Source organism: Paenibacillus sp. XY044 (assembly GCF_002257645.1).
In the GTDB taxonomy this organism is placed as follows: Bacteria; Bacillota; Bacilli; order Paenibacillales; family Paenibacillaceae; genus Paenibacillus_AQ.
This window is the reverse complement of record NZ_NQMO01000009.1, coordinates 230,687-321,192: the sequence shown is the minus strand read 5'-3', so window position 1 is coordinate 321,192 and position 90,506 is coordinate 230,687. Positions and strand designations below refer to the sequence as shown.

Sequence of the window (90,506 nt, the reverse complement as noted above, 5' to 3'; positions counted from 1 at the left end):
ATATTGCAAGAAAAATTACCTTTAAACGCGGTCTGTCTTCTTTGAAGGTGCGTCGATTGACGTTTTTCTTACAATGGAAGCAGCAGTGATGAAACATGGCCAAAGATTCTGGCTAGCATACAACATAAAAAACGGGAGGGAAGTCTATGTCAACGCTAGGCACTACGAAATTGACCTGCGAATACCGCAGTGAGCCGCTCGGGCTCGGCACGACGCGTCCCCGCTTCAGCTGGCAGCTCACGTCCGGCCGGATGCATGTGCTGCAGTCGGCTTATCATCTTCAGGTGGCGGGAGAGGAAGGGGATTTTGCCGGGGATCATCTGATTTGGGACACGGGCGTTGTGGACTCGGACCAATCGGTGCTTGTCGAATATGCGGGTGCTGCGCTTCAGTCCGGACAACGCTGCAGCTGGCGCGTCAAAGTGTGGGACCAGCAGGGGCAGGAGTCGGAATGGAGCGACACGTCCTATTTTGAAATGGGGCTGCTGCGGACGGTGGACTGGAGTGCGGATTGGATCACTCCGGAACCGGGACGGATCGATCCCCAGGCGGAGGAGGCTTTCCTTCTTCGCAAAGTGTTCCGCGTGAGCAAGGACGTCCGGAAGGCGCGAATCTACGCGACGAGCCTCGGCTTCTACGAGCTGGTATTAAACGGCGAGCGGGTGGGCGACTGGGCATTCACGCCCGGCTGGACCAGCTACCGGCACCGGCTGCAGGTTCAGGCCTATGACGTAACCGACCTGATTCGCTCCCGAGCTGATCATGCCATCGGCGCGGCACTGGCTAACGGATGGTACAAGGGTAATCTGGCTTGGGAGAATCATCGCAACCTGTATGGGGACCAGCGGGCGCTGCTGCTTCAGCTGCACCTTGAATATGCGGACGGCAGCACGGAAGTCATTGGGAGCGACACTTCCTGGAAAGCGTCGACCGGCCCGGTCCGCATGTCGGAAATTTACCATGGAGAAACGTACGATGCGCGGCTGGAGGCGGCCGGCTGGAGCCAGCCTGGGTTTAATGATGCGGACTGGGCAGGAGCAGCGAAGCTGGATCACGCCAAGGACATCCTCGTCATGCAGGAAAACGAACCGGTGCGGGTAGTTCAAGAATTGAAACCGGTTACAGTTCTGCGGACGCCTGAAGGGGACACGGTGCTCGACATGGGGCAAAATATGGTGGGCCGCATACATATGCGCCTGAACCTGCCGGCCGGAACGGCGATCACGCTGAAGCACGCGGAGGTGCTGGACAGCCGCGGCAATTTCTACACGGGCAATCTTCGCAAGGCGAAGCAGTCCGTAACGTATATTTGCAAAGGCGGAGGCGAGGAAACGTATGAGCCCCATTTCTCCTTCCAGGGCTTCCGTTATGTGAAGGTCGAGGGCTGGCCGGACGCTGAGCCGATGAATCCGGACCGTTTTACCGGCCAAGTCATGCACACCGATATGCCGCAGACGGGGCAGTTCGAGTGCTCGCACGAGCTGTTGAACCAGCTGCAGCATAACATCGAATGGGGCCAGCGCGGCAACTTCCTGGACATCCCGACCGATTGCCCGCAGCGCGACGAGCGGCTTGGCTGGACCGGGGACGCCCAGGTGTTTGTCCGGACCGCCGCGTTTAATTTCGGCGTGGCTCCATTTTTCTCCAAGTGGCTGCATGACCTGAAGGCCGACCAGCGGGAGGATGGCGGCGTGCCGCATGTCATACCGCAGGTTCTCGACGATAATGCATGCTCGTCCGCGGCCTGGGGAGATGCCGCCGTCATTTGTCCGTGGACGATCTATCTTTGCTACGGCGACAAGCGGATTCTGGAGGAGCAATATGACAGCATGAAGGCATGGATCGATCATATCCGTTCCCAAGGGGATAACGAATATTTGTGGAACACCGGGTTTCATTTCGGGGACTGGCTGGCGCTTGACGCGAAGGAAGGCAGCTACGTCGGGGCCACGCCGAGGGATTTGATCGCCACCTGCTTCTATGCTTACTCAACATCCCTGTTCGTGAAAACCGCCGAAGTTCTCGGCCGTACCGAGGATGCCGACGTTTATCGCCAGCTGTACGAACGGGTGGCTGAAGCGTTCCTGAACGAGTTCGTCACGCCGGGCGGAAGGCTGGCTGCGCATACGCAGACCGCCATGGTCCTTCCGCTGATGTTCGGGCTGGTGGAAGGGGAGGTTCAGCGCCGAATGGCTGCTACGCTGGCGGAGTACGTCAAGGAACAGAACCACCATTTGACGACAGGGTTCGTCGGCACGCCGTACCTGTGCCATGTGCTGACGGAGAACGGCTACCATGACCTGGCCGTGAAGCTGGCGATGCAGGAAGATTATCCGTCCTGGCTGTATTCGGTAAAGCAGGGGGCGACCACGATTTGGGAGCATTGGGATGGAATCAAGCCGGACGGCACGTTCTGGAGCGACGACATGAATTCGTATAACCATTACGCCTTCGGCGCCATCGGCGACTGGCTGTACCGGGCCGTGGCGGGACTGGATCTGAATGAAGCCGACGGACCGGGCTACAAGCGGATCCGGCTTCGTCCGCGGACCGACTCGGAGCTGACCTTTGCCAAAGCGGCGCTGGATTCCATGTACGGCACGATCCGGAGCGAATGGAGCTTGACGGCGGAGGACGGGGGAAGCCCGCAGGCGTCCTATGAATTCGAAATTCCGCCGAACGCGACGGCCGAAGCCGAACTGCCGGGTGCGTCGATCGCCGCAACGCGGGTCAACGGACAGCCGGCGGATCAAGCTTCAGGCGTGCTGAGCGCTCGGGAAGAAGGCGACGGAACATTGAGGCTGGAGCTGGGATCCGGCGTATACCGGGTGACCGTCCAGCAGCCGAGTCCAGCGCTGTCCGGAGCGTGAAGCTAGTAAGCTAGGGAGTATTGCTGAAGCAAGCCGGGGCATCGCGCTTGGGACGACAGGGGTTGGTAAAATAGGCTCTTGTTCTATGCCGTGCTATTATGATGTTCGTTGTAAAAGAAAGCAAGCCTCGCCGACAGGGTCGGTGGGGCTTTTTTTGATATAGCAAAGTATGAACTTAAGTAAGCACGGACTTCCTTATATCGCGAGAAACTCCCACTTTGGCTTCTTGGAATGAGCTCGATACATGTTTTTGTTTAGATATAAGAAAGTATAAACTTCTGAAATTTGAACCTCCTTATATCGCAATAAAAACTCGACTAAAAGCGGTCTGGCTTCTTGGAATGTGCATCGATATACGTTTTAATTTAGATATAAGAAAGGATAATCTTCGGAGACACGGGCTTCCTTATATCGCAAGAAAAACTACCTCTAAAAGCGGTCTGGCTACTTCGAATGTACTTCGATATACGTTTTACTTATGCCTGCAGTGCCGGCTCTTTCGCCAGCACGCGGCTCGTGCCGAAGATGAGCAGGGATGCGGCGAAGCAGCAGGCCGAGAACAGGCCGACGGCCGCATACCCGCCCGATCCGGCGTACAGCAGGCCTCCAAGGGAGGCGCCGACCGTCGTGGCGGCGTTCATCGTGGAGGTAGCCGTGCTTGATATCGTCCCCCGCAGCGATGGGTTTAAGCTGTTCAGGACGCCCATGATCATCGGAAAGAGGATGCCCAAGATGAAAAAGATGGCGAAATACATGACCGACGCGGCCATGAAAGACGGCAAGTGCGGGAGTGCGGCATAGCCGATCATCAGGAGCGGCACCGCAGCGGCTACGGTCCTGGACGGCGTCCACAGGTTGTTGACATATCCGCTCACGAGACTTCCGGCCAAATTGCCTACACCGAGGAAAATCATGATCGTGCCGATCTGGTCGACGGGGAGGTGAAAGCGTTCCGCCGACCATTTGCCCAAAAACGCGAACGTGGCATTGCTGCCCAGATGGATCAGGAAATAGGCCAGGAAAGCTCCTCTTGCCCTGCCGCTTCCGAGCAGCGGCGCGTATCTGCGCCAGAAAGCATGCCGCGCCTGAACGGCATTCGACTGGGGCCTCATGGAAGGCAGGATGAAAAAGGCGGCTCCGGCAAGCAGCAGGGACAGGGATCCGATCGCGAAAAAGGGCAGGGACCAGTGGGCTGCCGCAAGCCAGCTGCCGATCGGAACCCCGAATGCTTGGGAGACTGCGAGGCCTGCATAAGCGAGCCCCATCGCTCTGCCCTTTTTATCCGCAGGCAGCAGCGTTTGAATGGATGCCCACACCTGTGGCGCGGCAAATGCCGCGCTGATGCCGGCCATGAGCCGGAACAGGCACATCGTCCAGAAGTCTGCGGCCATTCCGCACAGCGCGGTGGACACCGCAAAGCCCAGCAGGCCGAGCAGCATGACCTTTTTCCGGTCTAACCCGTCCGAGAGCGGGCCGGCAATCAAGGCGAATACCGCAGCGCCGAGCGTGTAGGATCCCATCATCCAGCCGGACATTCCCGTGGGGACGCTGTACAGGTCTTGGAGCGTTGGAATCATCGGGGAAATCAGGAAGGTATCCGTCCCGATCATAAACATGATCAGAAAAAACAAGGCGGTTAATTTCATCGTTATTCTCCTTTCCTCCTCCGTGGTTACGGAGAGGCTGTTCTTGCTGCCATTGTATCGTTCAATGGTGACAATTATTGTCATGAACTTTGAGGGTACAAAAATATGCGGAAAGCATGAGAAGCGCCGCCGTAACGTAAATTGTTCCAGGGCTGCTCACCTAGTGAATGGTATGCTTTTATCTTCGTTCGGTATGGAAAGGAAACAGGGGGGAGCATGCCCCCTGTTTTGTAAGACACCTATGGATCACGACAAACTGACCCATTGCTCCTTGCGGTACTGCTTGGCGATATAAACGATTTGGCCGGTGTGGTAGGCGTTATGGTACAGGCTTTTTTCAATGGCTTCGATGACGGTGACGGACCGGCCCTTGATCGTGATTTCCGTCAGCAGCTGCTCCTCTCGAAGCGCTGCGATTTGTCCCAGGAACAGGCTCCAGCCATGTTCCCAGCGATCCAGCAGGGCTGCGCGGTCAAGCTCTTCCGAAATGAATTCCGCGTCGCGGTTTCGGTCCGGCTTTTCCCCGTCGGTGGTAAACGTATCGGTCCATCGGGAAATCATATTCCCGCTCATGTGCTTGACGATCACGGTGATGCTGTTGGAACCGGGTTCCGGGGCCCAAGAAAGGGCAGAGTCCTCGAGCTGCCCGATGGCAGCTTCGGCCGTGCGTTTCATTTCCTCCAGTCGGGTTTTGACCGCGCTTTGATATGTTGTGAACAGTGTTGATGTCATAGTTGTGCCTCCTTTGGAATATCGGTCTGAAAAACAAAAATCTCATTCATGCCTTCTCCACAGCGGTTTCATGACCTTGCTGTGCTTTCAGCATAATGAGATTTTGAACATAAATCCAATATATATATCAAGCAGTATCATCAATATAATTGATGATTCATGACCCGACCTGGGATAGCGGAGGAGCAATCATGGATATAAAGTTAGCCGCCGGAGCCAGAGGCTCTTCGCCAATCCGGGTGTACAGCCGGATCGGGTCCTTGACGCGCATCCCGGGAACGCGCACCTCCGCAAGCTCGCCGGATTTGAGCTCCCGGGATACCGCAAGCGAGGGGACAAAAGAAACGCCGTATCCCGATTTGACGGCTTCAATCGTTTCATGCATCCCTTCAATGCAGATCCCGGTCCGCGGCTTCGGCACTTCGTAAGCGTCGCACAGGGAGAAGAGCTTTCTGCGGGTATAGCTGCCTTCTTCCCGAAGGATAAAGGCGGTTTTCACCAGCTCCTGGAGCGTAGTGGCGGCACCCGCCAAGGGGTGGTCCCGGTGGACGACAAAGATCAGCTCATCCTCCAGCAGCGTGACGTATTCCATGCCGGAATCCTTCGGGCCTTCGCCGCAGATAAGCGCAATGTCCGTCGAGTGGTCGAGCAGCCGCTCCATCGCGGTGCGGGAACTGCCCCGGGTCAACTGGACATGTACCTTCGGATACTGCTGCTTGAAGCGGACGATCCAAGCGGGAAGCACCGTCCGGCCGGGCAGATCTGTGGCGCAGATCCGGAGGCTGCCTTCGAGCCCGATTTTGAGTGCGCTCATTTCCCGCTCCATCTCGTATTCCAGCGAAAACAGCTGCCGTGCCCGGGCGGCCAGCCGCTCGCCGGCTGGCGTCAATTGGATGGAGCGCCCCTTAGAGGCAACCAGCTTCATCCCGAGCTCCTGCTCCAGGTTTCGCAGCTGGGCGGTGGCTGCGGGCTGGCTGAGCAGCAGGTTGCCTGCGGCCTTGGTCACGCTTCCCGTACTGGCCACCTCCGCAAAAACGCGCAATGCGTGCAGGTTCATTTTTCTCCCACCTTTGTCGTTGGCTTGCCTTAAAATCGTTTCATAATTTGTCGTTGTATACTTATGAACGAATCATCCATTTCATCGATGATTCGAATTGTTGCATCCATCGAATCGATGGATTGCTTTCATTGTACCGTGGAGGATGCCGGCCGTAAAGGCGGCAGGGTAGATGACCTCGCAATAACGAATTCAAGAAAAAAAGGCTCCGACAAAGTCGGAAGCCTTTTAAAACATGTTCGCCACTCTCTACGCGTTCATAAACTCCAGTGATATCTTTTGCGTTATCGCAATGTTGTCGCCTTCGTGAAACTGGCCGCCGGGCGGCTGTCTCCATCCGACGCCGACGCCTCTTGTCCTGCCTATCAGCCGCGGGCATCCACGACCCATTTCAGGATCAATCCGGCATGGGTCAGGCCGCCGCCGAATCCGTACAGCAGCAGCGTGTCTCCGTTCTGCAGCTTGCCTTCGTCGAGTCCGAGCTGAAGCGCCAGCGGAATCGATACGGACGATGTGTTGCCGTAATATTCCATGCTGGTCAGCGTCTTCTCCACCGGGATGCCTGCTTTTTCGCAGATGGACTCGACCATGCGGAAATTGGCGCTGTGCGGGACGAACCAATTCACATCCCGGGCCGTCATTCCGGCCTGTTCAAGCAAAGTTTCTACGCCCTGAGGCACGGTGCGCGTCGCCCATTTGTAGACTTCCCGTCCGTTTTGGACCATTTTCTCACTCGTTTGCAGCGCCTCGCCGTTCATCGTCTTGGACAGATTCGTGCGGTAGACGTGGATACCGCCTTCGCCGTTCGTACCCAGATGGGCCGCGATAAAGCTCGGACGCTGTTCGTCCTTCTCGACCAGAACGGCAGCGGCTCCATCGCCGAACAGGATGCAGGTTGAACGGTCCGTATAATCCGTTACACGGGACAGCGTCTCGGCCGCAACCACCAGGATCTTCCGGTGCAGACCGGCTGTAATCAGACCGTTGGCCATATGCAGCGCATAGGTAAAGCCAGCGCAGGTGGCGTTCAGGTCAAATGCAGCCGTGCTAGGAATGTGAAAATGCCCTTGAATTTGGCAGGCCACGCTCGGAAAAGCGTAGTCCGGCGTCGTCGTCGACACGATGATGCAGTCCACGTCGGTCAGGTCTTGACCGTAGCGACTGGCCAAATTTTCAACGGCCTTATACGCCATCGTAGAGGAGTATTCGTTCTCCCCGGCAATCCGCCGCTCCCGCATGCCGGTCCGCTGGACGATCCATTCGTCGTTCGTATCCACCATTTGCTCCAGGTCCGCGTTAGTCAACTTTTTTTCCGGTACATAGCTGCCAATAGCCGTAATGCGGGCTGTCGATACAGTCAGGTTCATGAAGAATCGCTCCCTTTTAATTAAAATAAGTTCATACGGGCTTATGGGTTGGAATGTAATCATCGAAATTTAACATGTAAGACAAGTAATATTTAATATCAAGTATTAGTATCTGGTACCAATTATAGAGGTGAATGGGGAAGAGGTCAATAGGCGGAAGGCAGCCGCCCTTCAATTCAGTGGAAAAGGAACAATAAAACGGGATTAAGTTATCGGCTTCGATAAAACTTGGTCAATCCTCAGAAACTGTTCATGCCATTCTTTAGAAAATGGATACCGGCTGCCGGCTCAGAGGCACTGTTGGAAACATACAGGATACTCGTGTAAATTACAGTGAAATTGTAATGAAACGCCGTTTGCCCGACTCGGATCCAAGGTGAATTGGAGTATGTCCGAAAGGAGCTACCTCTTCTTTGCATGAACATGACTCTAGATGCATTTACCGCCGACCGTCCGCAGCTTTATCGGTTCCGTAATCGGCAACCAACGACATGTATTTTTTGATCAGCAGCAATACATTCTCATTTTTGAAAAGGCGATACAGAGCTCGTTATCTCTCCAAAGCTCCGTGATCCAAACGACGTCAGGATGGTTTTCCGATACATTGATGTATGCATTTCGCAGCTTTCTATGGAATCAAGCTGATCGGCTGCTTTTAGCATCGTCTTCACGAGTACATCTCGCTAATCTGGCTGGGCTTCAGTTTCCCCCTACACGTATCTGTTCAATCTGACTATATATCAATTAGATGTTCGTATACATCATTGTTTAAAACAAGGTTGTAATTTACAATTTTTTTTAATTCAGAATGACAAAGAAAAGATTTCATAGGGGGTCATGAATAAAAGAGTGAATTTCTATTTTATTTGAAAGCGCTTGCTTCAACTTGGCTTGAGGGAAATTTTCGTCCCCAAATAAATCAGAAACCAATCAAAAGGAAGGTGATACGATGCGCATAAGAGGCTACGCCTCAGGAGGAATGTCCATTAAGAAATTCCTCTATATACTCCCTTTCATGCTGTTGCTTGCTGTCTTTGCCTACTACCCGCTTTACGGATGGGTCTATGCATTCTTCGACTACTCACCGCCGATTCCGTTGTCCCGATCTCCGTTTGTCGGCTTACAGTGGTTTCGTTCCTTGATCGAAAACCAGGTCAAGATCGACCAGCTGCTCCAGGTCATCAAGAACACGTTCGGGATGAGTGGATTGGGACTGCTGTTCTCCTGGCTACCCATGATTTTTGCCATATTCCTGAACGAAATGAAGGCCGTGCGGTTCCGAAAGTTTGTGCAGACGGTAACGACCCTGCCGAATTTTATCAGCTGGGTACTGGTATATTCTTTGGCGTTTTCCATGTTTTCCAGCGAAGGCATCGTCAACGGTCTGCTGAAGCAGCTGGGACTGATCGAGTCCCCGATTTTGTTCCTTCAGAACTCCGATCATGTCTGGATCACCATGTGGTTGTGGACGATCTGGAAAACGTTAGGCTGGTCCGCCATCTTGTACATAGCGGCGATTACGGGAATTGATGATTCCCTTTATGAGGCGGCCCATGTGGACGGGGCAACGAGAATGCAGGTGATATGGAACGTCATCCTGCCGAGCATGCTCCCGACGTATTTTGTTCTGCTGATGCTGCAGATCGCCAGCTTTCTGAATAATGGCTTGGAGCAATATTTCGTATTCCAAAATGCATTCAACAAGGAAAATATACAAGTTCTGGACCTGTATGTTTATAACCTGGCGATGGGGGGCGGCAGCTACTCCGTATCGGTCGCAATCAGTATGCTGAAGAGTTTGATTAGTGTTGTTCTTCTCTTTTCGGTAAACGGATTCTCCAAATTGTTAAGAGGAGAGAGTATCGTATGAGAAAAGCCGTTCAGGTAAGCCCGACCGACAAAATGATCACCGTATTGATCTACGTCCTTTTTTCCCTGTTTGCTTGCGTGTGCGTCTATCCGTTTTACTCCATCATCATTAATACGATAAGCGCAAACGATATCAGTGCCCGGGGGGACGTCGTCTTTTATCCGCTGCACATCCATTTCCAGAACTATTTGGACGTTTTTAAAATACCGGGATTGGGGAATGCGGCTTTGATTTCCCTGGGCAGAACCGTGATCGGAACCCTGCTGACGGTAGGGGCTTCCGCCTTTTTGGGATTCATGTTCTCCCAAGAGGATATGTGGGGGAGAAGATTCTGGTACCGGTTCACCGTGATCACCATGTTTTTTAACGCCGGGATTATTCCGTGGTATCTCACCATGCGCTCCCTGCATTTGACCAACAATTTTTTGGCATACATTCTGCCGACGATCGTAGCCCCGTTCTTCATCATTCTGATCAAGACCTTCGTGGAATCGACGCCGAAGGAATTGCAGCAGGCGGCAAGCATCGACGGAGCAGGAACGATGATGATCTTCTTCAGGATCATATTGCCGATAAGCAAGCCGATCTTGGCGACGGTCGCGATATTCACTGCAGTGGATCAGTGGAACTCTTTTCAGGATACGCTGCTGCTCGTTACGGACAGCAAATTATACACGCTGCAATTTATTCTCTATAACTATATCAATCAGGCGAGCTCATTATCAACCATGGTTAACCTGCAAAATGCCGGTTCGACGGCCATAGCCAGTCTAGCCACAGAGCAAACCACGACTTCTATTCGCATGACCGTTACCATTATCGTCGTTGCCCCCATATTGCTCATCTACCCGATCTTCCAGAGGTTTTTCGTCAAGGGAATTATGATCGGGGCGGTCAAAGGTTGATTTTCACTTGATATTAAAATGGATTTAGGAGGATGGCCAATGAGTAAAAGCAGGAAAGCAGCAAAAAAATCGGTCATGCTATTGTTCGCTTGTCTCTTCATCGCCTCGGTCGGGCTGGCCGGCTGTGGAGGCGCATCCAATGAGGAGCCGGGTACCGATGCAAAGACTTCCGAGAATAACACAGCCATTGATCACAGCAAGCCGCTGACGATTACGGTGTTCGATAACGCGGCGAATTACCAGGGCGAGCAGACCGGATGGTACGGCAAGCTGCTTAAAGACAAATTTAATCTGACGCTGAACATTCTTGCCCCGCAGGTTGCCGGCGACCAGTTATACAAGACGAGGTCGGCAGCAGGAAATTTGGGGGATCTCCTGATCATCGATAACAGTCAGCTGGAAGAGCTCATTCCGGCCGGTCTGATTATGGACTTGACGGATAGGGTCAAGAACACCAAGTACTTGTCCCAGTATGTGGATAATCACTTTAAACCTTTTAACGAGGCTTTCGATAAAGTGAATCCGGACGGCAAAATTTATGCGTTACCGACGTTTACAGCCGATACTTCGCCAACGACTTTCTCGGAAGACCAGCCTTATTCCAGCCCCATTCTGCCTTGGGATTATTACAAGGGGGTAGGGGCACCCAAGCTGAACAATTTAACCGATCTGCTGAATGTGCTGAAAAAAATGCAGGAAAAGTATCCCAAGACTTCGGACGGGAAACCGATCGATCCGATCACCCTGTGGAAGGATTGGGACGGCGGGGGAATGGAAAACGTTCGCTGGCTGAGCAACTGGTACGGCTATGAGCAGCCCGACGGAACGACAACCCTGCAGCTGAATGCGAAAGGCGATATCGTTCCGCTGATCGATGACAACAGCATGTACAAAAAGATTTTGCAATTCTATTTTACGGCCAATCAGATGGGGCTGATCGATCCGGATTCCGCATCGCAGGATTGGAACAAGGTCTCCGAAAAACTGACCAACAAACAGGTCCTTCTCTTATGGTATTCCTGGCAGAGAGGCTTCTACAATTCCATTGATAGAGGCAAAAACGGCGACGGCTATGTTTCAGTCCCGATCGCGGATTCCCGGATCATTCAGACCAGTGATGCCTATTACGGCAACGGCAGGGTTTTTGCCATCGGTTCAAAGGCCAAAAATCCCGAAAGGATTATGGAATTCCTGGATTGGTCGGTTTCTCCCGAGGGCTTGCGCTACTACACGAACGGCTTTGAAGGGTTCAATTACGAAAAGACGGATGACGGCAAGTTCAAGCTGACCGAAACAGGGCAAACCGCTTTCCAGAAGAACACCCCCGTACCGGATCAATATGGAGGCGGCGGATACCAGGACGGACAGAGCAAGATCAACAGCATGATCATGAGCGATTTTGTCAAGGACCCGGACACCGGCGAATTCTATAACAACAATTACTGGAGTTCTACTATAGAAGCTAACAAGACCTCCCTGACCACGGACTGGCAGAACACCTACAACGCCAAGAACGCAACAGACTACTATCTGAAAAATAAGATGATCGACATCGTGCCGAATATTAATACGAGCTTCGGTGTTGACTCGTCGGATATTAAAAATAAACGCAGCCAGATTTCGGACTATGTAAAAAATGCATCCTGGAAAATGGTGTTTGCGAAGGATCAGGCGGAGTTTGACCAGCTGTGGGCAAAGATGAAAACGGATGTGGCAGGTCTCGGCTGGAATGACGTACTTGCTGCGGATGCGGCAAAAGCGCAAAAAATCGTTCAAATGCGTTCCGAGGCATCGGCCGGCAAATGAGAGCAGCCGCTGTGAAGGCCGGTGAATTCTAACGATGAAGGGAGACGTTACACATGCTTCGAATCGTACAAGTTGAAAACGGGTTGGTGCAGGGACTGCCGGCAGCCGACCCCCGAATCACCAGTTTTAAAGGAATTCCATTCGCCGCTCCGCCCGTAGGCGACAACCGGTGGCGTTCCCCGCAGCCCGCCCAGGACTGGGATGTCGTGCTTAAGGCGTACGAATTCGCGCGGATCTCGATGCAGGTAAGGCAGGAGATCGACGAAAACAATATCTATACCCGGGAATGGGCCGTGGAACCGGACATCGCCATGGACGAGGACTGTCTCTACCTGAACGTATGGACACCGGCCAAACGTACCGATGAGAAATTGCCGGTCTATGTATGGTATTTTGGCGGAGGTCTTCAGGTCGGCCATACGGCTGAAATGGAGTTCGACGGTGAACGCATCGCCAGAAGAGGGATCGTGGTCGTCACGATCAACTACCGCCTCAATGTGTTCGGATTTTTATGCCATCCCGAAATTACGGCGGAAGCGCCCGAAGCGCCGGCTAACTTCGGCAATCTTGATCAGCAGGCGGCCACCAGATGGGTCAAGCGCAATATCGCGGCTTTCGGCGGCGACCCGGACAACATCACGATCGGCGGTCAGTCCGCCGGCGGCGGCAGCGTGATGACCCAGCTGACTTCGCCTCAGAATGAGGGGCTTTTTCAGAAGGCGATCATTCAAAGCGGAATCTATACGAAGCTGTATCCGGGGACTCGCGTGCCTCCGCTTCGGAGTCATTTGGCTGAGGCCGAACAGGATGGCGTGAAATTTTTTGAATACCTTGGCGTATCTTCACTTGCGGAAGCGCGGCAGCTGGATGCCGTCACTCTCCGCGACAAGGCTGTGCAATACAAGGGATTCTGGGGCACCGTCGCAGATCAGGTGTTCAGCGTAGGCAGCCCGTTTGAATTGTTCCATGAGAACAAGCGCTGGAAGGTGCCGGTCATGTTTGGCCACACGTCCTCCGAATTTATCAGCGTTCCGGACGTCCATACACCTGAAGAATTCAAGAAGCTGGCCGAAGACATGTTCGGAGACGACGCAGAGGCGTTCTTGGAGCTGTGTGGCGCACCATCGGCCAACGTGGAGGAGAGCCGACAGAAGGCTTCGGTGAGCAGCATCGAATATGCGATCCGCATCGCCGCACAGGCCAATGCCGAGACCGGCTCCGGTACCCCATTGTACTATTACAATTTTGATGCCGAAATCCCCGGCTGGGATGATCCGGGCACCTTCCACTCGGTAGATCTCTGGTTTTTCTTCGAAACGCTGGCTAAATGCTGGCGGCCGTTTGTCGGCAAGCATTACGATTTGGCCCGTCAGATGTGCAATTACTGGGCAAACTTCATCCATAACGGTGATCCGAACGGGCTGGATGCAACGGGAGAGGAACTGCCGCGATGGGAGCCTTATACTCCGGAAGCCCCGTATGGAATGCTCTTTGCTGATCAGGCCGAATTTTCCCGAGAGCAGCCGAGCGAGATCATGAAATTTCTGGTGCACCAATATTTCAAGAAGAACAGACCCGTCTTGCAACCAGAGGCTTAGCATGACGCGATATGGATATCAAGCTTGTTTATGCTCCTGGAATTTTCTTGGCGAATAGCCTGTCATCTGTTTGAACTGTCTGCAGAAGTGCTCCACATTTTGATACCCGCATCGGGAGGCGACTTCGGCAACGCTTTGGGTGCTGTGGATTAAATATTCTTTGGCCAACCGGATCCGGCTGTTGATGACGTCTTCCATGCAGGTGACCTTAAAGGTTTTTTTGTAGATGCTCTGCAGGTAGCCTGGGCTGATTCCGAGATATTCGGCCATTTTCGCAATCGTCCAGTAATCGCCCGGATCGTTCTGGATCGCGGTTCGAAGCTTCAACAAGTTATAATACTGAGGCGTAATCGGTTCATGAAAATAAGATTCCAACAGCTTGTTGAACAGCGTCCGCAGCAAACAGTCGATGGACGAAGCCCTGTAATCCCGATGAAAGTTGTGTTCGATGGTCAACAGTTCAAACAGCTTGCGGCAGTAGTCCGGATCATCCAAGGAAAAGGGGACACCGAGCGGCAGCGGCGATTCCGTAATATAGGGTTCATTGGATTCAAAGCGGATCCAGTCATTGATGAATTGATCGGCGCAGGCCCGATAATACACTTTCTGCTGCGGGCGGTAGAGGATAACGCTATGCGTAGGATATTCCTTCAGCGCACCATTGACCCAGAACTGCGCAGGAGTCTTGGTGATGACAAGAAGCCAGTGATGACCCACGGGAACATCGATCACAAAGTTGCTTGGGTGCGTCGTGTTATACTCAACAAAATGAATATGGGCCATCCTTATCCCTCCTTGGAATGATGTCTCTACTATACTATAACAAGGAAAATATGAACGGAACCCTATGAGTTCTACCTTTGCATCAGGCAATATATTCAGTGAACGGATCATGAGATGATCCACCGTATGCAAGCGCCTCGCGGCTGCCGTCAATTCGCCGCGGGGCGCTTGTTTGTGTCAAACCCTGGGCGACTATATTTTTAGGGGGAACATCTTGAGTTTGTGAATTGTAAGCGATTTCTAGAAAGATATAATTTAGTTATCACCAGGTGAGAATGTGTGACAATAGATGAAAAAGGGGAGGACACAAAGAAATGCGCAAAAAGGTAAAACGTTCACTCATCGTTTTGTGTATCGGCATGATTTCTACGGCACTGCTGCTATCCGGCTGCAGCGGATCAGGAAAAACGAGCGGCGGGGGATCGACGGCTGAACCAAGCGGGGACGATACGAAACCAATTACCCTGTCTGTGTTTATGGACGCCCCGGGCCAGCAGCCTACGGCCGACAACAAAATTTATAAATTGATTAAAGAAAAAACCGGCGTCAGTCTGAATATGGAATTTTTGGTCGGGGATCTGCAGCAGAAGCTGGGCGTTATGATCGCAGGCGGCGACTACCCGGATCTCATCTCGGGCAATGACAAACTGATCAATGCGGGGGCTTATATTCCGCTGGAAGATTTAATTGAGAAGTATGCGCCCAATTTGAAGAAGCATTATGCGGAAGTATGGAATCAAATGAAGGATCCGAAGGACGGACATATTTATGTACTCCCAAGCTACGGCGTGTATACCGGTTCGGTTCACGATACGACCTATCAGGGACCGGGGTTCTATTTGCAAAAGGATGTATTGAAAGAAATGGGCTATCCTACGCCGAAAACGCTGGAAGAGTACTTTGATATTATCGCGAAATATAAGGCCAAACATCCGGATATGATCGGATTTGAAACCTTGAATTTTGACTGGAGGGTATTTCCGCTCCAGAACGCGCCGGAGCATTTATCCGGTCACCCTAATGACGGCGGCGTGATCGTGGACAACAACAAGGCGCAAATTTTTGCGGACAAGGATATCGCGAAAACCTACTATAAGAAGCTGAATGAAGTGAACGCGCAGGGCTTGCTGGATAAAGAAGCTTTCGTGCAGAACTATGACCAGTACCTGGCCAAAATCGCCAGCGGACGAGTGATCGGCATGTTCGATCAGCATTGGAACTTCCAAGATGGTGAGAATTCCCTGATTTCCCAAGGGAAAATTGGAAGCACTTACGTCGGCTTTCCTCTCATGTATCCCGGTGCAAAGGAATACTACCGCGACCGAGGAGGGCTGAATCTCAATCGCGGGTTCGGTATTTCCGTAAAAGCCAAAGATCCGGTTCGGATTATAAAGTTTATGGATGCATTGATGACTGAGGATTGGCAGAAGACGCTGCAATGGGGAATCAAGGGAGAAGATTATGAGGTAAAAGAGGACGGCACGTTCTACCGGACTCCGGAGCAGCGGAAAAATGCGGACAACAATACCTGGAAATTAGCGAACAAGGCAGATTCGTTCTTTGGGTACATGCCTAAAATGCAGGGATCTTACAGTGATGGCAACGCGACGGATCCCGGAACCCAGCCGCAGGAATTTTACGATAGCTTGAAGCCTTATGATCAAGAGATCTTGAAAGCATACAACCATAAAACCTGGGCGGAATTTTTCAAGGAGCCCGGCCCGAACCCGGTATATTTCCCGGCTTATACCATCATTCTGGAGGATGGCTCGGCCGCTCAACTGGCCAGCACCAAATTAAACGACCTGTCGGTAAAATATCTGCCGAAAGCGATTATGGCTTCCCCTTCGGAATTTGATAGTGTATGGCAGGATTATGTGAATCAGATCCACAAGCTGGACATTAAGGCTTACGAAGACCGCATGAATGAACAAATTCAATGGCGGATTAAGAACTGGAGCAGCAAGTAAGAGCTGTAGAAATCCAATACGGGGCGGGGAATTCATTCCCCGCCCCGTATTGGAAATGTCATAAGGGAGGGGAACAACGAGATGTCTGAAATCGTGCTGACCGGGGAGGTCAAGAGCAAGAAGAAGAAGAGAGTGGACCCGGAAATTGGTGTCAGCCTGAGCTGGAAAACCCTGAAAGCCCAAAAGCAACTGATATTCATGTCGGTTCCAATTGCCATTTACTTAATCATATTTTCATATGTCCCCGTCTGGGGATGGCTGATGGCTTTTCAAAACTATCGTCCGGCCCTGTCCTTCTGGAAACAGGATTGGGTTGGACTGCAGCAGTTCCGTTTCCTGTTTCAGGACGATGCCTTCCTTGGGGTGCTGCGAAATACGATTGCCATGAGTTTCATCAACCTGGTTTTGGGTTTTGTAACGGCGATTGCCTTGGCACTGCTGCTGAACGAAATCAAGGTGCGGTTCTTTAAAAGGACGGTACAAACCATATCCTATCTGCCGCATTTTCTGTCATGGGTCATCGCGGCAGGCATTGTTGCGACTTCCTTATCTGTGGATGACGGCATCGTCAACACCGTACTCATGAAGCTGCATCTGATTGATCAGCCCGTGATGTGGCTGAGTAAAGGACACTATTTTTGGGGAATCGTCGGGCTGTCGAACGTTTGGAAAGAGGTTGGCTGGAATACGATCATCTATTTGGCAGCCATTACCTCGATCGATCCGTCCCTTTACGAAGCTGCTTCCATCGACGGTGCAGGCAGGTTTCATAAAATGAGATATGTAACGCTCCCTGGGATCAAGCCCACTTTTATCATCCTGCTCATTATGAATATCGGGCATATCCTGGATGCAGGATTTGAGGTTCAGTATTTGCTGGGAAACGGCCTGGTCGTGGACTGGTCGCAAACGATTGATATCTTCGTGCTGAAGTACGGGATATCGATGGGGAATTATTCCCTTGCCACGGCTGCAGGCATATTTAAAACGATCGTGAGCGTCATACTCGTATTCATTGCGAATTCCATCGCAAAGCGTCTTGGCGAAGAACGATTGGTATAGAGGAGGACGGGGAAATGAGAACAGAAGTCAAGAGTCAGTTTCGCCTGGAACCCGTCGTTTTCCATACGCTGAATACGCTGTTTATGCTGATTGTCGTCATTGTCACGCTGTACCCTTTTCTTCATACGATGGCGATTTCATTTAATGACGGAAGCGATTCGCTGAAGGGGGGCGTGTACGTTTGGCCGCACACCTGGACCTTGCAAAATTATAAAGCGGTATTCGTATCGGGCACGATCTATCACGCCGCGTTCATTTCTGTGTCCCGTACCGTTATATCTACCGTGCTCGGCGTATTTCTGACGACCATGCTGGCTTATACATTGGCCCAGCCTCATTACATTTTCCGCAAGAAAATAAGCATGCTGTTTATACTGACGATGTATTTCAACGCAGGCCTGATTCCCAACTATTTTTTGATCAAAGACCTGGGTTTGCGGAACAGCTTCTGGGTCTATATCCTGCCGGGTTTGGTCAGCGCATTTAACCTGATCGTGATCCGTACGTACATCAGGTCGCTCCCGGGAAGCCTGGTTGAATCCGCCAAAATTGACGGAGCCGGTGATTTCCGGATTTTCTGGCGGATCGTATTTCCGCTGTGTACGCCCGTCCTTGCGACCATTGCCTTATTCATCGCCGTAGGCTCCTGGAATTCCTGGTTCGACACGTTCCTGTACGCTTCTTCCGAACAGAACCTCAGTTCACTCCAGTATGAAATGATGAAGCTGCTTGGATCGACCATGAGCACGAATAACGATCCGTCCATGATGGCAGGGGCTAATACCAACCAAACCCAGGCCATGGTAACGCCGGCGTCCATTCAGGCTGCAATCACGATCGTGACCGCGATGCCGATATTATTCGTTTATCCTTTTTTGCAAAGGTACTTTGTGGTAGGCTTGAACTTGGGAAGTGTCAAAGAATAGAAATTTTTCGGGTGCTCGTTTCAGACGAGAACAGTACCGTTCCGGCAGCCTGCCGGAACGGTTTCTCCTATTCCATGGATGTATGATGAAGCAAATTCAATCGGTGGAGCGGTGATGCCAAATGCTTAAAGTCTTACTTGCCGACGACGAGCCCTTAATGCTGGAAGGTCTGTGTTTTTTGGTCGACTGGACCGAATTGGGCTTTGAGATTTGTGGTACGGCTATGGATGGGGATGACGCCTTGCAGCTAATCCAGAGTCTCAATCCCGATTTGGTCATTACGGATGTTCGTATGCCCGTCATTGATGGATTAGAGCTAATTAAGCAGGTGCAGGGCGGGGCTCCCCAACCGAAATTTATTATTATAAGCGGATATGCTGATTTTCAATATGCCAAGACAGCCATTCAATATGGCGTTTGCAACTATCTGACCAAGCCTCTGGATGAGGGCGAGTTGGAATCGGCCGTGAAAAACATAGCTTCGGAGATCCAGTCCGAGCGGAAATCGGATGCTTACCGCAGAGCCGAGACTGCCTATGTCAAAACAGAACTGCTCTCGCAGCTTCTGACAAGAGAACACGCTCCGCAAGAGCTGGAGCAGGCGGTTAGGCAGCTCCCCATCGGCGATGATTCGCGGATTCGCTGCATGCTCGTGTATGGAGCTGCTTTGGAGCACGGAAATGTTCGCGGCTGTCAGCTGCTGGATCGGCTGAGCCGTCTGGCCGAACAGCAAATAGAGCATATTACCGTGCTTCCTTTCGTGATCGGGCAGGACAAGCACGGCTACGTATTGATATCCGGCCCCGACGGACCGGAATTGACTCCCCTTCTTGTTACCCTGTTCATCCGATGCATTAGAAACGATTATCAGGAGAATGTCACCTTCTCGGTGAGCGATGAGCATAAAGGACCGTATTCCCTCAACACCGTTTTCCAAGAAGCCGTTGCCGCTGGGGTTTCCCGTCTCGATAACCGTCATCAAGAGGTTTACTATTATGAGGAGGAGAATCTGGAACAGCAGCTCCTTCTTCCCTCTGCGTTTATGAAATCGCTCACAAAGGCGGTTGTGGAAGGCAGGGTGGATGAGCTGCCCGGTCGTGTGCGCGAGTTTTTCGCCGTCATTTCGGGAGACCACGCTTCAAAACCGTGGATCAGCGCTTATGCAGCCAATATCAAGGTTGAACTCCTCCATGAAATCGGTAGAAGGGGAGGCAGCACAGCGGACTGGGAGAGGAAATGGTTTACTGGCTCACCGGCGTTGACGATGCAAAGCGACCTTGAAAAACAAACCCTGACCGAGCTTCGCGAAGCGGCGGAGTGGTTTGCTGAGGATGATGGGGTTCAGACGGATCAAAACATATCGAAAGCGATAGAATTCATCCGTGATCATTATCCAGAGAAACTGAAGCTGCACGATATCGCCGAGGTTCTGCATGTCAATGCGGCCTATCTGGGACAGCGCTTCAAGAAGAAACTCGGCATTTCCTTTAACGAATATTATCATGCCGTGCGGATTGAAGAAGCTATGAAGCTTCTTCGGCGAACCGACTTGAACATTTGCGAGATCGCGGCCCGTGTCGGTTATGCCGATACCGATCAGTTTACGGCCAAATTTAAAGCCATCAACGGCATATCCCCTTCGGTTTATAAGAAGGGCTGAAAATATGATGCAGGAGACAGGTGCATGAACGTGAAGTGGAAGACCTCAGCTCTCATGGACGATATCCCTTTAAGATACAAGTTTTTAATCATCCTGCTCGGTGTGCTTATTCCGATCATCAGCATCAATACGCTGTTCTATTTGCAGACCAGCAAAAATGCCGAAACCCGTGAACAGGAAAATCTGCAAATTTCGGTAGAGCGGGCGGGCTACGATTTTATGCAAATGGTTAATGAATGCGTTGCCATCGGCAACACGGTAGCTGCGGACCGGACGTTGAATGAAATGCTGGACTATAACTATGCGGATTATGATGAGTACTATGAAAATTACGACAATATATTAAGAGATCGGCTGCGTCAGTACAGTAACCTGCATTCCTATATTTTATGGCTTGGCGTATATACGACGAATCCGACCATTCAAAGCGGCAACAGCTATTTTGTCTTGCAAAACAGCGATAGGAACAGCGAGTGGTATCAAAAAATCGCCGGGAGCAAAGAAAAAGTGCTGCTCACTTCGTATTTGGATACGAACCCGATGTACCCGAATCAAAAGAAGGTATACATCAGCATCATTCGGAAAATGGACAATTACCCCGGACTATTAAAGCATACAAAGTATCTGCGGATCGATTTGAGATTGGACAGTCTGAAGGAATTGTTCGCCAAGGAACGGGATTATATGACATTAAAGCTGATCGATGACAAAAACAGAATCGTTTTGGCATCCGATCAGTCGCATGATGATGCGGGTGACAGTCAACTGTTGAGCCTCCCTGTTGAGAGCGGAGCTTCCGGAGATGGAGCGATAAAGGATATTGTCAGGCCATTAGGACCGGCAAATTATACACAGGGCTGGAATCTGGTCGGAACGCCCGAAAGGAAAGATATCAGCGGCGAGCTTCGTCATATCCTTCGTTTTATCCTGATTTTGGCTCTGATCACCACGCTGATCCCGGCCATCTTATTTGTAGTCATTCTGCGTTCCTACAATCTAAGAGTAAAGCAGCTGTACAAGCATATGAAACTTGTAAACTACGAACGTTTCGAAACGATTCATATGTACGAAGGGAAAGACGAAATCGGCGGGCTCCTGCGGAGCTTTAACGTGATGACCGAAAAAATCCGCAATTTGATTAACGACGTCTACAAGCTGGAAATCCAGAAGAAGGATCTGGAGCTGGAACGGGTCAGGGCGGAATTGAACTATTTGCAAAGCCAGGTGGACCCCCACTTTTTATTTAATACATTAAATGCGGTGCTGGTCATCTGCAAAAAATACAAGTACGAGCAGGTGACCGATATTATTCGCAATCTGGCCCAGATCCTGCGCAGGCTATTAAGCTGGAAAGATGACCTGGTGACGATTGAGGAGGAGGTGATGTTCATTGAAATGTACCTCCAGATCGAAAAGTTCCGGTTCCAGGACCGGTTTTCCTATGAGCTCGACGTTGATCCCGGCCTGATGATGTACCGGATCCCTAAAATGAGCATCCAAGCGCTCGTGGAAAACTCTTGCAAGCATGGACTCCAATCGGTCAAAGGAGCACGGTTGATCCGGATCGGGATCCATCGGTCCTATGAGGACCTTATCATTACCGTTGAAGACAACGGGATCGGCATGAACAAGGACAAGCTGGATTGGATCAACCGCAATCTTCATTCGGACGATGACACCGGAAAAAATATCGGACTGCGCAACGTGTATAAGCGTCTGAAAGTGTACTACGACGGTCAAGCCAAGCTTGTCATTGAAAGCGATCCATATGTACGTACGGCGATCGTAATCCAAATCCCGTTGAACCAGGTTCAAGCACAAGCGGGAGGTGAAATTCATGTATAGCGTGCTTCTTGTTGATGACGAAGCGATTGCCCTCGAGGGGCTGAAGATGTTGAGCGATTGGGAAGGACTCGGTTTTGAAATCTGCGGAGCATGCGACGACGGCGAAGATGCCCTGTCTCTGATTATGGACACGTTGCCGGATTTGGTGGTCACCGATATTCGCATGCCGGGGATCGACGGACTGGAATTGATACGCCGAGTCCGTTCCATGGAACATTATGATCCGATCTTTGTCGTTCTCAGCGGGTACAGCGACTTTGAATATGCCCGCACGGCTCTTCGGTACGGGGTGAGATTTTATATGCTCAAACCGGTAATTGAGCCTGAGTGGGATACGATGATCGCGACGATTGTTAATGAACTTGACGCCAAATCACGCACCAGGGAGCAAGAAGAGGCTACCTCCAAACAAGTCTTGGCCATCGCCCTTTCCCGAATGCTCCGCGGAGAACTGACCGAAGTCGACGGGGATATTGCGCATTTGATGGATCAGATGAATCAGCAAGCCACCGGCTGGCGGTATATCCACATTGAAGGGCTGACATGCGAGGGAACGGAAATTTGCCGGTCGTTTTCCCAGTCAGGGCATGCGTTATCTGTAGATATGTACTGCAATCAAGCCGGTCTTATCGTAGATACTGCCCGTAAACCATTAGAGCTTGCGCGGCGCGTGCATGAAGAACTGCTGAAGCATGGCCTTGACTGCTCCGTATCCGTCGGTCCTTCGGTTCAAACTCTCCATGACTTGCCTGAGTCTTATATGAGGGCAGCCAAGGCTTCCCTTCAGCGCTTCTTCCGTTCGGAGGAGGGAGGGGTGATTGACGGTGACCCGGATTCCTCGCATGAAATGAGTTACGTTCTTCCTCCGTCCCTTGTCCTGGATGAATTGCTCATCGCTGTCGAGAGATCACAGGAACAGAAAGTTTGCGATATGCTCCATCAGCTGTTCGAGACATTAAAGGATAACAAGACTGCCCCTGAAGTGGCGTACATGGCAAGCATTCAGATCGTCATGAAAAGTATCGAGCTGCTCAGGGAATTCGGCGGGACCACGGATTTATGGCGGGATGTGTTCCATTTTTTAAAAACGAAGCCGGGATCCGTTGCTGCGTTAAAGCAGTCGCTGCACACGTTTTTAGAATTATGCATGGGAACCGTCAAGCACTACAAAGAAATGAATTCCGAGCATCCCTTGGTGCAAATCGAGCGTTATTTGCAAGAGAATTTCCATCAGAATCTGACGATCAAGAAGATCGCGGAACGATTTTTTATCAATCCGGTTTATTTAGGGCAGGCGTTTATCAAAAAGAACGGTGTCGGCATTCTGGAATACATACACGATCTGCGGATTGCCGAAGCCAAAAGAAGATTGTGCGACACCGAAGAAACGGTGCGGGTGATCGCAGAGGATCTAGGATATGTCCACTATCACCATTTTTTAAGAGAATTCGAGAAGCGGACGGCTCTCAAACCTGTAGCTTACAGAAAGCGGCATCAACCGGGAGATCGGTTAGGTATTTCTGCCCCGTAAGCAGTAAACATCGGGTGGGTATGTAAAGAGATGCGGATTGAGTTTATCCGTCCGCTGCAGGGATAATGAAGTTTGATAAATCGAAACGCAAATTCCTAATCACAATGAAGAGGGGATTTCCATGACAGACCATCCAGCTGCATCCACGAACGAAGCTCGCGGCCCTGCGGCCCCGCGGGACCCCGAGAATCGGCGTGAAGATGATCAAGCTGCCGAAGACATGATCGATCCTCCGGTTGACTTTGAGGGGCAGTCCTACCGTGACATGGTCGCCAAATCTCTTTTGAATCGAGGCAACAACAAGAGATTGAAAGCGGCCATCGAAAAAGCGAAGAGAGGGGAGCCGGTCACCATCGCCTACATCGGCGGCTCCATCACCCATGGAGCTGGGGCTATCCCGCTTCCTGCAAATGGTTACGCCTACAGGTCGCACGATCTTTTTAGGAAGCGGTTCGCCTCCTCCGAAGGCAGTCCCATCCGTCTGATCAAAGCGGGAGTAGGCGGGACGCCGTCAGAGCTGGGGATCGTACGATATGATCGGGATGTGCTCCGGGACGGTACGGAGAATCCGGATATCGTGGTCGTGGAGTTTGCCGTCAATGACGCCGGCGACGAGACGCGGGGCAATTGCTACGAAAGTTTGGTGCTTAAGGCGCTTGGCGGCGATAGCCGGCCTGCGGTGATCTTGCTGTTCAGCGTGTTCCTGAACGACTGGAATCTTCAGGATCGGCTGGCTCCGGTCGGGTGGCACTACGACCTTCCCATGGTCAGCATAAAGGATGCCGTCGTCGAGCAGTTCAGTTTGGCCAGGGACCAAGGAGGCGTCATCTCCAAAAGGCAGTTCTTCTATGATATCTATCATCCGACGAATAGCGGCCATCAGATCATGGCGGATTGCCTGGACTGGCTGTTCGAAGTCACGGACCGGTCTGCACCTGATGAGGAGGATGTCCTGACCGATAAACCGCCGTTGATCGGCAACGATTACGTTCAGACCCGGCTGCTGGATCGCCAGAACGGTGACCGTATCGCTCAGATCGATACCGGCGGTTTTCAGGAGACCGATACCGATCTGCAGCTCGCGGAAATGGACGATCACGATTATGGCACGCCCCAGTTTCCTCATAACTGGATGCATACAGCCGGATCGGGAGAGGGCCATTTTACAATGACCATCAGGAGCAAGCGTCTCATTCTCGTATTTAAAGACTCGGGAAGCAGCGACTTTGGATCCGCGGAGATTCGGGTGGACGGAAAGCACAAGCTGACCGCTGATCCGCATGAAGTGAACTGGACGCACTGCAGTGCGGTTATTTTGTACGACGAGCCGGAATCAGGGCAACATACCGTCGAGATCAGTATGGCGGCGGGCAGCGAGCATAAACGGTTTACTATTCTGGGGTTTGGTTACGTACTGTAAAGCTTGTTTATACTTGGTACAGTTCTATTTAATCATGTGAGTCCATAACAGGGGAGGAAACGAAATTGATAGAAACAGCGCCAACGGGCTTTGACCAATATAGGGAACATATCAGCCGCGGACAATTCGAACTTGTGGAATATGATTCAGAAACTGTCGGCTGTGACCGCAAAACGTTCATATACACCCCACCTGGATACTCAGAACAACACAAGTATAACGTGCTCTTTCTCCTGCACGGAATAGGCGGGGATGAAGCTGAATGGAAGAATCACGGCAATATACAGGTCGTGCTCGATAATCTTTACGCCGTCGGCAAGCTCGAGCCCATGATCGTCGTACTCCCTAATGGCCGTGCGATGCCGAACGACAGGGCGGAAGGAGACATATTCGATCCCGACAAGGTGAAAGCCTTCGAGACCTTCGAGTTCGATTTGCTTCATGATCTGATTCCTTTTATTGAATCGAAATACCCGGTATTCACAGGCAGAGAGAATTATAGTATCGCCGGCTTGTCCATGGGCGGAGGGCAGGCGCTGAATATCGGATTGAATCATCTCGACCGCTTTGCCTGGGTAGGAGCTTTTTCTCCGGCCCCTAATACCAAGGTCCCGGAATTGCTCGTACCGAATCCCGAAGAGGCAGCAAATCTGCTTAGACTGCTCTGGCTATCTTGCGGAGACCAGGATGACCTGAAGCATATCAGTGACCGGACGCACTCGTTTTTGTCAAAGCACGGAGTTCCTCATGTCTGGTACGAGGAAAGCGGCGGTCACGATTGGCCGGTTTGGAAAAACGATCTGTACCATTTCTCGCAGCTGCTGTTTCGAGTTTAGCATCATGGATCAGGAAGAAACCTTTCCTTACGGATAGGTTTCTTTTTTTTTGAGCTCATATTCCGTTAGTTAAAGCAGGTCAGGTTCAGGAAGGCTGCTAATGCGGGAATCGGAAGGATGCCTGGATTTTTGAAAATCCGAAATGATGTTTAAAACTTACAAATGCCATTTAGATTATCTATGGTTGTTTGCCGGAAATCCATTTAACATGATCCGTGTGCTTGCAGTTCATCAGGAACCACCGGCATTTGGAACCGATTCTTTCGGTCATCACGGAGGCATACGCGTGCAAGCTCATGTTTTGAAAGCGCTGTCCTATGGAGACAGCGAAATCCAAAGGGGGGTATTTTATGAGGAAGCGTAAGTCAATGGTGCTGGTTTGGTGTTTGATTCTGATCCTGATGGCCTCTTGCAGCAGCGGTTCCGGAGGAGGCGCAACCAACACGGGTTCAAGCGGCGGAAATGCCGCTGAAGAAAGCACGAATGCACCCGCGAAGCCGGACGAAAAAGAAGAGAGCGGTACTTCGGAAATGAATTTCGACATGGGCGGCCGGACGATCAAATGGGTATCTTGGTACGACGAATCGATCAAGGAAGATAATCCGGACAATATTAAAAAGAAGCAGAACCTGGACGAACTCATGAAGAAGCATAACTTTAAAATGGAATACGTCACGATCGACTATGGCGAGTACGTGAATAAAGTGACGTCATCCCTGTTAGCGGGAGAGCCGCTCGGCGACATGATCCGGATGGCCAGACCTTGGATGATTCCAACGCTCGTGAAGCAGGATTTATTCTCCCCGGTTGATGAATTCACCAAAAATCAGAACGTATTTATTCAGCAGTACACGAACGATTATTCCCAGTTTGAGGGTAGGGGCTACGGGTTCAGGGCAGGCATCAACGGTGCTTCATCAGGTATTTTTTATAATCGAACCTTGATGGAGAAACTGGGCCTCAAGCCGCTGCAGGAATACGTCAACGAAGACGACTGGAATTGGGAGACCTTCATCCAGGCTGCCAAAGAGGCGAACAAAGATACGAATAATGACGGTAAGCTGGACACCTGGGGGCTCGCTTCCGCTTCCATTTTAGTTCAGGCTCTGGCGGCCAACGACGCAAATATCGTTTCGGGAGATAAGCAAAATCTGGAGGATCCGAAAACGAAAGAAACCTTAAACTTCATATCCAAGCTCGCAACGGAAAACATCGCCAGACCGACCGAAGGCGGCGATTGGACCGAACCCGGCCAATTTTTCCGTCAAGGGAACACGCTGATGTATGCCGGGAGCGATTATGAGATGGATGGATTCAAAAAGGATATGCCTGATTTGGATATAGGCTTCCTGCCGTTCCCTAAAGGGCCCAGCGCTACAGAGTACCACTCCCATCTTACGATTCCGAATTACTTGACGATCCCGAAGGCGGTCGAACATCCCGAGCAATTGGTTTACATTTATGAAAAAATCAACGATATCGAGTCCATCTACGACTACCCGAAACAAGCTTCGCTCGAAACGTTATTCAAGAACGAAGACGACATCAACAATGCAAAAATGGCAGGGGAAAGCATCAACGTCGTCGACGGCAAAGACGGGTATCCTTCCATGCCTTACTACGAGCTAGTCGGAGACATTATTGACGGAAATTCCGTTTCCACGGTCATTGGAAAATACAAAGAGCCGTTCCAGGCTTCGATTGATGAGGTTTGGAAAAAGTAGCGGTGATATGTACCGTCCCCACGAAGAAAACATCCGAAGTGGGGACTCCTTATTCAAGGAGGTGCTTCTGCCCTGACTGCTTCCTAGCAGCAGATGGAGGATAGCCCTTCATTTCCTTGAACAGCTTGCTGAAATAGTAAATATCGTCAATCCCGCACATTTCCGCCGCGTTCTTCACGGTAAAGTCACCGGATGACAGCATCATTTCGGCATTGTTGATGCGAATGCGTTTGATATACTCCTTGAGTGTCGTACCGGTATTCTGCTTAAATAACCTTCCCAAATAGACGGGGCTCAGATGCAGCCATTCCGCCAATTCGGCGATCGAGAGATTTTCCGAGTAATGCTCTGAAATGTATTCGGTTAATTTCTTGATCCGCGGATCGATCGGCATGGGCGCTTTCCGGTAATAGTTGGTGAGCAGACGGTGGAGGATAAGCTCGAACAAAGCGCGTGCCTGGATGTGGTAAAACGGCTGCTTGCTCATCCATACATGGTTGAATTCACGAATATACCCCAGAATCTCCTTGGTGATCACTTTCTTGGTGACGCCTTTAAACGGGAGATGGATATGATTATGCGGTTCGGCCCAAAAAAAGTTGAACGGATACGAATGCATGAGGGACTCCTTGAACGTATGGGCTTCCCTGATGCTTCCCCCGGGGACGTAGATCATGTCGCCTGCTTCTACTGTGAATTTCTCTCCATTAATATAGTAATTCGCCATGCCTTCAACCACAAACGTTAGATCGTGGAAGCCGATTTTTGCTTTTTGGATCGTCCACTCGGGAAAGCATCTACGGTCGATGAACAGAAAGATATTCGGAACAAGATGAGGATGATGCTCAATTTCCAAGTACACCGCCTCCTTTAAGCTAATCATAGATTTCGCTCCAGAAATTTCAAGAGAAAATCGAGATTGTATGACTCATCCATGATGAAGTATTTCAGTTCAGCAAATGAAGGGGGATTTATCATGATTACATTAACTGGATTCGCAGATGAGATTTCATCGGATTTGGAAGAACAGCTGGATGTCCTCGAATCGGAAAATATTCGTTATCTGGAGCTGCGGGGAGTCTGGGGGGAAAATGTATTGAACTTAACCGAAGAGGAAACGGTGAAGATTAAAGAACGGCTGACCCGGCGGGGATTCGGCGTCTCCGCGATCGGCTCTCCTCTGGGAAAAATCAAGATCACCGATGACTTTGATCCACATTTTGCAAAGGCCGAGCACGCCATACGTTTGGCAGCGTTTTTTCAAGCCAAGTTTGTCCGCATATTTTCGTTTTATATTCCGGAGGGAGAACATGAAAAATTCCGAGAGGAAGTTTTCCGTCGCATGAATCGGCTCGTTCAGCTGGCGAATGATGCCGGAATCGTACTGCTGCATGAGAATGAAAGCCACATTTACGGCGATACCGGAGAACGCTGCAAGGACATTTTGGAGGCCGTTTCGTCGCCCGGCATGAGAGCGGCCTTTGATCCCGCAAATTTCGTGCAATGCAGGGTACACCCCATGTCTGAGGCATACCCGCTGCTCGCCGGCTACATCTCTTATATTCATGTGAAGGACGCACGGATGGACAATGGTTCAGTGGTTCCTGCCGGCGAGGGGGACGGGCAGCTGCGTCTGCTTCTCCAGCAATTGAAACAGACGGGATATTCCGGATTTATGTCTTTGGAACCGCATCTGCAAGCAACCGGAAAGCTTGCGGGGCTCAGCCAACCTGAACTATTCGTAGTAGCCGCGAAAGCAATTAAGAAACTGCTGGCCGAGCAGGAAATGAAGTGGAATTGACTGACGCAAAGTCCTGCATTTATTGGGGGTATTTCTTTAGTTTATGAATAGGAGGGATCATAAAAACTGATTTAAAATAAATAGAGAAAATGTTTGCGCTTACATTAAAAAGTAAAAAACGGGTGAGCAAGTAAAAAGATGCGGGTTGTGTGTGTGCGTACGCCATCAAGATAATAGTCTTGATACGCTTTAATGAATCTAATCGAAATGGGGTTGGCGCATTGCGTATTCCCAAATGGAGTGTAGTTGGTCTAGTCCTGACGGTCACGATGCCCTTGTCCATGCTGGCGTCGTGCGACCGGGTCGGGGTGTCTGACGGTGAGGAGGTAACAGGGAAGACCGATGGTCAGTACATCTATTCGGAACCCGGCCTGGAGAAGTATGATCCCCCGATTGAGCTCACTTTCGTGCGGGAGACGAGCGATGATTTGGACAACCTGATCAAAACGTTTCCGGGAGAAACGCTGGAAGATAACCGGTGGACCCGGCTGTATGAGCAAGTTCTGGGCGTCCGGATCAAATATGATTGGACAGCCAAAGGCACCCTCTATAACCAGAAGCTGGGCGTTGCGCTTGCCTCGGGAAACCTGCCTGATGTCGTGAGAGTCGATGCAGATCAGCTGCGTCAGCTGAGCAATGCAGGCCTGATTCAGGATTTGACCGAAGCCTATGAGAAATATGCTGCGCCGTTCACGAAGGAAATTTTGGGCCAGGAGGGGACCGGACCGTTTGAAGCGGCCACGGTAGACGGCAAACTGATGGGAATTCCCGAGACAAGCGCATCGATCGAGGGAGCACAGTATATTTGGATCCGGACTGATTGGCTGGACCGTCTCGGATTACAGCCGCCACAAACGATGAATGACGTCCTGAACATTTCGAAAGCGTTTACAGAAAATGACCCCGACCGAAACGGAAAAAAGGATACATTGGGGCTCCCGGTAACCCAATATTTGTGGGATCCCGTGATGGGCTTGTCGGCATTTATGGCCGGTTACGACGCCTTCCCCAATATATGGATACGCGATCCATCCGGCAAGCTCGTATACGGAGCTGTTCAACCTGAAGTCAAGACTGCGCTGAAAGTCCTTCAGGACATGTATCGGAACGGAGAAATTGACGAGGAATTTATGTTTAAAGACGGCATCAAGGCCAAAGCAGAGCTTACCGCAGGTAAATACGGGATGATGTACGGCGAACAGTGGGGATCGTTTGTCGTGCAGGGCAATCATGAGCAGGATCCGGAAGCCAGATGGCAGGCTTTTCCCATTGTTTCGGCCACAGGGAAACCGGCGAAAGTGCCGCTCCGCTTCGCTACCCATCAATTTCTTGCCGTCCGTAAGGGAGTCCAGCATCCCGAGGCCATCGTAAAGCTGTTCAATTTGCATCTGGAAAAGAACTGGGGAGCGACGGCCGAGTACGAAATCTATTACAGCACCCCTTATCCGGCTTGGCAGCTTTCTCCGGTTACTCCGTACCCTGCACTGAAGAATCTGGACGCCTACTACCAAATTGAAGAGGCACGCCGAACCGGAAACCCTAATGTGCTTAAGGATGAGGCAAGGTCGATTCAAAAGAACATCGAGGCTTATCTGACCCGTGGCAATCCGTCCGGCTGGGGCTGGGAACGAACCTATGGCCCGTCGGGAGCGTTTTCCATCCTTGACCGGTATAAAAGGAACAACCAGTTATTGTATGAGAGCTTTGTGGGCGCGCCAACCGATACGATGATCGAAAAACAATCGATACTCGACTCTCTGACGATGGATACGTTCACCAACATTATTCTTGGTCATCCCATCGATGAATTTGATCGTTTCGCCCAGGAATGGCATCGTCTGGGCGGTGATAAAATGACAGCCGAAGTCAATGAATGGTACTCGAACAAACAGAAAGATTAGTGCATCGGAGGCGTTGTTTTGATTAGGATTCCTGTGAATTCATTGCGTCATACCATCCTGGCCAGGCTCGTTCTGATGTATCTGGTGGTGATCCTCCCGATTATTCTGCTCGGCGTATACCTGTACAATTGGAGCTATACCAACGCAAGCGAAGAAATATCAAGAAATTCACTGGCGCAGTTATCGTCCTATCTCGAGGGGCTGAATCGGGAAATCGAATGGCTTGAAATTCAGCAGTTCGACATTTTGCAGGAAAGCGAGCTCCATAAAATTGCAGTGACCTGGGGGATGATGGACAGCGCCGAGAAAAGGTACAGCGTAAATTACTTGCTCCACCGTCTGACTTCCATAAAAAACAGCAGCCCGTACATTAAAGATATATATGTCCATATTCATTCGATTGGCAAAACGATTTCGGCCAGCAATGCCGTCCGTACGCTGGACCAGCAAAGATATGATGAAATACGCTCCATCGGAGAACGAAGCGGCGCCCGGCTGATGCGGCAGGGGGACTCGCTTCAGCTTACCGCCTCGAAGTTTGGCGGGAACAATGTGAAGGATCCGCTGTATCTCGTTCAAATCGAATTGGATAACGACAAGCTGAAGGACTCATTGAAACCGCTCGGCGTGTATCCCGGAAGCGGCTCGATTCTGATCGCGAGGGAAGCTGGATTCACATTGTCCAGCACCGGCACGCCGCCAGAGCTGCTGGAGGATTTTATAAAGGCGGCCAAGGGCTTGGACGACAGTACGATGCTGCTCGATATCGGGAGAAGGGAGTACCATTTCAATATCGCCAATTCCGACAAGCTGGCCCTTTCGCTCGTTTCGTACTTACCGGAGGGAACGGTCAAGAGACCGCTGATCAAATTCAACCTGTGGGCATGGGTATTTGCGGTAACTTCGGTTTTTGCCATCATTGTGTATGCCTATTCCACTTATCGTTACGTTCATCGTCCGCTGCTCTCGCTCGTTCAAAGCTTTCGCAGGATGGAAGGCGGGACCCTCGATACTCCGATCCAGCATGAGCAAAAGGATGAGTTCGGCTATTTGTATGACCGGTTTAATCAGATGCTCGTCAAGCTGCAGAATTTAATCGATCAAGATTTTAAACAGAAATTGATGATGCAGAAGGCGGAATTGAAGCAGCTGCAGTCGCAAATCAAACCACATTTCCTTTATAACAGCTTCTTTATTCTGAACTCGCTGGCCAAGACGGGCGATACGGATCGGATCGAGCTGTTCACGATCATGCTCGGCGAGTATTACCGGTTCATCGCCCGCAACGGCGAGGACCATGCCACGCTGTCGGAAGAAATCAAGCATGCGAGAATGTACACGGAAATCCAGCAGCTTCGCTTCTCCCGGCGCATTCGGGTCCAATTCGACGAATTGCCTGTGGACATGCAGCGCATCAAGGTGCCGAGGTTGATCGTCCAACCGATGATCGAGAACGCCTATGAGCACAGTCTGGAGAGCATGCCGAACGAAGGGTTTCTCCGCGTCACGTTTGAGCGTACCGGCTCCGAATGCGTCATCAAGGTGGAGGATAACGGGAACAGCATCGACGATGCCGGGCTCGAAGCCCTCCAGCATCGGGTAACTGGTCCTGCCGAATCCCACGAAATGACCGGGATGATCAACATCCATCGGCGGATCCTGCTTACTTACGGCGAAGGCAGCGGACTGTTCTTGTCCAGAAGCAGCCTGGGCGGGCTTCAGGCCGCCATTCGTATCAAGATCAGGGAGGAGAACGGGGATGTACAGACTGCTGATCGTTGACGATGAAGATATCATTACGGACGGACTGTATGAAGTGTTCAACCGCTATCAACCGGAGCGGCTCGATGTGTGCAAAGCCTATTCCGCCAAGGAAGCGCTGGATTGGATGTCGCGCACGAGAATCGACATCGTCTTGACCGATATAGCCATGCCCGGCATGAGCGGGCTGGAATTATCCGAGGAAATCCGGAAGTACTGGCCCAGATGCAGAGTCGTGTTCTTGACCGGCCACAGTGAATTCGAATATGCGTACCGCGCGATCCAAATGACAAATGCCCGATATGTGCTGAAGACGGAAGGGTACGCCAAGGTGACCGACACCGTGCAGGATGTCTTGGACGATATAGAACGCGCGCATCACGACAGTCTGCTGCTGGAACAGTCCCGTGAGCAGAGGCTGGCGTTCCAATTCATGGCGCAGGGCGACTATATGAGGCACCTTCTTCAGAACAGCCGTGTATTGGATGAGGATACAGACATATTGGCTCGCGAATTCAGCAAGCTGGACATCGGCCTCGATCCCGCCCAGCCTGTCGTGCTGGTCCTTGGCCGCATCTCGTATCCGGAGGGCAGGACGTATACGGAAAGATGCGAGATCCTGTCGTCCGTCAGAAGGATATGGGATACCTATTTTTCGGGCAGGGCCCGGAGTATGGGGATCACCGACAAGCATGGCGACGCCTTTTGGTTTCTGCAACCGTCTGAACCGGCCGAGGGCGGGACCGACAGCCATTTCATCCGTTTCGTGGAAGGGACCTTGGAGCTGGTTCAGGAATCCTGCATCGGTTCTCTTGGATTGAGCATCGGATTGGCGCTGAGCTGCGAAGCATGCAGGTGGGAAAGCTTGACGCGCCAATACGAAAGGCTGCGGGAGCTGCAGCAGTTAAGGAGCGGCAGCGGGGGAGCCATCATTGTACGCGACGGCTTCGAGCCGCTCGATGGATTGGACTGCAAAGCGAGCTTTGCGGACAGTCAGACAGCAGAGGTGCTGAGGGCTTATCTGGAGTCGGGGAGACACGATGAATTTATCCAAGCGCTTGAGGAGGTAACGACCAGTGCACTGCAGATGAGCTGTAAGGTTCAGTTAACGATCGAGACGTATTATACGATTGCGCTGATGCTGCATTCCTGCATAGGCCGTATGGGAATGCACGGGCATATCGGCGATACCGGAAAATTGATGCGGCTGAACGATCATCCCTCAATGGAGGAGGCCTTCGGCTATTTGAAACGCGTCGCGGAATCCATTTTCCTAAGCAAACAAACGCAGGAGAGGGACAGGGCCTCGCTGATTGTCGACCGGATCTGCCAGTACATCGAAGAGCACTTGAGTGAGGATTTGTCCCTGGTGCGCCTAGCGGAAATCCATTATTTCAATCCCTCGTATTTGTCGCGGTTCTTCAAGCAGGAGAAAGGAATCAACTTATCCGATTTTATCGACAAATGCCGGGTGAAGAAAGCCAAGGAGATGCTGCGGGACAACGATTTGAAAGTGCGCGAGGTGGGGTTATCCGTCGGTTACGAGGCGGCCCATTCGTTCACCCGTTTTTTCAAAAAAGCAGCAGGGCTCACGCCGCAGGAATACCGGGATACACTTTCTTTGAATTGAACCTCTGGAAACTAGAGTTTGGCGGGTGATCCGGACGGATCAGACAGGTTGTTCCCGCTGAACGCAAGCCTTACTCTTTTTAAGAGAGTTTGGTTATACAAAAAATGCTGAAAACAGGAGTTGACACAAAAATGAATGAACTCGTTCATGCACCGATCGGCAAGCTGCCGCGAAACGGAAATCCGCTTGTCGCCCATAAATTTGGAGCAGACCCCTATGTACTGGTGTTCGACGGACGCGTATACCTCTACAATACAGACGATGTATTAGAGTATGACGAGCAAGGAGCGGTCAAGGACAACAGCTATAGCACCATCAACCGCATATCGGTAATTTCATCGGATGATCTGGCGAACTGGACGGACCATGGCGCCATTCAAGTGGCAGGTCCGGATGGAGCAGCCAAATGGGCGACGCAATCCTGGGCACCTGCGGCGGCTCACAAAAGAATAGACGGCAAAGACCGCTTCTTCCTGTACTTTGCCAACAACGCCAGCGGCATCGGTGTGCTGACAAGCGACAGTCCGACTGGCCCATGGATCGATCCGATCGGCAGGCCGCTTATCGCAAGGGACACGCCGGGCGTTCAAGGCGTCGTATGGCTCTTCGATCCGGCCGTGCTGGTGGACGATGACGGCAAAGGCTATATTTACTTTGGCGGGGGCGTGCCGGAAGGCCTGGATGAGAATCCCGGGACCGCTCGGATGATGCGGCTGGGTGACGATATGATCAGCGTGATCGGCGAAGCCGAGCCGATCCCGGCTCCGTTTATGTTCGAGGATGCCGGCATTCATAAGGAAGGCGGCCAATATTACTATTCGTATTGCTCCAACTTCTACAATGGCGTTCGGCCGGAGGGAAGTCCTCCGGCAGGGGAGATTGCCTATATGACCAGCACCGGCCCAATGGGGCCATGGACGTACCAGGGATCGATCCTTAAAAATCCCGGTCATTTTTTCGGTGTCAGCGGCAACAACCACCATGCCATGTTCCAGTTGCATGGTGATTGGTATATCGCGTATCACGCCCAGACATTGTCGAAGGCTATGGGCGTGGTGAAGGGGTATCGGTCGACTCACCTTAATCGGGTGATCTTGGACGAAGATGGTGCGATTCAATCCATTGAAGCGGACATGACCGGCGCTAAGCAGATCAAGCCGCTGAATCCATATGACCGCGTTGGAGCGGAGACGATCGCTTGGTGCGCAGGCGTGAATGTGCGTAAGCTTCAGACGGATGGACTGGAACAGGCCGAAGACCTCATGGTTTTAACAGACATTCATCATGGGGACTGGACCGCCGTGTCCGGCGTTGATTTCGGCGCCGGGGCTTCAGCGTTTTCAGCGTCTGTATCGTGCGCGAATGATGGGGGAGTCATCGAGCTCCGCCTGGACAGCCCTGAAGGCAAATCGATCGGTACGCTTCAAGTGTCTTCGACCGGCGGACTGTGGAGCGAAATAGCGGTGCCCGTCAGCGGTGCGGAGGGCGTGCATGATTTGTTCCTGATCTTCAAAGGGAAGCCGGATATCGAGCTGTTCCAGATCGACTATTGGCAATTTCGATAATGTGCCGGTAATGAATATGTGAGAGGTAAGGTCGTTGTAAGAAATGCCGTCCGTTTCAGCGGGCGGCATTTTTTTAGATATCAGAAAGTATAAAATTCGAAGCGAGACCTTCCTGATATCGCAAGAAAAACAACATCTAAACGCGGTCTGTCTCCTTTGAGAGTACGTCGATAGACGTTTTTCTTATTGCAAACTCGCAGCCGCACAATTTGCAGCCTGCACATATCTACATTTTCTCAGGTAAACGAACCGGAACTGGCGGGTACTTCCCCCTGAATGGAAGCGCTACAATGAGGTTGGTGAAGGCGAATCGGGTCAGAACAAAGGGGCGAGTGCAATGACCGGTAAGGAAACGGAGACGAAGGATACGGGCGGCGGACCGATTCTGCAGGCAAGCGGGATCACACGGATTTTTGGCAGGGGGAATACAGCCGTTACCGCTTTGGAAAATATCCATCTGAACATTCCGCCTGGAACGATCGTGGCTCTGAGAGGGCGCTCGGGTTCCGGAAAGACCACGCTATTGAACATTCTCAGCGCATTAGACGATCCGACGGAGGGGCAGGTGTATTTCAAAGGGAGGGAAATCACCGGTTTATCCGGCTCCGAACGCAGCCAGATCCGGCGCAAGGAGATCGGCCTCGTGTTCCAGTCGCATGGCTTGATTCCGCTGATGTCGGCTTACGAAAATGTTGAATTCGGGCTGCGTATCGCGGGACTGAAGGGTAACCGGGAGGTGGTGGAGCATGCGCTTGACCGCGTCGGCATGCGGGAACGGATGAAGCATCGGCCGTCCGAACTGTCGGGCGGCGAGCAGCAGCGCGTAGCCATTGCCCGTGCCATCGTACACCGGCCTGAGCTGTTGATTGCGGATGAGCCGACCGCCGAACTGGACAGCCGGATGGGGCTGCAGGTCGTCCGCATTTTTCGCGAGCTGGTAAAAGAATCGGGGATGACGGTCGTTCTCACGACGCATGACCCCGGGATGATGGAGCTTGTCGATCACGTTATCGCATTGGAGGATGGAAATATTGTATCGCAGACAACGAACGAATCTCCCCTTATCTAAAATAGACCGGCGTCTACGGCGAATAGCCGCGCTTCTAACGGCGCTGATGCTGCTCTCGGGCTGTTCGCTCCTTCCGGTCGAACCGGAAACGCTGCAGCCGCCCTTGGTCGAGCCGGCCAAAGAACAGTTTAACCTCGTGCAGGCCAGCCGCGGGAAGATTCAGACCTTTCTGAAGGGGACGGCTTATTTTGTGTCGGCCCAATCCGAAGCGCTGTCTTTCAAGGATATGGGCGGAAGGCTCAAATCGATTCCGGTGACGGTGGACCAGGAAGTGAAGGCGGGCGATCTGCTGGCCGAGCTGGAGACGGGCGACCTCGATTTTCAGGTGCGTCTGCAGCAGCTGAATGTAGAGCGCGCACAGCTGCTGTACAAACAGGCACGCGATGCCGGCGCAGGCGCCGTCGACCTGCGGCTTAAGGAAATCGACCTGGAGCGCGAGCGGATGTCGCTGCAGGAGATGAAGGCCAAGCTTGGCCAATCACGCTTGTACGCTCCCGTCTCGGGAACGGTGACGTTCGTCGAGAAGCTGAATGCGGGAGACAACGTGAACGCTTATCAAGCGATCGTCACCGTCTCCGACCCGTCCAAAGTGCAGCTGACTTATGTTGCAGCGGACAGCAAGGATCTGAACCCGGTCAAAGCCGGCATGCCTGTCAGCCTCAAGTATAAAGGCAAGGACTATAAGGGAAAGGTCCTTCAAGCCCCTTCGGATTTACCGGCAGCAGCCGACAGTTCGAAGGCCGAGAAGAACGGGGTAACGATCTTCATGAGCATGGACAACGCTCCGGGAGCCGTCAAGGTCGGCGACAGCGCCGAGCTGACGATCGAGCTTCAGAAGCGGGATAACGCCATCATTGTACCCCGCTCGGCAATCCGCTCCTATATGGGGCGTTCCTATGTTCAGATCGCCGAAGGAGAACGCCGCAAGGAAGTTGACATCGAGATCGGATTGACGACGCCGACGGAAGTCGAGATTGTCAAAGGACTTGAGGAAGGCCAGAAGGTCATTCTGAACAATTAACCGAAGAGGTATGGCCCGGGCCGACCGGGCATTTAGGGATGGGGTGTATGTATTGGCTTTGTGGACGATGATCCTGCGCAAGATGGCCAACAACAAGTGGCTGCAGCTGAATTTGTGGATCGGCCTTACCGTATGCGTGGCCCTGTTCAGCTCCATGCCGCTCTACTCGCAGGCCATTTTGCAGCGGACATTACTGAAGGAGCTGCAGTCCGTGCAGACCGGGAACGGCGTGTATCCGGGCTTTCTCCGAATAAGCACGACGGTCTCGGCATCATCCATGGACGCAAAGACGAAGGAAGCCATCGGAAGCGCCGACCGGTTCGTGAAGACGATTCCGGAGCGCATGGGGCTGGAAGCACTGTCGTTCTATCAGCAGCGGTTCACGCCGAAGATGAAGGTATACGGCGCCGATGCTTCGGCTCAAGAGAAGCAATCGCAAAAGACGTTAGGAAGTTTTATGTCGCTGTCTGATCTGGAGAAACGGGTCCGGCTGATCGAGGGGCGGATGCCTGCGGATCGTTCGGACGGGATCATCGAGGCGCTGGTCACGCAGAAGTTTCAGCTGGCGACCAAGCGGAAGCTTGGTGAAGAACTGACCGTAGAGCCGCAGGATGGCGGAAGTACCCGCTTTCGGGTCATCCCGGTCGGCATCGTAGAGACGAATCCGGAGGCGGACCGGTATTTGCCGTTTCTGACCACGGAGAACGAGGACGGATTCCTGATCCCATTCCAGCAGTTCGAGCGAGAATTTACTCAGGGCGGCAAAGCCAGGGTCTCCAGCATGGAATGGCGGCTCGCGCTCAATTACGAACAGCTGTCGCTGGGCAAGGTCGATGCGTTCACCCAGGCGGACCGGGAGGTCCGGCGTTATTTTAAAGGCAAGCTTGGGGTAGCCGAAATCAAAATTCCGGCGAGCCCGACCATCGCATCGTACCAGGGCAAACAGGAGAAGCTCGATACGGTGACGCTTTCGCTGTATACCCCTGTCATGCTGATGCTGGCATTCTATTTATATATGACCGCCAATCTGATCATTGACCGGCAGAAGACGGAAATTTCCGTGCTCCGCAGCCGGGGAGCAAGCCGACTGCAGATCATGGCTGCCTACCTGCTGGAGAGCCTGCTGCTCGGGCTGAGCGCGCTGGCCGCCGGGCCTTTTCTCGGCGTATGGTTCACCAAACTGCTTGGCGCTTCCAATGGGTTTCTGGAGTTCGTGCAGCGCTCCGCGCTGAAGGTCAGCATGACGAGCAGCGCCTATCAAGTGGCTGCAGCCGCTGTGGCGGGAGCGGTCATCCTGATCCTCATTCCGGCCTTCCTCGCAACGCGGGTCAGCATCGTAAGCCACAAGCAGCAGACGGCGCGCCTCACCCGGCTGTCGATCTGGCACAGGACAGGTTTGGATCTTGTTCTTATCTGCCTAGCAGCTTACCTGCTGTACAATTTCAACCAGCGCCAGGAGGATCTGCGGAGGCTTGCACTGGGATCTGCCGACCTGCAGGTCGATCCGCTCCTGTTCCTGACCCCGGCTCTTTTCGCGCTTGGAGGCGGCCTGCTGGTGCTGCGGGTATACCCCTGGTTCGTCCGGCTCGTTTATTGGCTGGGCCGAAACGGATGGCCGCCTGCGTTGTATCATACGCTCGTTCAGATCAGCCGCTCGTCCGGGCAGTATTTGACCATTCAGGTGTTCCTGATCATGACGGTGGCGACGGGCCTGTTCAGCGCGAACGCGGCCAGGACGATCAACGACAACATGGACAGCAAGGTTCGGTATGCGGTCGGCACGGACATTGCGCTGACGACGAAGTGGGAAAGCGATGCGCCTCCACCCGTATCCCCGGGGGCGGGAGGGCAGCCTCCGTCTGAGCCGGCAACGACAACCGTGCAGAAACGGGTTCAGTATACAGAGCCGCCCTTCGAGCCCTTTGAGGAACTGGACGGCGTGCAAGCGACAGCAAAGGTGTTCAAGAAGCAGGAGGCCAGGTTCAGTGCCGTCGGCAATGAAAAGTCCGGCAAAACGGCTCTCTTTGGCATCGACACGAAGGATTTCGGCAGTACCGCTTGGATGAAGGAGGGGCTGCTGCAGTATCCGATCAACAGCTACCTGAATCTGATCGCCCCGAATCCGGAGGCCGTGCTCATTTCGCGGTCGCTCGCGGAGGATGCGAAGTTGAAGCCCGGCGATCCGATCCGGGTTTACTGGGACAGCCTGGACGGGGCGACGTTCACCGTGTACGGTATCATCGATTATTGGCCCAGCTGGAGCCCGCTGCCGTCCGATCAGGGAAGCGGAAAACCCGAGCAGCCGCATCTCGTTGTCGGACATCTGGGCACGATTCAGAACAGGCTGGCCGTCGAGCCATATGAGGTGTGGCTGAAGCTGGCGGACGGTACGAACAGCGAACAAATCTACAGGGAGCTGCAGGAGAAGAAGCTGCAGGTGACGAGCCTGCGGGACGCGACGCAGGAGTTGGTCCAGTCCAGAAATGATCCTTTCCGGTTGGCGATGAACGGCGTGATGACGCTCGGTTTTTCCATTTCAATGCTGGTCAGCTTCATCGGGTTCCTGCTGTTCTGGGTGCTGACCTTATCCGGCCGGACGCTTCAATACGGGGTTCTGCGGGCCATGGGCATCTCTTTCCCGCAAATGATCGGCATGCTCGTCAGCGAACAGCTGCTCACGTCGGGGGCCGCGGTCCTCATCGGCGTGTTCATCGGCAACGTCACGAGCATGAAATTCGTGCCGCTGTTCGAAATGTCGTTTGCGTCCAAAGAACAAGTCCCTCCATTCACGATTACCTATCAACTCAGCGATTATTTGCAGCTGTACGGCATTATCGGATTCACGCTGGCGACCGGGCTGCTCATTCTGGGGTACCAGCTGACACGAATCCGCATCGCGCAGGCGCTGAAGCTCGGGGAGGAATAACTCATGATTCAATGCGAAGGGCTCGTCAAAATTTATAAAACGGCGGATTTGGAAGTCGTCGCCCTTCAGGGCCTGGACCTTCAGGTGGAGAACGGTGAATTCATGGCGATCATCGGCAATTCCGGCAGCGGCAAATCGACGCTGCTCAACATGCTGGGCGGCCTCGACAAACCATCGGCCGGCAAGCTGTTCGTAGACGGCAAGGACCTGCTCGCGTTCAGCGAGCACGACCTGGTGCAATATAAACGGGAGTCGGTCGGGTTCGTCTGGCAAAATAACGCGCGCAACCTGATCCCCTATTTGACCGCGATCGAAAATGTCGAGCTGCCGATTCTCCTGCGGGGCCGAAGACGCCGGGCCCGCGCGCTCGAGCTCCTAGAAGCGGTCGGCCTGAGCCACAGGGTGAAGAACAAGCTCAGCGAATTGTCCGGCGGTGAGCAGCAGCGGGTGGCTATCGCCATCGCGCTGGCGAACGAACCGCGGCTGCTGCTGGCCGACGAGCCAACCGGATCGCTCGATACAGGCACATCGAATCAGGTTCTCGATTTGTTCCGGACGTTGAATCGGGCCATCGGCATCACGATTGTAATCGTGACCCATGATCCGGAGTTGGCCCGCAAGGTGGACCGGGTTGTTCAGATCCGCGACGGAAAGACGTCGGCCGAGATGATCCGCAGGATCTCTTATTCCGATGTGCTGACGCAAATGGACGCCGACACCGCCCGGCGGGAAGCCGAGAGCCATATCGAGTATGCAGTGCTCGACAAGGCTGGCCGGCTGCAAATTCCTGCCGGTTACCTCGACACGGGGAGCTTCAAGGACAGCAACAAGGTGCGTGTCGAACTTGAAGACGGGCGTATCGTTCTGTACCCGGCAAACGAAAGACAGACGATCTGAACTTAACCTGGTTTTATTTATGGAATGAAGTGATCCATAACATGACCATAGAACGCCGTTAAGCGGCGTTTTAATGGAATAGATGACATGAGGAGAGGTGGATTCATGAAAAAGCATCGAATCAAACGTTCCATACTGCTGATGCTTGCGCTTGTGCTCTTATTGGCCCCTTTATCGCTCGGCACACGCCCGGGTCTGGCCAGTGCTGAGCAGGAGTCGGCCGGCCCGCTATCTGAAGGCCGCATGGGAACAGCCGGAACGAGCGATGCGGCAGCAAGCGTTCCGGTAAGCATCTCAAAAGATTTTGAGGACGGGACGCTTCAAGGCTGGTACGGTCGGGGCGGCAACGAGGTCCTGACGGTTTCCCCGAATGCAGCCCATACGGGATCTTACGGCATGCAGGTCACCGGTAGAACCCAGGGCTGGAACGGCCCGCAGCTCGACGTGACCCCAATCATGGAAACGGGAAAGACGTACCACTTATCGGCTTGGGTCAAGCTGCCTGCCGGAACGGCAAGCTCGCCGGTATCGATTGTGGTGCAACGCACGACGGATGGCGCCAATGCCTATGAACTCGTCAAATCGGTCCAGGCGAGCGACAGCGGATGGGTCAAGCTTAGCGGAGAATATACCTTGCAACACCAGATTGAAAGCCTAGCCGTTTATATCGAGTCCTTCGATGTTCCAACGCTTGATTTTTACGTGGACGATGTCGTGATTGAGCGCGCTCCGGATCCGGTTCCGATCGAGATTCAGAAGGACATTCCGAGCCTGAAGGACGTGTTTGCCGGCCAATTCAAGCTGGGGACGGCTGTGCTGGTCAATGAAATCCAGAATCCGAACAGCCCTGATGCGGAGCTGGTCCGGAAGCATTTCAACAGTCTGACGGCCGGCAACGAGCTGAAATGGGACGCCACCGAGCCCGCGGAGGGTCAATTCGATTTTACGGCAGCCGATAAAATTGTAAGCTTTGCTATGGATAACGGGATCGCCATGCGGGGCCACACGCTCATCTGGCATTCCCAGACGCCGAAATGGGTGTTTTACGACAGCAACGGCAACCTCGCCAGCAAGGAGCTTCTATATGCGCGGATGAAAAAGCATATCGATACCGTCGTTGGCCGGTACAAGGGAAAAATTTACGCTTGGGACGTTGTAAACGAGGTCATTGAGCCCGGCGATCAGAAACCGGGGGGCCTCCGCAACAGCTTATGGTATCAAATTGCAGGCGAGGAATTCATTGAAAAGGCGTTCATTTATGCACATGAGGCTGATCCGGACGCCAAGCTGTTCATCAACGATTACAACACGAATGATCCCGTGAAACGGCAGTTTCTGCATGATCTGATTAAGCGTTTGAAGGCCAAGGGGATTCCGGTTGACGGCGTCGGCCACCAGACGCATATCGGGATCGAATATCCCCGGGTGCAGGAATTAGATGATATGATTCAGGCGTTCCGGGATCTTGACATCGATCAGCAAATCACCGAACTGGACATGAGCATCTATACGAATGACACGGAGGCCTATGAGACGTTCCCAACCGAGCTGCAAATCAAGCAGGCCAACCGCTACAGGGAGATCTTCGACGTATTCAGGAAGCATTCGGATCAGCTCAGCGCCGTCATATTCTGGGGCAAGGATGACCTGAACACCTGGCTGCGCACGTTCCCGGTCGTTCGCAACAATTGGCCGCTGCTGTTCGATGAACGGCTGCAAGCCAAATACGCATACTGGGCGCTCGTCGATCCGGCGAAGGTTCCGGTTGAAACGAAGCGCACGAAAGCCCTGGAGGCCAGCGTGAAGATTGACGGCCAGGCGGAAGCGGTATGGAATGTGGCGCAGGCGGTACCGATCCAGACAGGCGGCAAAGCGGCAGCGACATATAAGACATTATGGGACGCAGGACATCTGTACGTATGGGTCGATGTCGATGATGCCACAGTCAACGGCAATGATTCCGTCGAAGTGTACATTGACGGCAATAACGGCAAAACGAATGCTTATGAAGCGGACGACAAAAAGTATACGTTTCGGCGCAGCGGCGCGAATCCGCATAAACCGGCCGAGTATAACGTGGTGAAAACGGAGAAGGGATACCGGATCGAAGCCTCGATCCCGGTCGACGGTGCGCAAACCGGAAAGGAAATCGGCTTTGACGTCCGCATTCGCGACCGGTCCGGTTCAGCGGAAGAGCTGGCGTCCTGGAACGATATTCATCACAGGCAGGATACGGATACGTCCGGGTTTGGCGTATTGACGATGGTGGAAGGTCCGCGAACCGCCAAGGCTGTAAAAGGAACAGCGGCCATCGACGGAGACATCGAAGACATTTGGAGCAAGGCCGAGCAGATCGTAACCGACCGCTGGGTCAGCGGATCTTCGGGCTCAACGGCCAAGGTCCGGACGCTCTGGGACGATCACCGTCTGTACGTGCTGGCCGAGGTGACCGACTCTCTGGTGACCAAGCGGAGCGCCAATGCGTGGGAGCAGGATTCGGTCGAAATCTTCATCGATCAGAACAACGCACGAGCCGCTTCTTATGACAGCGACGACGGGCAGTATCGTGTGAACTTCGATAACGAGCCGTCGGTCAACCCCGGATCGCTCGGCGCCAATTTGACATCCGCCGCGAAGCGGACCCCGACCGGCTACATCATTGAGGCCGCTGTTGATTGGGTCGGAACACCTCCTAAGGCGGGCAGCCTCATCGGGTTTGACGTACAGGTCAATAATGACGAGAACGACGACGGGGTTCGCGACAGCGTGGCGATCTGGAATGATACGTCGGACAGAACGTGGCAAAACCTGTCTAACATCGGACTGTTAACATTGGAATAACCCCAGCGAGTGGGGGAACGAATAAAGGCCGCTCCCGGATAAACAACCGGGAAGCGGCCTTTGGTTTTAGGGATCAGGTGGTCAGGCTTCATCGAATGTATGCCATGTACGCCGAAATATGCTTAAAATCACGCCGTTATGATCAGGGTCTTTCTATATTTGTTAGCGCTTACACCGGTATACGTTTTGAACTTTTTATAGAACCAGTCCATCTCGGTATAACCGACTTCATTAGCGATTTCATACACCTTCATGTCGGTATTCTCCAGCAGGAATTTTGCCTTCTCCATGCGCTGCTGAAGCAGATATTCCTTGAAGGTCATCTTCTCTTCAACTTTGAATTTCTGGCCGAGGTAAGAATAGTTGAAGTGAAAAATATGGGAGATTTCCTTCAGCGTGATGTTCTGATGCAGTGCCTCTTCCACATACGCCTTCACCTTATCGATGATACCGGCCGAAGAGATGGCGGAGGCAGCTCCCTGAACGGTTCCTGCCCATGGGACCGATTGATGTCCGGAATACGGCGCTTCGTCCATCTCCCGCTTCACGGTCTTCAGGCTAGCCGCGAATTCCTCCGGCGATACGGGGTCGGGCAGGTAGTCGTTCACCTGATAATACAAAGCCTTCCGGGCAAGCTGAAACTCATTGCGCCCGCCGATCAGAACGATCGGGACACGGCTTTTCTCCCGGATACGGCCGCAGAGCTGAAGTCCTTCTTCCTCCGAGGCTCTCATGCTGATCAGCACCAGCTGATGATCCTTGGCGGATAGCATCGACATCGCCTCGGCAGCTGCAGCGGCATGGCACTCCAATTCAAATTCCGCTTGGTGTCTGTCCAGCATACGCTTTATCCATTCCTTCGCATGATGATCGGGATCAACAAGCAGCACCTTATACACGATATTCCCCCCTGTTTCTTTTTCGTAAATCATTGGCTCCGGTGAAGCTGCTTATCTCTCATTATGAAAAAAAACCCGATACCCAAACAATGTGCTTTTCTTTATATTGCTATCCATTGTTTACTTATTGGCCATTTGTAATGTAAGGGGTTACAAGCAATCTATATTTTGACGGGTAGAATATCTAACTTACCACAGGTTGTTGCTCTTTCAATGTAAGCGCTACACTTTGAATGTAATTGGGATGCAAATCACTTTAACGGGGGGATTAGAGGAATGCGTATGGGAAAAATGATGCTGCTGCTCTGCACACTGTTACTTGTGCTTTCGGCGTGCAGCAGCGGCGGCTCCAAAAGCGGGTCAAGCGCCGGTACGTCAGAGACGAGTACCGAGACCAGTACCGAGACTGCGGCAACCAACACCGAAAATAAAGGTGCGGAAGAGAAGGATGCGGAGCAAACGTACAAGACGCCTGACATGGATTTCGACATGGGCGGAAGAACGATCAAAGTCGTATCGTGGTGGGATATGACGATTCCGGAGGATAACCCGGATAACATCCAGCGCAAAAAAAATCTGGAGGAGCTGGAGAAGAAGCATAATTTCAAAATGGAATACGTCGCGATCGATTACGGCGAATACCAGCAAAAAGTGACGGCTTCCCTGTTGGCCGGCGAACCGCTTGGCGACATCGTCAGATTGGGCAAAACCTACACGATTCCAGCACTTGTGAAACAGGACTTGTTGTGGCCAATCGATGAGTATACGAAAAATCCGGTAGCCTTTAACCAAAGTGTGACCAATCAATACATGCAATATAACGGTAGGGGTTACGGTTTCTCGGAAGGACAGGGCAACAATGTCATGGGCATTTTTTACAACCGGACGCTCATGAGCAAGCTTGGCTTGAAGTCACTTCAAGATTATGTCAATGAAGACAGCTGGAATTGGGATACGTTTTTGCAAGTGGCCAAAGAAGCCAACAAGGATACGAACAATGACGGCAAGCTTGACTCCTGGGGGCTCGCTAACCCGGCGCCGCTCGAATTTGCGCTTGCTTCCAACGAAACGAGCTTGACGAAGGACAACAAGCAAAACCTGGAAGATCCGAAAACGACCGAAGCGCTTAATTTTATTTCCAAGATTGCGACCGAAAAAGTGGCCAGACCAACGGAAGGCGGCGACTGGACGGAGCCGGGCCAATTTTTCCGCCAAGGCAACACATTGATGTACACGGGAGCGCTCTACGAACTTAGCGGTTTCAAGAAGGATATGCCTGACGCGGATATCGGATTTGTACCATTCCCTAAAGGGCCAAGTGCAAGCTCGTACCACTCTTACGAAGGCCTCTATCAATCCTTGTTCATTCCTAAGGCTGTAAAGGATCCGGATAAGCTGCTCTATATTTGGGAGAAAATCAACGACATCGATTCGATGTATGACTATCCGGATCAGGCTTCCTATGAAACCTCGTTCACGGACGAAAACGACATTAACAATGCGAAGGAAGTCGCAGCGAATTTGATTGTCCTCGACCACTTCACATTCCCGAACTTGAAGTTCTATGATTTCCTCGGCGAAATCACCAGTGGAACCTCGGTGTCTACTGTGGTGGAAAAGTACAAAGCGCCGTTCCAGGCAGCCATTAATGAGGTCTACGGATCGAAATAATTTCACATGTTGAAGCAGCAGTCCCTATTAGAAATTTTTTTCTAACGGGGACTGTTATTGACATGACATGTCTCTTGCTTCAGGAGGGAGAAGCGTGAACAACCGAAAGAAGAGCTACGTCGCTGTCCTGCTCGTCCTTGCCATACTGGTGTCCATTTGGGCATTCTACCCTTCCGGTTCATCCGAAGTGCGGAGCGTTCAAGCCATGGCCGATTTTGCGGCTGTTACGGGATCGGGCGGGGATGACGGCGGCTACGATGCATATGTGAAAGCCCATTCGGATGCTAAGCGCCCGGATCAGGTTATCCGGATCGAGGGCGAGAGCTTTACCCAAACCGACGGGCCGGGATTCGAGGTTGTCCATCCGTCAGGGGAAACCGCCGTCCTCACGCCGGAGTCGGGTTCCATCAGCTGGAACGTGCCCATCGAACAAGCGGGCCTGTACAACATCCGAATCCGGTATTTGCCGGTAGAAGGCAAAAGTTCCGCGATCGAACGCGGATTGACGATCAATCAACAGCTGCCCTTTAAGGGCGCCGACCTGGTTACGTTTGACCGGGTCTGGGGCAATCGGGACGACAAGATCGGTCGCGATGACAGAGGGAACGATCTGCGTCCGAGTCAGGTAGAGAAGCCGATCTGGCAGGTCGAATCCGTCACCGACCGCAGCGGTTATTATGACGAACCCTATTTGTTCTATTTTGACAAAGGCAATCAAAGCGTGACCTTGACGGCATTGCGTGAGCCTATGGCCATCGATTATATCGAGCTGTACCAGGAAGAAGCATTAAAGACGTACGCAGAAATCAAGAGCGATTATTCAACCAAAGGGCTGCAGCCGGTCAAAGACCAATACACCCTGATTCAGGCAGAGGATGCGGTGTATAAGTCCTCTCCGACCTTGTACCCGGTTTCTGACAGATCGAGCCCGACGGTTATTCCATACGATGTGTCCAAAATTCGGATCAACACGATCGGAGGGCTGAACTGGAAGCTGCCCGGACAATGGATCGAGTGGGAATTCGAAGCGCCGGAGGACGGCTTGTACCAGATCGCTTTAAAAGAGAAGCAGGATCAGCTGCGCGGCGTCTTCGCCACGCGAAGCCTGACGATTGACGGAAAGGTTCCGTTCAAGGAGATGAAGCGGATCCCTTTTGAATTCAGCAGGGATTGGAGCATGTACGTCTTGGGAGAGGATGAGCCGTACCTGTTTCATTTGACCCAAGGCAAGCACCGGATTCGCATGACGGTTTCCCTTGGCGAGCTGGCCCCGCTGATCCAGACGATCGAGTCAAGCGTGCTGCAGCTGAACGAAATGTACCGCAAAATTTTGATGATCACGTCCAATTCGCCCGATCCGTACCGGGACTACCAATTGGAGAAGCGGATCCCGGAAATGGCGGAGGTATTCCGCAAACAAGCCGAAACGATCCAAAGCGTGGCCGATTACCTGGAACAAACGACAGGCGAGCAGAGCGACAAGGTGGCCATTTTGCACACGATGGTCAAGCAGCTCCAAGAGATGGCCAAACGGCCGGATACGGTTGCGAACCGTTTGGAGGCCTTCAAGACCAACGTCGGCGGCTTGGGTACATGGATTCTGACCGTCCGGGAACAGCCGCTTACGCTGGATTATCTGGTCGTTTCCTCGCCGGATCATAAGCTGCCGAGAGCGGACGCGTCGTTTCTGCAAGTGGTGAAGCATGAAGCCGGGTCGCTCACCGCTTCTTATACCGAAGATTACGACAGCATCGGCAATACCGGCAAGCAGAAGCGGTCGACGACGGTTTGGATTACGACGGGACGGGATCAGGCGCAGGTGTTGAAAAACCTGATCGATGATTCGTTTACCCCGAAATCGGACATTTCGGTCAATCTGAAGCTCGTACCCGCCAACATCCTTCTGCCCGCGACGCTCGCCGGGGAAGGGCCGGACGTGGCCATGCAGATCGGCGAAGACGTGCCCGTGAACTATGCCATGCGGGGGGCGGCTGCCGATTTGTCGAAATTTGCAGATTATAACGAAGTCGCATCCCGCTTTCGCGACAGCGGATTGGTGCCTTACGAATATGACGGGGGCGTCTACGCGCTGCCGGAGCAGCAGTCGTTCCCGATGCTCTTTTACCGCAAGGATATCCTGAAGGAGCTTAACCTGGAGCCGCCCCAAACGTGGCAGGATATTTACAACATGATTTCGGTTTTGCAGAAGCACAACATGGAATTTTATCTGCCGATCGAGGCCGCCAACGCGAGCCTAGTGCCGAACCCGACGTTCTCCATGCTGCTGTATCAGAACGGCGGCGAATTCTACCGGGACGGCGGCAGGAAGAGCGCGCTGGATTCCGAGATCTCCATGGATGCCTTCAAAAAATGGACGCAGTTCTATACGAGCTACAAGTTCCCGCTGCTGGCCGACTTCCCGAACCGGTTCCGGACCGGCGAAATGCCGATCGGCATCGCGGATTATACGACATACAACATGCTGACCGTCCTGGCGCCGGAAATCAAGGGGCTCTGGGAATTTACCATGGTGCCCGGCACGGAGAAGAACGGCACGATCCACCATGAGGTAGCCAGCCACACGACCGGCGTGATGATGCTCGAGGGCGCACGGGATCAAGAGGCGGCTTGGGAATTTATGAAATGGTGGACGGATAAGGATACCCAAATCGCTTACGGCCGCGAGATGGAAGGGCTGATGGGCGAGGCGGCCCGTTATCCGACAGCCAACGTCGAGGCGCTTGAGGAGCTGCCTTGGCCGGTCAAAGACTATCGCAATTTGGAGAACCAGTGGAAATGGGTTCGGGGAATCCCGCAGGTTCCGGGCGGCTATTTTACCGGCCGACACCTTGACAACGCATTCCGCAAAGTCGTCAACGCCAGCGAGAATCCCCGCGAGGCTTTGTCAGATTACCTCTTATACATCAATGACGAAATTGCGGTCAAGCGGAAGGAATTCAATTTACCTGAACAGTAAGGGGGGAATCGGATGCAAGCCGAAACAACCAGCAAGGCTGCCGTTTCGAGCCTCGTGCAGCCGAAAAAGCAGTCGCGGCTGGCCAACGTTTGGAGAGAACTGAAGAAAAACAAGCATTATTACATCCTGATGAGTCCGTACATGCTGATCTTTTTTGCCTTCACGGTGGTTCCGGTCATTTTCTCGATCGTTCTCAGCTTCTTTTATTTCAATATGCTGGAATTCCCCCGGTTTGTAGGGTGGCAGAACTACTCCAGATTGTTTTTGAATGATGACGTCTTTATGATCGCTTTGAAAAATACGCTGCTGTTTGCGGTCATTTGCGGACCGATCAGCTACATTGCCTGCTTTCTGTTTGCATGGATTATCAATGAGCTGTCCCCGAAGGTCCGCGCGTTGATGACGCTTGTTTTCTATGCGCCGTCGATTTCCGGCAACGTTTTCTTTATTTGGCTCATTATTTTTTCAGGCGACAGATACGGCTATTTGAACGGCTTTTTAATAAAATTCGGCTTTATGCTGGAACCAATTCAATGGCTGACGAACGAGAAGTACATTTTGCCGATCATCATGATTGTCCAGCTGTGGCTCAGCCTTGGTACCAGCTTCCTGGCTTTTATTGCGGGCCTGCAGACGATCGACAAGTCCCTGATTGAAGCAGGAGCGATCGACGGCATCCGCAACCGCTGGCAGGAGCTATGGTTCATTACGCTGCCGTCCATGAGGCCGCAGTTGATGTTCGGCGCGGTTATGCAGATCACCAGCTCGTTTGCGGTGGCCGATATCTCGGTGGCGCTCGCCGGTTTTCCCAGCGTCAACTACGCGGGACATACGATCGTCACGCACTTGATGGATTACGGAACGATCCGCTTTGAAATGGGGTATGCGTCCGCGATTGCGACGGTGCTGTTCGCCATGATGCTCGGTGCCAACAAATTGACGCAGCGATTGCTCAGAAAGGTAGGGGAGTGATTTGGTGACGAGAATGATGGCCGCCTTTCGCATGCCGAGAAGGCTGAACCGCTCTTTTACCGTCAGCTTTATGCTGTTTGCGTTCCTGGCCGTATTCGGCGCATTCATGGCGCTGCCGCTGATCTACGCCGTTAATAATGCTTTTAAACCGCTGAACGAACTGTTCCTGTTTCCGCCGCGTTTCTTCGTGAACAATCCGACGATGGACAACTTTTACGATCTGGTGGCGTTAATGGGAAATTCCTGGGTTCCGCTGTCCCGGTATATCGTGAACACGCTCTTCATTACGATTGTAGGGACCATCGGCCATATCCTGCTGTCGTCCGCCGCGGCCTATCCGCTGGCAAAATACCGTTTTCCCGGGTCCAAGATCCTGTTCTCGATCGTCGTCATGTCCTTGATGTTTTCCGGGCATGTTACGGCGATCCCCAACTATATGGTGATGTCGTGGCTCGGCTGGATCAATACGCACGCATCGATTATCGTCCCGTCGCTTGCGTTTCCGTTAGGCTTATTTCTGATGAAGCAGTTCATGGAGCAGATTCCGGATGCCCTGCTGGAAGCGGCCAAAATCGACGGGGCGAACGAATACCGGATTTATTGGACGATCGTCATGCCCAACGTGAAGCCTGCTTGGCTAACGCTGATGATTTTGCAGTTTCCGATGCTGTGGGGCTCGGACGGGGGCAATTTCATTTACAGTGAGAACCTCAAGACGCTTCACTATGCCTTAGGCCAAATCACCGCGGGCGGGATTGCCCGGGCCGGCGTGGGAGCTGCCGTCGCGCTGATTCTGATGGTCGTGCCGATTACACTCTTTATCATTTCGCAGAGCAACGTCCTTCAGACGATGGCGACCTCCGGAATGAAAGAATAGAGGGGAGACTAGCACGATGCGAATGAGCATACCGAAAGTGAAAAAGTACCTCCTGGCGGCTGCCCTCTGCTGCTTGCTGGGGACGAGTATAGGCGTAAATGCGGCTCACGCCGAAGGCAGCGCCTCCTACAACTATTCCTTCTGGAATGACACGACGCCGGCTCCTGCCGCGTATGAGGCCACGTCCTTGCTGAACGGCACGCAGCTTGGCGTCGGTCCCTTCAAAAACCCGAGCGACGTCCACGTAACGGCCGACAAAGAGATTTATGTGCTCGATTCCGGCAACAACCGCATCGTCGTCCTCGACGAGCATTTTAAGCCGGTTAAGGTGGTGGATTCCTTTGACCACAAGGGGAAAAAAGATACGTTCAATAACCCGCAAGGGATCTTCGTGACCGACCGGAAAGAGCTGTTTATCGCCGATACGGGCAATAAACGGGTGGTGCATCTGGATTCAAACTTAAGGGTGGCGGGGGTGCTTGAAGCGCCGAAGTCAGACCTGCTGCAGGCCAATTTCGATTTCCAGCCGGTTCGGGTGGTCGTCGACAAGGCGCAGCGGATCTACGTGATGTCGACCGGCGTATTTGACGGTTTTATGGAATTCAATTCGGACGGGGCGTTCACCTCGTTCATCGGCGCGAACCGGGTGACGGTCGATCCGGTGGAACTGTTCTGGAAAAAGATGTCCACGCAGGCGCAGCGGAGCCAGATGGTGATGTTCACGCCTACCGAATTCACGAACCTGGATATGGATGACGAAGGCTTCATTTACGCAACGAGCGGTGACTATTCGAATAACCCGATCAAAAAATTGAACGCTCAAGGCAATGATATTCTCCGGCGGACGGGATATCTCAGCCTGGTGGGGGATATCCGGTATTCAAAAGACATCGGTCCTTCGCGGCTCATCGATATCGATGTCACCGACAGCGAGATGTATTCGGTCCTCGACTCCAAGCGGGGCAGGATCTTCACTTACAGCGGGGATGGACATCTGATGTACATATTCGGCGGATTGGGCAACCAAATGGGCCAATTTAACACCCCCGCGGCGATTGAACGGGTCGGGGACAATTTTCTTGTGCTGGATAAGGCATTCGGCGAGATAACGGTGTTTCAGACAACAGCGTACGGCCGGATGTTGAACGAAGCGGTCCGGAGCTACTACAGGGGCGATGAGGAAAAGGCGTTTGATCTCTATCAACAGGGGATCAATACGAATGCCAACCTGGAATTTGCTTATTCCGGCGTAGGCAAGGCCCTTCTTCGGAAAGGGGACTACAAAGGGGCAATGCACTATTTCAAGGAAAGCTACGATTATGCCAATTATTCAAAGGCTTACTTGCTTTACCGCAAACAGGTGCTGAAAGAATACTTCCCGGCAGTCATGACCGGATTGATCGTGCTCGCCGCAGCGCTCCTGCTCTTCAAAAAGCTCCGTAAGCGGATGAGGAGACAAGGAGGTGTAACGATTGAATCGTGATCTCGTAAAATATCCGCTTTATCTCATTGTGCATCCTTTTAACGCCTACTGGGACCTGAAATACGAACGAAACAAGCGGCACACCCTGATCGCTTCTTTGATCATCCTGTTTCTGATGATTATCACGAATGTCCTGAGCAACCAGTACAGCGGGTTCCTGGTCAACCTGTCCAATCCGGACGATATGAACAGCCTGATGGAAGTGGTGTACATCGTTGTCCCGGTTTTGTTCTGGTGCGTGGCCAACTGGTCGCTGACGACGCTCATGGACGGAGAAGGGAAGTTCGTTGAAATTTTTACTTCGACGTGTTTTGCCCTCGTTCCGATGATGATCATCAACTTCCCGTGGATTTGGCTCAGCAATGTCATATCGCTGCAGGAGACGGCGTTTTATAACTTCTGCAGCACCGCGGCCGTCCTCTGGTCGGCGTATCTCTTGTTCGTCGGCAACATGACCGTGCATCAATACTCACCGTCGAAGACCATCGGGACGATCCTGATGACGATCGTGGCGATGGGTTTCATGGCTTTTATCTGCCTGCTGTTTTTCGGACTGATTCAGCAGATGATTTCGTTCGTTCACGTCATTTATCAGGAAATCATGCTGAGAAACTAAAGAAAGGAGGAGAAACCATGCGCAAAACCAGAATCGCCCTGTGGCTCCCGGTGCTGCTCGCGGGGATCGCGCTGGCCGGCTGTGCCGATTCGAACGCCGCCCATTCCGGGGCCAATGATGCACCGGCTGCAGCAGAATTTACCAAAGGCCAGCCTTTGAAGGCGGCTTTCACCGACGCCCGCGCAGCCGGCATGAAGGGCGTAGCCGAAAATGAACGACTGCGGCTGTTCGTGGATGAGAGTACGGGCGCCATCGCCGTACTAAACAAGGAATCCGGAGAGACGTGGTACAGCAACCCGCCGGAACAAGGCAAGGACCCGCTCGCCTCCGGGGTGAACAAAGCCAACCTGTCATCCCAGCTCAAGATCGATTATTACAACAATTTTGGCCAGGTGAATTCTATCAACACGTTCACGGATAGCGTTTCGCATAAGCAGATCAAATTCGAACCGATCCCAAGCGGGGTAAGGGTCACGTACCAGTTCGGAACGGCCGTGAAATCGGCGGCGGATTTGCCGATGATGCTCAGCAGTGAGCGAGTCGAGGCGATGCTGGGCAAGCTGGACAAAACGGGCCAGCGGGCTTTGAAAATCGCCTATAAAGAAGATCCGGATAAAAAGGTGTATGTCCGTAACGACAGCGCCTTAAATGGACTGCAGCTCGATCGCGCCTTCAAGGCATTCGACGATGCCGCATATACCGAAGAGGACCTGATGAAGGACATGGAGGAGCTACATTTTACACAGGAGAAGCCGGAACCGCGGATATTCCTCGCATCGATCGAATACGCCCTGGACGGCGGCAGCCTAGTCGCCAAGATCCCTGCATCCGGTATTCAATATCCGAGCGCATATCCGATCGGGAATATTTCCTTCCTCAGCTTTTTTGGCGCCGGCAGCTCCAAGGAGCAGGGGGCGATCTTCGTGCCGGACGGCTCCGGTGCGCTTATCCATTTCAACAACGGGAAGAAGCAGTATCCCGCTTACCAGCAGCCGGTGTACGGGGAAGACCTCACGATGAAGACGACCGAGGATGCCAAGACCGAGCAGGCGGTCCGGCTGCCGGTTTTCGGCATCATCCGGGAAAGCGGCGCGATCCTCGGCATCATCGAGGAAGGTGCAGCGGCTGCGGCCATCCATGCCGATATCAGCGGAAAGCTGAACAGCTATAACTATGTATATCCCAGCTTCAATGTCATGAACAAAGGAGAAGTGACGCTGCAAGCGAACGGCCAGGAGCGTACGCTGCCCAGGTTCCAGGAACAGGCGATGAAAACGGACTTTACGGTCCGGTACGCGTTCCTGAACAAAGAGGAGGCTTCTTACCAAGGCTTGGCCCGCTACTACCAGCGTTATTTGGAGCAGCATGGCGGTCTCCCTAAGCCAGAGGCGGCCGCAGGTGCGACAGATACGCCGTTCTACCTGCAGCTGGTCGGCGGCATCGCCAAAGAAAAGCATTTTGCCGGCATTCCTTACCGGACAATTGAGCCCCTCACGACGTTCGAACAGTCGGAGGATATCATCAACCAGATGAAGAGCCGCGACATATCCAACATCAAACTGAAATTTTCGGGCTGGTTTAATGGCGGGATGGATCATGAGGTTCCGGATCACATTTCGGTCGACAAGGCGGTCGGCGGCAGCAATGGATTGCGGGGCTTCCTGTCGTTCACGCGGGATCAAGGGGTTTCTTTCTTTCCGGATGTAGCAGTTTTGACCGCGAATACGGGAAAGGGATTCAACGAGAATGCGAATGCTGCGAGAACGCTGAGAGGCATTCCTGCTGCTCTCTATCCACTGGATCAGGCACTCAATCGAAGGGACCGGGATAAGCCGCCGTCTTATGTTGTATCCCCGCGGCTTACCGTTTCCTATACCAAGTCGGTGCTGGAGGGCTTGAAAGGGTATCAGACAGGCGGCATTTCACTCCGGGATCTCGCCGATCAGCTCAACAGCGATTACCGCAAGCACGATCAACTGGATCGCACGCAGTCCGAGAAACTATCAATTCAAGCGCTGGGCAGCATCTCGCAGGAAAAATTGAAGGTCATGGCCGACGGCGGCAATGCTTATGCGCTTCCATTCTTGTCGGATATTACGAGCGCGCCGATGTCCGGCAGCCGCTTCAAGATCGAGGACGAAGAAATCCCATTCTATCAAATGGTCATTCGGGGGTACGTCGACTACACGGGAAGCCCGTTTAACCTGTCAACCTATACGGATGAACGGCAGTATATCCTGAAATGCCTCGAATACGGAGCGGGCGTGTACTTCGAATGGATCCATGAACCGAATGACAAGGTGAAGGACACGGAATACAACGACCTGTATGCCGTCCATCACAAGCAGTGGATCGAACAGGCCGCGGAAATGTACCGCGAGGTGAACGATGTGCTGAAGAACGTCCGGAATGAGCCGATCACGGGCCATGAGAAGCTTGGCGAAGGCGTGTTCAAGACTGTGTACGGGAACGGCATTTACGTCATCGTGAACTATAACCGTACGGATGTGACGGTGGACGGCCAAACGGTGAAAGCCGAGAGCTATTTGACGGGTGGTGTGCAATCTTGAAGTCGATCATGAAATTCGGCACGAAGCGGCGGACATACGCCGAACAGAAGGCGCTTTGGGGCTTTATCTACGTTTTGCCGTGGCTGCTTGGATTCCTTCTCTTTTTCCTGATACCGTTAATCTCTTCATTAAGATACAGCTTCAGCTCCATCGAAGCCAATGCTAACGGCATGAACATCAGCTTTATCGGCATCTCCAATTACGTGGAAGCCCTTACGGTCAATACAAGCTTTAACCGTACGCTGACGACCTCGATCGTCAACATGGTCATCAACGTACCACTCATTGTGATCTTCAGCCTGTTTTTGGCTGTACTGCTGAACCAAAGGTTTGTCGGCAGATCCATTGCCAGATCGATATTTTTCCTTCCGGTCATCCTGGCCTCCGGAGTCATTGCGAATTTGGAGACGTCCAGCCTCGTTCAGGCCATCAATGAGCAGAACGCCGGCGGTGCCGTGAGCGGCCTGGGGACCAGCGAGCTGACGCGGATCATGGTCAATTCCGGTGTTAGCGATAACATCGTCACGTACCTGACGAGCGCCGTGGATCGCATCTACCAGATCGTCAGCCAGTCGGGCGTGCAAATTCTGATCTTCCTGGCAGGGATCCAGTCGGTATCCCCCCAGCTGTATGAGGCATCCAAGATCGAGGGAGCGACCGGTTACGAAGCATTTTGGAAAATCACGCTGCCCATGGTCAGCCCGCTCATCCTGGTCAACGTGATTTATACGGTGATCGACTCGTTCTCCCGGAGCGAAATGACGACGCTGATCAGGGAAACGGGATTTACGAATTTCAATTTCGGCCTCAGCTCGGCGATGGCCTGGATTTACTTCCTGGCGATCATGGTTATTTTGCTAATCATTACGTTTTTCATTTCCAAAAGAATTTTCTATCAAGAGTAGAAGGAGCGTGAGCAGCGTTGATCATCGCCCGTTTGTTGTCGCTCGAAAGCTGGAAGCGCTGGCTGTGGACCGTCGTGCGGCTGGTCCTGATGGCAGGACTGTCGTTTGTCATTCTGTACCCCATTCTTCAAAAGATTTCGACGGCCATCAAGGACAAGAGCGATCTGTATTCGCCGATCGTCGTCTTTATCCCGGAGCATTATTCGCTGGACAATTTCAAAAAAGCCATCTCGATCATGGACTATTGGCACACGCTGTTCAATACGTTTACGTTATCGGCCATGACGACGATCCTGACGGCCGTGTCCTGCGCGTTTGCAGGCTACGCCTTCGCCCGGCTTAAATTCAAAGGCAGCAATTTGCTCTTTGGAGGCGTCATCCTGACCATTCTGGTGCCGCCAACGACCATTCTGATACCGATCTACATGAATTTGAAGGATTTCAGCCTCATGGGGCTGATTCCGCTGCTGACCGGGAAGTCGGTGAACCTGCTGGATTCGTACTGGCCTTTCTTTCTAACCTCAGTCACCGCAAACTCGCTGAAGGCGGGTCTGTACATTTTTATTTTCAGGCAGTTTTTCCGGGGCATCCCGAAAGAAGTGGAGGAAGCGGCTTATATCGATGGGGCGGGCGTAAGCAAAACTTTTATGCGCATCATGCTCCCGAATGCCGTTCCGGCCATCGTTACCGTGCTGTTGTTTTCGTTCGTATGGCAGTGGAATGACAGCTTCTTTACGACAACGTATTTAACGTCGGGCAAAGTGATGTCCACCCAACTGGCGTCGCTGCCGCACAACCTCTCCATCATGCTCGAGGGCGGGGTTGCGACCAACAAGGATCCTTTCTATATGAGCATGGTCCAGGATACCGGCATCTTGCTGGCCATCCTGCCGCTGATCATTATTTATTTGTTCGTGCAGCGTTACTTTGTGGAAAGCATCGAACGGACCGGCATCGTCGGGTAAGGTTGGGTTATGGTATTAACGAAAAAGCAGCATGCGGGACCGCATGCTGCTGCTCTATTTTATTTATCTATAAGGAGAAGGTTTCTATTGGAAACGGATAGAAAGCTGATTGATTTAATCTCAAGACCGTAAATCACCCGATTGCCGGTATTCACGAGGCGTGCAGCCCACGATACGCCGAAATTGTCTGGAGAAATGCTCGACATTTTTGTAACCGCACAGCTCGCTGATATCGGCGATCCGGAGCGATCCGTGGATCAGCCTTTCCTTGGCGAGGCGGATCCTGCACTGGATAACGTCGTCCATGCAGGAAATCCCGAAAGTCGCCTTATACAGCGTTTGCAGGTACCCGGGGCTCAAGTGAACATTATCGGCCATGGAAGGGACACTCCATTCAGCGCCGGGACGGTTGTGGATCGCCTTGCGCAGATTCAGCAGTTTCTGGTAATGCGGCGAATTTTCCTTGGATTGAAAAGCTTCGAGCAGCTTGTTGAACAAGATCCGAAACAGGTAGTCGATGGAAAGCTCCCGGTAATCGCAGCTGAAAAAATTTTCGGTGGCGAGAAGCTGAAACAGCTGGCGGCAGTAACCGGGATCCGGCACCGGAATCGGAACGCCCCGCGGAAGCTTCGTCTCCAGAACGTAGGATTCGTCCGTTTCGAAACGGACCCAGTCATTCACAAATTTCCCTGAGCAGGCGCGGTACATAATCTTTTGGCGAGGGGGAAAGAGGACGGCACAGTTTGCCGGGTATTCCCTGATTTCTCCCTGAACCCAGAACTCGGCCGGCGTTTGCGTAAGAATCAGCAGCCAAAAATCATGCCCTTCCGGAATGTCATAAATAAAGTCTTCGGGATGGGCGGCATCATATCCGACATAGTAAATGGATGTCGTCATCGCGTTCTCCAATCTTAGAAAAGATCAAGTTTCTGTCAGCATAGATCATTCATTGATGAGATGTCCTATTTTATAATTTCATAGTAAACGCAATATAAAGTCAATAGAACAACCGGAAATTGCGAGACTCCGTTTAAGCAACCGTATTTGAAATGATCAATAAAAGTGAGGTCCATGCCATGATTTCAATAATGAAAAGCGAATATATCGAAGTATTATGCTACACGCGCACCCCGCAGGAGGACAGGATCTATGCGCCCAGGCTGGCGTACAGCATGCATCTTGCCTATAGCCAGGACGGCAATCATTTTCAAGCCTTGAACCATAATTCAGGCGTCCTGTTCGCCAAGGCCACGAATCATGATAACGGGACGCTCCGTGCCAAAAGCCTGAAAAATCCGTACCTCTTCCGCATGGCCGACGGAAAATTCGGTGTCGTTGCCGTACGGACGGAGGCGGATGGACAGCAGGATGAAGAGAGCCGAGGGGCGGTGCTGTTCTTTACTTCCAGCGATTTGCTGCAGTATCAAGAAATCGGGCTTGTCGATTTGAAGAGCAATGCTAACGTCCAGGATGTCGCTTGCGAGTACGATGAATCAAGCCAGGCATACGTCATCCGCTGGAGCGACGGGAAGGGCGGCAGCTACCAAAATAAGATTCAGGACCTTTATGATTTGGCTGGCGCCGGGACTCCGGAAAAAGCGGAGGCGTTTACTCTGGAAGCCGTATCGGCCGACATTGAAGGTATCCAGCCCCGTAACGTGATCCGCATTCCGCGGGAAACCGCACATCGCCTCGTATGCCGGCTTACGGTCCCGCAGAATGTCGCCATTGAAGTTCCGGATGGCATCACGGCGGCTTCAGCCGAGGATTTGAAAGCGCTCCAAGCGACAGCGGTATACAGCGACGGCACCACGGCTCCCAAGGCCGTGGACTGGGATACGGCAACGGTTCGCTGGGATCAGGCTGGAACTTATCGGGTGAAGGGAAGGGTTCGCCAGGAGCATTATGCGTTTCCGATCGCGGCGAACCGGGCGGACCCTTGCATCGCAAAATGGAACGGCAAGTATTATTTCATTGCGACCAATGACGCCGACGGCAACCGAACCTTGTATATCCGGGAAGCAGAGACGATATCCGGTCTTGTTCAGGCCGACGAGTCTTTAATTTTGGATACACAAACCTATGATCACATTAAAGGGCTGTTATGGGCGCCCGAGTTCCATATTATCGGGGGCGGGCTGTACATTTTTCATGCGGCAACGACAGGCGAATTTTTCTATGAAGAGTGCCACGTGATGAAGCTGCGCGAGGGTGGGGACCCCACTTGCGCAGCTGACTGGTCGATGCCCCGGCGCGTCGTCAGGAAAGACGGTACCGAGTTATGCGAGGCGGGCAAGGTGATCTCTCTGGACATGACCGTCATCCAGGTGAACGGGGATTGTTACGCGGCTTGGTCGGAGCGGCAATTCGTGCCTGTAGATCTTGGCGCCTGGGTTTATATCGCGAAATTAGATCCGAAGGAGCCGTGGAGGCTGGCGAGCGATCCGGTGCTGCTGACCAAGCCGGACTTTGGCTGGGCCAATAACCATACCTTTGTCGATGAAGGGCCGTTTGCTTTGATCCGGGACGGCAGGATTTTTCTAACCTTCTCGAGCGCGGCGGTAGACGCTACTTATTGCGTAGGCCTGCTGACCGCCGACGCGAATGCGGACCTGCTGGATCCCGGCAGCTGGACGAAGGGCAATTATCCGCTGCTGACGTCGAGAAGCGTCCCGGGCGAATACGGTCCGGGCCATAATTGTTATATTACCGATGACGATGGCGTCACTTGGAACGTATACCATGCCCGACCTGGAGTAGAGGGGCCAAGAGGGTCCGGAATCCGCCGCGTTCATTTCGGCATGGACGGATATCCGGTGCTTGATTTAACGGAAGAAAGGGATTTGAACCCGGCTTTGTCCGAGGTGTCGATCGAAATCATTGTACAACGCGATTAGGAAGGGGCAGAGAGAACATGTATCCAAATCCGATTATATGGGCCGATTATCCGGATCTTGATGTGATCCGGGTAGAGGATACCTACTATATGGCGAGCACGACGATGCACATGATGCCAGGCTGCGTCATTCTGCGATCATACGACCTGATTCAATGGGAGGTGGCTTCACATGTGTACGACGTATTGGACAATACGCCCGCACAGCGACTGGAAGACGGCCAACATATTTACGGCCAGGGCATGTGGGCGCCATCTTTTCGTTACCACAAGGGAAAATTCTACGTCATCTTCGTGGCGAACGATACCCGCCGGACTTACCTGTACACGGCAGATAGCGTAACCGGTCCATGGACGAAGCAGTACATCGAGGGTTTTTATCACGACTGCTCCCTGCTGTTTGACGATGATGGCCGGACGTATCTGATATACGGCAACGCCGAGATTCACCTGATCGAATTGAAGGAGGATCTTTCCGGTCCCAAACCCGGCGGGCTGAACCGCGTTATCGTGAAAGAACGGGAGCCGTATCATCTCGGGTACGAGGGTGCCCACTTTTATAAGATCGATGGCAGGTATTATGCTTTCTTTATCCATATTTCGAAGGCTTCGGGGCGCCGAACGCAGGCCTGCTTTGCGGCGGATTCCCTGGAGGGCGAATTTACGGGCGGAGAGGTCTTTAATGACGATATGGGGTATTTCAATTCAGGCGTAGCGCAGGGCGGCATCGTGGATACGCCGGACGGGAAATGGGTGGCTGTGCTGTTTCAGGATCACGGCGCCGTCGGCCGGATTCCGGTGCTTGTTCCGCTGCGCTTTGAGAACGGTTTTCCGGTATTCGCCAAAGCAGCACCCCCAATGATCGAGCTGCCAAGCACAAGACCTGGGTATACCTACCAGCCTTTGGTTGGAAGCGACGACTTTGATTACACGCCGGACGAAGACGGCAAAGTACGCCTGAAGGATGTTTGGCAGTGGAATCATACTCCTGACGATGCATTGTGGTCCGTAACGGACAAACCGGGAGTCTACCGGGTCACATCCGGCAAGATCAGCCCCAATTTGACGTTCGCGGTCAATACGCTGACGCAGCGCGCCATGGGACCGGCATGCGAAGTAACGGTCACGCTGGACGGCAGCGGGCTGAAGGATGGCGATTATGCAGGCTTATGCTTTTTGATCGGTACGTACGGCTTGATCGCCTTGACCAAGGAGGCAGGCCGATCCTACCTGGTGATGCTGGCCAGAGAGGCCAAAGACCGCTCCATATTCGGCAAACTGGTCGACGAAGAGCCCGGGACCGAACTAGCCAGAATTCCCGTTTCCGGAAACGTCGTCACACTCAAGACGATCGGCAATTTCGTGAACAATGCGGATGAGTGCATGTTTTATTACCGGGATGGTGCGGATTGGAGGCAGCTCGGGATTACGCACAAGATGGTATACAAGCTGGACCATTTTATGGGATGCCGCATCGGTCTGTTTTTGTTTTCCACCCGGGAGGTCGGAGGGACGGCGGATTTTTCCGATTTTCAATACCAGGTTCTGAAGTAATCCGACTTCCGTTCGCTCCTTATGCAAAGGGGGTATTCCTCTGGGAATGTCCTCGTTTGCGCTGGATGTTATTTTGAAAGTCGCAAGGTGTGGTCAAAGACAACCATACTTTGCCGGGTGAGGACACGGTCAACGGCAGGTTGTTGCGTGATCATGAGGAGGCTTACACTTTGGGATGAAAGTGTCTTTCATGAAGCATTAGCGTGTAGAACTTCTCTAGGAGGGGATAGGTATGATGAGGTTGCGCGAAGCGTTTAAAGAACAGTTTTTGATCGGGGCCGCCGTCAATCCGGTGACGTTGGACTCGCAGCGTGAATTGCTTATCGAGCATTTCAACAGCGTAACTGCCGAAAATGAAATGAAATTCGAAAGGTTGCATCCTGCGGAGGACCGGTATACGTTTGAGGCGGCAGACCGTATGGTGGCCCTGGCTAAAGCCAACGGCATGGGAGTAAGGGGCCATACGCTGGTGTGGCACAATCAGACGCCGGCATGGGTGTTTGAAAATGAAGACGGCAGCCAAACGGATCGGGTGACGCTGCTGGCCCGCATGAAATCTCATATCAACACGGTCGTATCCCGTTACCGGGGAGAACTCTATGCCTGGGACGTGGTGAACGAAGCGGTATCCGACAGCGGCAGCGAGCTGCTGCGGCCTTCGAAGTGGCTCGATATCATCGGCGAGGATTTCATCGCCAAGGCGTTTGAGTACGCCCATGAAGCCGACCCGGAGGCGCTGCTGTTCTACAATGATTACAACGAGGCCGATCCGGTGAAAAGCGAGAAAATCTACTCGCTCGTCAAATCGCTGCTCGAGCAGGGGGTGCCGATCCATGGCATCGGGCTTCAGGCGCACTGGAGCCTATATCACCCGTCGCTGGATGAGATCCGCCGGGCGATCGAGAGATACGCCAGTCTGGGCGTGAAGCTGCATATTACGGAGCTGGATGTCTCGATGTTTGCGTTCGATGACCGGCGGACCGACCTCACGGCTCCGACCGAAGAGATGCTCGCCCTTCAAGCGGAACGTTACGGGCAATTTTTCCGTTTGTTCCAGGAATACAGCGAATATATCACCTCCGTCACTTTTTGGGGCGCTGCCGACGATTATACCTGGCTGGACCATTTCCCCGTACGGGGCCGGAAGAACTGGCCTTTCTTATTCGATGCGAAGCATCAGCCCAAACCGTCTTATTGGGAAGTACTGAAGACAGTGGAAACGAGTACGAATTCCGGCGTCAAAAACGAGAATAGCGAATGAGTCGATTTTGTTAATGGGGGGCGGTTATGGAAGAATTGAGAGGGAAACATGTTAAACTCCACGATAACGAGCTAAGACGCAGAGAAGCAGCAAACAGAACCTATCTGATGAAACTAACCAGTAACCATCTTCTATTTAATTTTAACCTGGAAGCAGGGAGATACACGGGAAGAGACGTTCCGCCAGGAGCGCATGGGGGGTGGGAGTCCCCGGTATGCCAGCTTCGAGGCCATTTTCTGGGGCATTGGCTGTCTGCTGCGGCAATCTGTTATGACGCGACCGGGGATGCGGAACTGAAGGTGAAATCGGACCTGATCATAGACGAGTTGGCCGAATGTCAGAAGGATAATGGAGGGCAGTGGGTAGGTTCCATTCCGGAGAAATATCTGCATTGGATAGCCAATGGAAAAAATATTTGGGCGCCTCAGTACAACCTTCATAAGACTTTTATGGGGCTCGTCGACATGTATCTGAATGCGGGCAATCAGAAAGCCTTGGACATGGCGGACCGATTTGCAGATTGGTTTGTGCAATGGAGCAGTACATTTTCAAGAGAAAGGTTCGATGACATTCTGGACGCGGAAACGGGGGGGATGCTTGAAATTTGGGCTGAACTGCTTGAAATTACGGGGAAAGATAAATACAGGACTCTGCTGGAACGGTATTACCGCAGCCGACTCTTTCAACCGCTATTGGAAGGTAAAGATCCTCTTACCAATATGCATGCCAATACGACGATCCCTGAGGTTTTGGGCTGTGCAAAGGCCTATGAAGTAACGGGGGAAAAGCGGTGGATGGATATTGTTAGGGCCTATTGGAAGTGCGCCGTGACGGTAAGAGGTTTCCTTGTTACTGGTGGTCAAACTGCCGGAGAAGTCTGGATGCCAAAAATGAAGATGAAGTCCAGGCTGGGGGACAAAAATCAGGAACACTGTACGGTGTATAACATGATGCGTCTGGCGGAATTTTTGTTCAGACACACAGGTGATCCAGCTTATGCGCAATATATCGAATACAATTTGTATAACGGTATTATGGCGCAGGCTTACTATCAAGAATATGGATTAACAGGCAATAAGCATAATAACCCGTCAACCGGACTGCTGACGTATTTCCTTCCCATGAAGGCAGGCTTGCGCAAGGATTGGAGTACGGAGACCGAAAGCTTCTTCTGCTGCCATGGCACCATGGTTCAGGCAAATGCTGCTTTAAATCGAAACTTTTATTACAGGGACGATAACGAGTTCTATGTATGCCAGTATTTTGACTCGGAACTGAAAACGACAGTCGATGGCGAAGAAATTCGTATCAACCAAAAACAAGACCATATGACCGGAAGCCTGTTAACTTCTTCGGATATTACAGGATTTCAAAAACTTAACAAAAAAACAGAGCTTTATGAAAATATGCCTTCTTACAAAAAGTATGATTTTATAGTAAATACGTTCAACCCTATGGATTTCTCGATCCGTTTTCGGATTCCGGAGTGGATTACATCGGAAGCGGTCATTTACGTAAATTCCGAACTTCACGGTAAAACCAAAGATAGCAAAGTTTTTTATAAAATTGAACGGCAATGGATGGATGGCGACAAGGTCAGCATGATCTTGCCTATAGGAGTCCGGTTTATACCGCTTCCGGATGATGAGAGCATGGGTGCCTTCCGCTATGGACCCGAAGCCCTGGCAGGTATTTGTGATGCAGAGAGAATACTGTTTGCTGACATCCAAGACGCTGCATCCGAATTGACGATGGAAAATGAACGGGAGTGGGGGAGTTGGCGATATTTCTTTAAAACCGTCAACCAGGACCCGGCCATCCAATTTAGGAGAATCCGGGATATTGGATATGAACCATACCAGGTTTACTTTAAAGTAAAATCAAAATAAAGAGGATTAGAAAGTAAGGTCAGGGGAAACGGGATTTGGGTGAAAACCCGAAATCATGTAAATGGTGCTTTTACAGCACCATTTTTTTATTTGGTATAGGCGGCCGCAGTTCTTTTAGGTTACCGTTTGATGAGAGTTGAAAGTCATCCGGTATGCGGTCGGTGAGAAGCCGGTCGATTCCTTGAAAATTCTTGACAAGTAGGAGATATCGGATATTCCGACTCGATCGCCGATATCAGATAACAGGAGGTTCGTCGTCACAAGCAGCAGTTTTGCTTCCTCCAGCCTTCTTTTCTTGATGTATTGGATCGGGGAAATGCCGAACTGCCGTTTAAATACACGGATGAAATAGTTGGGATGCAAGTGAGCCTTTTCTGCCAAGTCCGTAATGGTCAGGTTGTGATGGTAGCTGCTCTGAATATACGAAATCACCTGTTCAAGAGGTTCGGGCTCCGTCGAACGTTGGAGGATGACCTCGGAGGAAACCGCATGCTCTATATAATAAGAAACCAATCTTAGCATGGCTGATTTCACAAGCAGCGGACCGCTAATGGAAGCCGCCGAATCGCTTTCGAGCAATTCGCGGAACAGCCGGATCGCTTCGCTGTCATTTTTGATGTCGACATACAGGGGAGTTTGAATCAGGTCAAATAGATTGCGATCTCCAATCCGTGCCGTAAAATGGCACCAATATTTGGTGTACCTGGGGCCAGAAGTATAGGAATATGACTGCTTAACGCCATGAGGCATAAGAAACCATTGTCCGGGTTTTGGACTGAATTCCGAATCGCCGATTTTCAGCCATCCCTCCCCGTCACAGATCAAATAAAACTTGTTAAAGTCCGGCGTATAGTCGAGCTCCCGCCAATCCGTCCATACCTGGTTGTATCCCATCGATGTGACCCGTACGTCAAGATTTTCCATATACAACCTTGCTAATGATTGGTTGCCCATAACTGTATTCCCCGTTCTATATAGAGTAGATAATTTTATCCAACAGAAGGTTAGGATTCTGTATTCATTCATGGCAAGAGGATTGCTAGGATAAAATCAATTCCTGATTCGAGCAAAGGAGGCGATATCGATGAACTGGAACGAAATCGCCACGGGCCCCTACCAACCTACCTTTGAGTCGCTCCGCCAATTCGAATGTCCGGAGTGGTTCCGGGACGCCAAGTTCGGGATTTGGTCGCACTGGGGCGCCCAGTCCGTACCGATGTACGGAGACTGGTATGCACGGAACATCTACATCGAAGGTTCGGAACAATACCGATACCATGTCCGTCACTACGGGCACCCATCGAAATTTGGCTATAAAGATCTTGTGCAGCTGTGGAAAGCGGAGGCGTTTGACCCGGATGCCTTAATGGACTTATACACGGCAGCCGGGGCCAAATATTTTGTGGCGCAGGCGATGCACCATGATAACTTCTTCAATTACGATTCTAGCATCCATCGCTGGAACTCGGTCAATATGGGACCCAAAAAAGATATTGTCGCTCTGTGGAAGGATGCCGCCGCACGGCGTGGGCTGCCTTTTGGCTTAACGGAGCATCTCGGTGCCACATTCAGCTGGTTCCACTGGAATAAAGGCAGCGATAAGGAGGGGCCAAATGCCGGCATCCCTTACGATGGGAACGATCCGGCGAATGAGGATTTGTATCTGCCCAATAAGGAACACCATCAAGGCAGGATGCAGGTTGATTCGATTGCGCCCTGGTATACATCCAATCCATGGTGGCATCGTCACTGGTTTGCCGTGATCAAGGAAATCATTGATAAGTATCAGCCGGATCTGCTGTACTCGGACGGCGGGCTGCCGTTCGCACCAGGTTACTGGGAAAAGCCGGAGCTGTCCCTGGATAACCTCGCTTATGAGGCTGGACTCCGTGCTGTCGCACACCTGTATAATACGAGCGCGGCGATCCATGGCGGCGTGAACCGTGCGGTCTATAACCAGAAAGATCGACGCAAGGAAATATACGCGATAGGTGTGTTGGATATCGAGAGGAGCCAAGAGCCGGACATCAAGCCCGAGCCGTGGCAGACCGACACATGCGTAGGGGACTGGTTCTATAATGTGAGGTCTGTGTATAAAAAGCCGGGGCACGTCATCGAAATCCTGGTCGATATCGTTTCTAAAAACGGCAATCTTCTCTTGAATATTCCGCAGAAGCCGGATGGTACGATCGACGACGAGTGCACGCATATCCTTAGGGAGATGGCCGAGTGGATTCGAGTCTGCGGCGAAGGAATATTTGGCACCCGACCATTCCGCGTGTCAGGCGAAGGCCCTTCACAGGTGGTCATTGACCATTTCACCGAAAACAAAGTGGAATGGACAGCGGCAGATTACCGATTTACGCAGAAGGGGAATATTCTCTACGCCTTCCAAATGCGCTGGCCGGAGGATCGTCTGGCCGTCATTCGTACGTTGACCCCGGCTGACAAAGTAAAGTCCGTGCGGCTGCTGGGTGTGGGCGATGTACCGTTCGAACAGCCTTACGGAGCGCTGGTGGTTTCCCTCCCGGAGCAAAGGCCGACAAATGATGCCCACTGCCTGGCTATTGAGCTTGGGTCTTAAGTACAAATTGATTTAGCTGCTTTGTATCGTTAACTGAGTAATGATGTTTGTAACTTCACATACAATTCAAAAAAGAGCTGAGCTTAGTAAGCTGAGCTCTTTTTATATTTAGGGAAATCAGGGAGGTTGGGATTCCTATTTATTTGCTAATTATACCAAAGCGAGCTCTATAATTGTTCCTTGTGGAAAGAAAGAGCTCTTATATATCTTCAATGACAAAAAGGAAGTTCGTTTCTAATACTGATTGCGCTCCCGCTGCTGCCCTAGGGGGGTTGTAGCCTACTGATCCGGCTCGAAGGCTAAGGGTTGATGCTGGACCCGGTTTCGGTACTCGCTGGGCGCAATTCCCGTCCATCGCTTGAACTGGCGGCTGAAATGCGAATTGGTCTTATATCCGAGGATCATGGCGATATGGTCGATCCCCAAGTCTGTTTGCAGAAGCAGACGCTGGGCTTCATTCAGCAGCGTTTCGGACATAAACTTGCGCGGGGCTTTCCCGTATATTTGCTTAAAGATGCGGTTCACTTGCGAAGGGCTCATATGGATCGACTTGGCAATGTCCTGAATCCAGGTTCGTTCGTTTTCCCGAATCTCTCCATGAAGGAGAATGTATTTTACGGAATCTTCTATTTGCTCGGCGATCTGCTGGGCAATCGATTCCTTTTTGGATCGGGTGATGGTTGCAGTCTCTGACAGTTGGCCAACCAGGGATCCGAGCAGCTCGAAGACAGCCGCATGGACCTTCATCTGTTTGGATGTTGAGAGCGGGCTGCGCAAGTGCTCTGCGGCAAGACGATACAGCGTCGACAGAGACGGGGACAGCCCTTGGACCAACGGCGAGTCTGCCGGATAATAAAACTCCTTGCAGCGGTTGAGCTCTTTGCAAAAGGATGTATCGTCAACGCTGAAGTGAACGGAAAAGTAGGTGAAACCCTGGGAGCCGGCACGAGTGCAGGAATGCGTCATGCCCGGATGGATGAACAGCAGGTCCCCCCGGGACTGCCGGTATTTTCGCCCATTGATCACCATGTCCATTTCTCCCTCCACGACCCAGTGGATCTCGTACATGGAATGCTCGTGGGAAGGATAGGTCCAGCGGGAATCAACTTTTCGGGCATGCAGGCCCAACAGCTGAAAAGACAGGCGGACATCGGGAAGACGGCCAACATAGACTCCGGGAAGATCGGTCACGGCTATACCCTCCTCAGTATGGTACAACATATCAATTTGTTACGATTATAGCTTGATCCTTCCGGAAAAGAAATGCGTGAAAAGGGTAAATCGAAGTGAAGATTAGCGCATCGTCAAGGGTCATGGGCGATGATATGGTAGTATTATCAACCCTTATAGGGAGAAATGGAGGCAGCATTGAATGAGAATTATTCGTTATTTGGACAGACGGCAGACGAGACTTGCGGCGGTTACGGATGACGAGAGGGCTTATCCATTGCCTCACTCTGATTTTATGTCGTTGATCGATGAGGCCAGGGAGAAGGGCGTTTCACCTGTCCGAATTGTTGAAAGCGCTGTTACACCGCAAAATGAGCTGACAGCCGCATGGCCGTCATTGCAGCTGCTTACTCCAGTAGATGCTCCGGAGGTCTGGGCAGCCGGCGTCACCTATCAGCGCAGCCGGGAGGCGAGGAATTATGAAGCAACAGGCGGGAGGTTGGATGCGGAGACGTTCTACGACAAAGTCTATGACGCCGTGCGACCTGAAATTTTTTTGAAATCCACGGCAGCACGCACGGTCGGACCGAATCAGGATGTAACGCTGCGCAGCGATTCTGTATGGCAAATCCCCGAGCCGGAGCTCGGCTTGGTGCTTGCCGGCGACGGGGTCATCGTGGGATACACGGCTGGCAATGACATGAGCTGCCGCGATATCGAGGGGGAGAACCCGCTATATCTGCCGCAGGCAAAAATATGGCGGAAGTCCTGCTCGATCGGGCCGGCGATACGGCTCGCGGATACCGTGGAGGACCCTTACGATTTCAAAATCAACTGCCAGATTTACCGCGAAGGCCTCATTGTGGTGGAAAGTGATGCCAACACAAATCAATTAAACCGCAAGCTGGATGAGCTGGTCCGCTTCCTGGCGGCGGACAACGATTTGTTTGACGGTACCGTTCTGTTGACGGGCACAGCTATTGTGCCGCCGGCTGACTTCACGCTTGCCCCCGGCGACCGCATCGAGATTTCGATAAGCGGGATTGGGACGTTGGTGAACCACGTCATATCAAACTAGGTGTTTGGGGAGGAGATTATCATGGCAACATTTCAGGGAGAACAGGTATATCGCAATTTCATTAATGGAGAATGGACGGCGGCTTCCACCGGAGAAACGGAACCCAGCATCAACCCCGCCAATCGCCATGAAGTGGTCGGATATGTACCGGTTTCCACGATAGAGGATGTAAACCGTGCCGTCACAGCAGCCACAGCAGCTCGTCAGGCTTGGCGCAGTCTGCCCGGGTCGGAACGCGGCAATATCCTGTTTCGTGCGGCCAGCGCATTGGAACGGCGGGTAGATGAGGTTGCCGAAGCAATGACAAGGGAAATGGGCAAGACGCTGGCGGAAGCCAAGGGAGAGACGCTGCGCGGGGTCGCTATCCTGCGGTACTACGCCGGTGAGGGGATGCGCAAGTCCGGTGACGTGATTCCTTCGACGGACAGCGAGGCACTGATGTTCACGACCCGGGTGCCACTCGGGGTTGTCGGCGTGATTGCCCCGTGGAATTTCCCGGTGGCCATTCCCCTCTGGAAGACCGCACCTGCCCTGATATATGGGAACACGGTCGTGTTGAAACCGGCCCAGGAAACGGCGGTGACCGCAGCCAAATTGACCGAATGCTTCGAGGAGGCGGGAATTCCGGCGGGTGTCCTCAATCTTGTATGCGGCAGCGGTTCGGTGGTCGGTTCGGCGCTTGTGGAGCATCCGGACGTGGGCGGAATCACTTTCACGGGCTCAAACGAAGTCGGCAAGCGCGTCGGCGCGGCCGCACTGGCGAGAGGAGCCAAGTACCAGCTCGAGATGGGCGGCAAAAATCCGATTATTGTTGCGAAGGATGCCAATCTGGATTTGGCGGTCGAGGCGACGATCAGCGGCGGTTTGAAATCCACCGGCCAAAAATGCACGGCGACCAGTCGGGTTATCGTTGTGCGCGAAGTATATGAAGCCTTCAAAACGAAGCTGCTGTCCCAAATCGAGGGCATTCGGCTTGGTGACGGCATGTTACCCGAGACTTGGATGGGGCCCTGCGCTAATGAAAGGCAGCTTGAAACCGTGCTGCACTACATTCAAAAAGGGCTGGATGAAGGAGCCGTATTGCTGACCGGCGGGGCAAGGGCGGGCGGACCGAAACTTGAGGACGGGTTCTATGTCCAGCCGACCGTATTTGACGGGGTAACTCCTCATATGGCCATTGCCCGGGAGGAGATTTTTGGTCCGGTGCTTACCCTGATTGCCGTGAACAGTCTTGAAGAAGCGATAAAGGCGGCCAATGATAGCGATTATGGCTTGAGCGCCTCCATCTATACGCAAAATATAGGCGCCATGCTTTCCTTTATCCAGGACATGGATGCCGGGCTGGTCCGGGTCAATGCGGAAACAGCGGGCGTTGAGCTGCAAGCCCCGTTCGGTGGGATGAAAATGTCGAGCTCGCACTCCAGGGAACAGGGGCAGGCGGCCATCGAATTTTTTACTTCCATCAAAACGGTTTTCGTGAAGCCATAATCTTGGGGAGGGTGTCATGCACAATTCGATCAAGTCGATCATGGGGAAGGATGACCTGGTTAGCGGTGAGGTTACAACGCATGCCCCCGGAGTGCAGGGAAGGCTGCCTTTAACGGATGACTTGCTGAGAAATGCTCCAAGCGGAGACCTGTTCGGGATGTCCCAAAACGTCGGAATGGGCTGGAAGCCAGGAGAACTGAACGGAAAGCAGTTTCTGATTTTGAGCACGCAGGGTGGGATTCGTCAAGAGGACGGCAGTCCCGTGGCCTTGGGTTATCACACTGGACACTGGGAGGTAGGCTTGCTGATGAAGGCTGCAGCGGAGGAGCTCTCGGCCCGCGGTGGAATCCCTTTCGCCGGATACGTGAGTGATCCATGCGATGGCAGGTCCCAGGGAACGTCGGGCATGTTCGATTCGCTCCCGTACCGGAACGATGCAGCCCTCGTATTCCGTCGGCTCATCCGCTCGCTGCCTACAAGAAGAGGCGTCATCGGCGTTGCCACCTGTGACAAGGGTTTGCCTGCGATGATGCTGGCGCTCGCGGGCATGCCGCAGCTTCCAGGAGTGATCGTTCCCGGAGGAGTGACGCTTCCACCGACCGAAGGGGAGGATGCCGGCAAAATACAAACGATCGGCGCCAGGTACTCGAGCGGCGAAATCACGCTGGAGGCAGCGGCGGAGCTTGGCTGCCGGGCCTGCGCGACTCCTGGAGGGGGGTGCCAGTTTCTCGGTACGGCAGCAACGGCCCAAGTCGTCGCCGAGGCGCTGGGCATGACGGTTCCTCATGCTGCGCTTGCGCCTTCGGGTCAGCCAATCTGGGAAGAAATGGCCCGTCAATCCTCCCGTGCGCTGATGGCGATGGAGTCTAAAGGAATGCGGATGGGAGACATCCTGACGGATGCGGCGGTACGTAATGCCATGGTTGTTCATGCTGCGTTCGGCGGTTCGACCAATCTGCTGCTTCACATTCCTGCGATCGCCCACGCAGCCGGATTAAAGGTACCGGCGGTGCAGGACTGGATCCGCGTCAACCGGGATGTACCGCGCATCGTCAGCGTACTTCCGAATGGTCCGGTGTTCCACCCGACCATTCGGGTATTTCTGGCCGGAGGCGTGCCTGAAGTGATGCTGCACCTCAGACGTCTCGGCGTGTTGGATGAATCGGTGCTTACGGTTACGGGCGCCGCACTAGGGGAAGTTCTTGATTGGTGGGAATCGTCGGAACGACGTCATCTGCTGCGTAAGCAGCTTAAGGAAAAGGAAGGAATCGATCCGGACAGTGTGATTATGAGCCCGGAACAATCACGACACCTTGGAATCACTTCTACAGTCACATTTCCAACCGGGAATATTGCTCCAGAAGGCTCTGTGATCAAATCCACATCGATTGACCCTTCCGTCCTGAATGAGGAAGGTATATATCACCATAAAGGCAAGGCGAAGGTGTTTACAACCGAACGCGATGCGATCCGAGCGATTAAAAACGGTGGCGTTCAGGCAGGCGATATCATGGTTCTTATTGGCAGGGGACCGTCGGGGACGGGCATGGAGGAAACGTATCAGCTCACGGCCGCGCTTAAGCACCTGTCTTTCGGTAAATATGTGTCGCTTATAACCGATGCCCGTTTTTCCGGCGTTTCAACCGGAGCATGCATCGGTCATGTTGGCCCAGAAGCACTGGCAGGCGGACCCATCGGCAAGCTCAAGGATGGTGACCTGATCGAAATTGTCATTGACCGCAACCGGCTGGAAGGGCGGGTTGATTTTATCGGAGAAGGGGATCAGGAAGTAACGCCAGATGAGGGGGCCCGGTTATTGTCCCTGAGGCAATTCCACCCAGGGATGCGTCCTGATGATGACCTCCCGGACGACACGAAATTATGGGCTGCTCTCCAAGCCGTCAGCGGAGGGACATGGAAAGGCAATGTTTATGATGTAGAGCGGATCGTCACTGCCATCGAAGCCGGAAAAAAAGCGCTTGGTTGGAACTAAAACCTAGTAAGCCTGATCTAATCTATTTAAAGGGAATTTACAGGATTTTTTTATCATTGCTTTGAAATCATTATAAAGACCGCCGATTCGTGGAGTGACCCCAAAAAGTTAAACCGTATAAGGTTAGGCTGCCTTGACGGCATGAAACCTGGAGACTAAAGATTCGGGAGGGAAATAATTAAAAACCGAACTTCCTGAGAGGTTCTGTCATCATTAAATTTTAAACAGCATGCATCAAACACATGAACACATTACCGTTTCCCGAATTTTTGAAGAGCTTATCATTGTGATTTTTCAATGGTAAGCTTTTTTGTGTTCTTTCTCAGGGAATTGATGTAAATTATTCTCCGATTTATGCAATTGCGCTTTTGCGGATATTCTCACGAATTCTGAAATAGTTCCATATTCGGAACTTTCTAAAGGAGATTGTCTCATTAAATATGAAAACGCCCCTTTATAAATCAGCACTGTAGTTTGGAACATCCCTGTTTCGTATCAGTGGTGACATTAATAGGCAATGATTCAACATAATCGGGCTACCGGCTTTGAAATGAATTCATACATAATAAAGGGGCAATCATACTTATGGAGCAGCAGTAGAATGCAGTGTCGGCCAGCTGGATTTTCTGCTGGGATGGCGCTGAGAAGGACTTACCTGCTTGCGCTCTGAAATGCAAGATGACAAAGTGCGGACTGTCATAGAACGTATGGATAGGCCAAATCTATTGATAAATAAAATTCTAAAAGTGGAGGAGATTATATGCAAAAAGTAACTTTGAACAATGGTGTTGAGATGCCTATTCTCGGTTTTGGTGTATTTCAGATTGCAGATCAAAGTGAGTGTGAACAAAGTGTTTATGACGCTATCATGGCAGGCTATCGGCTGATTGATACAGCTGCCTCGTATCTAAATGAAGAAGCTGTGGGCAGAGGAATCAAACGGAGTGGTGTGGCAAGAGAGGAATTATTTATCACGACTAAACTTTGGGTTCAGGATACTGGTTATGAGCGCACAAAAAGAGCATTTGAAAAATCGCTGGAAAGATTGCAATTGGATTATTTGGACTTGTATTTAATTCATCAGCCATTTGGAGATGTGTATGGCTCTTGGCGTGCTATGGAGGAATTATACCGTGAAGGAAAGGTCCGTTCCATTGGAGTCAGTAACTTCCAGATGGATCGTCTGATCGATTTGATTATTCATAATGTAGTAGTCCCTGCCGTAAATCAAGTTGAAACGCATCCTTTCAATCAGCAAATCGAAAGTGCAAAATTCATGAAAGAGAACCATGTTCAAATCGAATCCTGGGGGCCTTTTGCCGAAGGGAAAAATAACTTGTTCCAGAATGAGGTACTGGTATCCATAGCTGAAAAGTACAGTAAATCCGTTGCCCAGGTCGTTTTGCGTTGGCTAACACAAAGAGAAATTGTTGTGATTCCAAAGTCTGTTCGTAAAGAAAGAATTACCGAAAACTTTAATATCTTTGATTTTGAACTAAGACAAGAAGATATGGAGTTAATTACAACGTTAGACACGAAGCAAAGCTTATTCTTTTCACATAACGATCCTGAAATGGTTAAATGGATCGGTACCCGTACACTGGATATTTAACAATCGCTATTTCGAAAGACCACCGGAAAGTCATATAACAAATAAATTGACCAAACAAAGGAAGATGTCAGGATGTCAAATATTCAAGACAAGGTAGTCATTATTACTGGCGCCTCAAGTGGAATTGGGGAAGCAACAGCTAAAGAACTCTCATCCAAAGGTGCAAAGTTAGTATTAGCTGCTCGCCGTGAAGAACGATTACAGAAATTGCAACAAGATATTCAAAGTCATGGTGGGCAAGCGATTTACAAAGTAACCGATGTAACATCTGTCGAACAGATGGAAGAACTCGCAGGCTATACGCTTAAGGAATTTGGGAAAATTGACGTTCTGATCAATAATGCCGGATTAATGCCAAATTCGTTTCTTTATAAAAGACGAGTGGATGATTGGAACCAAATGGTTGACGTGAACATCAAAGGCGTTCTTTATGGCATCGCAGCTGTTCTTCCTTCCATGAGAGAGCGTAAATCAGGTCACATTATTAATCTATCTTCCGTAGCCGGGCACGTTGTTGGCGCTGGGAGCGCAGTCTATGCTGGAACCAAGTTCGCTGTACGCGCGATTTCAGAAGGACTGCGTAAGGAAGAAGCTGATAACAATATCCGGTCGACCATCATTTCGCCAGGAATGGTTAAGTCCGAATTACCGGAATCCATTACTGATATGGAATTTAAACCTGTAGTAGAAAAAATGTATGAACGTGCAATTGAAGCCGAAAGCATCGCTCGAGCCATCGCTTTTGCCATTGAACAACCATCTAATGTAGCGATCAATGAAATGCTCATCCGTCCCACTAGTCAAGAGCGGTAATCACCATTGCTTTAAGGAGGCTTAAGTTGAACACACGACTTCAAAATTTGTTTGCTATCAAAGGATACCGCTTATTTGTCATCTGTGTTCTATTGGTAGGCATTGGAATTTCGATTACGCTGCCGTACTTAGCTCTCTATTGTACAGAGAATTTGGGAATGAGCGCGGGAACCTTCGGTGTTTTCACGGCCGTGAGCTCATTAAGCGGCGTAGTGGCAAACTCGTTCATTGGTAAACATTCGGATCGCATGCGGGACCGAAAATTCATAATTATTATAGCCACGTCTTCATCTGCACTAGGCTATATCTCATATTTACTGTTCGATAACTTCTTGATTTTGCTTATTATCGTTAGTTTTTTTACTGGATTAGGGGCTGCCGCCATGCCGCAAATTTATGCTTACGCCCAGGAATCGGCAAATGAAAGTAACTCTGATGACAAGACATTTGCAATGTCTATATTACGAACCGTAGTGTCTCTTGGGTTCCTAATAGGGCCTTTAGTTGGAACAATCATTTTAGGAGCTGTTGGATACAAAGGGCTCTTTATGGGGACTTCGGCCATTTTTCTTACAATCGCATCACTCGTGTTTCTATTTCTACCTAAGAAAATTACAGTCCAAAAGAAACGATCGGGTCCAGGCACAGCTTCACCCAACAGTAAGCAAATCTGGTATCCTGTGATTGCTTTTATCTGTCTATTTGCGGTCAATGCTGTAAACGGAATTGTCACGCCATTGTTCATTGTAGCCGAGCTTCAAGGTTCGCATACCGATGTTGGATTGGTTGTTAGTATATGTGCCGGCCTGGAGATCCCTAGTATGTTTGTGCTAGGCGCCTTGAGTAAAAAGATTTCGAACCATTTTTTGATGATCAGCGCCTGCTTTATTGCAGTACTATACAACCTCATATTAAGTGTTTCGACCGCTTCCTGGCAGCTGATCGCAGCACAACTTTTGCAAGCTGCGTTTGTTGCTATTGTAATGGGCAATGGATTAAGTTACTTCACAGAGCTACTTCCGAATTCCCCTGGCATGTCTACAACGATCTATTATAACGGATCCATTATAGGACGGTTACTAGGAAATTTGGGCGGCGGTATCATTGCTCAATTTGCAGGGTTCCGGGATGTATATTGGGTGTGTCTGGCGATTGTCATGATCTCGTTTTTTATCCTATGGAGTATAAAACCCCAAAAGAATACAAAAGCAGCTACTTAAAGAAATCTATACCCATTGAAAGCCACCATCAGAATCTGTGATGAGAATGCAGCAATTTAAAATAAGACAGACACGAAAAAACGGCACACGCATCCAGGCTGCCGTTTTTTCGTGGAACGATATTACAATGATAACAGCACATCCCTAAGGGACTCACGCGTTTATCGTTTCGTCATAGTTCTCCCGCAATCGCTTTATATCTTCCTTGGGCGGAAAACCAAACATGCGGGAATATTCGCGACTGAATTGCGAAGGACTTTCATAACCAACCCGGAATGCGACATCAGCTGCATCGGTTGGCTCAGACAATAACATTTGCCGTGCTTTTTGTAATCTCAATTGTTTTTGGTATTGAATTGGAGTCATTGCGGTTACCTCTTTAAAGTGCCGATGAAGTGAAGAAATACTCATATTAGCTATTTCCGCAAGTTCCTCAATCCGAAGAGAGTGATCATAGTTATTCACGATCTGTTCGATAACGTCTCTGATAAGACGAGTAGAACTTTTATCGATTGCGATTTGTTCCAATGAACCTCCATGTGGACCTTGCAAAACTCTATAGAGAATTTCCTTCGTATAAAGAGGAGCAAGTGCCGGAATATCACTCGGACTTTCCAGCAAACGAGCTAACCTGATTACCGCATCTAACATCGATGACTCGGTTGGGCTCACAAACATACCCCGGTTAGCATTTTCATTTTTTCCGACTTGGATTTTGAAATCACGAATAACATCCAAAATTTGACTTGGTGTGAAATCAAGATGGAGGGCCAAGTACGGAACGTTGCGAGAAGCTTCCGTCACTTGCCCGGAAACGGGCAGATCAACCGAAACAACCAGGTAATCACTAGGACCGTACCTAAAGCGTTCCGTTGCCAGAAATACCTCTTTCGCCCCCTGAACGATAATGCATATGCGTGGCTTGTATATGCTGTGACTTAGTTCGGTAACTGTGGAGCGGCGAAGAAAAAATAAAGACGGGATCGCAGTAGCGTGAGCACCATCCTGTTCCGAAAATTTCTCTATGATTTTGACGAGCTCCATCTGATTTTTTTGGATTGAATCAGTCATGGCATCCTCCTTGGATCGTTATCCTTACCAATTGTATTCTAAAGCATACTCGAAGTCGTGGGAATGGCGGTGATATGATTAGGCAATCATTTGATAAGAATTTGATACCCGTCGCTTTTTAAATTGTCACATAATTATATAGAACACAATTAATGATCAACACTCGAAATTTAAGTGAAATAATAAAAAAGAAAGGAAGATAAGTAGTGCAAAAACGTAAATTGGGGAAAAATGGATCGAAGTTTCCGTAATCGGGCTCGGTTGTATGGGGATGAGCTCCGGTTTTGGCCCAGCATCAGACACGAAAGAAATGATATCGTTGATCCATTCGGCGATTAACCGTGGAATGACCTTCTTTGACACAGCCGAAGTGTACGGACCTTATGCGAACGAAGAACTCGTAGGGAAAGCACTCCTTCCTTATCGGGACCAGGTAATCATTGCGACCAAGTTCGGCTTTGACCTTCAAGGTAACAGAAAATCGAAGTTGGATAGTCGACCCGAGCATATCAAGAAGGCCGTTGAAGGCTCACTTAAACGACTTCATGTCGAAGCCATTGATCTATATTATCAGCATCGGGTTGATCCCGATGTACCAATCGAGGAGGTAGCTGGAGCCGTCAAAGATCTAATCCAGGAGGGTAAGGTTAAACATTGGGGGCTTTCAGAAGCAGGAGTCAAAACGATCTGTCGTGCACACGAAGTTCAGCCGCTCACAGCAGTCCAGAGTGAGTACTCCATGATGTGGAGAAATCCCGAAGAAGAACTGCTGTCTACGCTTGAGGAACTCGGAATCGGCTTCGTTACGTTTAGTCCATTGGGTAGAGGTTTCCTTACCGGCAAAATTGATAAGAATGCTACATTCGTTAACTCCGACTTCCGCAGTATTGTACCTCGGTTTCAACCGGAGAATCTCACAGCAAACCAAGTTTTGGTCGATCTGATCAAGAAGATTGCTGCAGGGAAGGACGCAACGCCAGCTCAAATCGCACTCGCATGGGTACTTGCCCAGAAACCATGGATTGTTCCAATTCCAGGAACAACTAAATTAGAACGTCTGGAAGAAAATCTTGGTGCAGTGGACGTTGAACTGACTACTGAGGAACTACGAGATTTAAATGAATCGCTATCTAAGATCGAAATTATGGGAGATCGCTATCCAGCAGAATACGCAAGTTTTATCGACAAATAGAGGGTAGTACAATACGTGCAATTAGTGAATCTTTACGAGAAGAGATGGCACAGGATGAAACCATTGTACGTGTCACTATTATATCTCCAAGGAACTATTAATACTGAACTTTTAGAATCCAGCTGATAGAGTGGCTTTGACAATTAAGCATGCAATTGACTTACCAGATGACGCTGCGTGGAATGAAGTAATTATTCGTCCAACGAAACAGCTTATGTAAAAATCAATTCCCCGTTATTCCTAAGCTAATGGCATGTGAGAATATAAAAACGAAAGGTATGATAAAAATGGCAGAAAAACAAACAGCAGGAAGAGACTTCTTAGGGGAATTTGCACCAAAATTTGCTGAAATGAATGATGATGTCTTATTCGGTGAAGTTTGGTCAAGGGAGAAAGAACTTTCTCCACGCGATCGCAGTATGATTACAGTTTCTGCGCTAATTGCTGGTGGAAACTTTGAACAATTAACTGCACATCTAAAGAAAGCAAAAATAAACGGAGTAACGAAAGATGAAATTTCGGAAATCATCACTCATTTATCGTTCTATGCAGGCTGGCCAAAAGCTTGGTCAGCATTTAGAATTGCCAAAGAAATTTATAATGAATAAATGAAAGTAGAATTAAATATGGCACACGAAGAATTAAGTAGTATCGAAGCGATGATCCATCTTGCTTTCTATGCAGGCTGGCCGAAGGCCATGACAGCTATGATGGTTGCAAAAGAAGTATTTGCGAAAGACAAATCATAAAAAGATGTCATTCAGTATGTTAAGAGAGGTGATCCGATGGATATTCGTTCGCTCGGAAATACGGGATTGAAGGTAACCGGATTATGCCTGGGAACCATGACTTTTGGGAATCAGGCGGACAAAAAGGATTCGTTTCAAATCCTGGATAAAGCCTATGCAGCCGGCGTTTATTTCATTGACACGGCCGATGTGTATCCGATCGGAAGGGAATCGCATGCCGTCGCGGGTGCAACCGAGTCGATCATCGGGGAGTGGCTGCAGGGTAAACGAGATAAAGTGGTGCTTGCGACAAAGTGTTTCGGCTCTATGGGACCTGGCCCCAACGAACGAGGATTAAGCCGGAAGCACATCATGACCTCGGTCGAGGACAGTTTACGCCGCTTAAAGACGGATTATCTTGACCTCTACCAGGCTCACCAATTCGACCCGGAAACACCAATGGATGAAACACTTCGTGCATTCGATGACCTTGTTCAGCAAGGCAAAGTTCGTTACATCGGGATCTCGAATTGGCTTGCATGGCAGGTGGCAAAGGCAAATGGCATTGCAGACCGGAAAAATTACTCCAGGATTGTAAGTGTTCAGCCGCGCTATAATCTTCTGATTCGGATGATTGAGGACGACATGGTTCCCATGGCGCTTGACGAGGGGATCAGCATAATCAGCTACAACCCACTTGCAGGGGGCATGCTGACAGGCCGATATGGAAAAAACGCCCGCATCGAAGAAGGAACCCGGTTTGGACTCCGGAACAATGCGGGTGCTTTATACCAGGAGCGCTACTGGAAAGAAGCGACGTTCGACGCAGTTGAACGATATCGGACCTGGTGCGAAGAGTACAGCCTGGATCCGGTGACAACGGCCGTGAAATGGGTAATGCAGCAGCCGGGCATCACCTCTGCCATCATTGGTGCCAGTCGTTCGGAGCAGTTGGACGCGAGCCTGCAAGCTGCCGAAATGAATGCGCTGACGGAACAGCAGCTGGACTGGCTCGACGGACTGTGGTACTCACTGCCCCGCCGCCGCGAATTTAGCTAGAATGGGAAATGATACGTAAAGCTTGGGGATAACGGGCCATGTTCGTTATTCGGTTTGTCATCGATACATCTACATTGTTCGGTAACATTGTTGAAGAATGGTTCGTCGTGGGATTGGAAATAAACGGAGGAGAGGGGAATTCAAATGGAGTATGTAAAACTTGGGAACACTGGTTTGGATGTATCTAGGCTTTGCCTGTGACTATGCAAAATCATCTAAACCTCATTTACCGAGAAGAGGAGCGAGAAATGCTCCCGCTTTGTAGGGAGGAAAAGATTGGGGTGACCCCATATAGCCCACTCGCATCAGGTAGATTGACACGTGATTGTTCAGAAACCACTCTGCGTTCCGAAACCGACCAAATTCAAAAGTTTAAATACGATGGGACTTTGAATGCTGATCGGTTAGTAGCAGAGCGAGTTGCATCAGTCGCTGCAAATCATGGCGTCCCCCGTACTCATATCGCACTTGCTTGGTTGCTGCAGAAAGATCCTGTAACAGCTCCTATTATTGGTGCTACGAAAACATCTCACCTTGAAGTTGCCGTAGGAGCTCTATCGTTTAAATTAACTCCTGAAGAAGTCTCGTTTCTAGAAGAGCCATATGTGCCCCACCCGATCGTGGGTCATGATTGATTCTAAGTTTATGGTTGAATTGATCTGCTTATATAAGATCCATCCTAGATTGATAGGGTGGATCTTTTTATGGATCTTTTTGATAATCGTCGTATAAAGATAGTTAATTGACAGCTGTCGCTAGTTACAAGACTGAAATCGGGAGGATCGACATCGACAATGATGGGACAGAATGCGGAATTACGGCGGACTCTTTCGTTTTCATGCAAAATAGCGTCAGGATGATTATCTAGGAAACGCTTCAAGGAAGGAGGAGAGCGCTGGCTAGCAGGTGAAGATTCTGCAGCGCTTACCTGCATATGTATAATATTGAAATAAACCAGAGGAAGAATCTGAAACCTGGTTGTACGGACTATGGGATCGAAAAACCATTGACTGGTTGTGGGGAGATTTGTTCTGTGGACACCGTAACTTTTTCTTTAGGATCCTCCTTAGCCTGGATTCAACAGGGGGGCGCAATACTGCTAACTTGCGAAATAGCGACCAAATTGGTTCTAGTCGAGCTAATCGATGTATATAGTTGAATAAATATGCAAATCCGATTTTGCGGCAATTCTCACTAATACTGAAAATGGTCTCTTAACCGGTGTTTACTAAAGGAACTCTTCTCATTAAATATGAAAATACGTCTTGATGCATCAACATTTTTCCGTTGATTTTTCTCACCAATTATGACAACACACAGCGGAGATGTGTGGTGTCATATTTGTTGATGATTTTTTCATAATTGACGAGAAATATTTTCGCAATTAATGAGAAAATGAATAAATATACGAAAACTTGCGTGTAAAGGTTATCAAAAACCCGCCGTTAGGCGGCCTTACTTAATCAATTCAGCTTTATTAAGCGCTCAACAAATTCAATTTCCTCATAGGGGATCCACAATGGACCATCATCAGTGCGCACTTTTGTCCGATTCGGATCCCCTGATAATTGGGCCTTACCTTCGATTACTTCTCCTGTCTGTAATTTAATTCTAACTTTTTGAGCATAGGCAGCGGCAATTCTTAATTCTTCTATCAACTTTGGTTTTTTGTGAAACCGTACCATTACCCATATATCTTGAACTTATTGCCTATTTATAATCCCAAATCTAAGGAGTTAAATAACGACCTCGATATTATTATCAATGAGCAGTCGAATGAGCATTTGCTAGGAGTGCTTTCCCTACGAGTTCTTCGTTCGCTAATAATCACTGCTTGAGTCCAATATCCAGTTAACCATCAAGACAATAAAAACATCAGACTACGTTGTATTAGGGGTCCCGCCAACATTTTAACGAAAATATACGCTAAGCCCTGAATTGCATCCGGTTTAGCGTTTTTTCTTACTCTAAAGATGAAAACGACAGTCACGGATGAAAGTCCAAGACTGCCGCTATTTATTACGCTATCGTCACCCGTATACAGCTCCCCAGCCTCTGCCTCCATCAGCCCTGCGGAAAATATTATCGCTAGCTTCAGGACATTCGTTTTTCCCTCATCGGGTAAAGCCTCAATACAAGAGGTATGGTAACATTTCTTGATATGTACTTGACAATTCGAAATAGGTTATCTAACATAAACGTATGAACAATATTGTATAAATGTTCATACGTATAATATGGGAGGTGCAATAGTATGTCTAAGAGCTTTACAGAACATGAACGACAATTAATCAAACAAAATCTAATCAATGCTTGTAAGGAATGCTGGAAGCAGTATGGTTACTCAAAAACTGGTATCCGAGATATTGTACAGAGAGCAAACATTTCTACCGGAGCGTTCTATCAATTTTTCTCAAGCAAAGAATTACTGTTTGTGAAAACCGCTGATGAATATCAAAAAGAACTAGATCAAATTTTATACGATAAAATGAAAAATGATTCAAGTAAACATGGCCTTGCAGAGGGTCTCAAAGCTTTGGCAATAGAATTGTCTACTATGTCATGGTTAACATCAATGTGGGATGAGTGGGCATTGATTATCCAAAAGCTACCACCCGATTATATGGAGCAGGATTTCAATAACGATAAAATAAGAATGGAAAACTTAATCTCGGAATATGGACTTATCCCAAAGAAGAGTTTGGATATGGCAACACAAGTTGTAGATTGTTTATTATCTTCAATGTTCCAATTTGATTTTACTGTTAGTGGTACCAAAGAAGCCGTAGATTTTATTATTGATACTACGATAAATGAGTTGTTTGAATAAGTAGGAGATGTTTTCCCTTGATGGAGTGTTCTTTACTCTAACCAGCAAATCGAACAAAGACGACAGGAGAAATAACTAATGGAAAATATTAATCAAAAAATATTGCAAGCAGGTTCTTTTCTTTTTATTTTAGCAGGGGTTGTTTATCTTTTGTGCGAAGCTATAACGGCATATGCCTGGAGCAATCCATCGTATCAATATGCCATAAACTATATTAGTGATTTGGGTATACCAGTGGTAACACAGTACATGGGGCGTACGATTAATTCCCCATTATATTTTGTGATGAATTTCGGATTTTTTGCTAATGGAATTTTATTCGCTATAGCGTATTTTATGATAATGAACACACTGCCATCAAAAAGAAAAATCATAGGTCTGGCACTTACTGCAATTTATGCAATTGGTATAACCATGGTTGGTATGTTTCCTGGGTATGATTGGTGGGGCGAACCGTTTCATGGTATTGGAGCTATGTTAGCTATAGTAGGAGGTAACTTATCTATATTATGCGGTGGCTTGATGTCTCATCGAATATTTCCACAAAAATGGGTTTCAACGTTGAGTGTCATTTTTTGCATTATAGGAATCATAAGTTTCGCATTATTTATTGGGATAAATAATAATATGTATGCTGCGGTTTTTGAAAGAATGTCTGTATATACAATAATGGTTTGGTGTATCATTTTTGGACTTTTCGTACAAGTAAAAAGTCGCAATATGAATGTGTCGGACTACGAAATGAACTTAAAAGTCTGAAGGTTATGGTTGTGCTATAACAATACAGGATTTGCTCATCGCGATCTTGTCCTCGGGCGACAGTGTCACCGGCCTCATCTGCACAGGAACGTCGATTTAGAATCGCCGGACCCTGGACATGCTAGGCAACCACAATACAATGTGAAAGGATAATGTAGATATGAAACAAGAAATTTTTATCTGCGGTAAGGCGAAATCTGAAATGGTTAAGGAGATACTTGCAAATTTTCCTCCTGAATTTTTGGAAGATGTAAATGCTAATATATCAGATATTAAAACAAAATACCTTGACTTACCATTTTGTGATTTACCAGATTCAAAAACTCTGGATATTTATCTGCCAGACCAAGGTGAAAAGCCATTTCCTGTGTTGGTTTTCTTTTTCGGAGGCGGATTTCTGTTTGGAGACAAAAGGGGAACTCAATTAGAGATACCTCTTTTAGCCAGAGAATTAGGATTTGCTGTAGTAAGTGTTAATTACACTTTAAGCAGCGAAGGAGAGTACCCACGACTTGTATATGATACAAAAGCATCAATTAGATATCTGCGTGCTAATGCAGAACAATATGGGCTTAATCCGGAGAAAATTGTTGCAATTGGAATTTCTGCTGGAGGTACTCTAGCATCTTTATTGGGAACTTCCTCAGGTGTAAAAGAGTTGGAGGGATTATCCTATGGAAACTCCGACTATTCAAGCGATGTTCAGGGAGTTATAGATTTCTGTGGTCCATCAAATATTCTTGCCATGAAGGAACAAATGAGTGAGCATATATTAAAAACTGGTGTCTCACCGTCGTTGTCGTATGGTAATCCTGATTCGGTAGAATCATTAGTTTTTGGTGCGCTGGCAAGTGAGGTTCCTGAAAAGGCTCAAGCCCTTTCACCAATAACACATGTTAATTCAGATATTCCACAATTTCTTATAGTTCATGGAGCACAAGACGATACTGTTCCTCCCCAGCAGTCAATTGAACTTGCTCAATTAATAGAAGAAAAAGCAGGAAAGGATAAAGCAGAACTTCACGTCCTGGATAAGGCTGGACACGGTGATGAAGCCTTTTTTGAGGATGCTGTTCCACTAATGTTAAATTTTTTAAGGAGATATACTTAAGCATTAGCGTTGCATAAACTTTGAGATTATTTTGTGTCTGAAAATTCAGATCCCGGAATTTCAGTCTTTCCCTTTATGAGCTGCTACCACGAATCAAGATAACGGATCTGCTCATGGAAGTAGCCAACTGGACGAATTTTCATGAGCAGTTTATTCACGCTTCCAGTAACCGCGCTCCGAGCGAGGAAGAAACAAAAGTAAGGGAGATTAATAGAATAAGTGGTAGTTGGCATTGAGGCTACAAATGGGATCTATTAAGCTAAAACCAGCTAATATCTTGTCAACATTTTTCTCTTAAATAAAGTACGGGATGACGGTATACTGAAAAATAGGCGCACTAAATAACCTTCTCTGTACATGCTGGAAGGCTGTTCTTGCGGATGAAAAATGCGTTAACTAATCTAAATCGACAAACCTTTCTTGCTTCACTAGAAGGGCATAAATCCAGTGAAGGAGCTTGTTGACGCAGGCAATGAGGGCAACCCGGTAAGGCTTTCCGGCTTCGCGTTTCTTATCGTAATATTCACGTAACCTCTTGCTTCCGGTCTTTTTTAGACCGCATAGTACAGCGAGATATAGGGCATGACGCAGCTTTTTAGACCCGCGTTTGGTAATGCGATTGATTGTCGCTGTGAACTTACCAGAAGAGTAGACGCTAGGGTCAATTCCTGCGAAAGCTACCAGCTTTTTGGCGTGATTAAACCGATGGATTTCCCCGATCTCGGACAAAATCGTTGCAGCGATTTTGCTACCTATTCCGGGAATCGATTGGATAATCTGATAAGATTCAACTTCTTCAGCGAGGGCATCGATCTGACTTTGCAGGTGGGAAAGATGCTCTTGATATTGAAGAAGTAAGTCAATGAATAGTGCTAAGCTTATTAGATGGCTATGCTACTATAACTCACTTTTGGAAATGGATTATTTGCTGCAGCAACCATGATACAGCTTGCTTTGTCACTAGCCCAATGATCAGATCGCCTAGGGCAGAGGCAGGTAATTGTGTGTGTTACGGTTGATACGCCAGCTGTTTGAAATGCCCCAGGATTCATGAACTGTTTTAGAAGCAGCAACGAAACTTTTGAATAAAGGTCACCGAAAATACCTCTATAATCCGGAAAGACTTGATCTAGAACGGCCTGAAACTGAAGCTTCACCTGTACATACATTTGTGTGAGCGAGTCAAACTGACGCGTTAGATGCCTAAGATTTAGTAGTTGAACCCCTCGTTGCATATGGTCTTCAAATTCCTCTTTGTAGTACAGCTCGCAGAGCCGATAGGCATCGACTGCATCTGTTTTCACTTTCCGTAGACTTGACTTTTTGGCTTGATGTGAAATGAGAGGATTCACAACTAAGAATAGGATACCGTGTTCTTCTAGAAACTGAATTACAGCCTGATGGTAATGTCCTGTCGATTCCAGAATCACAACTGGGGCTTTGCCTGCTGTATCCTGTACAGTTGAAACGACATCTAGCAGTTGGCTAAGACCTACTTGGTTATGCTGAAAACAAAAAGGGTGTCCCATGGGCTTGCCTTTGTCTAAGAAAACTTGTCCATCACTTTTACCTTTTGAAATATCCAGACCAATGACTGGATTCATGAAATACTCCCTCCCTTAAAAGTGAAAATGTCGGTACCCCTAAAACACCTCATAGTTCCACAACATCGCTTGTTATGCGAGATCTAGGTCGTCTCAACCAACTTAAACATGGTTTCTACAAGTAGGGGGCGATCAGTTTTAGCGACGGGTTACAGACCCAGGGGAACGTCCGATCTGCCCGACTACTGAGAAATACACCACCATAACAAAAGTGGTCAACCAGTAAAAACCGGCTGACCTCATAATACGACGGGAAACGTTAGTTTAAATAAGATTACAGCCGCGTAAAAACCTTCAAACTCTTGCTGAGAGAGAATGAAGGTTTTTTCTTAGATGCTTCTTTCGTAACAGAATATAGATTCTGTTACGAATGGGATTATTTTGGAACAAGAAAGAGAGGGGAAGTTTGTTCTGTGGACACCGTAATTTTTTCTTTAGGATCCTCCTTAGCCTGGGATTCAACAGGGAGCGGACTACTGTCGACCTGAAACCAAACCACTAATTTCTTCCGATGCCAAAACAACGCGAGGACTTCCATATTTGCGAAATAGCGCCCGAAGTGACTTGGTCCATAATCGATGTATGTAGGTGAATAAATATGCAAGTCCAGGTTTGCGGTAATTCTCACTAATACTGAAAATGGTCTCTTATCCGGTGTTTACTAAAGGAACTCTTCATTAAATATGAAAATACGCCTTGATGCATCAACATTTTTCCGTTGATTTTTCTCACCAATTATGACAACACAAACACACAGGGCCGTTTTATGACAGGATATAGAACCAAAGTGTTTGTCAAGCGGAAGCTTCATTTAGTTGAGCCACCCTCGTGCAAATCTTTATCATTGCTCAGTACAATAACATCCCCTCGTTTTTCACTGATCCATCGATTTGTAGATAAAAGAGGTCGACGGAAAAACAGGTAGCTGATGTTGTTACCAAAGCAGCTGCCGGCCAGTTATCAGTATTTCATCTACGTAAGTACCTGCATTTTTGAGGTTAACTGTGTTTTCATATATTGGAGTCCAGTTTTCATCCATGCCTGAATCATTTCAATAGTTGCGTATGCGCCAAGGGTAGAGCTAGGAGCTGCCTGGCAGCTCCTCATGGTTGGAATTTTCTTGCCGGCGGATTCTTGGATGCTTTGTCTAATGGGTTTACCGCATCGATTGCAAACTTGAGTGGTGCTAGGAGTGCTCTCAATAATGATTTGTTTAGGCTTGGGTACTGCGGCCGGATTCATTTTGAGGATCACTTCGATGAGTTCATCACGTCCAATAATCGGACCCCGTTGGTTTTGGCCAGATTGCGGCAGCCTCTGTATATTCCCGATTTGATAGCACCCAGGCTTCATGGCTCCATAGTGGGGTAGCGTCAGGAAAGTGCGGATTTCTAATGTTAAGGAAATACAAATATAAAAAAGCCTAATTTCTCGGTATTATAAGTGAGAAATTAAGCTTAATAGTGTTCTCGAACTACGAAACAGTGAGACTTCAAGTAAAAATATGAAAGCCTTCCAAAAAAGTTACAAACTTCTGTTTAGGCTAGTTATTGTTTGATAAATGTTTAACTAAAACATTGAACATGGTCGTCCATCCCTGTTCGGAACCATCTCTAAATTCGTGATGTGCATTTTCAAT

62 protein-coding genes and 4 pseudogenes (1 of these 66 cut by a window edge) are annotated in these 90,506 nt (G+C 50.7%); 52 read left to right on the top strand and 14 right to left on the bottom strand.

Annotated elements, in window-relative coordinates:
* Positions 1-146: 146 nt before the first annotated feature.
* Positions 147-2,870, top strand: coding sequence for an alpha-L-rhamnosidase (locus CJP46_RS29540; RefSeq protein WP_094599199.1), 2,724 nt, complete (start codon positions 147-149; stop codon positions 2,868-2,870).
* 476 nt (positions 2,871-3,346) lie between these two features.
* Here CJP46_RS29540 and CJP46_RS29535 read toward each other — a convergent pair whose 3' ends face one another.
* The 4 genes from CJP46_RS29535 to CJP46_RS29520 form a co-directional block, all read right to left on the bottom strand.
* Positions 3,347-4,516 carry an MFS transporter gene (locus CJP46_RS29535; RefSeq protein WP_094599198.1) on the bottom strand — a complete coding sequence of 390 codons (1,170 nt, stop codon included), beginning with the start codon at positions 4,514-4,516 and terminating at the stop codon, positions 3,347-3,349.
* A 246-nt stretch (positions 4,517-4,762) separates the two neighbouring features.
* The gene (locus CJP46_RS29530) at positions 4,763-5,248 is read right to left on the bottom strand and encodes a DinB family protein (protein WP_094599197.1); all 486 of its coding nucleotides are present in this window, start codon (positions 5,246-5,248) and stop codon (positions 4,763-4,765) included.
* Positions 5,249-5,405: 157 nt separating this feature from the next.
* The gene (locus CJP46_RS29525) at positions 5,406-6,305 is read right to left on the bottom strand and encodes a LysR family transcriptional regulator (RefSeq protein WP_094599196.1); all 900 of its coding nucleotides are present in this window, start codon (positions 6,303-6,305) and stop codon (positions 5,406-5,408) included.
* Between the two features lie 365 nt (positions 6,306-6,670).
* Positions 6,671-7,672 carry a ketoacyl-ACP synthase III gene (locus CJP46_RS29520; protein WP_094599195.1) on the bottom strand — a complete coding sequence of 334 codons (1,002 nt, stop codon included), beginning with the start codon at positions 7,670-7,672 and terminating at the stop codon, positions 6,671-6,673.
* 979 nt (positions 7,673-8,651) lie between these two features.
* Between CJP46_RS29520 and CJP46_RS29515 the strand changes: the two genes are divergently transcribed.
* Genes CJP46_RS29515 through CJP46_RS29500 form a run of 4 tightly spaced genes read left to right on the top strand, consistent with a single transcriptional unit; the run spans position 8,652 to position 13,851 of the window.
* Positions 8,652-9,542 carry an ABC transporter permease subunit gene (locus CJP46_RS29515; protein ID WP_218831068.1) on the top strand — a complete coding sequence of 297 codons (891 nt, stop codon included), beginning with the start codon at positions 8,652-8,654 and terminating at the stop codon, positions 9,540-9,542.
* Positions 9,539-10,447, top strand: coding sequence for a carbohydrate ABC transporter permease (locus tag CJP46_RS29510; RefSeq protein ID WP_094599193.1), 909 nt, complete (start codon positions 9,539-9,541; stop codon positions 10,445-10,447). The genes CJP46_RS29515 and CJP46_RS29510 overlap by 4 nt, the downstream gene beginning before the upstream one ends.
* Positions 10,448-10,486: 39 nt before the next feature.
* On the top strand, positions 10,487-12,253 hold the full coding sequence (locus tag CJP46_RS29505) for a type 2 periplasmic-binding domain-containing protein (RefSeq protein ID WP_094599192.1): 1,767 nt from the start codon (positions 10,487-10,489) through the stop codon (positions 12,251-12,253).
* Between the two features lie 53 nt (positions 12,254-12,306).
* Positions 12,307-13,851 carry a carboxylesterase/lipase family protein gene (locus tag CJP46_RS29500; RefSeq protein WP_094599191.1) on the top strand — a complete coding sequence of 515 codons (1,545 nt, stop codon included), beginning with the start codon at positions 12,307-12,309 and terminating at the stop codon, positions 13,849-13,851.
* Between the two features lie 18 nt (positions 13,852-13,869).
* Here the strand turns inward: CJP46_RS29500 and CJP46_RS29495 are convergent, their stop codons facing one another.
* Positions 13,870-14,634: a helix-turn-helix transcriptional regulator gene (locus tag CJP46_RS29495; protein ID WP_094599190.1), complete on the bottom strand. Its 765-nt coding sequence runs from the start codon at positions 14,632-14,634 to the stop codon at positions 13,870-13,872.
* Positions 14,635-14,948: 314 nt separating this feature from the next.
* On the opposite strand from CJP46_RS29495, the gene CJP46_RS29490 reads away from it, so the two are divergent.
* The 9 genes and pseudogenes from CJP46_RS29490 to CJP46_RS29445 all read left to right on the top strand — a co-directional run bounded on the left by CJP46_RS29490 (position 14,949) and on the right by CJP46_RS29445 (position 27,608).
* The gene (locus tag CJP46_RS29490; protein WP_179281378.1) at positions 14,949-16,604 is read left to right on the top strand and encodes an ABC transporter substrate-binding protein; all 1,656 of its coding nucleotides are present in this window, start codon (positions 14,949-14,951) and stop codon (positions 16,602-16,604) included.
* A gap of 81 nt (positions 16,605-16,685) precedes the next feature.
* Positions 16,686-17,666, top strand: a complete 981-nt coding sequence (locus tag CJP46_RS29485; RefSeq protein WP_094599189.1) for an ABC transporter permease — start codon at positions 16,686-16,688, stop codon at positions 17,664-17,666.
* Positions 17,667-17,680: 14 nt separating this feature from the next.
* Complete coding sequence (locus CJP46_RS29480) at positions 17,681-18,592, top strand: carbohydrate ABC transporter permease (protein WP_094599188.1); 912 nt, start codon at positions 17,681-17,683, stop codon at positions 18,590-18,592.
* A gap of 121 nt (positions 18,593-18,713) precedes the next feature.
* The gene (locus CJP46_RS29475; RefSeq protein ID WP_094599187.1) at positions 18,714-20,252 is read left to right on the top strand and encodes a response regulator transcription factor; all 1,539 of its coding nucleotides are present in this window, start codon (positions 18,714-18,716) and stop codon (positions 20,250-20,252) included.
* A gap of 24 nt (positions 20,253-20,276) precedes the next feature.
* Positions 20,277-22,097, top strand: coding sequence for a sensor histidine kinase (locus CJP46_RS29470; RefSeq protein WP_094599186.1), 1,821 nt, complete (start codon positions 20,277-20,279; stop codon positions 22,095-22,097).
* Positions 22,090-23,628 carry a response regulator gene (locus CJP46_RS29465; protein ID WP_094599185.1) on the top strand — a complete coding sequence of 513 codons (1,539 nt, stop codon included), beginning with the start codon at positions 22,090-22,092 and terminating at the stop codon, positions 23,626-23,628. The genes CJP46_RS29470 and CJP46_RS29465 overlap by 8 nt, the downstream gene beginning before the upstream one ends.
* A 223-nt stretch (positions 23,629-23,851) precedes the next feature.
* Positions 23,852-25,048: pseudogene (locus CJP46_RS29460) on the top strand (SGNH/GDSL hydrolase family protein); the annotation flags it as partial.
* Between the two features lie 65 nt (positions 25,049-25,113).
* On the top strand, positions 25,114-25,884 hold the full coding sequence (locus CJP46_RS29455) for an alpha/beta hydrolase (RefSeq protein WP_094599183.1): 771 nt from the start codon (positions 25,114-25,116) through the stop codon (positions 25,882-25,884).
* A gap of 350 nt (positions 25,885-26,234) precedes the next feature.
* The gene (locus tag CJP46_RS29445) at positions 26,235-27,608 is read left to right on the top strand and encodes an ABC transporter substrate-binding protein (protein WP_094599181.1); all 1,374 of its coding nucleotides are present in this window, start codon (positions 26,235-26,237) and stop codon (positions 27,606-27,608) included.
* 49 nt (positions 27,609-27,657) lie between these two features.
* Here the strand turns inward: CJP46_RS29445 and CJP46_RS29440 are convergent, their stop codons facing one another.
* Entirely contained in the window at positions 27,658-28,491 is an 834-nt protein-coding gene (locus CJP46_RS29440) for a helix-turn-helix transcriptional regulator (protein WP_256992587.1), read from the bottom strand.
* Between the two features lie 93 nt (positions 28,492-28,584).
* Here CJP46_RS29440 and CJP46_RS29435 point away from each other — a divergent pair, with 93 nt between their 5' ends.
* From CJP46_RS29435 to CJP46_RS29390, 10 genes are all read left to right on the top strand, one after another.
* On the top strand, positions 28,585-29,409 hold the full coding sequence (locus tag CJP46_RS29435; RefSeq protein WP_094599180.1) for a sugar phosphate isomerase/epimerase family protein: 825 nt from the start codon (positions 28,585-28,587) through the stop codon (positions 29,407-29,409).
* Positions 29,410-29,678: 269 nt separating this feature from the next.
* A complete protein-coding gene (locus tag CJP46_RS29430) occupies positions 29,679-31,310 on the top strand; it encodes an extracellular solute-binding protein (protein WP_179281381.1) in 1,632 nt (543 codons plus the stop codon).
* 18 nt (positions 31,311-31,328) lie between these two features.
* Positions 31,329-33,092, top strand: a complete 1,764-nt coding sequence (locus tag CJP46_RS29425; RefSeq protein ID WP_373558053.1) for a sensor histidine kinase — start codon at positions 31,329-31,331, stop codon at positions 33,090-33,092.
* Positions 33,070-34,701, top strand: a complete 1,632-nt coding sequence (locus CJP46_RS29420; RefSeq protein ID WP_094599179.1) for a response regulator transcription factor — start codon at positions 33,070-33,072, stop codon at positions 34,699-34,701. The genes CJP46_RS29425 and CJP46_RS29420 overlap by 23 nt, the downstream gene beginning before the upstream one ends.
* A gap of 131 nt (positions 34,702-34,832) precedes the next feature.
* Positions 34,833-36,266, top strand: coding sequence for a glycoside hydrolase family 43 protein (locus tag CJP46_RS29415; protein WP_256992586.1), 1,434 nt, complete (start codon positions 34,833-34,835; stop codon positions 36,264-36,266).
* Positions 36,267-36,603: 337 nt separating this feature from the next.
* A complete protein-coding gene (locus CJP46_RS29410; protein ID WP_094599177.1) occupies positions 36,604-37,335 on the top strand; it encodes an ABC transporter ATP-binding protein in 732 nt (243 codons plus the stop codon).
* Positions 37,298-38,356 (top strand): efflux RND transporter periplasmic adaptor subunit, encoded by a 1,059-nt coding sequence (locus CJP46_RS29405; protein ID WP_256992585.1) that lies wholly within the window; start codon positions 37,298-37,300, stop codon positions 38,354-38,356. The genes CJP46_RS29410 and CJP46_RS29405 overlap by 38 nt, the downstream gene beginning before the upstream one ends.
* Positions 38,357-38,408: 52 nt before the next feature.
* Positions 38,409-41,282, top strand: coding sequence for an ABC transporter permease (locus tag CJP46_RS29400; RefSeq protein WP_094599221.1), 2,874 nt, complete (start codon positions 38,409-38,411; stop codon positions 41,280-41,282).
* Positions 41,283-41,285: 3 nt separating this feature from the next.
* Positions 41,286-42,179, top strand: a complete 894-nt coding sequence (locus CJP46_RS29395) for an ABC transporter ATP-binding protein (protein WP_094599175.1) — start codon at positions 41,286-41,288, stop codon at positions 42,177-42,179.
* Positions 42,180-42,284: 105 nt separating this feature from the next.
* Positions 42,285-45,020 carry an endo-1,4-beta-xylanase gene (locus tag CJP46_RS29390; RefSeq protein ID WP_094599174.1) on the top strand — a complete coding sequence of 912 codons (2,736 nt, stop codon included), beginning with the start codon at positions 42,285-42,287 and terminating at the stop codon, positions 45,018-45,020.
* A gap of 128 nt (positions 45,021-45,148) precedes the next feature.
* Here the strand turns inward: CJP46_RS29390 and CJP46_RS29385 are convergent, their stop codons facing one another.
* Positions 45,149-45,919 carry a helix-turn-helix domain-containing protein gene (locus tag CJP46_RS29385; RefSeq protein ID WP_179281377.1) on the bottom strand — a complete coding sequence of 257 codons (771 nt, stop codon included), beginning with the start codon at positions 45,917-45,919 and terminating at the stop codon, positions 45,149-45,151.
* 276 nt (positions 45,920-46,195) lie between these two features.
* Between CJP46_RS29385 and CJP46_RS29380 the strand changes: the two genes are divergently transcribed.
* From CJP46_RS29380 to CJP46_RS29340, 9 genes are all read left to right on the top strand, one after another.
* Positions 46,196-47,590 carry an ABC transporter substrate-binding protein gene (locus CJP46_RS29380; protein ID WP_094599172.1) on the top strand — a complete coding sequence of 465 codons (1,395 nt, stop codon included), beginning with the start codon at positions 46,196-46,198 and terminating at the stop codon, positions 47,588-47,590.
* Between the two features lie 94 nt (positions 47,591-47,684).
* On the top strand, positions 47,685-50,567 hold the full coding sequence (locus CJP46_RS29375) for an extracellular solute-binding protein (RefSeq protein ID WP_094599171.1): 2,883 nt from the start codon (positions 47,685-47,687) through the stop codon (positions 50,565-50,567).
* 12 nt (positions 50,568-50,579) lie between these two features.
* Positions 50,580-51,539, top strand: coding sequence for a carbohydrate ABC transporter permease (locus tag CJP46_RS29370; protein ID WP_094599170.1), 960 nt, complete (start codon positions 50,580-50,582; stop codon positions 51,537-51,539).
* 13 nt (positions 51,540-51,552) lie between these two features.
* Complete coding sequence (locus CJP46_RS29365) at positions 51,553-52,416, top strand: carbohydrate ABC transporter permease (protein WP_094599220.1); 864 nt, start codon at positions 51,553-51,555, stop codon at positions 52,414-52,416.
* A gap of 16 nt (positions 52,417-52,432) precedes the next feature.
* Complete coding sequence (locus CJP46_RS29360) at positions 52,433-53,899, top strand: NHL repeat-containing protein (RefSeq protein ID WP_094599169.1); 1,467 nt, start codon at positions 52,433-52,435, stop codon at positions 53,897-53,899.
* Positions 53,889-54,515 (top strand): Yip1 family protein, encoded by a 627-nt coding sequence (locus CJP46_RS29355; protein ID WP_094599168.1) that lies wholly within the window; start codon positions 53,889-53,891, stop codon positions 54,513-54,515. Before CJP46_RS29360 ends, CJP46_RS29355 begins: the two co-directional genes overlap by 11 nt.
* A 17-nt stretch (positions 54,516-54,532) precedes the next feature.
* Positions 54,533-57,085 (top strand): DUF5696 domain-containing protein, encoded by a 2,553-nt coding sequence (locus CJP46_RS29350; RefSeq protein WP_094599167.1) that lies wholly within the window; start codon positions 54,533-54,535, stop codon positions 57,083-57,085.
* A complete protein-coding gene (locus CJP46_RS29345) occupies positions 57,082-57,990 on the top strand; it encodes a carbohydrate ABC transporter permease (protein ID WP_094599166.1) in 909 nt (302 codons plus the stop codon). Before CJP46_RS29350 ends, CJP46_RS29345 begins: the two co-directional genes overlap by 4 nt.
* Positions 57,991-58,007: 17 nt before the next feature.
* On the top strand, positions 58,008-58,955 hold the full coding sequence (locus CJP46_RS29340) for a carbohydrate ABC transporter permease (RefSeq protein ID WP_076169184.1): 948 nt from the start codon (positions 58,008-58,010) through the stop codon (positions 58,953-58,955).
* A 120-nt stretch (positions 58,956-59,075) separates the two neighbouring features.
* Here CJP46_RS29340 and CJP46_RS29335 read toward each other — a convergent pair whose 3' ends face one another.
* On the bottom strand, positions 59,076-59,852 hold the full coding sequence (locus tag CJP46_RS29335) for a helix-turn-helix transcriptional regulator (protein WP_094599165.1): 777 nt from the start codon (positions 59,850-59,852) through the stop codon (positions 59,076-59,078).
* A 179-nt stretch (positions 59,853-60,031) separates the two neighbouring features.
* Here CJP46_RS29335 and CJP46_RS29330 point away from each other — a divergent pair, with 179 nt between their 5' ends.
* The 4 genes from CJP46_RS29330 to CJP46_RS29315 all read left to right on the top strand — a co-directional run bounded on the left by CJP46_RS29330 (position 60,032) and on the right by CJP46_RS29315 (position 66,555).
* Positions 60,032-61,852: a family 43 glycosylhydrolase gene (locus CJP46_RS29330; protein WP_094599164.1), complete on the top strand. Its 1,821-nt coding sequence runs from the start codon at positions 60,032-60,034 to the stop codon at positions 61,850-61,852.
* Positions 61,853-61,869: 17 nt separating this feature from the next.
* Positions 61,870-63,405: a glycoside hydrolase family 43 protein gene (locus CJP46_RS29325; RefSeq protein ID WP_094599163.1), complete on the top strand. Its 1,536-nt coding sequence runs from the start codon at positions 61,870-61,872 to the stop codon at positions 63,403-63,405.
* A gap of 232 nt (positions 63,406-63,637) precedes the next feature.
* Positions 63,638-64,666 carry an endo-1,4-beta-xylanase gene (locus CJP46_RS29320; RefSeq protein ID WP_094599162.1) on the top strand — a complete coding sequence of 343 codons (1,029 nt, stop codon included), beginning with the start codon at positions 63,638-63,640 and terminating at the stop codon, positions 64,664-64,666.
* 26 nt (positions 64,667-64,692) lie between these two features.
* Entirely contained in the window at positions 64,693-66,555 is a 1,863-nt protein-coding gene (locus tag CJP46_RS29315; protein WP_094599161.1) for a beta-L-arabinofuranosidase domain-containing protein, read from the top strand.
* Positions 66,556-66,669: 114 nt separating this feature from the next.
* Here CJP46_RS29315 and CJP46_RS29310 read toward each other — a convergent pair whose 3' ends face one another.
* Positions 66,670-67,479 carry an AraC family transcriptional regulator gene (locus CJP46_RS29310; RefSeq protein ID WP_179281376.1) on the bottom strand — a complete coding sequence of 270 codons (810 nt, stop codon included), beginning with the start codon at positions 67,477-67,479 and terminating at the stop codon, positions 66,670-66,672.
* 160 nt (positions 67,480-67,639) lie between these two features.
* On the opposite strand from CJP46_RS29310, the gene CJP46_RS29305 reads away from it, so the two are divergent.
* Entirely contained in the window at positions 67,640-69,139 is a 1,500-nt protein-coding gene (locus CJP46_RS29305; protein ID WP_094599159.1) for an alpha-L-fucosidase, read from the top strand.
* Positions 69,140-69,418: 279 nt separating this feature from the next.
* Here the strand turns inward: CJP46_RS29305 and CJP46_RS29300 are convergent, their stop codons facing one another.
* The gene (locus CJP46_RS29300) at positions 69,419-70,330 is read right to left on the bottom strand and encodes an AraC family transcriptional regulator (protein ID WP_256992584.1); all 912 of its coding nucleotides are present in this window, start codon (positions 70,328-70,330) and stop codon (positions 69,419-69,421) included.
* Positions 70,331-70,511: 181 nt separating this feature from the next.
* Between CJP46_RS29300 and CJP46_RS29295 the strand changes: the two genes are divergently transcribed.
* The 6 genes from CJP46_RS29295 (at position 70,512) to CJP46_RS29270 (ending at position 78,513) form a co-directional block, all read left to right on the top strand.
* Complete coding sequence (locus CJP46_RS29295) at positions 70,512-71,387, top strand: fumarylacetoacetate hydrolase family protein (RefSeq protein ID WP_094599157.1); 876 nt, start codon at positions 70,512-70,514, stop codon at positions 71,385-71,387.
* A 21-nt stretch (positions 71,388-71,408) separates the two neighbouring features.
* Positions 71,409-72,875, top strand: a complete 1,467-nt coding sequence (gucD, locus tag CJP46_RS29290; RefSeq protein WP_094599156.1) for an alpha-ketoglutaric semialdehyde dehydrogenase GucD — start codon at positions 71,409-71,411, stop codon at positions 72,873-72,875.
* A 16-nt stretch (positions 72,876-72,891) separates the two neighbouring features.
* A complete protein-coding gene (locus tag CJP46_RS29285) occupies positions 72,892-74,868 on the top strand; it encodes a YjhG/YagF family D-xylonate dehydratase (protein ID WP_094599155.1) in 1,977 nt (658 codons plus the stop codon).
* A gap of 760 nt (positions 74,869-75,628) precedes the next feature.
* The gene (locus CJP46_RS29280; RefSeq protein ID WP_094599154.1) at positions 75,629-76,480 is read left to right on the top strand and encodes an aldo/keto reductase; all 852 of its coding nucleotides are present in this window, start codon (positions 75,629-75,631) and stop codon (positions 76,478-76,480) included.
* A gap of 72 nt (positions 76,481-76,552) precedes the next feature.
* Positions 76,553-77,293 carry an SDR family oxidoreductase gene (locus CJP46_RS29275; protein WP_094599153.1) on the top strand — a complete coding sequence of 247 codons (741 nt, stop codon included), beginning with the start codon at positions 76,553-76,555 and terminating at the stop codon, positions 77,291-77,293.
* A gap of 26 nt (positions 77,294-77,319) precedes the next feature.
* Positions 77,320-78,513, top strand: a complete 1,194-nt coding sequence (locus CJP46_RS29270) for a sugar efflux transporter (RefSeq protein ID WP_094599152.1) — start codon at positions 77,320-77,322, stop codon at positions 78,511-78,513.
* Between the two features lie 153 nt (positions 78,514-78,666).
* Here the strand turns inward: CJP46_RS29270 and CJP46_RS29265 are convergent, their stop codons facing one another.
* Positions 78,667-79,584, bottom strand: a complete 918-nt coding sequence (locus CJP46_RS29265) for an AraC family transcriptional regulator (RefSeq protein WP_094599151.1) — start codon at positions 79,582-79,584, stop codon at positions 78,667-78,669.
* Positions 79,585-79,790: 206 nt separating this feature from the next.
* Here CJP46_RS29265 and CJP46_RS29260 point away from each other — a divergent pair.
* From CJP46_RS29260 to CJP46_RS29235, 5 genes and pseudogenes are all read left to right on the top strand, one after another.
* Positions 79,791-80,776: pseudogene (locus CJP46_RS29260) on the top strand (aldo/keto reductase).
* Between the two features lie 287 nt (positions 80,777-81,063).
* The gene (locus CJP46_RS29250) at positions 81,064-81,384 is read left to right on the top strand and encodes a carboxymuconolactone decarboxylase family protein (protein ID WP_094599150.1); all 321 of its coding nucleotides are present in this window, start codon (positions 81,064-81,066) and stop codon (positions 81,382-81,384) included.
* A gap of 18 nt (positions 81,385-81,402) precedes the next feature.
* Positions 81,403-81,525: a carboxymuconolactone decarboxylase family protein gene (locus CJP46_RS37265; protein ID WP_256992582.1), complete on the top strand. Its 123-nt coding sequence runs from the start codon at positions 81,403-81,405 to the stop codon at positions 81,523-81,525.
* A 36-nt stretch (positions 81,526-81,561) separates the two neighbouring features.
* Positions 81,562-82,563 carry an aldo/keto reductase gene (locus tag CJP46_RS29240; protein WP_094599149.1) on the top strand — a complete coding sequence of 334 codons (1,002 nt, stop codon included), beginning with the start codon at positions 81,562-81,564 and terminating at the stop codon, positions 82,561-82,563.
* A gap of 197 nt (positions 82,564-82,760) precedes the next feature.
* Positions 82,761-83,198: pseudogene (locus CJP46_RS29235) on the top strand (aldo/keto reductase); the annotation flags it as partial.
* Positions 83,199-84,026: 828 nt separating this feature from the next.
* Here the strand turns inward: CJP46_RS29235 and CJP46_RS29230 are convergent.
* Positions 84,027-84,248, bottom strand: a complete 222-nt coding sequence (locus CJP46_RS29230; protein WP_094599148.1) for a hypothetical protein — start codon at positions 84,246-84,248, stop codon at positions 84,027-84,029.
* A gap of 569 nt (positions 84,249-84,817) precedes the next feature.
* Between CJP46_RS29230 and CJP46_RS29225 the strand changes: the two genes are divergently transcribed.
* The 3 genes from CJP46_RS29225 to CJP46_RS29215 all read left to right on the top strand — a co-directional run bounded on the left by CJP46_RS29225 (position 84,818) and on the right by CJP46_RS29215 (position 87,263).
* Positions 84,818-85,393: a TetR/AcrR family transcriptional regulator gene (locus tag CJP46_RS29225; RefSeq protein ID WP_094599147.1), complete on the top strand. Its 576-nt coding sequence runs from the start codon at positions 84,818-84,820 to the stop codon at positions 85,391-85,393.
* A gap of 78 nt (positions 85,394-85,471) precedes the next feature.
* Entirely contained in the window at positions 85,472-86,152 is a 681-nt protein-coding gene (locus CJP46_RS29220; RefSeq protein WP_094599146.1) for a DUF998 domain-containing protein, read from the top strand.
* Positions 86,153-86,312: 160 nt separating this feature from the next.
* Positions 86,313-87,263, top strand: coding sequence for an alpha/beta hydrolase (locus CJP46_RS29215; RefSeq protein ID WP_094599145.1), 951 nt, complete (start codon positions 86,313-86,315; stop codon positions 87,261-87,263).
* Positions 87,264-87,659: 396 nt separating this feature from the next.
* Here the strand turns inward: CJP46_RS29215 and CJP46_RS29210 are convergent.
* Both CJP46_RS29210 and CJP46_RS29200 read right to left on the bottom strand, forming a co-directional pair.
* A pseudogene (locus CJP46_RS29210) lies at positions 87,660-88,867 on the bottom strand (IS110 family RNA-guided transposase).
* Between the two features lie 1,543 nt (positions 88,868-90,410).
* Positions 90,411-90,506, bottom strand: partial view of an SRPBCC family protein gene (locus tag CJP46_RS29200; protein ID WP_094599144.1) — the 3' portion only. Its footprint extends 378 nt past the window's final position; 96 of the gene's 474 nt are visible here — the last part of the coding sequence; the start codon falls outside the window, past its right edge; its stop codon occupies positions 90,411-90,413.

What these genes read in the sequence shown, in the direction of transcription:
- CJP46_RS29540 (WP_094599199.1), top strand. Translation starts at nt 147, where the DNA reads ATGTCAACGCTAGGCACTACGAAATTGACCTGCGAATACCGCAGTGAG.
- CJP46_RS29535 (WP_094599198.1), bottom strand. Translation starts at nt 4,516, where the DNA reads ATGAAATTAACCGCCTTGTTTTTTCTGATCATGTTTATGATCGGGACG.
- CJP46_RS29530 (WP_094599197.1), bottom strand. Translation starts at nt 5,248, where the DNA reads ATGACATCAACACTGTTCACAACATATCAAAGCGCGGTCAAAACCCGA.
- CJP46_RS29525 (WP_094599196.1), bottom strand. Translation starts at nt 6,305, where the DNA reads ATGAACCTGCACGCATTGCGCGTTTTTGCGGAGGTGGCCAGTACGGGA.
- CJP46_RS29520 (WP_094599195.1), bottom strand. Translation starts at nt 7,672, where the DNA reads ATGAACCTGACTGTATCGACAGCCCGCATTACGGCTATTGGCAGCTAT.
- CJP46_RS29515 (WP_218831068.1), top strand. Translation starts at nt 8,652, where the DNA reads ATGTCCATTAAGAAATTCCTCTATATACTCCCTTTCATGCTGTTGCTT.
- CJP46_RS29510 (WP_094599193.1), top strand. Translation starts at nt 9,539, where the DNA reads ATGAGAAAAGCCGTTCAGGTAAGCCCGACCGACAAAATGATCACCGTA.
- CJP46_RS29505 (WP_094599192.1), top strand. Translation starts at nt 10,487, where the DNA reads ATGAGTAAAAGCAGGAAAGCAGCAAAAAAATCGGTCATGCTATTGTTC.
- CJP46_RS29500 (WP_094599191.1), top strand. Translation starts at nt 12,307, where the DNA reads ATGCTTCGAATCGTACAAGTTGAAAACGGGTTGGTGCAGGGACTGCCG.
- CJP46_RS29495 (WP_094599190.1), bottom strand. Translation starts at nt 14,634, where the DNA reads ATGGCCCATATTCATTTTGTTGAGTATAACACGACGCACCCAAGCAAC.
- CJP46_RS29490 (WP_179281378.1), top strand. Translation starts at nt 14,949, where the DNA reads ATGCGCAAAAAGGTAAAACGTTCACTCATCGTTTTGTGTATCGGCATG.
- CJP46_RS29485 (WP_094599189.1), top strand. Translation starts at nt 16,686, where the DNA reads ATGTCTGAAATCGTGCTGACCGGGGAGGTCAAGAGCAAGAAGAAGAAG.
- CJP46_RS29480 (WP_094599188.1), top strand. Translation starts at nt 17,681, where the DNA reads ATGAGAACAGAAGTCAAGAGTCAGTTTCGCCTGGAACCCGTCGTTTTC.
- CJP46_RS29475 (WP_094599187.1), top strand. Translation starts at nt 18,714, where the DNA reads ATGCTTAAAGTCTTACTTGCCGACGACGAGCCCTTAATGCTGGAAGGT.
- CJP46_RS29470 (WP_094599186.1), top strand. Translation starts at nt 20,277, where the DNA reads ATGAACGTGAAGTGGAAGACCTCAGCTCTCATGGACGATATCCCTTTA.
- CJP46_RS29465 (WP_094599185.1), top strand. Translation starts at nt 22,090, where the DNA reads ATGTATAGCGTGCTTCTTGTTGATGACGAAGCGATTGCCCTCGAGGGG.
- CJP46_RS29445 (WP_094599181.1), top strand. Translation starts at nt 26,235, where the DNA reads ATGAGGAAGCGTAAGTCAATGGTGCTGGTTTGGTGTTTGATTCTGATC.
- CJP46_RS29440 (WP_256992587.1), bottom strand. Translation starts at nt 28,491, where the DNA reads ATGATTAGCTTAAAGGAGGCGGTGTACTTGGAAATTGAGCATCATCCT.
- CJP46_RS29435 (WP_094599180.1), top strand. Translation starts at nt 28,585, where the DNA reads ATGATTACATTAACTGGATTCGCAGATGAGATTTCATCGGATTTGGAA.
- CJP46_RS29430 (WP_179281381.1), top strand. Translation starts at nt 29,679, where the DNA reads ATGCCCTTGTCCATGCTGGCGTCGTGCGACCGGGTCGGGGTGTCTGAC.
- CJP46_RS29420 (WP_094599179.1), top strand. Translation starts at nt 33,070, where the DNA reads ATGTACAGACTGCTGATCGTTGACGATGAAGATATCATTACGGACGGA.
- CJP46_RS29415 (WP_256992586.1), top strand. Translation starts at nt 34,833, where the DNA reads ATGAATGAACTCGTTCATGCACCGATCGGCAAGCTGCCGCGAAACGGA.
- CJP46_RS29410 (WP_094599177.1), top strand. Translation starts at nt 36,604, where the DNA reads ATGACCGGTAAGGAAACGGAGACGAAGGATACGGGCGGCGGACCGATT.
- CJP46_RS29395 (WP_094599175.1), top strand. Translation starts at nt 41,286, where the DNA reads ATGATTCAATGCGAAGGGCTCGTCAAAATTTATAAAACGGCGGATTTG.
- CJP46_RS29390 (WP_094599174.1), top strand. Translation starts at nt 42,285, where the DNA reads ATGAAAAAGCATCGAATCAAACGTTCCATACTGCTGATGCTTGCGCTT.
- CJP46_RS29380 (WP_094599172.1), top strand. Translation starts at nt 46,196, where the DNA reads ATGCGTATGGGAAAAATGATGCTGCTGCTCTGCACACTGTTACTTGTG.
- CJP46_RS29370 (WP_094599170.1), top strand. Translation starts at nt 50,580, where the DNA reads ATGCAAGCCGAAACAACCAGCAAGGCTGCCGTTTCGAGCCTCGTGCAG.
- CJP46_RS29365 (WP_094599220.1), top strand. Translation starts at nt 51,553, where the DNA reads ATGATGGCCGCCTTTCGCATGCCGAGAAGGCTGAACCGCTCTTTTACC.
- CJP46_RS29360 (WP_094599169.1), top strand. Translation starts at nt 52,433, where the DNA reads ATGCGAATGAGCATACCGAAAGTGAAAAAGTACCTCCTGGCGGCTGCC.
- CJP46_RS29350 (WP_094599167.1), top strand. Translation starts at nt 54,533, where the DNA reads ATGCGCAAAACCAGAATCGCCCTGTGGCTCCCGGTGCTGCTCGCGGGG.
- CJP46_RS29335 (WP_094599165.1), bottom strand. Translation starts at nt 59,852, where the DNA reads ATGACGACATCCATTTACTATGTCGGATATGATGCCGCCCATCCCGAA.
- CJP46_RS29330 (WP_094599164.1), top strand. Translation starts at nt 60,032, where the DNA reads ATGATTTCAATAATGAAAAGCGAATATATCGAAGTATTATGCTACACG.
- CJP46_RS29325 (WP_094599163.1), top strand. Translation starts at nt 61,870, where the DNA reads ATGTATCCAAATCCGATTATATGGGCCGATTATCCGGATCTTGATGTG.
- CJP46_RS29320 (WP_094599162.1), top strand. Translation starts at nt 63,638, where the DNA reads ATGATGAGGTTGCGCGAAGCGTTTAAAGAACAGTTTTTGATCGGGGCC.
- CJP46_RS29315 (WP_094599161.1), top strand. Translation starts at nt 64,693, where the DNA reads ATGGAAGAATTGAGAGGGAAACATGTTAAACTCCACGATAACGAGCTA.
- CJP46_RS29310 (WP_179281376.1), bottom strand. Translation starts at nt 67,479, where the DNA reads ATGGAAAATCTTGACGTACGGGTCACATCGATGGGATACAACCAGGTA.
- CJP46_RS29305 (WP_094599159.1), top strand. Translation starts at nt 67,640, where the DNA reads ATGAACTGGAACGAAATCGCCACGGGCCCCTACCAACCTACCTTTGAG.
- CJP46_RS29295 (WP_094599157.1), top strand. Translation starts at nt 70,512, where the DNA reads ATGAGAATTATTCGTTATTTGGACAGACGGCAGACGAGACTTGCGGCG.
- gucD (WP_094599156.1), top strand. Translation starts at nt 71,409, where the DNA reads ATGGCAACATTTCAGGGAGAACAGGTATATCGCAATTTCATTAATGGA.
- CJP46_RS29285 (WP_094599155.1), top strand. Translation starts at nt 72,892, where the DNA reads ATGCACAATTCGATCAAGTCGATCATGGGGAAGGATGACCTGGTTAGC.
- CJP46_RS29280 (WP_094599154.1), top strand. Translation starts at nt 75,629, where the DNA reads ATGCAAAAAGTAACTTTGAACAATGGTGTTGAGATGCCTATTCTCGGT.
- CJP46_RS29275 (WP_094599153.1), top strand. Translation starts at nt 76,553, where the DNA reads ATGTCAAATATTCAAGACAAGGTAGTCATTATTACTGGCGCCTCAAGT.
- CJP46_RS29265 (WP_094599151.1), bottom strand. Translation starts at nt 79,584, where the DNA reads ATGACTGATTCAATCCAAAAAAATCAGATGGAGCTCGTCAAAATCATA.
- CJP46_RS29250 (WP_094599150.1), top strand. Translation starts at nt 81,064, where the DNA reads ATGGCAGAAAAACAAACAGCAGGAAGAGACTTCTTAGGGGAATTTGCA.
- CJP46_RS37265 (WP_256992582.1), top strand. Translation starts at nt 81,403, where the DNA reads ATGGCACACGAAGAATTAAGTAGTATCGAAGCGATGATCCATCTTGCT.
- CJP46_RS29240 (WP_094599149.1), top strand. Translation starts at nt 81,562, where the DNA reads ATGGATATTCGTTCGCTCGGAAATACGGGATTGAAGGTAACCGGATTA.
- CJP46_RS29230 (WP_094599148.1), bottom strand. Translation starts at nt 84,248, where the DNA reads ATGGTACGGTTTCACAAAAAACCAAAGTTGATAGAAGAATTAAGAATT.
- CJP46_RS29225 (WP_094599147.1), top strand. Translation starts at nt 84,818, where the DNA reads ATGTCTAAGAGCTTTACAGAACATGAACGACAATTAATCAAACAAAAT.
- CJP46_RS29220 (WP_094599146.1), top strand. Translation starts at nt 85,472, where the DNA reads ATGGAAAATATTAATCAAAAAATATTGCAAGCAGGTTCTTTTCTTTTT.
- CJP46_RS29215 (WP_094599145.1), top strand. Translation starts at nt 86,313, where the DNA reads ATGAAACAAGAAATTTTTATCTGCGGTAAGGCGAAATCTGAAATGGTT.